Annotated in this window: 70 protein-coding genes, 1 rRNA gene, 2 pseudogenes and 1 riboswitch; of the genes and pseudogenes, 35 read left to right on the top strand and 38 right to left on the bottom strand. The window is 70.9% G+C overall.

The genetic code is table 11. The features are described from left to right. The first annotated feature begins 256 nt into the window (after positions 1-256). From tdh to ACBJ59_RS59430, 4 genes are read left to right on the top strand one after another with little or no spacing between them, the layout of a single operon-like run. The gene (tdh, locus tag ACBJ59_RS59445; RefSeq protein WP_375118777.1) at positions 257-1,357 is read left to right on the top strand and encodes an L-threonine 3-dehydrogenase; all 1,101 of its coding nucleotides are present in this window, start codon (positions 257-259) and stop codon (positions 1,355-1,357) included. Further along, positions 1,357-2,526 carry a glycine C-acetyltransferase gene (locus ACBJ59_RS59440; RefSeq protein WP_364116973.1) on the top strand — a complete coding sequence of 390 codons (1,170 nt, stop codon included), beginning with the start codon at positions 1,357-1,359 and terminating at the stop codon, positions 2,524-2,526. The genes tdh and ACBJ59_RS59440 overlap by 1 nt, the downstream gene beginning before the upstream one ends. Positions 2,527-2,539: 13 nt before the next feature. Next, on the top strand, positions 2,540-3,457 hold the full coding sequence (locus tag ACBJ59_RS59435) for a LysR family transcriptional regulator (RefSeq protein ID WP_375118776.1): 918 nt from the start codon (positions 2,540-2,542) through the stop codon (positions 3,455-3,457). Between the two features lie 9 nt (positions 3,458-3,466). Next, a complete protein-coding gene (locus tag ACBJ59_RS59430; protein ID WP_375118775.1) occupies positions 3,467-4,648 on the top strand; it encodes an MFS transporter in 1,182 nt (393 codons plus the stop codon). Between the two features lie 18 nt (positions 4,649-4,666). Here ACBJ59_RS59430 and ACBJ59_RS59425 read toward each other — a convergent pair whose 3' ends face one another. The 6 genes from ACBJ59_RS59425 to lhgO form a co-directional block, all read right to left on the bottom strand. Next, the gene (locus ACBJ59_RS59425) at positions 4,667-6,622 is read right to left on the bottom strand and encodes a YfjP family GTPase (protein ID WP_375118774.1); all 1,956 of its coding nucleotides are present in this window, start codon (positions 6,620-6,622) and stop codon (positions 4,667-4,669) included. Continuing rightward, positions 6,619-8,499, bottom strand: coding sequence for an ABC transporter (locus ACBJ59_RS59420; RefSeq protein WP_375118773.1), 1,881 nt, complete (start codon positions 8,497-8,499; stop codon positions 6,619-6,621). Before ACBJ59_RS59420 ends, ACBJ59_RS59425 begins: the two co-directional genes overlap by 4 nt. Positions 8,500-8,509: 10 nt before the next feature. Further along, complete coding sequence (locus tag ACBJ59_RS59415) at positions 8,510-9,166, bottom strand: response regulator transcription factor (protein ID WP_364117044.1); 657 nt, start codon at positions 9,164-9,166, stop codon at positions 8,510-8,512. Between the two features lie 65 nt (positions 9,167-9,231). Next, positions 9,232-10,644 carry a sensor histidine kinase gene (locus ACBJ59_RS59410; protein WP_375118772.1) on the bottom strand — a complete coding sequence of 471 codons (1,413 nt, stop codon included), beginning with the start codon at positions 10,642-10,644 and terminating at the stop codon, positions 9,232-9,234. Then, the gene (locus ACBJ59_RS59405) at positions 10,644-11,336 is read right to left on the bottom strand and encodes a response regulator transcription factor (RefSeq protein ID WP_364116985.1); all 693 of its coding nucleotides are present in this window, start codon (positions 11,334-11,336) and stop codon (positions 10,644-10,646) included. The genes ACBJ59_RS59410 and ACBJ59_RS59405 overlap by 1 nt, the downstream gene beginning before the upstream one ends. A gap of 17 nt (positions 11,337-11,353) precedes the next feature. Continuing rightward, positions 11,354-12,544, bottom strand: coding sequence for an L-2-hydroxyglutarate oxidase (gene lhgO / locus ACBJ59_RS59400; RefSeq protein ID WP_375118771.1), 1,191 nt, complete (start codon positions 12,542-12,544; stop codon positions 11,354-11,356). Between the two features lie 70 nt (positions 12,545-12,614). On the opposite strand from lhgO, the gene ACBJ59_RS59395 reads away from it, so the two are divergent. Continuing rightward, on the top strand, positions 12,615-12,989 hold the full coding sequence (locus tag ACBJ59_RS59395) for a hypothetical protein (protein ID WP_375118770.1): 375 nt from the start codon (positions 12,615-12,617) through the stop codon (positions 12,987-12,989). Here ACBJ59_RS59395 and ACBJ59_RS59390 read toward each other — a convergent pair whose 3' ends face one another. Next, complete coding sequence (locus tag ACBJ59_RS59390) at positions 12,990-14,003, bottom strand: hypothetical protein (RefSeq protein ID WP_375118769.1); 1,014 nt, start codon at positions 14,001-14,003, stop codon at positions 12,990-12,992. It abuts the gene before it with no gap. Between the two features lie 121 nt (positions 14,004-14,124). Here ACBJ59_RS59390 and ACBJ59_RS59385 point away from each other — a divergent pair, with 121 nt between their 5' ends. Further along, entirely contained in the window at positions 14,125-15,093 is a 969-nt protein-coding gene (locus ACBJ59_RS59385; RefSeq protein ID WP_375118768.1) for an aldo/keto reductase, read from the top strand. Between the two features lie 189 nt (positions 15,094-15,282). On the opposite strand, the gene ACBJ59_RS59380 is transcribed toward ACBJ59_RS59385, so the two are convergent. The 5 genes and pseudogenes from ACBJ59_RS59380 to ACBJ59_RS59360 form a co-directional block, all read right to left on the bottom strand. After that, positions 15,283-15,456: a hypothetical protein gene (locus ACBJ59_RS59380; RefSeq protein ID WP_375118779.1), complete on the bottom strand. Its 174-nt coding sequence runs from the start codon at positions 15,454-15,456 to the stop codon at positions 15,283-15,285. Between the two features lie 119 nt (positions 15,457-15,575). Next, positions 15,576-15,851: pseudogene (thpR, locus tag ACBJ59_RS59375) on the bottom strand (RNA 2',3'-cyclic phosphodiesterase); the annotation flags it as partial. 64 nt (positions 15,852-15,915) lie between these two features. Further along, positions 15,916-17,139, bottom strand: a complete 1,224-nt coding sequence (locus ACBJ59_RS59370; RefSeq protein WP_375118767.1) for an MFS transporter — start codon at positions 17,137-17,139, stop codon at positions 15,916-15,918. Between the two features lie 23 nt (positions 17,140-17,162). Beyond that, positions 17,163-17,615 (bottom strand): MarR family winged helix-turn-helix transcriptional regulator, encoded by a 453-nt coding sequence (locus tag ACBJ59_RS59365; RefSeq protein WP_375118766.1) that lies wholly within the window; start codon positions 17,613-17,615, stop codon positions 17,163-17,165. A 129-nt stretch (positions 17,616-17,744) separates the two neighbouring features. Next, positions 17,745-19,124 (bottom strand): NCS2 family permease, encoded by a 1,380-nt coding sequence (locus ACBJ59_RS59360; protein WP_375118778.1) that lies wholly within the window; start codon positions 19,122-19,124, stop codon positions 17,745-17,747. Between the two features lie 142 nt (positions 19,125-19,266). Here ACBJ59_RS59360 and ACBJ59_RS59355 point away from each other — a divergent pair, with 142 nt between their 5' ends. Both ACBJ59_RS59355 and ACBJ59_RS59350 read left to right on the top strand, forming a co-directional pair. After that, a complete protein-coding gene (locus ACBJ59_RS59355; protein WP_375118765.1) occupies positions 19,267-19,479 on the top strand; it encodes a DUF2530 domain-containing protein in 213 nt (70 codons plus the stop codon). 116 nt (positions 19,480-19,595) lie between these two features. After that, positions 19,596-21,059, top strand: a complete 1,464-nt coding sequence (locus tag ACBJ59_RS59350) for an alpha/beta hydrolase (protein ID WP_375118764.1) — start codon at positions 19,596-19,598, stop codon at positions 21,057-21,059. Between the two features lie 51 nt (positions 21,060-21,110). Here ACBJ59_RS59350 and ACBJ59_RS59345 read toward each other — a convergent pair whose 3' ends face one another. Next, positions 21,111-21,665 (bottom strand): CGNR zinc finger domain-containing protein, encoded by a 555-nt coding sequence (locus ACBJ59_RS59345; protein WP_375118763.1) that lies wholly within the window; start codon positions 21,663-21,665, stop codon positions 21,111-21,113. A 95-nt stretch (positions 21,666-21,760) separates the two neighbouring features. Between ACBJ59_RS59345 and ACBJ59_RS59340 the strand changes: the two genes are divergently transcribed. Next, on the top strand, positions 21,761-23,218 hold the full coding sequence (locus ACBJ59_RS59340) for an MFS transporter (RefSeq protein WP_375118762.1): 1,458 nt from the start codon (positions 21,761-21,763) through the stop codon (positions 23,216-23,218). An 11-nt stretch (positions 23,219-23,229) separates the two neighbouring features. Here ACBJ59_RS59340 and ACBJ59_RS59335 read toward each other — a convergent pair whose 3' ends face one another. Both ACBJ59_RS59335 and ACBJ59_RS59330 read right to left on the bottom strand, forming a co-directional pair. After that, on the bottom strand, positions 23,230-26,265 hold the full coding sequence (locus tag ACBJ59_RS59335) for a sacsin N-terminal ATP-binding-like domain-containing protein (protein ID WP_375118761.1): 3,036 nt from the start codon (positions 26,263-26,265) through the stop codon (positions 23,230-23,232). A 65-nt stretch (positions 26,266-26,330) separates the two neighbouring features. Beyond that, entirely contained in the window at positions 26,331-27,131 is an 801-nt protein-coding gene (locus ACBJ59_RS59330) for a DUF3027 domain-containing protein (protein ID WP_375118760.1), read from the bottom strand. A 126-nt stretch (positions 27,132-27,257) separates the two neighbouring features. Here ACBJ59_RS59330 and ACBJ59_RS59325 point away from each other — a divergent pair, with 126 nt between their 5' ends. Further along, a complete protein-coding gene (locus tag ACBJ59_RS59325; RefSeq protein ID WP_375118759.1) occupies positions 27,258-28,853 on the top strand; it encodes an MFS transporter in 1,596 nt (531 codons plus the stop codon). Positions 28,854-28,861: 8 nt separating this feature from the next. Here the strand turns inward: ACBJ59_RS59325 and ACBJ59_RS59320 are convergent, their stop codons facing one another. Both ACBJ59_RS59320 and ACBJ59_RS59315 read right to left on the bottom strand, forming a co-directional pair. Continuing rightward, positions 28,862-29,257, bottom strand: a complete 396-nt coding sequence (locus tag ACBJ59_RS59320; RefSeq protein ID WP_364117015.1) for a cold-shock protein — start codon at positions 29,255-29,257, stop codon at positions 28,862-28,864. 93 nt (positions 29,258-29,350) lie between these two features. Then, on the bottom strand, positions 29,351-29,971 hold the full coding sequence (locus ACBJ59_RS59315) for an HAD family hydrolase (RefSeq protein ID WP_375118758.1): 621 nt from the start codon (positions 29,969-29,971) through the stop codon (positions 29,351-29,353). A gap of 100 nt (positions 29,972-30,071) precedes the next feature. Between ACBJ59_RS59315 and ACBJ59_RS59310 the strand changes: the two genes are divergently transcribed. Both ACBJ59_RS59310 and ACBJ59_RS59305 read left to right on the top strand, forming a co-directional pair. Beyond that, on the top strand, positions 30,072-30,467 hold the full coding sequence (locus ACBJ59_RS59310; protein WP_364117019.1) for a hypothetical protein: 396 nt from the start codon (positions 30,072-30,074) through the stop codon (positions 30,465-30,467). Positions 30,468-30,501: 34 nt separating this feature from the next. After that, positions 30,502-31,119, top strand: coding sequence for a helix-turn-helix domain-containing protein (locus ACBJ59_RS59305; protein ID WP_364117021.1), 618 nt, complete (start codon positions 30,502-30,504; stop codon positions 31,117-31,119). On the opposite strand, the gene ACBJ59_RS59300 is transcribed toward ACBJ59_RS59305, so the two are convergent. Further along, positions 31,112-31,993, bottom strand: a complete 882-nt coding sequence (locus ACBJ59_RS59300) for a hypothetical protein (RefSeq protein ID WP_375118757.1) — start codon at positions 31,991-31,993, stop codon at positions 31,112-31,114. The two genes, ACBJ59_RS59305 and ACBJ59_RS59300, sit on opposite strands and share 8 nt — an antisense overlap. Before the next feature lie 45 nt (positions 31,994-32,038). Between ACBJ59_RS59300 and ACBJ59_RS59295 the strand changes: the two genes are divergently transcribed. Then, entirely contained in the window at positions 32,039-34,429 is a 2,391-nt protein-coding gene (locus ACBJ59_RS59295) for a helicase-associated domain-containing protein (protein ID WP_375118756.1), read from the top strand. On the opposite strand, the gene ACBJ59_RS59290 is transcribed toward ACBJ59_RS59295, so the two are convergent. Continuing rightward, complete coding sequence (locus ACBJ59_RS59290) at positions 34,407-35,771, bottom strand: hypothetical protein (RefSeq protein ID WP_375118755.1); 1,365 nt, start codon at positions 35,769-35,771, stop codon at positions 34,407-34,409. The two genes, ACBJ59_RS59295 and ACBJ59_RS59290, sit on opposite strands and share 23 nt — an antisense overlap. A gap of 349 nt (positions 35,772-36,120) precedes the next feature. Here ACBJ59_RS59290 and ACBJ59_RS59285 point away from each other — a divergent pair, with 349 nt between their 5' ends. From ACBJ59_RS59285 to ACBJ59_RS59275, 3 genes are all read left to right on the top strand, one after another. Then, positions 36,121-37,599: a class I adenylate-forming enzyme family protein gene (locus ACBJ59_RS59285; RefSeq protein WP_375118754.1), complete on the top strand. Its 1,479-nt coding sequence runs from the start codon at positions 36,121-36,123 to the stop codon at positions 37,597-37,599. A gap of 86 nt (positions 37,600-37,685) precedes the next feature. After that, complete coding sequence (locus ACBJ59_RS59280) at positions 37,686-38,042, top strand: DUF4190 domain-containing protein (protein ID WP_364117029.1); 357 nt, start codon at positions 37,686-37,688, stop codon at positions 38,040-38,042. 119 nt (positions 38,043-38,161) lie between these two features. After that, positions 38,162-39,814, top strand: coding sequence for a DNA repair helicase XPB (locus ACBJ59_RS59275; RefSeq protein ID WP_375118753.1), 1,653 nt, complete (start codon positions 38,162-38,164; stop codon positions 39,812-39,814). 203 nt (positions 39,815-40,017) lie between these two features. On the opposite strand, the gene ACBJ59_RS59270 is transcribed toward ACBJ59_RS59275, so the two are convergent. Continuing rightward, entirely contained in the window at positions 40,018-40,353 is a 336-nt protein-coding gene (locus tag ACBJ59_RS59270) for a hypothetical protein (RefSeq protein WP_375118752.1), read from the bottom strand. Between the two features lie 109 nt (positions 40,354-40,462). Between ACBJ59_RS59270 and ACBJ59_RS59265 the strand changes: the two genes are divergently transcribed. Both ACBJ59_RS59265 and ACBJ59_RS59260 read left to right on the top strand, forming a co-directional pair. Then, positions 40,463-42,475, top strand: coding sequence for a HelD family protein (locus ACBJ59_RS59265; RefSeq protein ID WP_375118751.1), 2,013 nt, complete (start codon positions 40,463-40,465; stop codon positions 42,473-42,475). 64 nt (positions 42,476-42,539) lie between these two features. Then, positions 42,540-43,070 (top strand): YbhB/YbcL family Raf kinase inhibitor-like protein, encoded by a 531-nt coding sequence (locus ACBJ59_RS59260; RefSeq protein ID WP_375118750.1) that lies wholly within the window; start codon positions 42,540-42,542, stop codon positions 43,068-43,070. Positions 43,071-43,686: 616 nt separating this feature from the next. Here the strand turns inward: ACBJ59_RS59260 and ACBJ59_RS59255 are convergent. The 6 genes from ACBJ59_RS59255 to ACBJ59_RS59230 form a co-directional block, all read right to left on the bottom strand. Next, positions 43,687-43,917, bottom strand: a complete 231-nt coding sequence (locus ACBJ59_RS59255) for a hypothetical protein (protein ID WP_375118749.1) — start codon at positions 43,915-43,917, stop codon at positions 43,687-43,689. Positions 43,918-44,065: 148 nt separating this feature from the next. Beyond that, entirely contained in the window at positions 44,066-45,691 is a 1,626-nt protein-coding gene (gene groL, locus ACBJ59_RS59250) for a chaperonin GroEL (protein ID WP_375118748.1), read from the bottom strand. Positions 45,692-46,018: 327 nt separating this feature from the next. Continuing rightward, complete coding sequence (locus ACBJ59_RS59245; protein WP_068927743.1) at positions 46,019-46,219, bottom strand: cold-shock protein; 201 nt, start codon at positions 46,217-46,219, stop codon at positions 46,019-46,021. Between the two features lie 244 nt (positions 46,220-46,463). After that, a complete protein-coding gene (locus tag ACBJ59_RS59240; protein WP_138711816.1) occupies positions 46,464-46,739 on the bottom strand; it encodes a MoaD/ThiS family protein in 276 nt (91 codons plus the stop codon). Positions 46,740-46,763: 24 nt separating this feature from the next. Then, positions 46,764-47,996 (bottom strand): threonine synthase, encoded by a 1,233-nt coding sequence (gene thrC / locus ACBJ59_RS59235; protein ID WP_375118747.1) that lies wholly within the window; start codon positions 47,994-47,996, stop codon positions 46,764-46,766. Positions 47,997-48,009: 13 nt separating this feature from the next. Further along, positions 48,010-48,149: riboswitch (SAM riboswitch) on the bottom strand. 79 nt (positions 48,150-48,228) lie between these two features. Further along, the gene (locus ACBJ59_RS59230; RefSeq protein ID WP_375118746.1) at positions 48,229-48,783 is read right to left on the bottom strand and encodes an RNA polymerase sigma factor; all 555 of its coding nucleotides are present in this window, start codon (positions 48,781-48,783) and stop codon (positions 48,229-48,231) included. Between the two features lie 31 nt (positions 48,784-48,814). Between ACBJ59_RS59230 and ACBJ59_RS59225 the strand changes: the two genes are divergently transcribed. Together ACBJ59_RS59225 and ACBJ59_RS59220 are read left to right on the top strand one after the other, a co-directional pair. Continuing rightward, on the top strand, positions 48,815-50,239 hold the full coding sequence (locus ACBJ59_RS59225; protein ID WP_375118745.1) for a trehalose-6-phosphate synthase: 1,425 nt from the start codon (positions 48,815-48,817) through the stop codon (positions 50,237-50,239). Between the two features lie 58 nt (positions 50,240-50,297). Next, complete coding sequence (locus tag ACBJ59_RS59220; RefSeq protein ID WP_375118744.1) at positions 50,298-51,461, top strand: sugar MFS transporter; 1,164 nt, start codon at positions 50,298-50,300, stop codon at positions 51,459-51,461. Here ACBJ59_RS59220 and ACBJ59_RS59215 read toward each other — a convergent pair. The 3 genes from ACBJ59_RS59215 to ACBJ59_RS59205 are packed head-to-tail and all read right to left on the bottom strand — an operon-like array spanning position 51,439 to position 53,171. After that, positions 51,439-52,026 (bottom strand): hypothetical protein, encoded by a 588-nt coding sequence (locus ACBJ59_RS59215; RefSeq protein ID WP_375118743.1) that lies wholly within the window; start codon positions 52,024-52,026, stop codon positions 51,439-51,441. The two genes, ACBJ59_RS59220 and ACBJ59_RS59215, sit on opposite strands and share 23 nt — an antisense overlap. Positions 52,027-52,061: 35 nt before the next feature. Next, the gene (gene otsB, locus ACBJ59_RS59210) at positions 52,062-52,832 is read right to left on the bottom strand and encodes a trehalose-phosphatase (protein ID WP_375118742.1); all 771 of its coding nucleotides are present in this window, start codon (positions 52,830-52,832) and stop codon (positions 52,062-52,064) included. Between the two features lie 39 nt (positions 52,833-52,871). After that, positions 52,872-53,171, bottom strand: coding sequence for a DUF3263 domain-containing protein (locus tag ACBJ59_RS59205; RefSeq protein WP_375118741.1), 300 nt, complete (start codon positions 53,169-53,171; stop codon positions 52,872-52,874). Between the two features lie 393 nt (positions 53,172-53,564). Here ACBJ59_RS59205 and ACBJ59_RS59200 point away from each other — a divergent pair, with 393 nt between their 5' ends. From ACBJ59_RS59200 to ACBJ59_RS59185, 4 genes are read left to right on the top strand one after another with little or no spacing between them, the layout of a single operon-like run. Then, positions 53,565-54,200, top strand: coding sequence for a hypothetical protein (locus ACBJ59_RS59200; protein ID WP_375118740.1), 636 nt, complete (start codon positions 53,565-53,567; stop codon positions 54,198-54,200). Next, positions 54,197-55,336, top strand: coding sequence for a S8 family serine peptidase (locus ACBJ59_RS59195; protein WP_375118739.1), 1,140 nt, complete (start codon positions 54,197-54,199; stop codon positions 55,334-55,336). The genes ACBJ59_RS59200 and ACBJ59_RS59195 overlap by 4 nt, the downstream gene beginning before the upstream one ends. A gap of 25 nt (positions 55,337-55,361) precedes the next feature. Then, a complete protein-coding gene (locus ACBJ59_RS59190) occupies positions 55,362-55,766 on the top strand; it encodes a Zn-ribbon domain-containing OB-fold protein (RefSeq protein ID WP_375118738.1) in 405 nt (134 codons plus the stop codon). After that, complete coding sequence (locus tag ACBJ59_RS59185) at positions 55,763-56,944, top strand: lipid-transfer protein (protein ID WP_375118737.1); 1,182 nt, start codon at positions 55,763-55,765, stop codon at positions 56,942-56,944. Before ACBJ59_RS59190 ends, ACBJ59_RS59185 begins: the two co-directional genes overlap by 4 nt. 45 nt (positions 56,945-56,989) lie before the next feature. On the opposite strand, the gene ACBJ59_RS59180 is transcribed toward ACBJ59_RS59185, so the two are convergent. The 5 genes from ACBJ59_RS59180 to ACBJ59_RS59160 all read right to left on the bottom strand — a co-directional run bounded on the left by ACBJ59_RS59180 (position 56,990) and on the right by ACBJ59_RS59160 (position 62,716). Further along, entirely contained in the window at positions 56,990-58,006 is a 1,017-nt protein-coding gene (locus ACBJ59_RS59180) for an ABC transporter ATP-binding protein (RefSeq protein WP_375118736.1), read from the bottom strand. After that, positions 57,990-59,027, bottom strand: coding sequence for an ABC transporter ATP-binding protein (locus tag ACBJ59_RS59175; RefSeq protein WP_364135580.1), 1,038 nt, complete (start codon positions 59,025-59,027; stop codon positions 57,990-57,992). Before ACBJ59_RS59175 ends, ACBJ59_RS59180 begins: the two co-directional genes overlap by 17 nt. Before the next feature lie 13 nt (positions 59,028-59,040). Then, positions 59,041-60,015, bottom strand: a complete 975-nt coding sequence (locus ACBJ59_RS59170; RefSeq protein ID WP_375118735.1) for an ABC transporter permease — start codon at positions 60,013-60,015, stop codon at positions 59,041-59,043. Continuing rightward, the gene (locus tag ACBJ59_RS59165) at positions 60,008-60,952 is read right to left on the bottom strand and encodes an ABC transporter permease (RefSeq protein WP_364135586.1); all 945 of its coding nucleotides are present in this window, start codon (positions 60,950-60,952) and stop codon (positions 60,008-60,010) included. Before ACBJ59_RS59165 ends, ACBJ59_RS59170 begins: the two co-directional genes overlap by 8 nt. Before the next feature lie 126 nt (positions 60,953-61,078). Beyond that, positions 61,079-62,716: an ABC transporter substrate-binding protein gene (locus ACBJ59_RS59160; RefSeq protein WP_375118734.1), complete on the bottom strand. Its 1,638-nt coding sequence runs from the start codon at positions 62,714-62,716 to the stop codon at positions 61,079-61,081. A 473-nt stretch (positions 62,717-63,189) separates the two neighbouring features. Between ACBJ59_RS59160 and ACBJ59_RS59155 the strand changes: the two genes are divergently transcribed. From ACBJ59_RS59155 to ACBJ59_RS59145, 3 genes are all read left to right on the top strand, one after another. Next, the gene (locus tag ACBJ59_RS59155) at positions 63,190-64,125 is read left to right on the top strand and encodes an ABC transporter permease (RefSeq protein WP_364135591.1); all 936 of its coding nucleotides are present in this window, start codon (positions 63,190-63,192) and stop codon (positions 64,123-64,125) included. Further along, positions 64,118-64,984, top strand: coding sequence for an ABC transporter ATP-binding protein (locus ACBJ59_RS59150; RefSeq protein WP_364135594.1), 867 nt, complete (start codon positions 64,118-64,120; stop codon positions 64,982-64,984). Before ACBJ59_RS59155 ends, ACBJ59_RS59150 begins: the two co-directional genes overlap by 8 nt. A gap of 276 nt (positions 64,985-65,260) precedes the next feature. Continuing rightward, positions 65,261-65,416, top strand: coding sequence for a hypothetical protein (locus ACBJ59_RS59145; RefSeq protein ID WP_364135597.1), 156 nt, complete (start codon positions 65,261-65,263; stop codon positions 65,414-65,416). A gap of 903 nt (positions 65,417-66,319) precedes the next feature. On the opposite strand, the gene ACBJ59_RS59140 is transcribed toward ACBJ59_RS59145, so the two are convergent. Further along, a complete protein-coding gene (locus tag ACBJ59_RS59140; RefSeq protein ID WP_375118733.1) occupies positions 66,320-67,123 on the bottom strand; it encodes a hypothetical protein in 804 nt (267 codons plus the stop codon). 596 nt (positions 67,124-67,719) lie between these two features. Further along, complete coding sequence (locus ACBJ59_RS59135) at positions 67,720-69,036, bottom strand: KamA family radical SAM protein (protein ID WP_375118732.1); 1,317 nt, start codon at positions 69,034-69,036, stop codon at positions 67,720-67,722. Positions 69,037-69,213: 177 nt separating this feature from the next. On the opposite strand from ACBJ59_RS59135, the gene ACBJ59_RS59130 reads away from it, so the two are divergent. The 5 genes from ACBJ59_RS59130 (at position 69,214) to ACBJ59_RS59110 (ending at position 76,478) form a co-directional block, all read left to right on the top strand. Next, complete coding sequence (locus tag ACBJ59_RS59130) at positions 69,214-69,771, top strand: DUF1707 domain-containing protein (protein ID WP_375118731.1); 558 nt, start codon at positions 69,214-69,216, stop codon at positions 69,769-69,771. A gap of 152 nt (positions 69,772-69,923) precedes the next feature. Beyond that, on the top strand, positions 69,924-70,943 hold the full coding sequence (gene plsX, locus ACBJ59_RS59125) for a phosphate acyltransferase PlsX (RefSeq protein WP_375118730.1): 1,020 nt from the start codon (positions 69,924-69,926) through the stop codon (positions 70,941-70,943). 40 nt (positions 70,944-70,983) lie between these two features. Next, positions 70,984-73,299 carry an HAD-IC family P-type ATPase gene (locus tag ACBJ59_RS59120; protein WP_375118729.1) on the top strand — a complete coding sequence of 772 codons (2,316 nt, stop codon included), beginning with the start codon at positions 70,984-70,986 and terminating at the stop codon, positions 73,297-73,299. Beyond that, a complete protein-coding gene (argS, locus tag ACBJ59_RS59115; RefSeq protein ID WP_375118728.1) occupies positions 73,296-75,023 on the top strand; it encodes an arginine--tRNA ligase in 1,728 nt (575 codons plus the stop codon). The genes ACBJ59_RS59120 and argS overlap by 4 nt, the downstream gene beginning before the upstream one ends. A 120-nt stretch (positions 75,024-75,143) precedes the next feature. After that, positions 75,144-76,478 (top strand): hypothetical protein, encoded by a 1,335-nt coding sequence (locus tag ACBJ59_RS59110; protein ID WP_375118727.1) that lies wholly within the window; start codon positions 75,144-75,146, stop codon positions 76,476-76,478. 378 nt (positions 76,479-76,856) lie between these two features. Here the strand turns inward: ACBJ59_RS59110 and ACBJ59_RS59105 are convergent, their stop codons facing one another. Further along, positions 76,857-77,240: a cell division protein SepF gene (locus tag ACBJ59_RS59105; protein WP_043633494.1), complete on the bottom strand. Its 384-nt coding sequence runs from the start codon at positions 77,238-77,240 to the stop codon at positions 76,857-76,859. Positions 77,241-77,408: 168 nt separating this feature from the next. On the opposite strand from ACBJ59_RS59105, the gene ACBJ59_RS59100 reads away from it, so the two are divergent. The 3 genes and pseudogenes from ACBJ59_RS59100 (at position 77,409) to ACBJ59_RS59090 (ending at position 79,388) form a co-directional block, all read left to right on the top strand. After that, positions 77,409-78,173 (top strand): PhzF family phenazine biosynthesis protein, encoded by a 765-nt coding sequence (locus tag ACBJ59_RS59100; protein WP_375118726.1) that lies wholly within the window; start codon positions 77,409-77,411, stop codon positions 78,171-78,173. Between the two features lie 401 nt (positions 78,174-78,574). Then, positions 78,575-78,928: pseudogene (locus ACBJ59_RS59095) on the top strand (TIGR04222 domain-containing membrane protein); the annotation flags it as partial. 58 nt (positions 78,929-78,986) lie between these two features. Further along, positions 78,987-79,388 carry a hypothetical protein gene (locus ACBJ59_RS59090; RefSeq protein WP_375118780.1) on the top strand — a complete coding sequence of 134 codons (402 nt, stop codon included), beginning with the start codon at positions 78,987-78,989 and terminating at the stop codon, positions 79,386-79,388. Positions 79,389-80,742: 1,354 nt separating this feature from the next. Here ACBJ59_RS59090 and rrf read toward each other — a convergent pair. Next, a 5S ribosomal RNA gene (gene rrf / locus ACBJ59_RS59085) occupies positions 80,743-80,825 on the bottom strand; the annotation flags it as partial.

The following is an 80,825-nucleotide window of genomic DNA, read 5'->3' as shown; positions in this document are numbered from 1 at the left end:
CAACCGGCTCGTCGGCATCCTGCACGGCTGCCTCAAGACCGGCGCCCTCTACGACGAGGCAACCGCCTGGTCGCATCACGCCGAATCGCTTGCTGCTTGACAACTAAAGCTCCTGGGATGTCTTTCTGAGCTCTCGACCCATTCAACAAGGTCGCGTGAAGCAGGTCTGAGGGGGCACTTAAGAATCCTTCGATGGACACGTCCCGAGTGCAGCGGGCACAGTGCGTTAGGTTCGTAGACGGCGAAAGGTACGGGGATGAAAGCGCTGGTCAAGGAGAGGGCCGAGCCTGGCCTGTGGCTGGTGGACGTGCCGGAGCCGGCGTTGGGACCGGGCGAGGTGAAGATCCGGGTCCTGCGGACCGGCATCTGCGGCACAGACCTCCATATCCGGAAATTTGATGACTGGGCGCGGCACACCCTGGAGCTCCCGCTCATCGTCGGGCACGAGTTCTCCGGGCACGTGGTCGAGGTGGCGCCGGGCGTCGAGGACATCGCCGCCGGCGACCTCGTCAGCGGCGAGGGTCACATCGTGTGCGGCAAGTGCCGCAACTGCATGGCGGGCCGCAGGCACCTGTGCCGCAACACGGTCGGGCTCGGGGTGAACAGGGACGGCGCGTTCGCCGAATACGTCACGCTGCCCGCCTCGAACGTCTGGGTGCACCGCGTGCCCGTCCACCCCGACGTGGCGGCCATCTTCGACCCGTTCGGCAACGCCGTGCACACCGCGCTGTCCTTCCCCCTCGTCGGCGAGGACGTGCTGATCACCGGCGCGGGCCCGATCGGCCTCATGGCCGCGGCCGTGGCCACGCACGTCGGCGCGCGCAACGTGATGATCACCGACGTCAGCGACGAGCGGCTCGACCTGGCCGGCAAGCTCGGCGTCTCCCTCGCCCTCAACGTCTCCCGCTCCTCCATCGCCGAGGGCATGCGCCAGCTCCACCTGCGCGAGGGCTTCGACGTCGGGCTGGAGATGTCCGGCAACCCGGCGGCCATGCGCGACATGATCGCGAGCATGACCCACGGCGGGAGGATCGCCATGCTGGGGCTGCCCGCCGAGGAGTTCGCCGTCGACTGGTCCACCGTCGTGACGTCCATGATCACCATCAAGGGCGTGTACGGCCGGGAGATGTACGAGACCTGGTACAACATGTCCGTCCTGCTGGAAAAGGGCCTCGACCTGTCCCCCGTCATCACCGACCGGTTCTCCTACCAGGACTTCGACGCCGCCTTCGACACGGCCGCGAGCGGCCGGACGGGCAAGGTCATCCTGGACTGGAGCGGAGGAGCTCGGCCGGAGAGAGCGCGGGACGAGCCGACGGAGGCCGAAGCGGCCGCGACCATAGACAGGAGCGCTTGATGTTCACGAACGTGCGCCAGCAACTGCGTACGACGCTCGACGAGATCACCGAGGCCGGGCTGCACAAGCCCGAACGCGTGATCTCCACCCCGCAGAGCTCCCAGGTCAGCGTGGCCGGTCGCGAGGTGCTGAACTTCTGCGCCAACAACTACCTGGGCCTGGCCGACGAGCCCGCGGTGGTCGAGGCGGCCAAGCAGGCGCTCGACCGGTGGGGGTTCGGCATGGCCTCCGTACGGTTCATCTGCGGCACCCAGGAGGTGCACAAGGAGCTCGAAGCCCGCCTGTCGGACTTCCTGGGCATGGAGGACACCGTCCTCTACAGCTCCTGCTTCGACGCCAACGGCGGCGTGTTCGAGACCCTGCTCGACGCCCAGGACGCGGTGATCTCCGACGCGCTCAACCACGCCAGCATCATCGACGGCATCCGGCTGTCCAAGGCCCAGCGCTTCCGCTACGCCAACCGCGACATGTCGGAGCTGGAGGCCAGGCTGAAGGAGGCATCGGAGGCCCGGCGCCGGCTGATCGTCACCGACGGCGTGTTCTCCATGGACGGATATCTCGCGCCGTTGCGGGAGATCTGCGACCTGGCCGAGCAGTACGACGCCATGGTCATGGTCGACGACTCCCACGCCGTCGGCTTCGTCGGCCCCACCGGCCGCGGCACGCCGGAGCTGCACGGCGTCACCGACCGGATCGACATCATCACCGGCACGCTGGGCAAGGCGCTCGGCGGGGCCAGCGGCGGCTACGTCTCGGCCCGCAAGGAGATCTGCGAGCTGCTGCGCCAGCGCTCGCGCCCCTACCTGTTCTCCAACTCCCTCGCCCCCGTCATCGCCTCGGCGTCGCTGCGCATCCTCGACCTGCTGGAGACCTCCAGCGAGGCCCGCGAGCGGCTGCGCGCCAACACCGCGCGCTTCCGGAGCGAGATGACCCGGGCCGGGTTCGACATCCTGCCGGGCGACCACCCGATCGTGCCCGTGATGATCGGCGACGCCGCCGAGGCCGGCGCCATGGCCGAGCGCCTGCTCGACCTGGGCATCTACGTGATCGGCTTCTCCTACCCGGTGGTGCCGCACGGCCAGGCCAGGATCCGGGTGCAGCTCTCCGCCGCCCACTCGCAGGACGACGTGGACCGCGCGGTGCGGGCGTTCATCGAGGCCAGGGGCTGAGTATCCTGCACGCGTGATAGACACGCGGCGGCTGCGTACGTTGCGCGCGGTGGCCGACCACGGCACGGTCACCGCCGCGGCGGCCGCGCTGCACCTCACGCCCTCCGCCGTGTCCCAGCAGCTCGTCGCGCTGGAGCACGAGGTGGGCCACCGCCTGTTCAACCGTGACGGGCGCGGCGTCCACCTCACCGCGGTCGGCAAGATCATGCTTGGCCACGCCAACGAGGTGCTCGCCCAGCTCGAACGGGCCGAGGCCGACGTGGCCGCGTACACCACGGGCGAGGCCGGCGAGGTCACCGTGGCCTGCTTCGCCACCGCGATCAGCGCCGTGCTCTCCCCCGCCATCGCCGCCCTCCGCACCACCGCCCCCGGCCTGCGCGTACGCGTGCGCGACGCCGAGGGCGACCACAGCCTGGCCATGCTGCTGGACGCGGAGGCGGACCTGGCCGTCACGGTCGAATACCGCGGCGCGCCCGACGCCGCCGACCGCCGGATCTCCCGCCGCCCGCTGTACGCCGAGCCGTTCGACCTCGTGCTCCCCCACGACCACCCGCTGGCCGGATCGGCCACGCTGGTGTCGCTGGCCTCCGAGACCTGGATCGGCCCGTACCCCGGCAACCCGGTGCACGACGTGATCGCGTTCGCGTGCCAGCAGGCGGGCTTCACGCCGAACCTCGTGCACTGCTCCGACGACTTCCGCGCCGTGGTGGCCCTGGTCGGGGCGGGCGCGGGGGTGGCCCTGGTGCCGCGGCTGGCGCTGCGGGACATGGTGCTGCCGGGGGTCGCCGTACGCCACACGCCGGGTCCGGAACGCCGGGTCTTCGCCGCCGTACGCCGGGGCTCCGACGCCCATCCCCTCCTGCGCCCGCTGCTGTCCGCCCTGCGCGCGGCGGCGGAGTCCCTCGGAACGAGCGCTGATCTCCAGGAGTAGCGTGCGGCCATGGGAGACAGCGGGCCGGGTGGCGTACCGTATCGCCGGTTGTTCGGCCTGCCGGGGGTCGCGGCGCAGGGGGTGCTCGGGTTCCTGGCGCAGCTGACGCAGCAGGTGGCGCCCGTCGGGATGGTGCTCGTGGTGCAGCAGGCGACCGGCTCGCTGGCCCTGGCGGGGGTGACGGCGGCGGCGTTCTCCGTCGGGGCGGGCATGGGCCGGCCGGTGCAGGGGCGCATCATGGACCGGCGCGGGCCCCGGGTGGTGCTGGCGGTCACGGCACTGATCCACGTGGCGGCGCTGCTGGGCCTGATCGGATGCGCCCTGGCCGGGTGGCCGTGGTGGCCCATGCTGGTGCTGGCCTGGGTGTCGGGCGCCGGGCTGCCGCCGATCTCCGTCAGCATGCGGATCGAGTGGGGCCGCAGGATGGCCGGCGAGGGCCGTACCGCCGCCTACAGCCTGGTGTACCTGGTCCAGGAGCTGGCCATGCTCGTCGGGCCGCTGGTGTTCGGGCTGCTGATCGCGGTGGCCTCGACCTCGCTGGCGCTGGGCGTGGTCGCCGCGGCGGCCGGGGCCGGGACGCTGGCCTTCTCCCGGGCGCTGCGGGTGGGCTCCGCGCCGCCCGAACGGGAGCCGGGGCGGGTCTTCGCCGATCGCCGCATGTTCGTGCTGCTGGCCGTGGTGCTGCTGCTCGGCGGCGTCATCGGGACGCTGGAGGTGGGCCTGCCCGCGCTGGCCGTCGCCCGCGACGTGCCCGCCGCCACCGGGCTGCTGGTGGCGGCGCTGTCGCTGGGCGGGATCGCGGGTGCCGCCGCCTATGGCGCCCGCTCCTGGGGATCGGCCGTCCAGGTGCGGCTCGTGGGGCTGATGCTGGCGCTCGGGGTCGCGCTGGCGCCGCTCGTCCTGATCGGCGCGCTGCCGCTGTTCTGGGCGGCGCTGTTCGCCGGGGGGCTGGTGCTCAATCCGGCGCTGACGACCGGGTCGCTGCTGGTGGACGAGTACGCGCCGGCCGCGCAGGGGGAGGCGTTCGGGTGGGTCTCCACGGCCATCGGGATGGGCGGGGCGGCGGGGGCGGCGGGAGCCGGGGTCGTCGGGGAACGCTTCGGCCCCTCGGCCCCCTTCCTGTCGGCCGCCGCACTGGCCCTGCTGGGCGCGCTGCTGGCGACCTCGCTGCTCCGCCGCACCCCGGCCTGACCCGGCCTTGCCCGGGGGTCAGGTGCGGGCGCGGGCCAGGTCGAGGGCTTCGGCGAACCGGGCGTACGTGTCCAGCTCCGCCTCCACGGGCTCCAGCACCATCTCCTTGCCGACCTGCCCGATGGCCGTACGCAGGGCCCTGGCCGTACGCCGGGCCCGGCGCCGCCCGCCCGCCCAGGCCACCAGCCTCGACAACAACGCGATCAGCACCCCGGCCAGCGCGCCCCCCACCAGCAATACCGTCGGCCACGGCACCACGCCGACGGTCGGGAGCGGCGGCTGGGGCAGCCGCAGATAGTCCATCGCGAACAGCACCCCGAGCCACAGGGCGCCGGCCAGCATGGCCGCGAACACCAGCCACTGCAGGACGTTCACCACCCGCCACCACCTGGGCCGCCTCGTGGCGCCGGCGGACGTCGTGGCCACCGTCCGGTCCACCGTGTCCGCCAGCTCACGGGCGCGCGACCTGGCCGCCTGCCGCACGGCCGCCGCCCACGGCCCGGGCAGCCCGCTCGCGGCCACCTCGCCGACGTCCCTGATCGCCGTCTCGACCTGCGCCCGCTGCACGGCCGACGCCGCCGGCACGGAGGTACGGCCGACGATCTCCCCGCCGGACCGCCGGGACGCGCTCCCGACCTCCCCGCCAGCCCGCCGGGACGTGCCGGCGACCTCCCTGCCCGGTCGGCGGGACGCGCCGTCGATGCGCAGCCTGCGCAGGGGGTCGGGCCGGAACCGCCGGACCCACCTGGTGACCGGCCAGCCGGTGGCGACCACGGCCCGGTGCCGGTGCCCCTTGGCCACGGCCTCCACGACCAGCGGCACCCCGGCCGCCGCGCAGAGGGCCCCGGTGAGCGCCCGCCCGGCTCCGGCCATCCGCTTGGCCCCATCCCGCCCGGCCGCCGCACCGACGTCGGGCACCTCCCCGGCGGAGGGACCGGACGCCTCACGCCCGGCCGCGTCTTCGCGGGCGGACGTCTCGCGCCCGGCCGCCAGGACACCGGCCCCCGCCCGATCCGCCTCCCGGCCACCCGGGGGGCCGGGCTCCTCCGGCGCCCCGGCAGGAAGCGCCGGCGCGGGACGAGCATCCTCCGGCGCCCCGGCGGGAGGCAGTGACGCGGAATCGCCCTCCACCGTCCCCCGAGGAGCGCTCGCCTCCAGCGACGTGGCGGGACCGGCCGTGGCCAGGTGGTCGGCGGCGGAGGTGAGGTCGGCGGCGAGGCGGGCGGACCAGGACCGGCGTTCCGAGACGCGCTCCCCGAGCAACGAGCGGAGCTCCCCCAGCCCCTGCCCCGTACGGGCCGACACCGCGAGGACGGGCACCCCGGCCAGTCCGTCGTCGTCCAGCAGGCGGCGCAGGTCGCGCAGGCAGCGGTCCACGGCCTGGGCGGGCAGGCGGTCCACCTGGTTGAGCACCACCACCATCACGTCCCCGTGCCCGGCCAGGGGGCGCAGGTAGCGCTCGTGCAGCGCCGCGTCGGCGTACTTCTGCGGATCCACCACCCACACCAGCAGATCGACCTGCTCCACCAGGCGATCCACCTCCAGGCGGTGAGACAGCCGGATGGAGTCGTGGTCGGGCAGGTCGAGGAGGACGAGCCCGGCCAGCTCCGGGGTCGCGGGGGCGGAGTGGCGGCGGGGGATGTCCAGCCAGTCCAGCAGCGCGCCCGCGCCCTCGCCGTCCCACAGGGCCGCCTGGGCGGTCGAGGTGGTGGGCCTGGTGACGCCGACGGCCGCCAGGTCCTCGCCGACGAGGGCGTTGTAGAGGGAGGACTTGCCGCTGCCCGTGGCGCCGGCCAGCGCGGCCACGGTGTGGTCGATGGACAGGTCGCGGCGGGTCCCGGCGCGTTCGGCGACCGTACGGGCGGCGAAGACCGCCCGCTCCGACAGCCGCCCCTCGCCCAGGGTGGCCGCCTCCAGCAGGGCGGCCAGCCGGGAGTCGAGGGACGGGCCCTCCTTGCGGCGTAGCAGCTTCACGGCCTCTCCTCCGCGGCGTCGTCGCCGGACCCGGGTGACGGCGGCCCCGCCGTCCGCGGCTCCGTCCCGGGCACGGGCGGCTCCGCCGTCCCGGGCACAGGCAGTTCCGCCGTCCGCGCCTCCGTTCCTGGCGCGGGCAGCTCGGCCGTCGTCGCGCCCGGCGGCCCATCCGCCGTCGCAGGGGGCAGTTCGGCGCGGTGGTCGCGGATCTGCCGGGCCGCCGCGCGCAGGGCGTCCGCCGTGCCTCTGGGCGGCTCCACCGTCTCCAGCCGGGCCGTGAACCGCCCGGACTCCTCCGCCATCAGCCCGCGCACCCGTTCGCGCAGGTCCTCCCTGGCCCGCACGGTCAGCGACCGTACCGCCTGGTCCCCGAACACCGCCTCCAGCAGCTTCTGCGACAACACGCTCGTCCCGCCCGCGATCCCCACCTCGATCCCCGTCAGCCCGCCGGTCGAGGCGAAGACGGCCAGCATGAGCAGCAGCCCGGCCCCGTTCACCCCGAACGAGGCCACCCTGGCCGTCGTACGCCGCTCGGCCCCTTCCTCCCGCACCAGGTCCAGCACGTACTCCTGCCACCCCCGCACCGCCGTCTCGGCCCGCTTGCCGAGGTCGGGCGAGGCCCGGCCGAGGCGGGCGGACTCGACGGCGCCGAGCCGTTCGAGCAGCCCGGGGCCCCCTGGCGCGGCCGACCAGCCCTCCAGGGCCCGCTCGGCCGCCCCGTCGGCGGCGCCCCTGATCAGCGCCTCCACGCCGCTCTCCAGGGCGTCCCTGAGCTGCACCTCCGGCACCCGCCCGGTGAAGAAGCCGACGACGCGGTCGCGCAGCCACCCCACCCGGCTCTCCAGGGAGCGCATGAGGTCACCGGTGCCGATGAAGTCCTGCCAGCGGGCCAGCACCTCGCCGCGCAGCAGCGAACCGTCACGCATGCCCTCGTCGAAGTCGGCCATGCCGCCCGCGTACGCGCCCGACACGATGGAGCGCAGCCCGTCGAAGGCGGCCTGCTGGCGCTCGATGGCCGCGGCGAGCGACGGCACCCGGGTGGCCAGGCTGTCGAGGGCCCCGGACAGCGTCTGGCGGACGACCCGCGACCGCTCGGCGGCGTCGGCGGCCAGCCCCGTCAGCCAGGCGGAGATGGGCTCGACGTAGGAGGCGGGCAGCCGGGCCTTCTCGTCGGGGAGCGCGGCCTCGGGGACGGTGAACAGCCGGGTGCCGTCGAGGCCGTTCTCGGTGAGCAGGCGGGCGAGGTCGCGCGAGACGGGCTCGACGGCCTCGGCGGGCGCGCGGTCGAGCACGACGGCCAGCGCGGTGCTGCGTTCGCGGGCGGAGCGCAGGAAGCTCCACGGCACCTCGTCGGCGTAGCGGGCGGCGGTCGTGACGAACAGCCACAGGTCGGCGGCGGCCAGGAGCTGCGCGGCGAGCTCCCGGTTGGCGGTCACCACGGAGTCGATGTCGGGCGCGTCGAGCAGCGCCAGGCCCGCCCCCAGAGCCGGGGACGTCACCACGCGCAGCGCGCCGGGACCGCCGCCGGTGGCGCGGGACAGGCCGGGCAGCACGTTCTGGCCCATGAACCAGGACCGGTCGGCCGGGCTGACCACGAGCGTGGGCACCAGCGTGGTGGGCCGCAGCACGCCCGGCTCGGCCACGTCGGCCCCGACCAGCGAGTTGACCAGCGTGGACTTGCCCGCCCCGGTCGAGCCGCCGACGACGGCGAGCAGCGGCGCGTCGATGGCGCGCAACCTGGGCAGCAGGTAGTCGTCGAGCTGCCCGGTCAGCTCGCGCAGCGCGCGCCGGTCGGCCGCCGCCTCGCCGACGGCCAGGGGGAAGAGCTCCCGATCCAGCGGCCGCCGAAGCGACTCCAGCGCGCCCAGCAGGTCCATAAGACCCAAACTAACCGGCCGGTGGCTCCCTCAGCACGTAACCGACGCTGCGCAGCGTGTGAATGAGCCGCGGCTCGACGTCGTCCACCTTGCGCCGGAGGTACGACACGTACGACTCCACCACCCCCGCGTCGCCGCCGAAGTCGTAGTTCCACACGTGGTCGAGGATCTGCGCCTTCGACACCACGCGCCCGGCGTTGACCATGAAGTAGTGCAGCAGCTTGAACTCGGTCGGCGACAGGCGTACCTGACGGCCGCCGCGCCACACCTCGCGCGCGTCCTCGTCCAGCTCCAGGTCGGCCACCTTCAGCTTGCTGGCGGGCGCGCTCTCCCCCCGAGTACGCCGCAACACCGCCCTGATCCTGGCCTGCACCTCCTCCAGGCTGAACGGCTTGGTCACGTAGTCGTCCCCCACCCGCAACCCGGCGATCTTGTCCTCGGTGGCGTCGCGGGCGGTCAGGAACAGCACGGGCGCGTCGATCCGCCTGGCCACCTCGAACCCGTCCAGGTCGGGCAGCATCACGTCGAGCACCACCAGGTCGGGCGAGGTGCGCACGGCCACCTCGACGGCCTCCTCGCCGTCTTGGGCGGTCAGCACCTCGAACCCGGAGAAGCGCAGGCTGGCGGACAGCAGATCCCTGATGCTGGGCTCGTCGTCCACCACCATGATCAGCGCCTCGGGTTTCGTCACCTACTTAGAGTGACGCAGCCACCTGAGGGTTAGCTGAACACTTACTCCAAGGCGAGTGGGAGTTCCACACGGAAGGTCGAGCCGCTCGCCGGCGAGCTGTCCACGGTGACCGAACCGCCGTGGGCGCGCACGAGCGCCTGCACGATGGCCAGGCCGAGCCCGCTGCCCCGGTCCTCGGCCGAGCGGCGGCGCGACCGGGCGGAGTCGGCCCGGTAGAAGCGCTCGAAGACGTGCTCGACCTGCTCGGGCGTCAGGCCGGGCCCGGCGTCGACGACCTCGACGAACAGGCGGTCCGTGCCCGCCCCGGCCCGGACGATGATCGGGGAGCCGGGCTCGGTGTGCACGATGGCGTTGGTGACGAGGTTGCTGATGACCTGGCGCAGCCGCACCTCGTCGCCGGAGACGATCAGGGCCGCGCCGCCGACCACGTCCAGCTTGATCACCCGGTCGGGGGCGAGGATCCGGGCATCCTGTACGGCGTCCGCGGCCAGCGCCAGCATGTCCACCGGCCGCATCTGCAACGGCCGCTGCTGGTCCACCCGGGCGAGCAGCAGCAGGTCGTCCACGAGCAGGCTCATCCGGCCCGCGGCCTTCTCCACGCGCTGCATCAGCTCGGCGGGGTCGGCGCCCGGGTTCTGCCTGGCGTACTCGGCGAAGCCGCGGATCGAGGTCAGCGGGGTGCGCAGCTCGTGCGAGGCGTCGCCGACGAACTGGCGCATGCGGTCCTCGGAGCGGCGGGCCGCCGCCTCGGACGCCGACCTGGCGGCGAACGCGGCCTCGATCTGGGCCAGCATCCCGTTCAGCGACCTGGCCAGCCCGCCCACCTCGGTACGCGGGTCGCCGTCCGGCACCCGGCGGCCCAGCTCGCCGGCGGCGATGGCCTCGGCCGTACGCTCGATCTGGCCCAGCGGCCGCATGCTGCGCCGGACGATGGTGATGCCCACGACGGCCAGGATGAGCAGGATGCCGCCACCGCCCAGCACCTCGATGAGCACGAGCCGCCGGGTGATCGCGTCCACCTCCTCCAGGTCGACCGCGACGACGAGCGTGCGCCGCTGGTAGACGCTTTCCAGCACCCGCCACTCGCCGCCGCCGCTGAGGGCGGGCGCGGTGTAGGGATCGGTGCCCGGCGACGGCGACAGCACGGGCTTCGGCTTGGTGTCCACGTCGCGGTCGCTCAGCATCGGCACGAACTCGCCGCCCGGCTCCCTGACCAGGGCGATGGCGTCGGACTCGATGAGGATCGGCCGGTCGTCGGTCTCCCTGTCCTTCTTCCAGTCGTTCCTGACCTTGTTGTGCATGCGCGCGTTGAGCAGGTGGAGCTGGCTGTCCACGCGGTCCAGGAGATAGCCGTGCAGCACCGAGACGCTCACCAGGCCGATGAAGGTCATGCCGAAGCCGAGCAGCGCCAGCATCGACGCGATCAGCTTGACCCTCAGCGGCAGGCCGCGCATCAGGGACTCGGCGGCAGGCGCAGGACGTATCCGACACCCCGCAGGGTGTGGATGAGCCGCGGGCTCCGGTTGTCGATCTTCCGGCGGAGCACGGACACGTACGACTCGACGATGCCCACCTCGCCCCTGAAGTCGTAGTCCCACACGTGGTCGAGGATCTGCGGCTTGGACAGGACGCGGCCGGCGTTCGTCATGAAATACCGCAGGAGCTTGAACTCGGTCGGCGACAGCGCCACCGCGTTGCCCCCGCGCCACACCTCGTGGCTCTCCTCGTCCAGCTCGATGTCGGCGAACGTCAGCCGGGGCGGCGCGGCCTGCGGCTCCCCGCTCGTACGGCGCAACACCGCGTGGATCCTGGCGACCACCTCCTCCAGGCTGAACGGCTTGGTCACGTAGTCGTCGCCGCCGATCGTCAGCCCGCGGATCTTGTCCTCGGTCTCGTCACGAGCGGTCAGGAACACCACCGGCGTGTGCAGCCCGCCGCCCCGCAACCGCTTGACGATCTCGAAACCGTCCAGGTCGGGCAGCATGACGTCGAGCACGACGAGGTCGGGGCGGTGTCGTTGGACGGCGGCCACGGCGTCGAGACCGCTCTTCGCCGTGGTCACGTCGAAACCCGCGAACCTCAGGCTCGCGGCGAGGAGTTCGAGGATGTTCGGATCGTCCTCGACTATCAGCAGGCGTGATTCCATCACATCCAAGGATGCCCTCATTGGACGGGTGCTGGGACAATTCCGGCAATGTGCCGCGCAATGGCCAGGCTTGAGGTGGCCGCGGGCGAGGGCGCGTTCCGTACGAGGACGACCTTCCCGTGCACGTCCACCACGAAGTCGTCCACCAGCCGGCCGTCCCGCGCGACGGCCTGGGCGCGCACGCCGCTGGCGGCTCTTTCCAGGTCAGCGATGGCGAGCTCGGGCACGTAGCGGCGGGCCCCCTTGAGGAAGGCGCTCTTGACGAGGGACGCGTACGTCTCCCTGACCCCGGTGCGCCAGTGCGCCCGGGCCATGCGCAGGGTCCCCGGCCAGCCAAGAATTTGCCGAAAATTACGGAAATTCCGCCACCGGTAGCCTTCATAGGCCAGGGCGAGCACCGCGTTCGGCCCCACCAGCACCCCGCCCCCGATCTGCCGCGTCAGGTGCACGCCCAGGAACGGATAGCGCGGGTCCGGCACGGGATAGATCAGCCCGCGCACCAGGTCCCTGGCGGCGCCCTTGAGCGCGTAGAACTCCCCCCTGAACGGCACGATCCGCACGTCACCCGGCGCCCGGGCCATCCCGGCCACCGCGTCGGTGCCCAGCCCGCCGCACACCACCAGGCGGTCGAAGGCGAGCCTGCGCTGCCCGGCCACCACCTCCACCTTCCCGGCCCGTTCCCTGATCGCCCGGACCGGGTGCGCCAGGCGTACGGACCCGCCCAGCTCGGCCACGTCCAGCGCGAGCCGGCGCGCGACGGCCGGGAAGTCGCAGATCGCGGTGTGCGGCGAGTGGATGGCGCCGACGCCGATCGCGTGCGGCTCGATCTCGCGCAGCGCGAGCCCGTCCAGCTCGGCGATGCCCGGCACGCCGTTGGCGCGCGCCCGCTCGGCCAGCGCGCTCAGCAGCGGCCGCTCGGCGTGGGTGCTCGCCACGACCAGCTTGCCCACCTCGTCGTACGGCAGCCCGTGCGCGGCACAGTACTCCTTCAGCAGCGCCACGCCCTCGCGGCAGAGCCTGGCCTTGAGCGAGCCCGGCGGGTAGTAGATCCCCGCGTGCACGACGCCGCTGTTGTGCCCCGTCTGGTGGGCGCCGACGCGCCCCTCCTTCTCGAGCACGGTCACTTCGGCACCCCTGGCGGTGGCCAGCTCGCGCGCCACCGCGAGCCCGACGATGCCGGCACCCACGACCCCGATCTTCTCCGTCACATGACGATTTTCCGACTTACCGACCGTCCCCGCCATATCCGGACGAATCGAACATGAGTACGATGTCCCCATGTACGTCCCGCCAGAGTGGCCGGCGGAGGTCCGGCCGCCCAGCGTGCCCGACTGGGAGACCTCCGCAGTGGCCTGGCTGCTCGACGCGGTGCCGCCGGACTACCGGGCGTACGAGGTGCTCAGGCGGCACCCGGTGGCGCTGGCCGCGATGGCCCGCCACCACGTCACCTCCGCCGTCGAGGCCGCCCGCGCCGGCTACCGCGCGGCGGCGGTCGACCTCAAGGGCCACCTGCCCCCGCACGCCATCGAGGAGGTGCTCGACACCTACCGGGAGGAGGGGCCGCGGCTGGTGCGGCTGTCGCGCTCGATCGAGGTGGTCGAGCGCGCCCTCAGGGGCGACCTCTTCACCGCCACCATGCGCCGCGGCCGCTGATCAGCGCGTGCGCCGGGCCAGGAAGGTGATCACCCCGATGGCGGCCGCCGCGGCGGCCAGCCAGATGAGGACGTCGGTGACCGTCAGCCCGGCTCCGGAGGAGTCCGCCGGCGCGGCGGCGGGCGTGGCGCCCTCCTCGCGCTCCTCGGCCCTGACCGGGCTGGGCGTGGCGGTGACCTGGGCGGTCTCGGGCAGCGGCACCCGGTAGACCGGGCTGTTCGGCCCCTCCGTGCCGGTGAGCAGCGCCTTGCCGTCGGGCGTGTACGCGATCGACTCCGCCTGCTTCAGCTCCGGCATCTCCACCTTGGCGATCGTCTCGCCCGAGGGCTTGTAGAGGGTGGCGGAGAAGTAGGTGCGGACGACGTAGGACGAGCCGTCGGGAGCGTACGCGGCGTCCGTGGCCATGATGGGCGCGTTGCCCGTCTTGCGCAGCACGTTCGTCCGGTCGGCCCGCAGCTTCTTCGGCGCCGCGTAGATCGATCCGGCGAACTCCTTGGACACCACGTAGAGCCGCCCCGTCCGCGGGTTGATCATGATGCCTTCCGCGTTCCGGCCCCCGTCCGCGTAGCGGAAGCGGTAGCGGGTGGCGGGCAGCGTGGCGTCCTGGAGCGTCGCGGGCTCCATCACCTTGTAGACGGAGACGTTCGGCCACGCGCCGTCCAGGTTGTCGCCGATGTCGGCGAACCAGAGCACCCCCCGGCCCGTCGCCGGATCCTTGGTCGCGGCCATGGCCTCCCAGTCCCGCGCCTCGGCCCCGCGCACCTGGAACGTGCCCAGCGTGCGCCCCCGGCCGTCGACCGCGTAGAAGGTCGGGGTGGCGGAGCTGTCGTTGTGCGTGTAGTAGACGCTTTCGTGCGTCGGCGACACGGCCAGCCCGCTCGACTCCGTGATCTGCGGATCCTTGAAGGTGAACAACCGCTCCGCGCCGTCGTCGCCCGCCGCGCGGGCGGGAGCGGCGGGCAGCAGGAAAACGGCCGCCATGACGGCGAGCACCCTGGTCACGAAGTCCCCCACGCCGCCATCATGCCCCACACGCAGCCACGATGCTCCCGGACCTCCGACGCCACGCCCTCCCGGGCTTCCGGCGCCGCGGCGCTCTGGCCTGGAGTGCACTCCAGGTCCTTAGGGTTGAGTCATGGACTACGTCAACCTCGGACGCAGCGGGCTCCTCGTTAGCCCGCTCTGCCTCGGCACCATGAACTTCGGCCCGCGGACCACGGAGGAAGACTCTTTCGCGATCATGGACCGGGCCCATGAGCTGGGCCTGAACTTCTTCGACACCGCCAACGTCTACGGCGGGAAGAAGGGCGAGGGCGTCACGGAGAACATCCTCGGCCGGTGGTTCGCCCAGGGCGGCGGCCGCCGGGAGAGGACGGTCATCGCGACCAAGGTCTACGGCGACATGGGTGACTGGCCCAACGAGCGGCGGGTGTCCGCCCTCAACATCCGCAGGGCCTGCGACGCCTCGCTGAAGCGGATGCAGACCGACTACATCGACGTCTACCAGGCTCACCACATCGACCGGGGCACCCCGTTCGAGGAGTTCTGGGAGGCCATGGAGGTCCTGCGGCAGCAGGGCAAGATCATTTACGTGGGGTCGTCGAACTTCGCGGGCTGGCACATCGCCAAGGCCCAGGAGACCGCGGCCCGGCGCAACTTCACCGGCCTCGTCAGCGAGCAGACCCACTACAACCTGCTCACGCGCGCTCCCGAGCTCGAGGTGCTGCCCGCCTGCGAGGACTACGGCCTCGGCGTGATCCCGTGGAGCCCGCTGGCCGGCGGCCTGCTCGGCGGCGTGCTGCGCAAGATCGACAAGGGTCGCTCGGCCGCCGAGAACATGGTCAAGGAGCTCGACAGGCACCGCGACAAGATCGAGCAGTACGAGAAGTTCTGCGACGGCCTCGGCGAGGACCCGGCGAACGTGGCGCTGGCCTGGCTGCTCAAGCAGCGGGCGGTCGTCTCGCCGATCATCGGTCCGCGCACCATGGAGCAGCTCGAAGGCAGCCTGCGCGCCCTGGAGATCGACCTGGACGCGGACGCGCTGGCCCGCCTCGACGAGATCTTCCCGGGCCACCGCACCGCCCCGGAGGACTACGCCTGGTGACCGACGGGCCCGGACGAGGGGCCCGAACGAGGGGCCCATGGTGAGCAGGGCGCCGGACGACGAGCTCATGGTGAGCAGGGCTCCGGCGAGAGAGCTCAGCTGAGCAGGGCGCCGACGATCACGATCAGCAGGAGCAGGCCGAGCACGATGGGCAGCAGCCAGGGGCGAGGACGATCCACGACGTGGAGCCTAGCCCTGCTCGGCGGGTGCCAGCGCCCATTCGGCGAGTGACTCGTACCTCACCTGCGGGCCGGTGTGGCTGCGGACGAGACGGACGCTCTCCGCCCGCCACGGCGAGCCGCTGAATCCGGACAGCGACTCGACCAGCGGGTGGAGATCCGTCTCCACCTTGGCCCGGGCCAGGGTGAGGTGGGGGTGGAAGCGCTTCTCGTCCGTCTGCGCGGCCCCCGCCCGGCGGGCGCCCGGCGGGCGCCCGCCTTGACGGAATCGGCGAGCCTGGTCATGGAATCGCCGGTGACGCCCACCCAGAAGACGCGCGCCCGGCGTACGGAGGAGAACGCTCCGAAGCCGTCGAAGGCCAGGTCGAGGACCGGGTAGCGGCTCACGGCGCGGGCCACCCGCACCTCCAGCTCGGGCAGCACCCGCTCGGGCACCTCACCGAAGAAACCCAGCGTGATGTGCCAGGTGGCGCGATCGGGCCAGCGCAGGCCCGGCACCTGCCCGACGTGGGGTGCGATGGCACGCGAGATCTCGTCCAGCACCTCGTCGGGCGGCACCAGGGCCGCGAAGAGCCTCATGCCACCCGATTCTGCCCCCGGCCCTCGCCGGCCCGCACACCGGCTCACCCCACCGTGTGCCGACTCATGCCACGGCGAGCGCCGGCCGGCCCACCCGCGAGCTGATCAGCCGCGTCATGAACACCGCCAGTCCCGTACCGGCCAGGACCAGCACGCCGGACAGGATCACGCCCGCCCGGGGCCCGCCCAGCTCGGACAGCCACCCGATCAGCGGCGCCCCGAGCGGTGCCCCGCCGGTGAACACCAGCATGTAGATCCCCATGACCCGCCCCCGCATCTCGGGGGACGTGGCGATCTGGACGCTGGCGTTGGCGGCCGTGTTGATCGTGATCAGCGCGATCCCGGTCGGGATCAGCAGCACCAGGTACACGGGGTAGAACGGCGCCACCCCGGTCGCGATCTGGAACAGCCCGAACCCGATCGCCCCCGCGAACAGCACCTTCCGCGACAGCCGCGCCCGGCGCGCGGCCAGCAGCGCGCCACCGAGCGCTCCCACCGCGAACATGCTGGAGGCCAGCCCGAACGAGGACGCCCCGGCCCCGAACTCCTCGCGGGCCATGAGCGCGATCGACATCGAGAACGACTGCGAGAACATCGACACGAACCCGATCAGCAGCACCGGCATGAGCAGTTCCTCGCGCTGGAGCACGTAGCGCAGGCCCTCGCGGAGCTGGCCCTTGGCCCTGGGCACGGGCTCGGCGGGGTTCAGCTCGGACTTGCGCATGAAGATCAGGCTGGAGATCACGGCGCCGAAGGTCAGCGCGTTGATCAGGAAGATCGGTCCGGTGCCGCCCAGCACGTAGATCAGCACGCCGGCGAGCGCCGGGCCGACCACGCGGGCCAGGTTGAAGATGGAGCTGTTCAGCGCGATCGCGTTCGGCAGGTCCTGGCGTCCGACCATCTCGACCACGAACGCCTGCCGCGTCGGCACCTCGACGCACGAGATCATGCCGAGCAGGAACGCCATCACGTACACGTGCCACACGTGAGCGGAGCCCGTCATCGTGAGCACGCCGATGGTCAGGGCCAGCGCGGCCATGAGGATCTGGGCGCCGATGAGAATGGGGCGCTTGGGGTAGCGGTCGGCGAGCACGCCGCCGAACATCCCGAACAGCAGCATCGGCAGGAACTGCAGGGCGGTCGCCGTTCCCAGCGCCGCCGCGCTGCCGTGGGTGAGGTCGAGCACCAGCCAGTCCTGGGCGGTGCGCTGCAGCCAGGTGCCGACGTTGGAGACGGTGCCACCGGCCGCGAACATGCGGTAGTTGTGAACCCTGAGAGACCGGAACATCCCGGTCTTGGGTTCTTCAGGCTCTATATCTTGCTGAGCTTCTCCAGGATCGGCGCCGCCTGCCTGAGGATCGACCTCTCCTCCGGCGACAGCTCCTTCAAGCGTTGCGCCAGCCACGCTTCCTTGCGGCGTCGTTCCTCCTTCAGCAGCTTCTCGGCGGCCTCGGTCACCGAGACGGTCACCTGTCGCCGGTCGGTCGGATGCGGGGTGCGGGCGACCAGGCCGCGTTCCTCGAGCGCGGCGATCACGCGGGTCATCGAGGGTGGTTGCACCTTCTCGAGCTCGGCCAATTCGCCGGGGGTTATCCCGGAATGCCGTTCCACCGCGGCGAGCGTCGCGAACTGCGTGGCCGTCAGTTGATGCGCTGCCGCCTGTCGTCGTAGGCGTCGGTTCAGCCTTGCCAGGGACACGCGCAGGGCTGAAGCCAGACCTGCGTCGCTGCGCAGGTTCGTCTTGGGCTGGGTTTTGGTTAGCATGAGTCATTACCTTTGCTAACTATACGGCAAGACAAGATATTTCCCGACATGAGGCATCTCACCTCTTGATACCCCGAAGCCGCCCCGCGTGCGCAGGACGGCTCCGACGTAGAGACACAGATCTGGCGCTCAGCCCGCGAGCAGCGCCCTGATGGGGCCGATCGCGAAGTAGAGGGTGAACAGGGCGGCCACGCCCCACAGCAGCGGGTGGATCTGCCGCGCCTTGCCGCACACCACCTTGATCAGCACGTAGCTGATGAAGCCGACGCCGATGCCGTTCGAGATCGAGTACGTGAACGGCATGATCACGACGGTGAGGAAGGCCGGGATGGCGATCTCGAAGTCGTCCCAGTCGATGTCCCGGATCGCGGTCATCATCAGGAAGCCCACCAGCACCAGCGCGGGAGCGGCGGCCTCGTAGGGCACGATCTGGACCAGCGGCGCGAAGAAGACGGCCACCAGGAACAGCAGGCCCGTGACCACGCTGGCGAGGCCAGTGCGAGCGCCCTCGCCGACGCCGGCCGCCGACTCGATGTAGGTGGTGTTCGAGGAGACCGAACCGGCGCCGCCGGCTGCCGCGCCGATCGAGTCGACGAGCAGGATCTGCTTGGTACGCGGCAACATCCCGTCCTCGCCCACCAGGTCCGCCTGGCGGCCGACGCCCACGATGGTCCCCATCGTGTCGAAGAAGTCCGTGATGAGCAGGGTGAACACGAGCAGCGCGGCCAGCAGCACGTCGACGCGGATGAACCCGCCGAAGGGGTCGAACTCGGTGAAGAGCAGCAAGGGGTTGTTGAAGCCGAAGATCTGCTCGGGGAGGCTGGGCAGGTTGAGCTGCCAGCCGCCCGGGTTCTCGGGCGAGAAGTTGCCCGCCTTGGCGAGCAGCTCGACGATGATCGCCAGGATCGTGGTGCCGACGATGCCGATGAGGATCGCGCCCCGGACCTTCCGCGCCACCATCGCGGCCGTGGCGAGCAGGCCGACGATGAAGACGAAGATCGGCCAGGAGGTGAGGTTGCCGCCGATGCCCAGCTCCAGCGGCGTGCCCACCGCCTTGCGGACAAAACCGGCGTCCACGAACCCGATCAGCGCGATGAACAGGCCGATGCCCACGCTGATCGCGGTCTTGAGCTGGGCCGGGATGGCGTGGAAGATCGCCGTCCTGAGCCCGGTCAGCACCAGGATGGCGATGATGACGCCTTCGAGGAAGACCAGACCCATGGCCTCCTCCCAGGTCATCACGCTGGCGATGCTGAAGGTGACGAAGGCGTTCAGGCCCAGCCCGGCCGCCATCGCGAAGGGCACCTTGCCGATGACCCCCATGAGGATCGTCAGCACACCCGCCACGAAGGCCGTGCCCGCCGCCACCAGCGCGACGTTGGGCGTCGTGCCGTCGCCGATGACCTGCCCGTCCACGTCCTTGCCGTTGGCGATGATGATCGGGTTCAGCACCACGATGTAGGCCATGGTGAAGAACGTGGCCAAACCTCCCCGTACCTCACGGGAGATGGTCGATCCTCGTGCGGAGATTGCGAAGAAACGATCGATTGCGTTACGTGTGTCACTCACGACGCGAAGAGTGACAGTCGTGGTGAACTGCGAAAAGAGCCAGTGATGAGATCGAGACCCGATTGGAAGCTAGGCTGAACACGTGGACAAGCAGTGGCATCCCAACCCGGAGCCGATCAGGACCAACGACACCGCCGCCATCGCCGTCGGCACGGCCGCGTGGGCGGTCGCGCTGGTCGCCCTGCTGATCTTCCGTCCCGAGCCCGAGAACACGTGGTGGATCTGGACCTGCCTGACCGGGGTGGGCTTCGGCTTCTTCGGCATGTGGTTCGTCCGGCGGCCCCGGCACGACTGACAGGCGTCCCTCGCCGGAGCTGACATTCGTCATCTCCGGCCGCTCGTCGAAGTCACCCGGAAGTGGTGTTTTCGCCCACTACATCGGCGCATGCCCGCCAAATCATGCTTGTCAGCATGAAGAAGCCCATAGTGACACTCCTCCTGGGAGCGGCGTTCCTCACGGCCTGCGCCGCCGAGCCCTCCGCGCCCGCCGGCGAGAAGGCGGCGGGAGCGGGGGCGGTGGCCTGGGGCAAGTGCACCGATCTCGTCGGCCCCGACGGCAAGCAGCTCACCCCCGGCCCCGGCGTCGAATGCGGCACCCTCCAGGTCCCCCTCGACCACGCCAGGCCGGACGGCGACAAGATCGGCCTCGCGCTCATCCGCGTCAAGGCCGGCGGTGACCGCCTCGGCTCGCTCGTCTTCAACTTCGGCGGCCCCGGCGGCTCCGGCGTGGACACCCTGGCCGTGGCCGCCACGACGTTCGGCAAGCTGGGCAGCCGCTACGACCTGGTCAGCTTCGACCCGCGCGGCGTCGACCGCAGCTCCGGCGTCAGGTGCGGCGGCGAGATCGGCAAGCTCCTCTCCGCCGGAGCGGACGCCGACCAGGACAAGCTGGCCAGGGAGTTCGCGGCGGCCTGCCAGAAGGACTCGGGCAAGGTCCTGCCGCACGTCGGCACCGTGAACGCGGCCAAGGACCTCGACCTCCTCAGAACCGCGCTCGGCGACCGGCAGCTCAACTACTTCGGCTTCTCGTACGGCACCCACCTCGGCGCCGTCTACGCCACCCACTTCCCCAAGAACGTCGGCCGCTTCGTCCTCGACGGCGGCTTCGACCCGACGGTGACGTTCGAGGAGCGGGTGCTCACCCAGGCCAAGGGCTTCGACGGGGCGTTCGAGGCGTTCGCCGAGGACTGCGTGGCACAGAGCTGCGAGCTGGGCGCCGACCCGGCCGCCGTGGAGAAGACGGTCGAGGACCTGCTCGACGGGCTCAAGACCAAGCCGATCAAGGTGGGGGACCGCGAGCTCACGTACGGGCTGGGGCAACTGGCCGTCATCACCCCGCTGTACGCCAAGCAGACCTGGCCGATGCTGGAGCAGGCGGTCGCCGCCGCGCGCAAGGGCAACGCCACCGTGCTGCTCGCCCTGGCCGACGCCTACACCGGGCGCCGGGCGAACGGGACGTACACCACGATGATGACCAGCCTGGCGGCCATCAACTGCGCCGACACCACCGAACGGCCGACCGCCGCGCAGGCCGCCGCGATCGACGCGAAGGTACGGAAGATCTTCCCGATCCTGTCGGGCGAAGCCTCGATCGGCGCATGCGCGCACTGGCCGGCCCCGGGGGACGACGCCGCCAAGCGCATCGACGCCACGGGCTCGGGCCCCATCGTGGTCATCGGCGGCAAGGGTGACCCGGCGACGCCGTACCAGTGGTCCACGAGACTGACGGAGCAGCTCAAGACGGGTGTCCTGGTCACCTACGAGGGCGAGGGCCATGGCGCGTACCTGAGCGGCAACGAGTGCGTCACGACGACGGTGGAGTCGTACCTGCTGGAGGGCAAGCTCCCGGCCAAGGGCGCCGGCTGCCCGGCCTGACGGGAGGCTCGGGGAGGCTCTGCGGGGGCGTCTCCCCTGGCCGGACCCCGCTCAGGACGGGTGGCGGGCGGCCGAGCGGGCACGGAAGGCCGCCGCCTTCGTCCGGCTCTGGCAGGACCGGGAGCAGAACTGCCGCACCGCGTTGCGTGAGGCGTCCACGTAGACGCGGTCGCACCGCCTGGCCTGGCAGACGCCCAAGCGCCCGCCGAGGTCGCTGCCGATGGCCAGCGTCAGCGCGGAGGCGATGCCCGCGCTCCACCCCACCGCGAGGGTGTCGTCGGCACCGTGGAAGTGCACCTGCCACGGCTCCCCGGGGGCTCGGTTGAGCTGCGGCCGCGCACCGGTGCTGATGACGAGCGCGTTGACGACGGCGGCCGCCTCGTCGTCCCGCCCGGCCTCCATGGCCTCGAAGACCCGCCGGACCTTCAGCGTGGTCCCGGTCAGGTACAGGGCCTCCTCCATCGAGACCGCCACCTCGCCCGGCAGCACACCGACGATCGCGGCGGGCAGCCCTTCACCCGTCGGCGCCACATAGGGCCTGCCACCCTCGTCGCCGTCGGTCAGCACGTTCACGAGCGATGCCGCAGTGTCCAGCAGAATCGCCACGTGACTATCGAACATCACTTGACTGGTCACTCCTAAGGCCTTACGGTCCTACATGACCGACGTTAGCAGTTTCATCAGTCACATGGAGGGTGAACGTGCGGATCGCCGGCCGCGCGGAGCGCTTGCCGCGCACCGTCTGGTGGCTCGTCCTGGCGCGGGCCGTCAACCGGCTGGGGGCCTTCTCCCTCGGGTTCCTCACCGTCCTGATCAGCACCGAGTTCGGGGCGGGCGCCGTCACCGCCGGCCTGGTCTCCGCCGCCTTCGGCCTGGCCACCATCCCCTCGCGCCTCCTGGGCGGCGTCCTGGCCGACCGGTTCGGCCGGCGCCGGACGATCGTCGCCGGTCTGGCCGGATGCGCTCTGGCGCAGGCGGGCATCGCGGCCTCCGGCTCCGTGGCGATGCTCGCGGTGTTCGCCGTCCTGCTCGGGCTGGTCTTCGAGATCTACGAGCCGCCGTCCCAGGCGGTGATCGCGGACGCCGTACGTCCCGCGCAGCAGGCGCAGGCGTTCAGCCTGTTCAACACGGCCCTGGCGGTGGGCGGCATGGGCGCCGGCCTGATCGCCGCCGGGCTGGGACGGTGGGACCTGCGCTGGCTGTTCGTCGTGGACGCCGTCACCTGCGTGGCCTGCGCGATCGTGGTACGCCTCGTCCTGCCCGCCGACCACCCCGCCCGACGCCCACCCGCCGCCCTGCCCTCCCCCACACCCCGGACCACCCCTCCACCCCACTCCCACGCCCCGCCCGACCCCAAGGGCCGGCCCCCCACCGACGCCACGCCCCATCCCGAGAGCCCGCCCCACACCGACGCCGCACCCCATCCCGAGAGCCCGTTCCACGCTGACGACCCGCCCCATCCCGAGGGCCGGCCCCACATTGACGGCCCGCCCCACACCCACTCCGCACCCCACACCGAGGGCCCGTTCCAGGTCGAGGACCCGGCGGCCGTCGGCGGGTCGGCGTGGCGCGACCGCTCGCTCCTCGTGCTGCTCGTCTCCGGCACCCTCCTGGCCCTGATCTACATGCAGGTCATGATGGCGCTGCCGCTCGCGCTGGTGCGGCGCGGCCTGCCGGCCGCCGACGCCGGGCTCCTGTCCACCGTCTCCGCCGTCGTGATGGTGCTCTGCCAGCCACTCCTGAGGTGGACGGCGCCGCTGTCCCACCACGCCGCCATGGTCGCCGGCTACCTGCTGCTCGCCGCCGGCCTGGCCGGGTACGCCGTGGCGGATGGGCTGCCGGGGCACCTCGCCGCCACGGTCGTGTGGAGCGCCGGCGACCTGCTGATGTTCGGGCGCAGCTACGCCATGGTCGTCAGCATCGCCCCCGAGGACGCCCGGGGACGATACCTGTCGATCTTCGGCACCTCATGGGGCTTCGCCACCGTCCTGGCGCCCCTCTCCAGCACGCAACTCCTCGAACGCGCCGGCCCGGCCGGGCTGTGGGGCGGCCTGGCCCTCGTGTGCCTGGTGCTGGCCGCCGCCCAGCTCACGGTGGTCAGGCCCCTGCTCCGGCGGCAGGCCGCCCGCTCAGCAGTGCCCGGCCTCGTGACCAGGTGATCCGGCGGGGCTCAGGACAGGTCGGCCTCCGCGAGCAGCAGCGGCACCGCTCCCGGGTCGCGCAGCAGGGCGGCCACCGCGAGCCGGTCGTTCCACTGCCCCGTCGCCCAGGCCAGCCCTCTGGCCAGCCCGTCGACGCCGGTGCAGTGCACGGCCCCCTCGAAGAACCGCCACGCGCACTCCACGCCGTCCACCAGCAGCTTCTCGTGCTCCACATACGTCTCGGGCGCGGTGGGCAGCAGCGAGCGCACCTCGGCGGGCACCTCTCGCCGGACCCCCTCGGAGGTGACCTCCCCCGAGGTGAGCTCACCGGCGAGCGGCAGGTCGAGCAGCTCGGACAGCGACTCCGCCAGATCGTACGGCGCCAGCACCAGCGGCCGCTCCGTGACCAGCTGCAGCAGGTCGGGCGCCTCCACCACCACGGCGTCCTCGGCGGAGGCCACCACGATCGAGCCCTCCAGCACCGCCCGCACCCGGGACGGCGGCGCGACGCGCGAGGGGTCGACGGCGGCCAGCGCGATCCACAGGGCACGCAGCTGGGCCCGGTCCACCTCCACGGACTCGTCGGCCATCAGGTCGAGGAGCTCCTCGGGCCCGCCGTGGGAGGCCAGCAGCTCGGCCAGCGTCGTGCGGACCCCGAGCATCGACAGCGCCGCCTCGTCGAGCCCCGCGGGCGCGTCGGCGTAGAGGCCCTGCAACAGCGGGTCGGCCCCCGGGAGCCGCAGCTCCAGCGGCTTGCGCCCACCCAGCACCGGATGGTTGGCCAGCCACCACGCCGTGTAGGAGGGCACCTCCACACCCTCCACGCGCAGCGGGTGGAGGGCGGCCCGCAGCGGCGGCCTGGTCAGCAGCTCCAGCGCGCCCGCCCAGTCGGCCACCAGCTCCAGGTCCCGCACCGCCAGGAACTCCGGCACCAGCGGCGGCACGTCGAGCTCGGGCAGCAGGTCGAGCACGTGGTCGAGCCACTCGCCCTCGCCGTCGAGGTCGTGGTCGCAGTCGTCGGGGTCGAGCAGCACGTCGGGCTCGTGCACCACCGCGAACCCGTCGAGCACCCCGGCGGCCGCCAGCACCCGCGAGCCGTAGGTCTCCTGCAGCTCCGGCGCGGCCACCCCGAGGTGCGTGTCCGGCTCCAGCAGGCCCGCCAGCGCACCCTCGGCCAGCATGAGCTCGCCGGCCGGGTAGAGCTCGCCGTCGCTGCCGCGCAGGGCCAGCTCGGCCAGCCACGGCGCCTCGCCGGGCACCAGCCCGGACGCCTCCACGAGGGACAGCACGGCCCGCGCCACCGGCTCCGGGTCGGGGCTGTCGAGCGACTGCGCGACGGCCGCCTTGGTCAGCGGGTCGTCGAGGACCGTCCTGGGCGTGGCCTCGGCGGCGCCCAGCCGCAGCAGCGCCGGGTGGGCCGCGTCCGGGTGCACGATGCGCAGCCCGAGCGGCGTCAGGTCGAGGTCGGCGCCCCCGTCGGACAGGATGAGCGTGCCGCGCGGCCCGCGGACCACCCGGCCGTCGGCCAGCGGCACCGGCAGCGCGCCCAGCGACTCGGGGTCGTCGGCCGGGAGCACCTCGTAGAGCGCGCGCCACCACGACGGCTCGCGCGCCTCGACGGCCTCGCCCGACAGCAGGTCGACGATGTCGGCCAGCTCGACCCGGCGCACCCCGAGGGCGGCCATGGCCGCGTGGCGGGCGGGCCAGCCGGCCGGCAGCAGCCCCGGCACGAAGTCGGCGACGATCGCGAGCAACTCCGCCGAGGCCGACGCCACGACGGCGGCCTCGCGGCCGGTCACCACCCAGCCGTCACCCTCGGGCTCGGGCGCGGGGTGCTCGACCCGCCACTCGGCGTCGGGCTCGTAGACCCGCGCCTCGGCGAACGACGGGGTCTGCACGGCGGGTGCCGGCGCCGACAGCGCGGGCAGCAGCGGCGTACCGGGCAGGCGGTCGAGCACGGCCCGGCGGATGCGGGCGTCGAGCTCGCCCTTGCCCATGAGGGTGGGCACCAGGTCGAGCAGCTTGGAGGTGCGGGGCAGCTCCCGCAGAAGGCGTACGTAGGCGTCGGCGACCCGCTCGACCAGGAAGTCGGCCAGCGGCCCCTTGGCCACGTGACGCCGGTCGGTGGCCATCGGGAACGACGCGATCAGCAGCGCGGGCAGGCCGATGGGCTCGTCGCTGGGCGTCGGGGCGTGCGCCACGGGCGGCACGGCGGCGGGGAGCGCGCCCGGCTCGCCGGTGCCGGTGACGGGCACCGCCCAGCGCAGCGACCAGTAGGGGCGGGCCCGCTCCTCGGTGGGCCGGTCGGCGAAGAGCCGGCCCACCTCCTCGGGGGTGAACTCGCCGGAGTCCGACACCACGTGCCAGCCGTCGGCCACGACCGTGCGCACGGACCCGTCGAGCTCGATCTCGATGCTCTCCAGCGCGGGCAGGCCGAGCAGCAGCGCCGGGCTGGTCTCGGTGAGCATGCGCCGGACCACGTCGACGGACGCCTGGTCGCGCAGCGGCAGGCGGACGAGGGTGTCGAAACCCTCGGGGATGTCGACGAGGGGCGGCTCGTCGAAGGGGAGCCTGAGCAGCGGCACGTGGCCGCCGCGGTCGGCGAGCTCGCCCGCGAGCGCGGGGATCTCGGCGACGAGGGCCGCGGTCTCGGTGCGGGACCAGCGGACCGCTCCCGCGCCGCGCGAGCCGATGGAGGGCGCGTCGCAGACGGACACGACCGCCGCGAACCCGACGCCGAACCTGCCCGCCGCGCCGGCCTCGTCGCGCTTGCCGGAGGCGCGCAGCGTGGACAGGCTCTCCACGCCGGTGGCGTCGAGCGGGGCGCCGGTGTTGGCGGCCGTCAGCACGTCGCCCCGCAGCGTCAGCCGCAGCAACCCTGGCACGCCCGCGCGCAGCGCCGCGTCGGCGGCGTTCTGGGCCAGCTCGACGATCAGCCGATCGCGGTAGCCGCCGAGCGCGAAGTCCTCCTCCGCGTTGGCGTCTTCGCGGAACCGGGCGGGCGAGGCCGTCCAAGCGGAGAGGACGGCTGCTCGCATCCGGTCAGTGCCGTAGGTGTCGCTCATCGATCACGATCCTGGTTGAGGGTAGGGGGCCACCGTAGGGTAGCGGCCGGAACCGACACTCTCGATCAGGAATGGCCGAGCTCCTCGGAGGCGGATTCGTCGACCGATCCGGCCTCCTCCTCCATGAGGTCGTAGCCCATGTCGTCGAGGATCGGGATGGCCTGCTCCACGGGCGGCGGCAGCACGGCGGCCTCGGAATGAGCGCCGCAGCCGTGGTCGGCGGCCACGACCTTGCCGTCGTCCGGGGCGTACTCGTTGGCGCAGACCCCGAACGACAGCCGGAGCTCACCCGAGAGCAACCAGTAGAAGCCGCAGGTGGAGCACTGCGCGGGAGCGGCGTGTGCGATCGGAGTGTGCGGCCCGTGCTCGCCCGCGTGCCAGCGTCTGGCAGCCTGGTCTCTGCCGATGGCCGAGAGCACACGGGCTCGGCCCAGGCCGTACTCGAAAACCATCTGTCTGTCGGTGTCGTCGTCGGTCTCGGTGAAACCCGGCGCGAGCCTGTCGTCGTCGTCAGGGGTCGGCAGCAGGTCGCCCACGCCGAGGTCGCCCGGGCGCAGGCGCTCGCTCCACGGCAGCCACTCCGGCGCCAGCAGTGCCCCGGTGCCGGGCAGCAGGACGGCCTCGCTGACCGTGACCTTCTTCGCGCGCGAGGCGCGCGTGACGGTGACGGCCCAGCGCCAGCCGCGATAGGCCCGGTCGAGGCAGGCGAAGTAGTGGGTGACGATCCGGTCGCCCTCGCTCTCGTAACCGAGGTGCTCGCCGGGCTCGCCCGGCCGCGCAAGCTCCTCGGCCGCGGCGCGCGCCAGATCGACCGCGGCGACACAGGCCTGGTCGGGAGCGGAGACGCGGGCCCTGGTGCGGCTCATCGGGGCGCCTCCGCCGAAAGGTGCTGTTCGCTCACACTTCATTCTCACCCATCCCGGGACCTGCGGGGGCCCACAACCGCAGATCCCGCACTGAGATCGCACGCGGATCGGGTAAGACTGGTAGTCGTGGAGGGTGGCTGGGAGCGGGCTCGCGAGATCTCGCGGCGGATGGCGCGTGGCGCCGCCGACGCGGGACGCGCGACCGTGCGCGCGAGCAGGGCCACTGCGAGCGGCACCGCGCGGGCCGGCAAAGCCACCGCCAAGGGAGCCAGAAAAGTCGGCAGGGCCACGCGGCGGCTGACGTACGCCAACGGCGCCGGCCGCACCGGGCTCGGCCGGCTGATCGAGCTGTCGGCCGGCAACAGCGCCAGTGACGCGCTCGTCACGGTGGCGCTGGCGAGCACCGTGTTCTTCGGCGTGCCGGTGGGCGAGGCCCGCGGTTCCGTCGCCCTCTACCTGGTCATCACGATGTTGCCGTTCGCGCTGCTGGCGCCGTTCGTGGGGCCGATACTCGACCGGCTCCGGTCGGGCCGCCGCTACGTGATGGCGGGCACGCTGTTCGGCCGCGGCCTGCTGTGCTTCGCGATGGCCGCGGCCGTGGGGCCCGGCGACCTGCCGACGCTGTTCATCGGGGCGCTGGGCGTGCTGGTGCTGTCGAAGGCGTACAACGTGTCGCGGGCGGCGATCATGCCGAACGTGCTGCCCGCCGACATCACGCTGGTGTCGGCGAACGCGCGGGTGGCGCTGTTCACGCTGGTCTCGGCCGGGGTGGCGGTGCCGCTCGGCGCGGGCCTGACCGCGTGGCTGGGCCCGGCGGCGGTGCTGCGCATCGCGATGCTGGCCTTCCTGCTGCTCGGCGTCGTCGCGGTACGCCTGCCGCGCCACGTCGACTCCCCCGACCTGGAGGAGGAGGGCGCCGCGCCCCGCTGGCGGACCCTGCTCAAGGTGGGCCCGGCGGTGGCCGAGGCCGTCTGGGCGAACGTGGCCGTCCGCGTCTTCTCCGGGTTCCTGCTGTTCTTCCTGCTGTTCCTGGTGCAGGACCAGGCGGTGCCGTGGCTGGCGGTCAAGGAGCCGTGGGCGCAGGAGCCGTTCTTCGACATCCCCAAGACGATCGCGCTGCTCGCGGGCGCGGCCGGGCTGGGCGGCCTGGTCGGCGCCGCGGCCGCGAACTGGACGCGCAACCACGCTCCCCAGCTCATCGTGCTGGTGACGCTGGCCCTGGCCGCGGTGACCGTCATCACCACCGCGATCTTCTTCGGCGTCTGGACGGCGCTGGCGATCTCCCTGGTCGCGGCCTTCGCCCAGGAGCTGGGCAAGCTGGCGCTCGACGCGATCGTGCAGCGGGAGATCGGCGAGGAGGTGCGCTCGTCCACGTTCGGCGTGGTCGAGGCGGTGCTGCAGCTCGCCTGGGTGTTCGGCGGCCTGGTCGGGCTGGTGCTCTCGCTCACCCAGAGCAGCGTGGCCGGGCTGGTGACGGTGTCGGTCGTGCTGACCGCCGCGCTGGTCTGGCTGCTGATCGCCAGGAGGAAGCGCGTACGCGCCACCGCCGAGAAGCTGCGCCGCGCACGCGCGGAGGCCGCCGACCAGCCCGGCCCGGACGATCAGGCCGGCCGGACCACCCAGCCCGACCAGCCGGACCACGGGGGCCGCGACGGCCACGCCGACCAGCAGCGGCCGGACAAGCTCGACCCCACCAAGCCGCTCACCAACCCGAACGGCTGACCGCCCGGCTACGCGTCGAGGTCGTCCGCGACGGCCCTGAGCACCTGCGCGATCTTCTTGGCGTGCACCGCGTCCGGGTGCTTGCCCCGCTGGTACGAGGTCGAGACGTCATCGAGCAGCTTGATCAGGTCTTCGACGATGACGACCATCTCGTCCGGCTTCTTCCGCTTGCCCTTGGGCTTGGGCTTGGCCAGCGTCGGCGGCTGCTCCAGGATCCTGACGGAGAGCGCCTGCTGGCCCCTGCGGCCTTCGGCGACGCCGAACTCGACCTTCTGGCCGGGCTTGAGCGGGCCCGTACCGGGGGGCAGCGCGGATGAATGCACGAAGACCTCACCGCCGTCGTCGCGGGTGAGGAAGCCGAATCCCTTGTCGGCGTCGTACCACTTGACCTTGCCACTCGGCACAGGACGACCTCGTTCAAACAGTCGAAAAGAAGGACGGATGGATGTAGGTTATGCCCCGCGAAGCGCCAGGGCGACCGGGTAAATGCCGGACAATTACCGAAGTTCATCACGCGCACGCCAACCGGCGAACCAGGTGGTGAATTCGGTCAGGTCGCCCAGGGCCACGTCTGCTCCGTGATCACGCAGCTCTCCCACCGTGTAAGGGCCGGTCGCAACTGTCACGCTCACGGCGCCGCCAGCGCGTGCCGCCTCGATGTCCGCGACATGGTCACCAACATAAGCCGCCGCGCCGAAGCGCGCGAGTGCCGATCCCTTCGCGGCCCCGAAAACGGAGCCGGCCACTTCGTCCACGGCGAGACCGAGCGCCTCGACGGTGCCGACCGCGTCCCGGACGTTCTTGCCCGTCACCACGATGACCCGGCCACCGGCCTCGCGTACGGCCTCGATCGCCTCGTACGCACCGGCCATGGCCGTGTGCACCGGAACCCCCATTTCCGGATATATCTCCCGATAGAGGGCAGCGGCCGCCTCGACCTCCTCCGGCGGCAGCCAGTTGGCCAGCTCCAGCTCCAGCGGCGGCCCCAGCCGCCGGACGATAGCCGCGCTGTCAAATGGCACGCCCAATCGAACGGCCAGCTCGTCGTAAACGGCCGCGATGCCCGCCCGAGTGTCAGCCAAAGTCATGTCAAGGTCGAATCCCACCGAAGTCGCCACATGTGCAGGATGCCAAACCTGCCTCTACCCCGCGTAACCACCCTTGTTCTGGAAGCATGGGAATGGGAAGAAAGGAATTACTTATCGGAGAGGAGCGGCCGTGACCGACACCCCCAAACCGCCACAGGCCGGAGACCGGCTCGTCGCCTCCTCCGCCCCCACCCGCCCGCACCGCCCGGCCCGCCCCGGGGGGCCCGTGGTGACGACGTGGCAGCGGGTCGTGGCGGCCGTCGCCTACGTGGTCAAGGTGGCCACCAGGGTGGCCGCGCTCTCCCTGGTGCTCTACGCGGTCTTCACGGTGTTCAGGGCCAACCCGGCCAACGTCTGGTACCAGTTCGTCGAATCGCTGGCCGCGTGGCTGTCGCTGGGCCTGGCCAACCTTTTCCAGCTCGCCGACCCGCGCTGGACGGCGCTGGTCAACTACGGTCTGGCCGCCGTCGTGTGGCTGATCATCGGCTCCGCGCTGGCGAGCCTGATCCGGCGCGCTGCTCCTTAGCGACTACTCTCCTTACGGAGGTATCAGCATAGACATGAGCAGATCGACCCGTGAGCGGATCGTCGATGAGGCCCTGAGGCTGTTCGCCGAACGGGGCTACTCCGCCACTTCCGTGGCCGAGATCGAGGCCGCCTCAGGGCTGTCTCCCGGCGCCGGAGGGCTCTACAGGCACTTCAAGTCCAAGTACGAGGTGCTCGCCGCGGCGATCAACGAGCACGCGGCGCGCACGCGGAGCCAGGTGGCCGGCAGCCTGGCCGAGCTGAGCACCATGGAAGCCTCGGTGGACCTGGAGGAGCGCCTGTCCCACGTGTGCCGCGCGGGGCTGGCGAAGGTGCGCGAGGAGTCCGAGCTGACCCGCGTGTTCTTCCGCGACCTGAGCCAGTTCCCCGAGCTCGTCGCGGTCGTCCGCGAGGGGTTGCTGCAGCCCATGTTCGACGCCATCGTGACCTGGTTCCAGGCCCAGCCGGAATATCGCGACGCCAAGCTCGACTGGACGGGCATCGCCGCCGTCCTCGGGGGCTCGGTCGTGCACTACCGGCTGTTCCAGGAGACCGTGGGCGAGCTGCCGGGACACGCGGAGAAGGACCAGTTCGTCACCGCCTGGGTACGCCTGGCGGTCGGCCTGCTCCCCAGCCCCGCGCCGGTCAGCTGACGTCGAACAGCCGGTAGGCCAGCCACACCACGCCCAGACCCGTACCGATCATGAACATCGTGCCGCTGACGTCGAAGAACTGCGTGACGAACGCCTGCAGCCCGGCCTCGATCCCCACCCGCAGGCCGCCGACGAGCACCCCGCCCACCGAATAGCCCAGCAGCGGCGCGCCGATCCCGAGAAACTTGTCGCGCAGGCTCCAGCTCTCGCTGAACAGCACCAGCGCGCCGCCCGCCGCCCACACCACCACCGGCACCTGGAAGATCGCCAGCGGCGGCAGCCGGAACGGCACCAGCAGCGCCGCCACGATCAGGATCACCATCGCCGCCGTCTCGCGCGGATGCTCCTTGACGATGGTCCTGGCGTCCCGGCCGCCGGTGGCCATCGGGTTGGCGCTGGACATGGCCGCCCGGCGGAGCCCCGCGAACGGCAGCCCCCGGCCCTGCCCCTGCTTCTCCAGCCGCTCCTGGGCGATCCTGCGGTAGGCGCGCACGCCGGGCGGCTCGTCGTGGTCGTCCACGACGGAGGGGAAACGCAGCGTCGACCCCGAGCCCGGTGTCGGTGCCGGCCCTCCGTCCGCCTGCGACACGCCGCTGGCGGCGACACCGGCGGAATCGGCGGCGGCACGCTTCGTCGCGACGCCCGCCTCGGCCAGCCTGCGGGCCTCGCGCTCGACGAGGGCGGCCGGATCGCCGAACCGCGCCAGCACCTTCGCCACGTCGCGCGCGTTCTGGCTGCCGCCCCGCTCGACCTCGATCCTGGCCCGCAGCCGCTTGGCGAAATCCAGCCGCTGGTCGGCCCGGAGCACGCCGTGGGCGGCGTCGGCCGCCTTCGAGACGTAGTTCAGGACGAGCTGGTCCGCACGCTCTATCACGCCTAGCAATGCTGCCCCAATCAGGGGGGACATACCATGGCAACGATGGAGTTCACGGAGTGGATCAGGGGGCGCACCGACGAACAGCTGCGGGCGCTCGTCTCCGCGCGTCCCGAGTTGATCACTCCGGTGCCCGCGCATCTGGAGGGTCTCGCCTCGCGAGCCGGCAGCCCTTCGGCGATCGGCAGGGTGCTGGACAGGCTCGACCGGTTCACGCTGGCCGTCGTCGAGACGCTGGCGGTGCAGGACGGGCCGGTGTCGAAGGACGCCCTGCGCGACCTCGTCGGCGCGGCGCTGGCCGCCGCCGACCCGGAGAACGCGCTGGCGACCGGAGACCAGGACGACCCGCCGGCGACCGGTGGCGCCGACCCGGAGCCCGCGCTGTCCACCGCGCTCGACCGGCTGTGCGACCTGGCGCTGGTCTACGGGCCCGACGACGCGCTGGAGCTGGGCCCGGGTGTGCGCAAGGTGCTCGACGACCCGGCCGGGCTGGGGCCGCGGGCCGTGGACGCGTTCCGGCACCACGCGCCCGAGCAGCTCGACGAGATGGCCGACGACGTCGCCCCCGGCACGGCCGGCACGGGCAAGGAGCGGCTGGCGGCCGCGCTGGCGGCGCCCGCCGCGCTCGTCGAGTCCGTCTCGCCGGAGGCCAGGGGCGCGCTCGACCAGCTCGTCTGGGGCCCGCCGACGGGCCGCGTGCCCAACGCCAGGCGCGAAGTGAGCGTGGCCACGGCCCGCTCCCCCATCGAGGAGCTGCTCGCGCGCGGCCTGCTGGCGGCCACGGGCGAGGAGAGCGTGACGCTGCCCCGCGAGGTGGGCCTCTTCCTGCGCGGCGGCCGGGTGCACCGCGACCTGCTGGCGGTGCCGCCGCCGCTGCACGGGGCGGCGCGCGACCGGGCGCTGGCCGACCGGACGGCGGCCGGGCAGGCGTTCTCGTTCGTCAGGGCCGTCGAGGAGCTGTGCGAGCGGTGGAGCATCGAGCCGCCGGGCGTGCTGCGTACCGGCGGGCTGGGCGTGCGCGACCTGAAGCGGGCCGCGGGCGAGCTGGACCTGCCGGAGTGGGTGGCGGCGCTGGTGGTCGAGGTCGCGCACGCGGCCGGGCTGGTCGCGGCGGGCGGCGGCGTCGACGGCGAGTGGCTGCCGACCTCCGGCTACGACCTGTGGCGGGTCAGGGGCACCGCCGACCGGTGGGTGACCCTGGCGGCCACGTGGCTGCACATGGACCGGGTGCCCGGCCTGGTCGGCGATCGCGACGAGCGCGACAGGCCGCTCAACGCCCTGCACACCGACCTGCGCCGCTCCTCCGCGCCCGGGGTCAGGGCGGCCACGCTGGGCGTGCTGGCGGCGGCTCCCGGGCTGGCCCCCGACCGCGACTCCGTGCTGGCGCGGCTGGCGTGGGAGCAGCCGCGCCGCCGGGGGCCGCTGCGCGAGCAGCTCACCGATTTCGCGCTGCGGGAGGCCGAGCAGGTCGGCGTGACGGGGCTGGGCGCGCTCTCGGTGCACGGGCGGGCCCTGATCGAGGGCGGTGACGCGGCCAAGGTGCTCGCGCCGCTGCTGCCGGAGCCGGTCGATCACGTGCTGCTCCAGGCCGACCTCACCGCCGTCGCGCCGGGCCCGCTCACGAGCGAGCTCAACCGCTGGATGACGCTCACCGCCGACGTGGAGTCGAAGGGCGGGGCCACGGTCTACCGGTTCAGCGAGGGCTCGATCAGGCGCGCGCTCGACGCCGGGCACGGTGGCGAGGAGCTGGTCGCGATGCTGGCCCGCCACTCCGCCACGCCGGTGCCGCAGGCGCTGTCCTACCTGGTGACCGACGTGGCCCGGCGGCACGGGCGCATCCGGGTGGGCACCGCCGGCGCGTACATCCGCTGCGACGACCCCGCGCTGCTCGACCAGATCACCGCCGACCGCCGCTCCGCCGCGCTGCGGCTGCGGCGGCTGGCGCCGACCGTCATCGCCTCCCGCTCGTCCAGGGCGGCGCTGGTCGACTCGCTGCGGGCCATGGGGTACGCCCCGGTCGCCGAGTCGCTCGACGGCGACGTGATCATCTCCCAGCTGGAGAGCCGCCGCACCGAGGCGCTGGCGCCGGCCCGCGCCGTGGCCTCGCCCAACGGCCTGGACCCCGAGGTGGCCACGGCGGCCGTCCGCGCGCTGCGGGCCGGCGACGCGGCGCACCTGGCGCGGCGCGAGCCGGTGGACGCCCCCGGCGGCCAGGTGCCGCGCGGGCCCGCCACGGCCACGATCTCGGCCCTGCAGGAGGCCATCAAGCAGGGGGTGCGGGTCTGGATCGGCTATCTCGACTCGCAGGGCAACGCGACCTCACGCATCCTGGAGCCGGCCCGGATGGAGGGCGGCTACCTGACCGCGTACGACGAGACCAGGGCCGCCGTGCACCGCTTCGCGCTGCACCGCATCACCGGCGTGGCGGGTCTCTGAGCAGCAGCTCCAGCGACTGCCCGGCCACCGCCGCGGCGGGCCCGCCGGCGGCCTCCAGCCGCCGCAGCAGCCGGGCGGAGTCGGCGGGATAGCGGACCGCCAGCCCGCCGCCCAGCGCCACGGCCGCCGTCGTCGCCCTGACGTCGCCGGGGTCCGCCGCCCAGCCCAGCGCGAGCCTGAGCGCCTCGGGGGCGAGGGTGTCGTCGGCGCACATGTACGACAGGACGTTGGCCGCCGCCACCCGCTCGGCCGCGCTGCCCCGTGCCCAGACCTCGATGAGCTCCTGCCGGACCTCCTTCGGCGAGTGCCCGGCCAGCAGCGCCACGCCCTGCGCGGCCCGTACCTGCACCGCCGGCCCCTGGCCGGGCAGCGACAGCACCCATTCGCGCAGCGGCTGCCACAGCGAGAACCCGTAGCGGCCGGCCAGCTCGGCCAGCACCCGCCCGCGCTGGTGCGCCGCGCGGAACCCGACCAGCCCGCTCTCGGCGCCGATCAGGGGGCCGGTGACCGGGCGGCGGCCGATCTCGTGGCAGAGCTGTTCGAGCCTGGCGAGCTGCCGGTCGAAGGCGGGCTCGGCCAGCCGGTGCGCGAACGCCAGCGCCGCCACGGCGAGCACCTCGCGCATGGGCGGCTTGGTGTCGAACCAGGCCGCCACCTCCTCGCCGTCCGGCTCGCCGCCCCGAGCCAGGCGCGCGGCCAGGCGTACGACCTCGGCGGGCGTCGGGAGGGTCAGCGCCAGGGCCCTGGCCCGGGCCAGCGCCTCGGGGCTCAGCCCCGCGCGCAGGTCGAACGTGCTCAGGCACAGGTCGAACAGCTCGCCCGGCTCGGGGGCGCTCCACGGGTGCTCCACCTCGACCGCCTGGGAGGGGGCGCCGGTCCTGGTGACGACCAGGTAGGAGCCGAGCTCGGCCAGCTTGCGGGCCAGGTTGACCAGCTCGGTGCGGTCGGTGCTGGCCGCGATCCAGTCGTGCAGCAGGTACGCCCGGCCCGGCTCGTACTCGGTGCCCGACAGCAGCTCCCCCGCGGAGGCGGCCGGGGACAGCACGGTGATCGTGCCCTCGGCCAGCGACATGCGCGACAGCAGGGCGAGCGCGCCCGAGCGCCGGCCGCTCTCCTCCGCGCCCACGAGAACGAGCAGGTGACGCATGCTCAGCCGGCGCACCGCCTCGGGGAAGCAGCCCGGCTCCAGGTACGAGCGCAGCAGCGCGTCGGCCTCCCGCCTGTTGAGCTCTCTGGTGACCGGACCGGCCACGGTCCGCAGATGGTCGCTGACAGCTATGAGGCTCCCCGTGAGCGTTATGTTGTCGAGGTCGATCTCGCCCGGTTCAGGCGTTTCGGTCACGAAGTCACCTCGGGATCAACTCGAAAGTTTTCTACAGAAAATATCGCCGGCCAACGAGTTTCTTCCTTTTACACGGAGGGATTACCGAGTGTCACGACATCGCGCTGGCCTGGCCTGATGCCTGATAGCGACATATCGATCACACCCTCCGCGGCTGCCTGCGGGACCCCACGGCCCTTAGATATCCCACCATTACACGATCTAGGGCAACAAGAAAACACGAATGGCGACAGAGGAAGATTTATGCCTATTTACGGGCTACTAGAACCCCGTCCACAATGACTAGTCAAGACCGGCCGCACCCCCTCCGGTCTTGACTGCACAACCCCGCACGGATCAGGTTGGGCATGTGACGGAGCAAACGCTGGGCCGGCTGGCCGAGGAGTCATGGAGCCGTTTCGACGACTACGACTCGATGTTCTACGAAGGCGCCTGGCACCGCAGTCACGCGCTCGCCGAGCGGGCACGCAGGATGTCCGGCGGGTTCGCGGAGGCGGGGATCCGGCCCGGCGACCGGGTGGCCGTCATGATGGCGAACTCGCCCGAGGTGCCGCTCATCTACCAGGCGTTGTGGGCCGCGGGAGCGGTGGTGACGCCGGTGGTGTTCCTGGTGGGGCCGGAGGAGCTGCGGCACATCCTGCTCGACAGCGGCGCCGCCGCGATCGTCGCCTCGCCGGAGCTGGCGGACAACGTACGGGCCGCCGGCGTCGATATCCCGATATATGTGGACACGGCGGAGCTTGAACGGGCGGCCGAACGCGGCCCTGTGGCCAGGGACCCCGGCGACCTGGCCGCGCTCATGTACACCGGCGGCACCACCGGCAAGGCCAAGGGCGTCATGCTGAGCCACCGCGGCCTGTCGAAGGTGGCCAAGGACGCCTTCGAGCTGTCCCACCAGGAGGGGAAGAACCGCGCGCTGGTGCCCGTGCCGCTGTCGCACGCGTACGGGCTGATCATCTCGGTCGCCTCCATGCACGCGACCGAGCCGCAGCAGGCCGTCCTGATGCGCTGGTTCGACCCGAAGGCGTTCCTCCAGCTGGCCGCCGAGCAGCGCGTCCAGTACGGCACCGTGGTGCCCGCCATGCTCCAGCTCCTGCTCGCCGAGCCGCTGGAGGCGCACCCCCTGCCCGACCTGGCCTACCTCACCTGCGGCGCGGCGCCGCTCGGCCGGGACGTGCTGGCGGAGTTCGAGCGCCGGATGCCCGGCGTGCAGATCCTGGAGGGCTACGGCCTGACCGAGACCAGCGCGGTCACCACCTTCAACCCGCCGGGCAGGCGGCGGACCGGCAGCGTCGGCCTGCCCCTGGCCGGCTACTCGATCACCATCCGCGACGGCGACGGCGAGGCGATGGAGATCGGGGACGTCGGCGAGATCTGCGTCTCGGGCGATTCGCTGATGCTCGGCTACTGGGGCGAGCACGGGGCCGATCCCGAGGGTACGGCGCTGGTCGACGGCGAGCTGCGGACCGGGGACATCGGGTGCGTGGACGACGACGGCTACCTCTACATCGTGGACCGGAAGAAGGACCTGATCATCCGCGGCGGCTTCAACGTGTTCCCGCGTGACGTCGAGGACGCGCTCAACCGGCATCCCGACGTCGTGATGTCGGGCGTCGTGGGCCGCCCCGATCCCCGTCTCGGGGAGGAGGTCGTGGCGTTCGTGCAGCTCAGGGCCGGCGCGGAGGTGACGGCCGAGGAGCTGATCGAGTGGGCGCGCGATCGGGTGGGCCGGGTGAAATATCCGCGCGAGGTGCGCTTCGTCGACTCCGTGCCGGTGACGAGCGTGCTCAAGCTCGACCGCAAGGCGTTGCGGGAGCGGCTCGGCTGAGCCCTCCGGGGATCTAGGGTGATCTCGTGCACCGGGTCAGGCGCGTCTCAATTCCGTGATAAGTGTTGACGTGTCTGGAGGTGAACATGAGTCAGGAAGATCCGTCGGGGTATCCGTACCAGCCTTATGGCGCCCCCTACGGTGAGCAGCCACCCCCGCAATACGGCTATGGCTACGGCTATCCCCCGCCCCGCCGCGACGAGGGCCCCAACGCCAACGCCATCGTCTCGCTCGTGCTCAACCTCCTCGCGGTCGTCTCGTGCTGCAACGTCCTCGGCATCCCCGGCGCGATCCTGGCCGGCCTCGCGCTCGGCAGGGCGCGCACGCAGCCGCAGACCGCCCGCACCATGGTCATCTGGAGCTGGGTCCTGTTCGGGCTGGGCTTCGTGCTGGGCATCGGCGGCTTCATCCTCCTGGGCATCAACGGCGCCTTCGACGACTGAGCAGACGGTCCTGAGGACTAATCCTGGCCCGCCCGTTGTTGGAGACTCGGAGCGGGGGAGCCGGGATCAGGAGACGATGGTCCTGTTGCGCCAGGCCCCCGTCTGAACCCCACGGAGATATGCCAGTGAGCGATGGACCGCTGATCGTCCAGTCGGACAAGACGCTGCTGCTCGAGGTCGACCACGAGCGGGCCGACGCCTGCCGTAAGGCGATCGCGCCGTTCGCCGAGCTCGAGCGCGCTCCAGAACACGTGCACACCTACCGCGTCACCCCGCTGGCGCTGTGGAACGCCCGCGCCGCCGGCCACGACGCCGAGCAGGTCATCGACGCGCTCATCGGCTACAGCCGCTACCCGGTGCCGCACGCGCTGCTGGTCGACGTCGCCGAGACCATGGCGCGATACGGGCGGCTGCGGCTGGAGAAGGACCCCGTCCACGGCCTCACGCTGACCTCCACCGACCGGGCCGTGCTCGAAGAGGTGCTGCGCTCCAAGAAGATCCAGCCGATGCTGGGCGATCGGATCGGCGCCGACTCGGTCGCCGTGCACCCGAGCGACCGGGGCAACGTCAAGCAGGCCCTGCTCAAGCTGGGCTGGCCGGCCGAAGACCTGGCGGGCTACGTCGACGGCGAGCAGCACCCGATCAAGCTGCTGCAGGACGGCTGGGAGCTGCGGCCCTACCAGCGCGAGGCGGCCGAGGCGTTCTGGAACGGCGGCTCCGGCGTGGTCGTGCTGCCCTGCGGCGCGGGCAAGACCATCGTCGGCGCGGCCGCCATGGCCCACGCCGAGGCCACCACGCTCATCATGGTCACGAACACGGTCTCGGCCCACCAGTGGAAGACCGAGCTGCTCAAGCGCACGTCGCTGACCGAGGACGAGATCGGCGAATACTCCGGCACGAAGAAGGAGATCCGCCCCGTCACCATCGCCACCTACCAGGTGATGACCACCCGGCGCAAAGGCGTCTACAGCCATCTGGAGCTCTTCGACGCCCGCGACTGGGGCCTCATCGTCTACGACGAGGTGCACCTGCTGCCCGCGCCGATCTTCCGGATGACCGCCGACCTGCAGGCCCGCAGGCGCGTCGGGCTGACCGCGACGCTGGTGCGCGAGGACGGCCGCGAGGGCGACGTGTTCTCGCTGATCGGTCCCAAGCGCTACGACGCGCCCTGGAAGGAGATGGAGAACCAGGGCTGGATCGCCCCGGCCGACTGCGTCGAAGTACGCGTGACGCTGACGGACGAGGAGCGGCTGGCGTACGCGATGGCCGAGTCCGAGGAGCGCTACCGCTTCTGCGCCACCACGCCGTCCAAGACCAAGGTCACCGAGGCGCTGGTCCGGCGCCACCTGGGTGAGCAGGTGCTGGTCATCGGCCAGTACATCGACCAGCTCGACGAGCTCGGCGAGCACCTCAACGCGCCGGTCATCAAGGGCGAGACCCGGGTCAAGGAGCGCGAGCGCCTCTACCAGGCGTTCCGCGACAAGGAGATCCAGGTGCTGGTGGTGTCGAAGGTGGCCAACTTCTCCATCGACCTGCCGGAGGCGGCCATCGCGATCCAGGTGTCGGGCACGTTCGGCTCGCGTCAGGAGGAGGCCCAGCGGCTCGGGCGGGTGCTGCGGCCCAAGGCCGACGGCGGGGGCGCGCGGTTCTACACGGTGGTCAGCAGGGACACGGTGGACCAGGAGTTCGCGGCGCACCGGCAGCGGTTCCTGGCCGAGCAGGGATACGCGTACCAGATCATCGACGCCGACGACGTGATGGGCGGGGTGTGAGGTTGTGATGCCCGGCCGCTCGCCCGAGCGGCCAGGCATTCAGCGTGGTGTCACGTCCACGAGACTCCGCGGGCCGACGACATTCGAACCACCCCCCTCACCTGCGTACTATCACGCCGCCTGCGACATACCCTCATGATCCGGCAAAGCCACCTGATATGCCCGATTTTTTCGGTATTCACAGGTTCATTGGAGCTTGCGGCCTATCGCACCAGTAGCCCTCCGAGGAACAGCACGCCCTCGGCCGCGACCCAGGCCAGCACCCCGGCGCCCATCAGACGGGTGAACGCCCGCGAATCGTTCCTCGACCACGGGAGCAGCCAGGCGGCCGCCGTGCAGCTGGCGGCGAGCGCGGCGAACAGCCCCGACACGGTGGAGACCGTGCTCAGGCGCCGGGAGCACGCCGAGGTGGCCTCGCCACCGGCGCAGAAGGCCTCCAGCCCCCACCCGGCGAACACCGACAACCCCCACAGCGCGGCGAGCAGGAAGCTCGCGATCGTGGGGATGATCGGCGAGAAACGGAGTTGGACCCGCACCACCTCCTGACCGTACCCCGGTAAATGCTTTGGAAGCTCGCGCGAGGCGCTATTAGACTGGCCGATTCGCTGCCTTGACCACCTCCGTAACGAACCAGGGAGGCGCTTCCGCATGCCCGCACACCAGCTGGCGCCCGACATACCCCCCGAGATGCCCACGGACGTACTCGCCGCCGAGCAGGCGCACCTGGCCGAGTCCAGGGCCGCGCTCAAGGCCATGCGCGCGCACGCCCAATCCCTGTCCGCGGACGCGGCGGGCGACTGGGTGTCGCAGCAGGTCCTCCAGTCCCTGCTCGACCAGCGCGTGGCCGCGCTGGCCGACCATCCGGACACGCCGCTGTTCTTCGGCCGGCTCGACCGCGCCGCCGGCGACGACCTGCCCGGCACGATCTACGTCGGCCGCCGCCACGTCCACGACGGCGGCAGCAAGCCGCTGGTCATCGACTGGCGCGCGCCGGTGTCCCAGGCGTTCTACCAGGCCAGCCCGACCGACCCGATGGGCGTCGTACGCCGGCGCCGCTTCGGCTACCACGGCGGCCACCTCACCGCGTTCGAGGACGAGCCGCTCGGCGAGGGCGTCGAGCTCGGCCCCTCGAAGATCCTCACCGACGAGATCGAACGCCCGCGCACCGGCCCCATGCGCGACATCGTGGCCACCATCCAGCCCGACCAGGACGAGATCGTCCGCGCCACGCTGGCCCAGACCGTGTGCGTGCAGGGCGCCCCGGGCACCGGGAAGACCGCCGTCGGCCTGCACCGGGCCGCCTACCTCCTCTACACCCACCGCGAGCGGCTGGCCAGGTCCGGCGTCATGATCGTCGGGCCCAACCGGGCCTTCCTGTCCTACATCTCCTCGGTGCTGCCCGCGCTCGGCGAGGTCAAGGTCGACCAGACCACCGTGGCCGGGCTGCTCGGCGAGCACACCGCGCCGGAGGACCCGCTCGTGGCGGCGGTGAAGGGCGACGCCAGGATGGCGGCGGTGCTCGAACGCGCGCTCTGGCTGCACATCGTGAAGCCCGAAGAGGGCCTGGTGTTCACGAAGGGCGCCTACCGCCACCGGGTGGCCGACTACGAGGTGCGCGAGATCGTGGCCTCCCTGCGCGGCACCACGCGGTACAACCCCGGGCGGGCGGCGCTGGCGCAGCGGCTGGCCCACATGGTGCTGGTCAGGATGGAGCAGCGCGGCGAGTCGCCCGACGACCGGGTGCAGGACGCGGTGGCCAGGTCGAAGCCGGTCAAGCAGCTCGTGGACGCGGTGTGGCCCAAGCTGGCGCCCGAACAGGTCCTGCACCGGCTCCTGTCCGACCCGGAGTTCCTGGCCCGCGCCGCCAAATCCGATTTGTCGCCTGACGAGCAGGAAATGCTGATTTGGCGGAAGCCGTACCGGAGCTGGAAGTCCGCGAAGTGGTCCGCCGCGGACGCCGCGCTCCTCGACGAGCTCCGCGACCACATGGAGCGCACGCCGTCGCTGGGCCACCTCGTGGTGGACGAGGCCCAGGACCTCTCCGAGATGCAGCTAAGGGCGCTCGGCCGGCGCTGCCGCAACGGCTCGGCCACCGTGCTGGGCGACCTGGCCCAGGGCACGACGCCGTGGTCGACCAGCTCGTGGGAGTCGGTGCTCGAACACCTGGGTCAGCGCGAGGGCGAGGTGACGGAGCTGACGCTCGGCTTCCGCGTGCCACGTGAGGTCCTCGACTACGCGGCCCGGCTGCTCCCGTCCATCGCGCCCGACCTGGCCGCGCCGCGCTCGCTGCGCCCCGGTCTCGGCTCGCTCACGGTCCGCCCGGGCGGCTCGATCGCGCAGGCCGCCCAGGAGGCGCTGGCCAAGGAGGGCTCGATCGGCGTCATCGTCCCCGACGCGCTGGTCGCCGAGGCCTCCCGTTCGCTGGCGAGTCTCCCCCACGCCGTGCTCGACCCCGACTCCGCCGAGGAACACCGCCTCCTGATCGTCCCCGCCACCCTGGCCAAGGGCCTGGAGTACGACCACGTCATCGTGGTCGAGCCCGCCGACATCGTCGAGGCCGAGCCCCGGGGCCTGGCCCGGCTGTACGTCGTACTGACCCGGGCGGTCACGTCCCTGACGGTGCTGCACGACAAGGCGCTCCCGGCACAGCTGGCGGCCTGAGGGGCGACGGGCGCGGCCGCTTCTAGGATGGCTGGGCAAGCAGCTCTCAACCTAGGAGGATGCCGTGCCCGCACCCCTTCCCCATGAACACCTGCCGTCGGCCCCCGCGCTCGTGGTCGAGAGCGACGACCTCCAGGACGGTGCCAGGCTCGACGACCTCCACGTCTTCAACGACTGGGGCATGACGGGGGGCAACCTGTCCCCCCACCTGCGCTGGTCCGGCGCCCCGGAGGGCACTCGCGGCTACGCCGTCACCTGCTACGACCCCGACGCGCCCACGGGCAGCGGCTTCTGGCACTGGGTCCTGTTCGACCTGCCGGCCTCGGTGACGGAGCTCCCCACGGGCGCGGGCACGGCCCCTGACTTCAAGGGCCTGCCGGAGGGGGCGACGCACGCCCGCAACGACTACGGCCTCAAGGCGTACGGCGGCGCGGCCCCGCCTCCCGGCGACCCGCACCGGTACGTGTTCACGGTGCACGCGCTGGGGGTGGACTCGCTCGGCGTGGACAGCGACGCCAGCCCGGCGGTGGTGGGCTTCAACATCACCGCCAACACCCTGGCCCGCGGCCACGTCATCGCCCACTACGGCGTCTGACCCCACCTGCCGCCGACCGCCCCCGAGCCGGTCGGCGGCACCCCCTTCCCAACGGGGCGGGCGGCCCCGCGCGGCGCTCGTCGCAGACCCGCACCCGCCCCGGCGCCGCGCCGAACGCGGGCCAGGCGGACGGCCCCGCGCTGCGGACGGCGCCGACCAAGCGTGTGACCTCGCGCTGCGAACGGCGCGGGGCGGGCGCACGACCTCACACCGCGCAAGGCGCCGACCCCGGCGTGCAGCCCCGCGCTGCGAAGGGCCACCCCCGGCAGCCCCGCACTGAGCGAGGCGCCGGCCCGGCGTCCCGCCCCGCACTGAGCAAGGCGCCGGCTTCGGCGTGCGGCCCTGCATTGTGCAAAGCGCCAGCCCGGCGTGCAGCCCCGCGCTGTGGGCAGCCGGCCCCGGCGTGCATCCCCCGCACCGGGCAAGGCGTGTGCGGGCGTGGAGGCCGCCGAGGGGGCACCTGGGCATCGAAGCGCCCCGCCGCGATGGGCGGGGCGCTTCACCGTGGGGCCGCGGCCGTGTGGCGATCAAGGTTGGCCGCGGCACCACAGGCACGGGACCGGACGACCGCCGGTGGGTCAGGGACCGCCGGGAGTCCGCGCTCGGGCCCCCGCTGTCACTCGACCACCACGGCGCCCGACGTGCACGCCATGAGCTGCGGCAGCAGCGTGTCGAGGAGCCCGATCCCCGTGGTCGTGTTCGGCAGGCACAGCGGCCCCTGAAGCTGGCGCAGGAGGCTGAAGTCGGCCTCGTAAACCTCGTCGGCGTGCGCCGGGGCCACCGTGGCGGTGGCGGCGGCCAGGGTCAGGACGGCGATGCCGAAAATACGCTTGCTGCGGGAAAGCATCCTCTACTCCTTCGTTGAGGCGAGTGTGGCCACCACCTTTCCTCACTCCAAGTAGTCGATCAATTGTGAAACGTAATGGCAGATAAACAAAAACAAGAGCGGCCCGGAAAAATCCGGGCCGCCCTTCGTACCAGCGACGAGAAAAGACCTAGAAGTCCATGTCGCCGCCGCCCGGCATGGCCGGAGCGGCGGGGGTCTTCTCGGGCTTCTCGGCGATGACGGCCTCGGTGGTGAGGAAGAGCGCCGCGATGGAGGCGGCGTTCTGCAGCGCGGAGCGCGTCACCTTGGCCGGGTCGAGGATGCCGGCGTCGAACATGTTGACGTACTCGCCGGTCGCGGCGTTGAGGCCCTCACCCGGGGTGAGGTTGCGCACGCGCTCGACCACGACGCCGCCCTCGAGGCCGGCGTTGACCGCGATCTGCTTGAGCGGCTCCTCCAGCGCCTTCTTGACGATGGCGGCACCGGTGGCCTCGTCGCCCGTGAGCTCGAGCTTGTCGAAGGCCTTGGCACCGGCCTGCAGCAGCGCCACGCCACCGCCGGGAACGATGCCCTCCTCCACGGCCGCCTTGGCGTTGCGGACGGCGTCCTCGATGCGGTGCTTGCGCTCCTTGAGCTCGACCTCGGTCGCGGCGCCGGCCTTGATGACGGCGACACCGCCGGCGAGCTTGGCCAGGCGCTCCTGGAGCTTCTCACGGTCGTAGTCGGAGTCGGTGCGCTCGATCTCGGCGCGGATCTCGTTGACCCGGCCGGAGATCTGCTCGGCGTCACCGGCGCCGTCGACGATCGTGGTCTCGTCCTTGGTCACGACCACCTTGCGGGCGCGGCCCAGCAGGTCGAGGGTGGCGCTCTCGAGCTTGAGACCGACCTCCTCGGCGACGACCTGACCACCGGTCAGGATCGCGATGTCGTTGAGCATGGCCTTGCGGCGGTCACCGAAGCCGGGAGCCTTGACGGCGACGGAGCGGAACAGGCCGCGGATCTTGTTGACGACCAGGGTGGCCAGCGCCTCGCCCTCGACGTCCTCGGCGATGATCAGCAGCGGCTTGCCCGACTGCACGACCTTGTCGAGCAGCGGCAGCAGGTCCTTGTTGGCGGAGACCTTGCTGTTGACGATCAGGATGTACGGGTCCTCGAGCACGGCCTCCATGCGGTCCGAGTCGGTGACGAAGTACATCGACGTCATGCCCTTGTCGAAGCGCATGCCCTCGGTGAGCTCGAGCTCCAGGCCGAAGGTGTTGCTCTCCTCGACGGTGATGACGCCTTCCTTGCCGACCTTGTCCATCGCCTCGGCGATGAGCGAGCCGATCTCGGCGTCGGCGGCGGAGATGGAGGCGGTCGAAGCGATCTGCTCCTTGGTCTCCACATCCTTGGCCAGCTTGGAGAGCTCCTCGCTGACCCGCTCGACAGCCGCCTCGATGCCCTTCTTCAGAGCCATCGGGTTGGCGCCGGCGGCCACGTTGCGCAGGCCCTCGCGCACCAGCGCCTGGGCGAGCACGGTGGCGGTGGTGGTGCCGTCGCCCGCGACGTCGTCGGTCTTCTTGGCGACTTCCTTGACCAGCTCAGCGCCGATCTTCTCCCATGGGTCCTCGAGCTCGATCTCCTTGGCGATGGAAACACCGTCGTTGGTGATCGTGGGAGCGCCCCACTTCTTCTCCAGCACGACGTTGCGCCCCTTGGGACCCAAGGTCACCTTGACGGCGTCGGCGAGCTGGTTCATACCGCGCTCGAGACCGCGCCGGGCGTCCTCGTCAAACGCGATCATCTTGGCTGCCATAAGGCTAGACCTCCCAGATGCAGGGTGGCTTGTCGTGGACCGAGCCGACGCCCGCGACGGCATGGGTCCGCATCTCCGTTCGGCAGACCCCATCGTCTCGATCCGAGTTGGCACTCTGCTGCACAGAGTGCCAACGAACTGTTTAGCACTCTACCCTGCCGAGTGCAAGCGAACGCCCCCTGCCCCCCTACTCCCGCCCAGGTCAGTGCGTCGGTACGGCGAGCCGCCCGGAGCGGCTCGCCGCACGCGAGTCGGCGAAAGAGAGGTGACGGTTCGCACGGACTGCGCTGCCGTGCGATCCCGCCCGGTGCATACCAGTGATGAAAATCAGACCGCGCGGACAGACTCCGCCTGCGGTCCCTTCTGGCCCTGCGTGATCTCGAACTCGACGCGCTGCCCCTGTTCGAGAGATCGGTACCCGTCCATCATGATCGCTGAGTAATGGACGAATACATCCTTACCACCGTCTACCGCGATGAAGCCGTAGCCCTTGTCCGCGTTGAACCACTTGACGGTGCCCTGCGCCACTTCCGACTCCTCTTACTGGTCTCCCAGATCTCGCCCATTCCTCCGCGGGACCTGTAATCGCATGACTTAACGGAAAATCAGCCAGACGATCGCCCTCGACCATACCTGTGGCAAGGGGTTTGGCAACAGAGTCAATCTGCAAATCGCGTATTTCTTCGCAGCGAAGACCCTTCAACGTTGAATTACCCCAGGAAAAGCAGAAGGCGCCCACTAGGGGCGCCTTCAAGAGTGTGCTCCGCGGGACTCAGCCGCCGGCAACCGCCGGGATGATGGAGATCTGAGTGCCTTCTGGTGCGGGAGTGTCGAGACCCTCGGCGAATCGGACGTCCTCTTCCCCAACGTAAACGTTGACGAAACGACGAATCTTGCCCGATTCATCCAGAATTCTCGCGCCGATCCCCGGGTAGTCAGAGTCCAGCTTGGCGAGCACGTCACGAAGAGTCGCACCCTCGCCACTCACCTCGGCGCTACCCCCGGTGTACGTGCGCAGAATGGTGGGAATCCGCACAGAAACGCTCATGGTTAAAGTCGCCTTTCCTGATTGTCAGACAGTCGCGCGGAACGCGTCGAGAGAGGGCCGGATCACGGCCGTGGGCGTGGCGTCGTCGCTGATCGCGTCGAGCGTCTTGAGCCCGTCACCGGTGTTCAGCACCACGGTCTCGGCCTCGGGGTCGAGCCGGCCGCTCTCGGTGAGCTTCTTCAGCACGCCCACGGTCACCCCGCCGGCGGTCTCGGCGAAGATGCCCTCTGTCGAGGCCAGGAGCTTGATCGCGGCCACGATCTCCGGGTCCGTGACGTCCTCGACGCCCCCTCCGGTGCGCCGCGCGATGTCCAGCACGTACGGCCCGTCGGCGGGGTTGCCGATGGCCAGCGACTTGGCGATGGTGTTGGGCTTGACCGGCTGCACGACGTCGTGCCCGGCCTTGAACGCCGTGGACACGGGCGAGCACCCGGCGGCCTGAGCGCCGAAGATCTTGTAGGGCGTGTCCTCCACCAGGCCCAGCGCCACCAGCTCCTTGAAGCCCTTGTCGATCTTCGTGAGCTGCGAGCCGGACGCGATGGGAATGATGATCTGCTCGGGCAGGCGCCAGCCGAGCTGCTCGGCGATCTCGTACGCGAGTGTCTTGGAGCCCTCGGCGTAGTAAGGCCGCAGGTTGATGTTGGTGAAGCCCCACTTGTCACCCAGGGGGTCGCCGATCAGCTCGGAGCAGAACCTGTTGACGTCGTCGTAGGTGCCCTCGATCCCGATCAGCTTCCCGCCGAACACGCGGGCCATGGCGATCTTGGCCTGCTCGAGGTTGGCCGGGATGAACACGCACGCGTCGAGCCCCGCCCGCGCCGCGGCGGCGGTGACCGCGCCCGCGAGGTTGCCCGTGGAGGAGCAGGAAAGCGTGTGGAAGCCGAAGTTGCGGGCCGCCTCGACGGCCATGGCGACCACCCGGTCCTTGAAGGAGTGGGTGGGGTTTCCCGAGTCGTCCTTCACGTAAAGGGACTTGATGCCGAGCGCCCGCCCGAGGTTTCCGGCCTTGACCAATTTGGTCCAGCCGGGGTTCATATTCGGCTTGGTGGCCACGTCGGCCGGCACGGGGAGCAGTGAACGGTAACGCCAGATGTTGGCCGGACCCGACTCGATGTCCGCGCGGGTCACGTCGCCGAAGGAGTAGGCCGCCTCAAGCGGCCCGAAACACTCCTGGCAGGCGAAGCTGGGACCCAGCGGGTAACGCGCGCCGCACTCGCGGCAGGACAGAGCTTCGGCGGGACCAAAGTCAAGCGACATGAAGCGAGGCCTTCCCTCATCTTCGCCCACGGCCACCTTGACCGCGAACCGGAATTGGCACCTTGTCCCGGTCGGCCTCGCAGGTCGCGAGTCGAAACCGGGAGGGTTGCCGGGGCTTCGCAGGGCCGGTCCCTCCACCCCTCTGGATGAGCAATATGCAGTTGTTGAAAAGGACTCTACCCGCTTAAGTGGCCGAAATTACCACCCGTCTCACCATGCGAGACGGGTGGTCTCAGCGATAGTCCTCACCCAGCACGCCCTGAACGTATTTGCGGGCCTGGTGGATGCGTGACTTGGCGGTGCCCAGCGGGATGCCGAGCTGCTCGGCCACCTCGTTGTAGTCCAGCTGGACGATATCGCGCAACACCAGCGCCTGCGCCAGGTCCGGCTTGTCGGCCTCCAGCGCCTCCATCGCGTCGAGCAGGTCGAGCCGCGAGCCCGCGATCACGCTGACCCGTTGCACGTCGGGCTTCTGCATCGGCAGTTCGTCCGAGCTCTGCTCGGCCGCCCGCCGCTTGAGCGACCTGTACGTGGTCCGCGCGCAGTTGGCCGTCACGATGTGCAGCCAGGTGCTGAACCTGGCCCGCCCCTCGAAGCGCCCGATGTTGCGCGCCACGGCCAGCAACGTATCTTGCGAGGCCTCCTCGGCGTCCTGGTGATAAGGCAGGATCCGGGCGCAGTGTCGCATCACATCCGGCTCTATCCGCGCCAGGAGCTCGCCAAGTGCGCGATGATCTCCAGCAGCGGCGGAGCGGGCGAGTTCCTCGGTTAGCTCATCAAGCGCCATAGCTGGGATCCTATGATCGAAGGGAGCCTTGATGAACAGCGTCCTGCTGGCCTCGAACAGAGGTCCGGTCTCCTTCACCGTCTCCGACGGCGGCGAGCTGACCATGAGGCGCGGCGGCGGCGGCCTGGTCTCGGGGCTGTCGGGAGTGGCCAAGGACGACGGCGTGCTGTGGATCTGCGCCGCGCTGTCCGACGGCGACCGCAGTGCCGTACGCCTGGCCTCCGGCGGCCGCATCGACCACGCCGGCTACGACACGGGCCCCCTGCGGATGCTGGACATCCCGCCCGCCACGTTCCACCGCGCCTACAACGCCGTGGCCAACTCCACCCTGTGGTTCATCAACCACCTGCTCTACGACATCCCCAACTCGCCCAACTTCGGCACGAGGTTCGCGCGCGAGTGGGAGTCCTACCGCGACTACAACGGCGCGTTCGCGCTGGCGCTGGCCGAGGAGGCCGGGCACGGCGCGCGCGTGATGGTGCAGGACTACCACCTGACGCTGACCCCGGCGATGCTCCGCGCCGAGCGGCCCGACCTGCGCATCGCCCACTTCAGCCACACGCCGTGGGCGCCGCCCGAATACTTCTCCCTGCTGCCCGACGAGGTGGCCGGCGAGGTCCTGGAAGGCATCCTGGGCGCCGACCACGCCGGGTTCCTCACCGACCGGTGGGCGCAGGCGTTCATGGACTGCTGCGAGCGGCTGCTCGGCGCGGAGACCGACCGCGTCGGGCGCAGCATCACCTACGACGGCCGGACGACCCGCATCGGCGTCCACAGCCTGGGCGTGGACGGCACGGCGCTGTGGGAGCGGGCCTGCGAGCCCGACGTCGAGTCGCACATGACCGCGCTCAGGGAGCAGGTGGGCGACCGCCGGCTGATCGTCCGCATCGACCGCACCGAGCTGTCCAAGAACATCACCCGCGGCCTGATCGCCTACCGCGAGTTCCTGGCGGCGCACCCCGAGTGGCACGGCAAGGTGGTGCACCTGGCCTTCGCCTATCCCAGCCGGCACGACCTGCCCGAATACCGCGAATACACCGCGTCGGTGCAGCGCCGGGCCCAGGAGATCGAGGCCGAATACGCCACCGAGGACTGGGACCCGGTGATCCTCAACGTCAACGACGACTACCCGCGTTCGCTGGCCGCGTACCGGATGGCCGACGTGCTGCTGGTCAACCCCATCCGCGACGGGATGAACCTGGTGGCCAAGGAGGGCCCGGTCCTGTCGGAGCGGTGCGCGCTGGTGCTGTCGCGGGAGGCCGGGGCCGCCGCCGAGCTGGGCCCGCACGCCCTCATGGTCAACCCGTACGACATCAGCGGCACGGCCGTCGCGCTGCACGACGCGCTGGTCATGCCCGAGGACGAGCGGCGCATGCGCCGCGACAAGCTGCACGCCGCCGCGACCGCGCTGCCGCCGCAGAAATGGCTCGCCGCCCAGCTCGACGCGCTCGCCTGACGCTCTCGCCTAGCATGGGAGCGCGACCGCGTCCCTCTGTCCCGCGGGAGGCTGCCGGGTGACCACGGTCTTACCGCCCGTCCGACTGATCAGAGACCGCCCGACCTGGCTCGTCTACCTGCTGCTCAGCACGTTCGCCACCTACCTGTACGGCCTGAGCGCCGCCCTGCCGCTCCTGCGCGCCGACCAGCGCACGTCGGCCACCGTGGCCGGCCTGCACGGCACCTCCATGGCCCTGGGCACGATCGCGGCCGGGCTCCTGCTCCCCCTGCTGACCCGCAGGTTCGGCCGGCGCGCGACCAGCTGGATCGGCCTGGCCGGGATGAACGCCGGCCTGCTCGTGGTCCTGCCCACCGACGCCCTGGCCCTGACCCTGCTCGGCTACGGCGTGGCCGGCGGCTTCAGCTCGATCCTGCTCTACACGTCCATGGCGGCGCTCAGCGACCACCACGGCCCGGCCGGGCCCGCGGCGATCAGCGAGGCCAACGCGGTCGGCGTGCTCGTGGGCATGGGGATGACGTTCGGGCTCAGCGTGGTCGCCCAGACAGCGCTCGGCTGGCGGGCCGCGCTGCTGCTCACGCCGGTCGCCAGCGTGCTGCTCGCGCTGGCCATGGGCCGGGTCTGGCCCGACCGGCGGGCCGCGGGCCCCGGCGCGGGCACGGAGGCCGTCGCCCGGCCCGGCTGGCGCTTCCACCTGGCGGGCCTGGTGCTCTTCTGCTGTGTGGCGCTGGAGTTCAGCTTCAACCTGTTTGCCGCCGACCTGTTCGCCGACCGTACGGGGCTGAGCGCGGCCACGGCGGCCACCGGGCTGACGGCGTTCGTGGCGGGGCTGGCGGCGGGCAGGTTCGCCGGGGCGCGTCTGGCGCTGCGCCTGCCGCCCACGCCGCTGTTCGCGGGGGCGCTGGCGGTGACGTTCGCGGGCTGGCTGCTGTTCTGGCTGAGCACCCAGCCGGTGCTGTCCTACGCCGGGCTCGTGGTCTGCGGGCTCGGCGCCGCCCTGCACTTCCCACTGGCGCTGTCCGCGCTGATCGCCGGCTCCGGCGACCGGGCGGACCTGGCGGCGGCGGCCTCGCCCATCTGGGCGGGCGCCGCCATGGCCGTCGGTCCGCTGGCGCTCGGCGCCCTCGCCGACGGCTTCGGCACCAGGACCGCGTTCCTGATGGTGCCGGTGCTCATCGGCCTGGCGGTCGCCGGGGTGCTCAGTTCCAGTCGGCGTGCTTGAGCGTGTCGGCCAGGCCCGGCGTGTTCCACTGGTCGACCACCAGGATCCTGCTCTGCGGCAGATACCACTCGCGCTGGGTGAAGTGGGTCCGCACCTTGGTCCCGGCGTCGGAGTAGGAGACGCAGGTGGACTTCCAGGCGTTGTAGGCGGCCTTGTGTCCCGGCCCGACCTGGCGCAGGCCCCTCGTCACCTTCGGGCCGATGAGCTCGTACCACTTCCGGTTGAAGGGGCAGGGTTGCACGTCCGTCGCCGTGTAGAAGGGGCGCTTGCCGGTGTAGGGATTGAAGCCCTCGGCGCCCTGCTTGATGTATTTGGGACCGAAGACGTAGAAGGCGTCGCACTCGGGCGTGCCCCATCCCTGCGCCTTGCCGCACTTGCCGGTGACGACCTGGACCGCGTCGGTGCCGGTGCCGTACACCTTCCACTGGATCGGGATGTAGAGGGTCAGGCCGTTGCGCAGCTTGAGCTGCTGGGCGGGAGCGGCGCTCGCGGGCAGGGCGGTGGCGAGGAGGGTGGCCGCGGCGACACCCGCGGCGGCGAGAAGGGCAGAGTGACGCTTGTGCATGCGCCCGACCCTAGAGATCGCGACTTGCAGACCAGTCACGAACGGCTGAACGCCGACGCCAGCTCACCCAGCAGCGCCACGACCCCCTCGGGACCGTCCACCACGATGTCGGCCCGCTCGGCCAGGGCGGTCACCTCGGCGGAGCCGCTGCACACGGTCACGCCCGGCAGCCCGGATGCGCGTACGGCGTCGAACGCCGCCAGATCTCCCAGGTCGTCACCGACGAACATCACCGACCGGGCGGCCCGCTCCGCCAGGAACAGGCTCAGCGCGTGCCCCTTGTCCATGCCCGGCGGCCTCAGCTCCAGCACCATGCGCCCGGGCTCGACCACCAGCCCGTGCTTCTCCGCCAGCTTGGCCAGCGGCTCGCGCAGGACGTCCAGCGCGCCCTCGGGGTCGGGGCTGCGCCTGGTGTGCACGGCCACGGCCCTGGCCTTGTCCTCGACGCGCACGCCCGCCAGCCCGAGCGAGTCGAGCAGCAGCGGCAGCTCCGCCTCGGCCCGCGGCACGCCCGGCGGGGGCGGGGGCGCGGAGATCCGCCCGTCCTCCCAGCGTTCGAAGCCGTAGTGGCCGAGCACGACCAGCCCCGGCACGTCGGCCAGGCCCGGTCCGAGCTCCAGTGCGGTGGCCGCGGGCCTGCCGGTCACGATGGCCACCGCGAGGACGCGGGCGCCCAGGTCGGCGAGAACTTCGGGCGCCTTCGGGTGGATCACGGCGGCGGCGGGGTCGGGCACGATCGGCGACAGCGTGCCGTCGAAGTCGAGCCCGATCACGGCGCCGGCCGGATCGCTCAAGATCGCTTCCATTCCAGGGATGTTCCTCACGCGGCTGCCGTACCCAGCCGGTCAGGGACGCATGCCAAGCCTTCTGGCGGCGCGCTCGCGCTGGCGGGTGGACCGTAATCTGCGCAGCCGCTTGACCAGCATGGGGTCCTGCTCGAGAGCCTCCGGCCGGTCGATCAGCTCGCCGAGCAACTGGTAGTAGCGCGTGGCGGAGATCCCGAAGGTCTCCTTGATGGCCTGCTCCTTCGCGCCCGCGTAGCGCCACCATTGGCGCTCGAAGGCGAGGAGCTCGTGATCGCGGTCTGAGAGTGGTTGGCGGGACGGGTCCTGGGCAGCATTGTCACCGCTGAGCGGTGCTCCCATGGTGTCCTCCTCGAAAGGGGCGGGCGACGATCACGTCGCACGCACGCGGCCCGTGGCCATCGTAATGTGCGGAGTGCGGCTGTTCACGGCGGAATGAGAGACGCGCCTGGCGGCGTGTTCCACCTCGGCTGTTCAGCAGCCTGACATCCGACTTTCTTTCACTTTATTGCCTAAAAGCCGACAGATCGGAACTACTCCGCGTATCGGTCTGTTTACCGAAGCGTCGGGTTGAGCGGGCGCTCGCGTGTCACAATGCACGAGCAGAATCGGCGGCCCCTCCCCTCCCGCCCGAGGTCCGACGTGTACCACCTGTCCGTTGCACTGATCTCCATATTGTCCGCGGTCTGGCCCGTGCCGGCGCCGCCCGTCTCAGAGCGCTGGCAGGCGTGGCCGGTGGCTCAGGTCTTCCCCGGCACGGTGCCGGGGCTCAGCCCTTCCGGGGCCCGGGTCACGTACGAGCTGGCCGGGGTGGCCCCCGAGGCGCCCTGCCGGGCCGCCTTCCAGCCCGCCGCCGTGCGCCCCGGCTGCCGCACCGCCCTGCGCGCCACCTACGCCGACAGCACGCAGACCTTCGTCGTCACGGTGGGCATCGCCGTGCTCGACCGGCCGGCGCTCACCGCGCTCGGGGCCGGCCCGCGGGGCACTGGTCCCGCCGCGACGGCGCCGCCCGAGACCGTGCGACCTGGAACCGTGCGACCCGAGACCGTGCGACCCGAGACCGTGCGACCCGAGACCGTGCGACCCGAGACCGTGCGACCCGAGACCGTGCGACCCGAGACCGTGCGACCCGAGACCGTGCGACCCGAGACCGTGCGACCCGTGGCCTTCCCCGGCGGGCCGGCCGCGTGGTTCGGCGACCGGCAGTACTTCACCGGCGTGGTGGTCGGGTCCGGGGAGCACTACGTGGTGGCGACGGCCGCCGGATACGCGGACGGGCGGGCGTACCAGCCGGGCGACCGCGTCGTGCCGCGGCTGCGCGACGCCGCCCGGCAGCTCGCGGCGACGCTGCACCGGGCACTGACCGGATGAGGCGGCTCCTCCTCCCCGTCCTGCTGGCCGGGCTGGCGGCCGGGATCGCGGCGGCCCCCACCGCGCACTCCGACGACGTGGGCGAGGCCGCGCGGGCCGGGCAGTGGCAGCTCGACGCGCTGCGCCTGCCCGAGGCGTGGCGGTCGAGCAGGGGCGAGGGCGTGCTGGTGGCCGTGCTCGACACCGGCGTGAACGGCCACCACCCCGACCTGGCCGGCGCCGTCGTGCAGGGCCCCGACCTGACGGGCGCCGGCAGGGGGCTGTGGGGGCCGCACGGGACCGCCATGGCCAGCCTGATCGCCGGTCGCGGGCACGGCGACGGCCACCGGGGCGGCGTCCTGGGCGTGGCGCCCGCCGCCAGGGTGCTGTCCGTCAGGGTCACGCTGGAGAACGGCGACCCGCTGCGCCAGAAGCACCACTCGGGCTGGGGCGACGCGCTGGCCAGGGGCATCCGGTACGCGGCCGACCGCGGCGCCGACGTGATCAGCATGTCGCTCGGCGGCGGCAGCGGCGCGTGGGAGGGGTCGGCGTCGGAGGAGGAGGCCGTCCAGTACGCGATCGGCAAGGGCGCCGTGCTGGTGGCCTCGTCGGGCAACGACGGAGCCGCGGGCAACCGGAAGAACTTCCCCGCCGCCTACCCCGGCGTGATCGCGGTGGGCGCGGTGGACCGGCGGATGAAGGTCGCCGGGTTCTCCAACCGGCAGGACTACCTGTCCGTGGTCGCCCCCGGCGCGGAGATCGTCACGGCCGACGGGGACGACTCGTACGTGGTCGGCGACGGCACCAGCTCGGCCGCGGCCATGGTCGCGGGCGTCGCCGCCCTGATCCGGTCCGCGCATCCCGACCTGTCGCCCTACCACGTGCGGATGGCCATCGAGCTCGGCACCCGGCGGCGGCCCGAGGACGGCTACAGCCCCGCCTACGGGCACGGCGTGGTCGACGCGCCGCTCGCGCTGCGGGAGGCCGGCCGGCTGGACGTGCCGGTGCCCGGGGCTGCGCGGCCGGGGCCGTACTTCGGCGACGGGCCCGCGCCCGGCTCCCGGATGCCGGTGGTGGCGGGGATGTTGCTGCTGGTGGTCGTGATGTCGGCGCGGGTGGTCGTGCGGCATCGGGGGCGCGAAGGGGATTCAACCTAGCAAGCGCTTGTGTGATACTCCGGCTATGACGTACGCGATCGACGGCTGGTTCGCCATCGAGGGGGACGCCGTCCGCCTGCTCGGCACCAGGTGCGCGGCCTGTGGCACGGTCTGCTTCCCGCCCCGGCGGGAGTCGTGCCCTAATCCGCGCTGCGAGGGGGCGGACATGGAGGAGTTCCCGCTGCCGCGGCGCGGGCGGGTCTGGTCGTACACGAACGCCTGCTACCCGCCGCCGGCGCCGTACGTGGCGGCGCAGCCGTACGAGCCGGTGACGCTGGCCGCGGTCGAGCTCGACGAGGTGGGCATCGTGGTGCTCGGTCAGGTCAGGGGCCTGACGGTCGACCAGCTCGCGGTGGGCATGGAGCTGGAGCTGACCTCGGGACCGCTGGCCGACGGGCCGCTGGTGTGGATGTGGGGGCAGGCTTCATGAGCGTCGTGGTGCTGGGGACCGGGATGCATCCGTGGGGGAAGTGGGGGCGGCCCTTCCTGGAGTACGGCGTGGCGGCCGCCCGCGAGGCGCTGCGGGACGCCGGGGTGGCGTGGACCGACGTGCAGTTCGTGGTCGGGGCGGACACGATCAGGAACGGCTACCCGGGCTTCGTCTCCGGCGCCTCCTACGCCAGGGCGCTGGGCTGGTCGGGCGCGCGGGTGGCCTCCTGCTACGCGGCCTGCGCGTCGGGGGCCCAGGCGCTGGACATCGCGCGTACCAGGATCCTGGCGGGGTTGTGCGACGTCGCGCTCGTGATCGGGGCGGACGCGGCGCCGAAGGGCTTCTTCAAGCCGGTGGGCGGTGACCGTCCCGACGACCCCGACTGGCTGCGCTTCCGCCTCCTGGGCGCCACGAACCCCGCGTACTTCGCCCTCTACGCCCGCCGCCGCATGGCCCTGCACGGCTCGACCCCGGAGGACTTCGCCGCCGTCAAGGTCAAGAACGCGCTGGCCGGGTCGCTCAACCCGCTGGCCCGCTACCGCAAGCCCGTCACCGCCGAGGAGGTGCTGGCCTCGCCCATGGTCGCCGACCCGCTGCGCCTCATGGACATCTGCGCCACCTCCGACGGTGGCGCGGCGGTGGTGCTGGCCTCGGAGTCGTACGCGCGCCGCCTGGGCGCGCCGCTCGTCCGCCTGGCCGCCATCTCCACGGTCACCCCCGTCTTCCCCAACACGGTGCTGGAGCTGCCGGACTTCGCCACCGACTCCTGCGTCGCCGTACCGGCCCCCGAGAGGCCCTTCAGGGCGGCGCTCGCGTACGCGGCCTACGAGGAGGCCGGGGTGGGCCCGGAGGACGTGTCGCTGGCCGAGGTGTACGACCTGTCGACGGCGCTGGAGCTGGACTGGATGGAGGACGTCGGGCTGTGCCCGGCCGGGGAGGCGGACAAGCTGCTGCGCGAGGGGGAGACCGCGCTCGGCGGCCGGATCCCGGTGAACCCGTCGGGCGGCCTGGCCTCGTTCGGCGAGGCCATCCCGGCCCAGGCCATCGCCCAGCTCTGCGAGCTGACGGCGCAGCTCCGCGGCCGGGCCGGGGCCCGCCAGGTCGCCGGCGCCCGCGTGGGCCTGGCGGCCAACCAGGGCCTGTTCGGTCACGGCTCGGCCGTCATCGTCACCACGTGAGAAGGCCCCCCGGGACGACTCCCGAGGGGCCCTCCTGACGCGAGGTCAGCCGACGTGCACCACGTCGTGCGTCTCGGCGAAGTGGCAGGCGCTCTCGTGCGCCGTGCCCGGACGGATCTGCAGCAGGGGCTCCTCCTCCGCGCAGATCTCCTGGGCCTTCCAGCACCGCGTACGGAACCGGCACCCGCTGGGCGGGTTCGCGGGCGAGGGCGGGTCACCCTGGAGGATGATCCGCTCGCGCTGCTCGCGCCCCTCGGGGTCGGGCACCGGCACCGCCGACAGCAGCGCCTGCGTGTACGGGTGGGCCGGCCGGTCGTAGATCTCCGTGTCCTTGCCCAGCTCCACGAACTTGCCCAGGTACATCACGCCCACCCGGTCGGAGATGTGGCGCACCACCGACAGGTCGTGGGCGATGAAGATGTAGGCCAGGTTGAACTCATTCTGCAGCCGCTCCAGCAGGTTGATGACCTGCGCCTGGATCGACACGTCGAGCGCGGAGACGGGCTCGTCGCAGACGATGATCTCCGGCTGCAGCGCCAGACCCCGGGCGATGCCGATGCGCTGCCGCTGGCCGCCGGAGAACTGGTGCGGGTAACGGTTGATGTGGTCGGGGTTGAGCCCCACCACCTCCAGCAGTTCCTGCACCTTCTTGCGCCGGTCGCCCTTGGGGGCGACCTCCGTGTGGATCTCGTACGGCTCACCGATGATGTCGCCGACGGTCATCCGGGGGTTCAGCGAGGTGTACGGGTCCTGCATCACCATCTGGATGTTGCGGCGCATGGCCTTGAGCTCGCCGCCCTTGGCCTTGCCGATGTCCCGGCCGTTGATCTTGACCGAGCCCGAGGTGGGCCGCTCCAGCGCCATCAGCACCTTGGCGAGCGTGGACTTGCCACAGCCCGACTCGCCCACGATGCCCAGCGTCTCGCCCTTGTTCAGATCGAACGACACGCCGTCGACGGCCTTGATCGCGCCGATCTGCTTCTTGAAGAGGATCCCCTGGGTCAGCGGGAAGTGCTTGACCAGATCGCGTACCTCGAGGATGCGCTCACTGCCGTTCGCCATCGAGGACCTCCCTCCAGTAGTGGCAGGCGCTGCCACGCGTGCCGCTGATCTCGTAGAGCGGGGGGACGTCGGTCACGCAGTTGTCCTGCCGGTACGGGCACCGGGGATGGAACGCGCATCCTGACGGCAGGTCCAGCAGGTTGGGCGGCAGGCCCTTGATCGCGTACAGGTCCTGGCCCTTCTGGTCGACCCTGGGGATCGAGTCCAGCAGGCCCTTCGTGTACGGGTGCGCCGGAGCCTTGTAGATGTCGTACACGGGGGCCTTCTCCACGATGCGGCCTCCGTACATGACCGCGATCTTGTCGGCCACGTCGGCGACGACGCCCAGGTCGTGGGTGATCAGGATCAGGCCCATCTGGCTCTCGCGCTGCAGCTCGGCCAGCAGTTCCATGATCTGCGCCTGGACGGTCACGTCGAGCGCCGTGGTCGGCTCGTCCGCGATCAGCACCTCGGGGTCCAGCGCGATCGACATGGCGATCATGATGCGCTGGCGCATGCCCCCGGAGAACTGGTGGGGGTAGTCGTGCACGCGCTGCCTGGCGGCCGGGATGCGGACCCGGTCCATCAGCTCGACGGTCCTCTTCAGGGCGTCGGACTTGGACATGCCCCGGTGCACCCGGAACATCTCGCTGATCTGCCAGCCCACGGTGAAGACCGGGTTGAGCGCGGAGAGCGCGTCCTGGAAGATCATCGCGATCCGCTGGCCGCGCACCTGCGTGCGGGCCTCCTCCGACAGCTTGAGCAGGTCGGTGCCCCTGAAGCGGATCTGCCCCTTGGGGATGACCGCGGGCGGCATGTCGAGGATGCCCATGATGGCCTGGGCCGTCACGGACTTGCCCGAACCCGACTCGCCCAGCACCGCGAGCGTCTCACCGGGGCTGACCGTGTAGCTCACGCCGTTGACCGCTCGTACGACACCTGCCCGCGTACGGAACTCCACGTGCAGGTCCTCGACCGCGAGCAGCGGTTCGTCGCCCAGCCCTCCCTCGGCGGGCAACACATCCGAAGACGTCTTCTTCACTTGATCCCCCCTTCTACCTGAGCTTCGGGTCGAGCGCGTCGCGCACGGCGTCGCCCATCATGATGAACGCGAGCACCGTGATGCTCAGGAACACGGCCGGGAACACCAGCGGCAACGGAGCCTCCAGGAACCTGTTGCGCGCGTCGGCGATCATCAGGCCCCATGAGATGTCCGGCGACTGCACGCCGACACCCAGGAACGACAGCGCGGCCTCGGCAGCGATGAAGCCGCCCAGGTTGATCGTGGCCACCACGATGACGGGGGCCAGCGAGTTCGGCAGCAGGTGGCGGAACATGATCCGGCTGGAGCCGGCGCCCAGTGCCCTGGCCGCGACCACGAAGTCCTGGTTCTTCGCCGTGATCACCGCGGCCCGCATGATGCGGAACACCATCGGCCAGCCGAGCACCGCCAGCGCGAGGATCACCAGCAGGATGCTGTTGGCCCGGCCGCGGAACGTGGCCGCGATCAGCAGCGCGCCGAGGATCGGGGGGATGGCGAAGAAGATCTCCGTGACCCGCGAGGACACCGTGTCGACCATGCCGCTGCGGAACCCGGCGATGATGCCGAGCAGGCCGCCCACGAACGTGGTGATGATCGTGGTGAGCACGCCGATCACGATGGAGTTGCGGGCTCCGTAGATCGTCCTGGCGTAGACGTCGCAGCCGAGGTTGTCGCGGCCGAACAGGTGGCCCGCGCTGGGCCCCTGCCGCGCCGTGGACAGGTCACAGGTCCTGGCGACGGTCGGGTCGATCGAGCTGAACAGCCAGGGCATGGCCGACATGACCAGCAGGACCAGAACGATGATCACCGAGAGGATGAACATCGGCCGGCGCCTGAGGTCGTACCACGCGTCGGTCCACAGGCTGGCGGGCTTGCCGCCCTTGGCCCGCTTGCCCGCGCGCCGCGGCGACGGTGCGGGAACCGTGTCCGGGACCAGCGTCTGCGTCTCCGGGAGCCCCGGCCCGACCGGCGGGGTTGGGTTACTCATAGCGGATCCTCGGGTCGAGCACGGCGTACAACAAGTCGACGACCAGGTTGGCCAGGATGTAGATCAGCACCAGCACCGTGATGATGCCCACCACGACCGGTTGTTCTCGCAAGTAAACCGACTGGAAGAGCTGATTGCCAATTCCCTGGAGATTGAAGATCGTCTCCGTGATCACCGCGCCGCCCATCAGGTTGCCGAGGTCGGCGCCCAGATAGGTGACGAGCGGGATCAGCGCGTTGCGCAAGCCGTGCCGGCCGATGACGCGCCGCCTGGACAGGCCCTTGGCCGTGGCCGTCCGGATGTAGTCCGCTCTCAGGGTCTCCACCAGGCTGGTCCTGGTGAGCCTGGTCAGGTACGCGATCGACGTTCCCGCGAGCACGAAACCGGGCAGCAGGTAGCTGCGCCAGCCCGCGAAGGTGCCCGCCACGGGAAATATGTCGAGTCCCGTCCACTGCTTGAGCTTCACACCCAGCAGGAGCTGCAGCACGAAGCCGGTCACCAGCGTCGGGACCGAGATCAGCAGCAGCGTCGAGGCGAGGATCATGGTGTCGGTGGCCCTGCCGCGGCGCAGCGCCGCCCACAGGCCCAGGCCGACGCCGATGACGGCCTCCATCACCAGCGCGGTCAGGGCGAGGTTCAGCGTGATCTGGAACTTGCCCGCCATGATCTGGGACACCGGGATGTCGGCGAAGTTCACGCCGAAGTCGCCACGGAAGAGCACGCCGCTGATGTAGTACCAGTACTGCAGCAACAACGGATCATTGAGGTGATACTGCTCGCGCAGGACCGCGGCGACGGCGGGGTCCGGGCGCTTGTCTCCGAACAACGCCGCGATGGGATCCCCGGGCAGAGCGAAGACGATGCAAAAGATGAGTAGCGTGGCGCCGAGCAGGACGGGTATCGCCTGGATCAGTCGCCTAATGACATATCGGCCCATTCAAGCCCTCCGGTACATACTTGGAGGCAGCCCCCTGAGTCCGTGGTTTACCCGGCCCGAGTGACTGCCTCCAAGCTCGGCCATCCAACGGGTGGGCGGCAAGTGCCGCCCACCGCGCGAATGACGTCAGGCCTTCTCGACGTCGGCCCAGTTGATCTGGTTGAGCAGGTTGAGCTTGACGTTCTTGACCTTCGTCGAGTGCCCGAAGTTGCTCCGGTAGAAGTAGATCGGGATGTACGGCAGCTCCTTCAGCAGGATGTCGTCCGCCTGCTGGTAGAACTTCAGGCCCTCGTTCGCGTCCGCGGCCTGGTCGCCCTTGGCCATCAGCTCGTCGAACTCCTTGTTGGAGTAACCGCCGTAGTTGGAGCCCGTCTCGATGGCGCCGGTGTTGAAGATCGGGGTCAGGTAGTTCTCCGCCGAGGGGTAGTCGATGGCCCAGCCCATGCGGAACAGGCCCTTGTACTCCTTGGCGTCCAGGGCGTCCAGGATGCCCTGGAACTTCTCGAACGGCTTCGGCGTGACCTCGATGCCCAGGTTGGCCCGCAGGTTGTTGGCGACGGCCTCGATCCACTCCTTGTGGCCGCCGTCTGCGTTGTAGCCGAGCTCGATGGTCTTGGGGCCGTTGGCGGCCTCGTACAGCTTCTTGGCCTCGGCCGGGTTGTACGTGCACGCCTCGCAGGCGCCCTGGCGGTAGCCGGGGATGGCCGGGTTGATGAAGTCGTCGGCCGGGGCGCGGGTGCCGGAGAAGACCGTGTCGGTGATCGTCTTCCGGTCGATGGCCATCGAGATGGCCTTGCGCACGTCGACGCTCTCGAATTCCTTGTTGTACTTCAGCGGCACGCCGATGTGGCCGATGGAGGCGTCGGGCTCGTCGAAGTAGCGGTCACCCAGCACCGACTTCGCCGTGGAGATGGCGGTGGCCGGCAGGGAGTCGTGGATGTCGAGGTTCTCGGCCTGGAGGTCGTTCCACGCGGTCTCGGAGCTCGTGTAGACCTTGAACTGGAGCTTCGTCCAGCCGGCCGGCTTCTTGCCCGGGAACTTGTCGTAGACCGACAGCTCGATGGTCGGGTCGGTGCCCTTCTTGTAGGGCTTGTCCAGCTTGAACAGGCCCTGGCCGATCGGCTGCTCGCCGAAGGCCTGGGTCACCTTGCCGTCGGCGCCGATGGCGCTCTTGGGCATCGGGTAGAAGGCGGTGTAGCCCAGCATCGTCTTGAACTGCGAGAACGGTGCCGAGAGCGTGACCTCGAGAGTGGAGTCGTCGACGACCTTGAGACCCTTCATCTCCTTGGCCGTCGGCGTCTTGCCCTCACCCGGGTGCACGTCGGCGTAGCCGTCGACGCGACCGAAGAAGTAGGACGAGCCCATGGCGTTGTCCTGGAGGGCGGCGTAGTTCCACGCGCGCGCGTAGTCCGCCGCGGTCACGGGGGTGCCGTCGTGCCACGTGTAGCCGGACTTCAGCTTGATCGTCCAGACCTTGCTGTCCGACGTGGTGACGGACTCGGCGGCCTCTTCGACCGGCTGCTTGTTCTCGTCGTAGCTCACGAGCGGCGAGAACACCGCGGCGAGCACCTCGGAGCCCTCGGTCTCGGTCGTGTTCTGCGGGTTCAGGAGCTCCTGAGGCTCACCGATCTCCATGCGGACCGGCGTCTCTCCGCCGCCCGCGGCAGTGCCGCCGTTGTCCGTGGCACCGCCGCCACACGCGGCAACCGCGAGGGCGAGCAGCGCGGTACCGGCGACGATCTGTGCGCCCTTAGTAACACGCATGGTGAAAGAATTCCTCCCTCTACAGGTGGGCGCCAAGCGCTGAGCTGCGGTGATCGTGAGCAGCCTGACGGGGGGTTCCTGGTATCCCCCCGGATTTGGCTGACATGGTCAAACCAGCCGACGCCCTGCCAGTCGATCGCGACTATCCCTTACTACTTGCCACCAGCGAGTCTCTGGCGCGTTGCAGTTCGGTCACACGTGTGCCTATCCAGCGTCACAGACATTTAGCACACAGAGCATCAAACAGTGCAAACCAGCCCCAACGGGTAGGGCCTGGACGTGAACAGTCGATGAAAATTACCCCCTACATGACGGTGGTCGCGCCCTTGCCAGCACGCCCCGGCTCGCTGGGCTACGGTTGAGCAGGTCTTGACGACGCCTTGGAACCCGGCGTCCGAAGACTCCGTCCAACTGTCTGTCGCCAACCCGCGCGACAGGCACCCCACCGACCGGGATCCAATAGAGTCCTTGCCATGAGCCAGCCGGAATCCGCTGTCGCGGACGCCCAGGCGGGCGGCCGAAGCGGGCAGGAGCCGCTGGCCAAGCTCGCCAAGAGATACGGACTTCGCCGTGCCATCGCCCGGCCGAGGTTCCCTGTCTACGTGCGCCAGCTGTGGCAGCGGCGACACTTCATCCTGACGTACGCGACCTCGCGCAACGTCACGAAATACTCCAGCTCGGCGCTCGGCCAGCTGTGGCAGGTTCTGACCCCGCTGCTCAACGCCGCCATCTACTTCCTGATGTTCGGCGTCATCCTGGGCGGCAGCAAGGACATCCAGAACTACCCGGCGTTCCTGCTGACCGGGATGTTCATCTTCACCTTCACGCAGCGGACGGTCACCGCCGGCGCCAAGTCGATCTCGAGCAACCTGTCGATGATCCGGGCGCTGCACTTCCCACGCGCCTCGCTGCCGCTGGCCTACACGATCCAGGAGCTCCAGCAGCTCGCCATCTCCATGGGCGTGCTCCTCTCCCTCGTGGTCGCCACCCAGGAGTGGCCCACGTGGCACTGGTTGATGATCCCCGTGGTGCTCGCGCTGCAGACGATGTTCAACGTCGGCGCCGGCCTGGTGGTCGCCCGGCTCGGGGCCACGATGCGCGACCTCAACCAGCTGCTGCCGTTCATCACCCGCACCTGGCTCTACGCCTCGGGCGTGTTCTTCTCGATCCAGGACAAGGTGGTTGAGGCCGCACAGTTGCCCCAGTGGGTGGCCAACGTGATGTACCTCAACCCGGCGGCCTCCTTCATCGAGTGGATGCGGGAGATCCTCATCAAGACCCACAACCCCGAGTTCGGCCACCACCCGCCACCGATGGTGTGGATGTCTTGCGTATTCTGGGCGGTGTTCGCACTCGGCTTCGGCTTCTGGTACTTCTGGCGGTCCGAGGAGAGGTACGGGCGTGGCTGAACTGACCAAGGAGCTGTCACAGGTGAAGGGCGACAAGCCCGCCGACCCCGGCAAGGATGTGAGAGTGCATCCCAACCCGGAGCCCCCGGGCAAGCGGCCCCTCGACGTCCCCACAGGCACTCCCACCGTCATCGTCGACGATCTCCACATCGTCTACCGCGTCTACGGGGCGGCCTCGGACAACGAGAAGGGCAACGCGGTCAACGCCCTCACGCGCATTCTGAAGCGTCAGGGGCGCCCGCAGATGAAAGAGGTCCACGCGGTCAAGGGCGTGACCTTCGTGGCCTATCACGGCGACGCCATCGGCATCGTGGGGCGCAACGGGTCGGGCAAGTCCACGCTCCTGCGCGCCATCGCGGGCCTGCTGCCCCCGCACAAGGGCGCCGTCTACACCGACGGCCAGCCCTCGCTGCTCGGCGTCAACGCGGCCCTCATGCGCGAGCTGACCGGCGAGCGCAACATCGTCCTCGGCTGCTACGCCATGGGCATGACGCCCGCCGAGGTCAGGGAGAAATACCAGGAGATCGTCGACTTCTCCGGCATCGACGAGTTCGTCCAGCTGCCCATGTCCACCTACTCCTCCGGCATGGGCGCCCGCCTGCGCTTCGCCATCTCCTCCGCCAAGACCCACGACGTCCTCCTGATCGACGAGGCCCTGGCGACCGGTGACCGCGAGTTCCGCAAGAAGAGCGAGGAGCGCATCCGCCAGATCCGCGAGTCGGCCGGCACGGTCTTCCTCGTCGCCCACGACCTGCGGGTCATCGAGGAGACCTGCAACCGGGTCATCTGGCTGCACAAGGGCAAGATCAAGATGGACGGCGACCCGAAGGAAGTCATCTCCGCCTACAACAAGGGCTGACCCGTCCGAGGGGCCTTCCCATCTGTTACGCGGTGCCGTGGCGTGCCACCTGCCGCACTTCGGCCGATGGCCCTCCATGCAACGGTCGCTGGCCCTTCAGTGGCGTGCCGCCGTTACGCGAGCCCAGGTTGCCCGGCTTCGTGGTGGTTCGATGTTCGATCTTGTGTGCGAAACTGCGGCGACCCATGGGGCAAATGACTGACACCGAGCCTGCCGTTCCGATAGGATTCGAACGTCAATTCGATCCGGGGAATGGTGATGGAGTGGGGGCGCGCCATGGGAGAGCTTGCGGCCGCGATTGACCACCTGGACACCGAGGACGTGTCCGAGATCCCGAGAATGCAGCTCGCCGAGCAGTTGATCGAGTTGCACTGGCAGATGGCCCGGCTGCAGGCCCAGATCGCCCGCCGCACCGGCGTCCGCCTCCCCTGAGGCCACCCGGACCGGCGACCCCCCAGACGCGGGCAGTTCCACACGGCCGTCCGACACCGGCCCGCGCGATGGCGACCCACTGGACACGGGTCGTTCCGCCGGCGGCCGCACGACAGCGGGCCCGTTCGACTCCGGCCGGCGAAGCCCGCGGGTGGCCGGGGAGTCGTGTGGGCGGTCCTGTGCGGCCCGTAGGGCCTGGCTCCGGTCTCCGGACAACGGCGGCCGGGAGATCACGGCCGCAAGAGCTTCTCGGCGCCTCGCACGGCTGTCCTGGGTGGGCGGCGATTCAGCCCTCGGGCGGGCAAGGAGGCGCGCGTGACGGCGGCCCGCCACGTGGCGGTCAGCGGGCGTATTCCTGGAGGCCACCAGCCACGTGCGGCGGGTGGCGGTGACGCCGGCTCCGCCGTAAAAGATCGTTTCTGTAAAAAGAGGGGATCATGAAAAGGCCGCCGGCCCCGGGGTGGGGCCGGCGGTGGGGGCTCGCGCGGCGCCGCTGCCCTGCAGTGGCGGCGCGGTACGCGAGCGCGCCCTGGGCGCGGGCGCGTCCGCCCGGGCCCGAGATGAGACCGCCCGCTTGCGCGGGGGACCTCGCAACCCACGCGCGTCAGTGCCTCGGGCGCCCGGCACCTTTGGGCGCCCCGTCGGCCTGCCGCGTCAGCGCGACGGCGTCCCAAGAGGCAGGGCCCCGGTCCTGAGCTCCGGACCGGCGGGCCCCGACCGGGGGACCCCGTTGGTGAAGGGGCCCCGGGCAAGGGGATGCACGCCGTCAGGGAACTGCTGGGGCGCGTGAACGGGCCGCCTCGTCGCCGGCGGGGCCGGTGCCCGGGCGTCGGCACCTAGGACGCCCGCGAACCGTCCTGCCGGCCCTCGGCCGACCTCGTTCATCAGCGCCTCCATCGCGTCCTAGTCGCGAATCCAGGAGTTCCGCACCGAGCTCGTCAGCGCGTCGGTGGTCCAGCCGAGGGCGGTGATCACGTCGCTGTAGGAGCCTGCGGCCTTGGTCCCGGTGGCCGTGACGAAGGCCGAGGAGTCCTCGACGAGCGGGGTGAGCTCGTCCATGGAGGCGGCCTGGGAGGTGGCGGGCAGGACCTCGACGACCGGCGCCATCTCGGCGGGCGCGACCTGCCCGATCACCGGGGACAGCTGACCGCTCGAGGCGTGCGGCAGCGCGCGCCGGGCGGCCTCGGAGAGGCCGGCCACGACGGTGTCGGCCGACAGGGACTCGACACCCTTGGTGGTGCCGTTCATGGTCTTGGCCGTGGCGGTGCTGGTGTCCAGGACGCTGGCGCCGGAGGCCGGCAGCAGGTTGGCGCCGGGCAGCCCGGTCGTCGCGCCCCCGACGGGCGACCCCAGCATGCCGGTCATGGAGCCGACGGTGCCGTGCACGGTGGTGTCCGGGGCCAGGAGCTCGCCCTGGCCCTGCTTGGACGCCTTCACCGAGGGCATGCCGGGCTGCGCCATACGCGCCGCGCCCGACAGGACCGGCAGCGACTCGGTCAGGCCGCCCCCGCCGAGCGGGATCCCCGCGACGATGGGCGACAGTTCGGGCAGCGGGCCTCCGCCGCGGAGGACGTCCTCGGCCGCGTTGGCCGAGCTGCCGGGCTCGGCCTGGTTCTCGCTGGCGGCGTCACGCTCGGCCTCGGTCATCTGGCCGCCCGGGTGGGCGCCGGACTTGGGCTTGGAGCCGCCGAGCAGGCCGTCCAGCACGCCGCCCCCGACCAGGCCGCCCAGGAGACTGCCGAGTGGGCTGCCGGCTGCAGCTGTGGTGCCTCCGCCCGGGCCGTCGATAGGAGCGTACCTGGCGGTGTTGTATTGAACTTCCGCTTGAGCTGGCACGGCCATCGCCGCAGCCGCCAAGCCGAATGCTGTGACGGCAATCGCCGTCTTGACTACTCGATTCATGATTGCCTTCCCGGCTCGTGATCGATCGCTCTCGAATGCGGTGGAAATGCGAATCGATAACCCCCGTATGCCGTTGCGTGCGCGCTATGGGCACCACACTGAGCGTGCCGCCACGGCTGAGCTACGCAAGCAGTTCTATCACTCGGGTTGATCGGCCGCAGGCGCATGAATGCCCATGTAGCAGGGGTTTGCAGCCCGGTTACCGAGTAAAGGGGGAGCGTTGAGCGGGAAGACAAAACGGAAATAGGCGGGTCTTGTTTCCGATATTGCGCGCATACGCGCGGGCGCGTGGCCGAAGCGCGGAGGGCGCCCCGGCGGCCCGTGAACAAAGGGTCGTGAAAACAAATGTCACGGGCCGGGGGCGCCGGTTTTCGCCGGTCGCGGTGGACGCGCGCGGCCGATCAGATGGGCAGGAGAGCTTCCGCGGGTTCGAACGGAAAACGGTCGGCGAAGGCGGGACGCAGATCCGTCAGCCACACCGCGGACGGGTCGTAACGAGCGAAGAACGGCCGCCCCACCAGCGATGGGTCGCGGGCCTGGATGAAGTGGAGCACGAAGACCTGCTCCCCGGCGATTTCCATGACGCCGTCGACGCACACCTTGCCCGGCGTGGCCGACATCGACGGCCCGCGGACCGTGCGGCAGAGCCCCGACACGGTCGCGTACGCGTCCCTGAAGATCTCGTACGCCCGTGCCAGCGGCACCGCGAAGTAGTCCTGAGGCCCGGTGTCGCGCTCCACGAACATGTAATAGGGAATCATCCCCATCCTGAGCTGACGCCGCCACATGGCCGACCACACGTCCGGGTCGTCGTTGATGGACCTGATCAGCGGAGCCTGGGTCCTGATCGTGGCCCCGCTGCCGAGGATGCGCTCGACCGCCGACCCGACCAGCGGCGATTCCAGCTCGCGCAGATGTGAGAAGTGGGCCATGAACGCGAGGTTCTTCCCCGCGCCCACCACCTTTTCGAAAAGGCGCAACGTGTCGTCGGCGTCGGGGTCCGTGGTGAAGCGCTGCGGCCAGTAGGCCAGCGCCTTGGTGCCGATCCTGATGGATTCGAGCTGCTCGATCTCGATCAACGGGTCGATATATCGCCTGATCACCGGCTCGCCCATGATCATCGCATCGCCACCCGTGATCAGCACGCTGGTGACTTCGGGGTGCTGGCGGATGTAGCTCACCAGCTGGTCGATGTCGTCGGAGGCGAACTTCAGGTCCGCGTCACCGACGAACTGCGCCCACCTGAAGCAGTAGGTGCAGTAGGCGTGGCAAGTCTGCCCCTGCTTGGGGAAGAAGAGCACGGTTTCCGAATATTTGTGCTGCATGCCAGGAACCGGCTCATCCCCCATCTTCGGGACGTTGAGCTCCTTCTGGCCTGCGGGATGCGGGTTGAGCTGTGCGCGTACGCGGTTGGCCTCGGCCTGGATCTCGGTGTTGGGCGCCTCGGCCTTCAGCAGGTCGGCCAGGCGGGCGACGTCGGCCGCGGGCAGCATGTCCGCCTGCGGGAAGACGAGCCGGTATATGGGGTCGTCGGGGGCAGCCGACCAATCTATGAGTTCATCCACGACGTAGGCGTTCGTCCGAAAGGGCAGCACCGTGGCGACGGCGCGGACCTTGAGCCGCTCGTCGTCCCCCAGCCCCGCACGCTGCAGGAGCTGGTCGAGGTGCTTGGACGTGTACGCCCGGAAGCGTCGGGTGCCTGCTTGGTTCAAGATCACTAGGCCTTTCCCATCTTTTTTGTTCGATCGGGTGTAAACCTCACGACCCTGTCGCGCGTCTACGGTTCTTAATACCCGGACGCGCTTACCGGCGTCACCGGTTCCGCTGGGCTCCAAGTTTTCCTTGAGGTTCGGGACACTCGCGACATATCGCGTAGGGGCATAGACTGACTTATCGTGACCGATGACCCCGACCTGCGCGCCTCAGACGCCGACCGCGACCGCGTGGCCGCGGTGCTCGGCGAGGCACTCGCCACAGGAAGACTCACCAGCGTCGAGCACGCCGACCGCCTCGAGGTCGCCTACACGGCCAAGACGCTCGGCGAGCTCGTCCCCATCACCCGGGACCTTCCCGAGGTGTCCGCGTCCAGTGCGCCCGCCGCCGTCGAGCAGCAGGTGATCAGCTCCAAGTTCAGCAAGGTCGTCCGCAAGGGACGCTGGGTGGCTTCCCGGCACACCACGTTGTCGGCCAGGTTCGGGGCGCTCATCATAGACCTGTCGGACGCCGTGCTGCCTGGGCGCGAGATCACGATCCAGACGAGCGCCCGGTTCAGCAAGTTGATCGTCCGCGTCCCCGAGAACGCCCACGTGATCGACGAGGGCAGCTCGACCTTCGGCAAGCGCAACGTGACAGGCGGCTCCACGGGCGACGGGCCGCTGATCAGGCTCACCGGCTCCTCGATGTTCTCCAAGGTGATCGTCAGCCGCGGAAAGGACGACTGGAACCTGCACTAGGGCGTGGCCAGGACTGGAACGTGCTCTCAGGGGAACCAACAGGGCCTACCCGCCGGTTAACCTGGCACCTGCCTTGCCTGCGATGCGGACATACCGAGCCCGCGTTCCGGCCGAAGCCGTGACGGCGGGCTCGATGCCGTACGAGGTGATCATTGTCCGACAGCAGGCCCATCGCGCTCGACGCCATGGGCGGGGACCACGCACCCCACGAGATCGTGGCCGGGGCGGTGCACGCCGTGCGCGAGCGCGGCCTGGCCGTCGTGCTCGTCGGCTCGCCACGCGTCCTCTACGAAGCGCTCGCCGACCACGACGCCACCAAGGAGGTGCCGATCGTACGCGCCGAGGAGGCGCTGTCCATGGACGAGGGCGCGCTGGCCAGCCTGCGCCGGCCCCGCTCCAGCATCGCGGTCGCCTGCCACCTCGTACGCCGGGGCGACGCCGCGGCCGTCGTGTCCGCGGGCTCCACGGCGGGCATCGTGGCCACCGGCAGGCTGCGCCTCAAGGGCCAGCAGGGCGTGCTCAGACCGGCCATCGCCGTCGCCCTCCCCACCCTGCCGACCCCCGCCGTGCTCCTGGACGCCGGCGCCAACGCCGAGGTCAAGCCGGAGATGCTGGTGCAGTTCGCACACCTCGGAGCCACGTACGCCGAGCTCGCCCACGACATCCAGGACCCCAAGGTCGGCCTGCTCACGATCGGCAGCGAGGCCGAGAAGGGCAACAAGCTCGTCAAACGGGCCCACGAGCTGCTGCAGGGCTCCCCCGGCCTGAACTTCGCCGGCAACGTCGAGGGCCACGACCTGCTGACCGGCAAGGTCGACGTGATCACCACCGACGGCTTCACCGGCAACGTGGCGCTGAAGACCATGGAAGGAGCGGTCCGCTACGCGTTCGCCGAGCTCAGGGAGACGATCAGCGACAGCAGGCTGGCCCGGCTGGGCGCCGTCATGCAGCGCTCGCGCATCCGCGACCTGCGCCGCCGCCTCGACGCCGAAGCGCACGGAGGAGCCGTGCTGCTCGGCCTGAACGGCACAGTCGTCATCACTCACGGCGCCTCCAGGGCACAGGGGATCAGCGCCGCCTGCCGGCTCGCCGCGGACCTGTCGGCGGCCGGTGTCGTGCCCGCCATCGGCGACCGGATGACCTCCCAAAGTCGCTCCCACAGATTGTGGTGACCCCTTAGGGTGTGACCGATCCACAGATACGGGGGGTTATGTGGACGGGCTCACCTCGATGGCGCATGGCCTCACCTCGGCTCAGGCGGCGGTGGCGAAGGCGAACCACGTCCCGCGCCGGTCGAGCAGGTCGCTGAGCGCGATCGTCAGGGCGAACGTGTTCACCCTCTTCAACCTGGTCATCGGCGTGCTGTGGGCGCTGATCCTGGTCTTCGGCGAGTGGCAGGACAGCCTGTTCGGGCTGGTCATCGTGGCCAACGCGCTGATCGGCATCATCCAGGAGCTGCGGGCCAAGCGCACGCTCGACAAGCTCGCGGTGATCAACGAGGCTCCCGTACGCGTGCGCCGCGACGGCGGGGAGCGCGAGATCCACCCCCGCGACGTGGTCCTGGGCGACCTCATCCTGCTCGGCCCCGGCGACCGCCTGCTGGTCGACGGCGAGGTGATCGACTCCGACGGGCTCGAGGTGGACGAGTCGCTGCTGACCGGCGAGGCCGACCCCGTGCACAAGCACCCTGGCGACCGGGTCCTGTCGGGCAGCTTCGCGGTGGCGGGCTCGGGGGCGTTCGTGTCCACGAAGGTGGGCACCGACGCGTACGCCGTGCAGCTCGCCGAGGAGGCCAGCAAGTTCCACCTCGCCCACTCCGAGCTGCGCGCGGGCGTGGCGAACTTCATCAAGTACATCACCTGGCTGGTCATCCCGATCGGCGCCCTGCTGATCTACAGCCAGCTGCACAACTCGGCCGACCTGCGCACCGCCATCACCGGCGCGGTCGCCGGCATCGTCACCATGATCCCCGAGGGCCTGGTGCTGATGACCTCGATCGCGTTCGCGGTCGGCGTCGTACGCCTGGGCCGGCGCAAGTGCCTCGTCCAGGAGCTGCCCGCGATCGAGGGCCTGGCCAGGGTGGACGTGCTCTGCCTGGACAAGACGGGCACGCTCACCGCCGGCGGCATGGACCTGGACCAGGTCCTCCCCGTACGCGACGGCGAGCCGGTCGAGGAGGCCCTGGCCGCGCTGGCCAACGTCGACGGCCACCCGAACGCCACCGCCGAGGCCGTCAGGGTCCGCTACCCAGCCGCCCCCGACGGCTGGACCGCCCGCTCCACCGTGCCGTTCTCCTCGGCCCGCAAGTGGAGCGGCGCCGACTTCGGCGAGCACGGCGCCTGGGTGCTCGGCGCGCCGGACGTGCTGCTGCACACCGGCGACACCTACGACAGGGCCGCCGAGCTGGCCGCCACGGGCACGCGCGTGCTGGTGCTGTGCCGTACCGACAGCCTGGCCGGGACGGAACGCGGCGAGGCGGCCGTCGAGCCCGTCGCGCTCATCACCCTCAAACAGCGCATCAGGCCCGACGCCCACGAAACCCTGCGGTACTTCGCCAAGCAGGGCGTGACGGTCAAAGTCATCTCCGGCGACAACCCGGTGGCGGTCTCGGCCATCGCGACGAGCCTCGACATCCCCGGCGGCGAGCGCTCGATCGACGCCAGGACGCTGCCGCACGACGACCCCGCCGCGCTCGGCGAGCTGCTGGACACCCACACCGTCTTCGGCCGGGTGACCCCGCGGCAGAAGCGGGAGTTCGTCACCGCGCTGCAGGCCCGCGGCCACACCGTGGCCATGACCGGTGACGGCGTCAACGACGTGCTCGCGCTGAAGGACGCCGACCTGGGCATCGCGATGGGCGCGGGCAGCCCCGCCACCAAGGCCGTCGCGCAGGTGGTGCTGCTCGACGACAAGTTCGCCACGCTGCCGCACGTCGTGGGCGAGGGCAGGCGGGTGCTGGCCAACATCGAACGGGTCTCCAACCTGTTCCTCACCAAGACCTTCTACGCGATCGTGCTGTCGCTGCTCGTCGGGGTGGCCGGGGTGGCGTTCCCGTTCGCGCCGCGCCACTCGACCCTGACCAACGCCCTGGTCATCGGCATCCCGGCGTTCTTCCTCGCGCTGGCCCCGACCCTCGAGCGAGCCAAGCCCGGGTTCGTGCCCCGGGTGCTGCGCTTCGCCGTACCCGCCGGGGTGCTGTGCGCGGCGGCGGTGCTGCTGTCGTTCTGGGCCGCGCACAAGAGCGCCGCCACGCTGCTGGAGAACCAGACGGCCGCCGTGATCACGCTCTTCCTCACCACGTGGTGGGTGCTCGTGCTCATCGCCAGGCCGCTGACCTGGTGGCGGGCGGCGCTGGTCGGATCCATGGCGGTGCTGTTCGCGATCGGCCTGACGCTGCCCTTCATCAGGGAGTTCTTCGCCCTCGAACCCGGCAACCTCGGCAACGACCTGACCGCCGTCGGCATCTCGATCTTGGCGGCCCTTATGACAAGCGTGGCGGTCAAGGTCGCCGGTACCCTTAGAACATGACCGACCCGCAGATAGTGCTCACCGAGCGCGTCCAGCAGGCGCTGGCCCGCGCGTTCGGCTCCGAGCACGCCGACGCAGATCCGCTGATCCGGCCCTCCCAGTTCGCCGACTTCCAGGCGAACGTCGCGATGAGCCTGGCCAAGCGCCTGCGACGGTCCCCGCGGGAGGTCGCCGAGGCCATCAGGGCGGAGCTGTCCGACTTCCCCGGCACGGTCGAGGTCAGCGGCCCCGGCTTCCTCAACATCACCCTCGCCGACTCGTGGATCGAGTCCGAGGCCCGCCAGATGCTGGCCGACCCGCGGCTCGGCGTCGGCACGATCACGCCGTCGCAGACCGTGGTGATCGACTACTCCGCGCCCAACGCGGCCAAGGAGATGCACGTCGGCCACCTGCGCACCACGATCGTGGGCGACTCGCTGGCGCGCCTGCACGAGCACCTCGGCAACACCGTCATCCGGCAGAACCACCTGGGCGACTGGGGCACGCCGTTCGGCATGCTCGTCGAGCACCTGCTCGACATGGGCGAGGAGGCCGCGGTCAAGCAGCTCGAGGCCGGCCAGGGCACCGAGTTCTACCAGGCGGCGCGGGCCAAGTTCGACAACGACGAGGAGTTCAAGACCCGTGCGCGGGTGCGGGTGAGCACCCTGCAGTCGGGCGACCCCGAGACGCTGCGGCTGTGGCACGTGTTCATGGACGCCACCGTGCGCTTCTTCAACAAGGTCTACGACCTGCTCGGCGTCACGCTGACCGACGCCGACATCGCCGGCGAGAGCATGTACAACCCGATGCTCCAGAAGACCTGCGACGACCTGGAGGCGTCCGGGACGGCGGAGATCAGCGACGGCGCGCTCTGCGTGTTCCCGCCCGGCTTCACCGGCTCCGACGACAGGCCGCTGCCGCTCATCATCAGGAAGAGCGACGGCGGCTACGGCTACGCCACCACCGACATGGCCGCCATCCGCTACCGCGTCAACGACCTCAAGGCCGACCGCATCCTCTACGTCGTGGGCAACGAGCAGGCGCTGCACTTCCAGATGGTGTTCTCGGCGGCGCGGCTGGCGGGCTGGCTGCCCGACACGGTCAAGGCCGAGCACGTGCGGATCGGCATGATGCTGGGCAAGGACGGCCGCCGGTTCAAGACCCGCTCCGGCGAGTCGGTCAAGCTGATGGACCTGCTCCAGGAGGCCATCGACCGCGCCGGCAAGCTGATCGAGGAGCGGGGTTACGACGAGGCAACCCGGCGGGAGATCGCCCACGCCGTCGGCATGGCCGCCGTGAAATACGCCGACCTGTCGGTCAGCCACGACAGCGAATACGTCTTCGATCTCGACCGCATGGTGGCCACGACCGGTAACACCGGCCCCTACATGCAATACGCGACGGCCCGCATCCGCTCGATCTTCCGTAGGGCGGGCATCGCACCGGCCGAGGCGACGGCCCCCATCGTGCTCGCGGCACCGGCCGAGCGCGCGTTGGGCCTCCATCTGCTGGGCTTCGGCGAGCTCGTCTCGCAGGTCACCGCCGACTCCGAGCCGCACCGGTTGTGCGCGTTCCTCTTCCAGACGGCGAGCCTGCTGAGCACGTTCTACGAGGAGTGCCCGGTGGTCAAGGAGGGTGTCGACCCCGAGACCCGAGCCCACCGGCTGGCCCTGTGCGCGCTGACGTTGCGCGTGCTGGAAACCGGCCTCGACCTTCTAGGCGTCCCTGTCCCCGAGCGCATGTAACAGGCAGTTGACTCAAAGTCTCCCGTTCCGTCGTGGGCGCGCCTCCACCGGGTTGGCGCGCCCCAACGGTTAGGCTTTACGCGGTCATGAACTGAGGCCGATTTGGGGGAGTTCTCTGCCTTGAGCACGGACCTGACTGCGAGCCCCCCAGCAGCGACCGAGTTGCATCGCTATGCCGAAGCGCTGCTGGCGCACCTCGCCGCCAAGGGCACCGCGCCTCCGGCCGCACCCAGCTTTCGCGACGTACCCGGCTACTGGCTGCCCCCGGCCGTCGAAGCGCTGGTCGCCATCCTCGCGGGCGAAGACCCGCTCGAACCGCTGAGCAGGGCCGCCGGCAGAGACCAGCAGCAGACCGCGCTCTTCCTCTGCCTGGCGCTGGCGGTGTCCGGGCAGGGCAGCCGCATCCACGCCTCCTGGCTCGGCACCGCCTTCGGCGAGCTGTCGCTCGACCGCCCGGTCTCCCACGGCCAGCGCTCGCTCTGGCTGGCCGCCGCCCGGGGGGCGTACGGCCCCGCCGGCAAGATCTTCGTGCTGCGCAAACTCGACGCGCTGGCCGTCCAGGAGCACGCCGACCCTCGTCAGTGGGTGCAGGCGATCGCGCCCGGCGAGCCCGCCGTGGTCGTGCCGCCGTCGCTGGTGGACTTCCCGGAGATGGCGGAGATCCCCGAGCTGGCCCGGCCCGCCGTGGCCGCCGCCCGCCTGGCCCGGCTACGCGGACGATGTGCGGAGATCACCTCGGCCCGGCAGACCGAGCACGACACCGCCACCCCGCTCGACAACGCCTCGGCCAGCCCCGCCGCGAGCTGGGCCGAGGACGAGCCGCTCGCCGTCCTGCGCGCGCTCATCGGCCAGGGCGGCAGCGCCGGGCCGATGGCCTCGCTGAGCTCCTACCTGCTCGACGACCTGCGCCCCGGCGCCGACCCGCACCTGGCCGCGATCGCGCTGCACGTGGCGGCGCCGATCCTGCGGGGCGTGGCCGAGGAGCTCGAGGCCGACAGCCGCCTGGAGCCGCCTGCCACGCTGACGGTGCCGCTGCTCGGCCACCGCATCCTTCTGCACCCGGAGGGTCCCGACCAGGCTTCGCTGGCCGCGGCCGAGGAGTCGATCGTCACCGAGGGCGTGGTGCCGCGCGCCCGCCCGTGGGCCGCCATGGTGCTGATCGTCGCGGGCGTCGCCTGCTTCATCGGCGCGGCCTTCGCCACCCGCCTGCTCGCCGCGGCCGCCGTGGCCATGATCGGCCTGGCCGGCTGGCAGCTCTGGCAGCGCCGCAAGCTCGTCGAGGCCGACGCCCGCTACGTGGCCGGCCAGGTCAGCGAGCTGAAGGAGCTGGCCGAGGGAGCAGTCTGGGCGCTACACGCGTACGCCCGCGAATCAGACGCCCGCGCGAAGCAGGCCGCCGAGGACGCAGCCGAGCTGACCCGCCTGATCCGCCGCGGCCCCCGCGCCGCCCACTGACGGAACCTCAGAGACAGAACCTCAGGGGGAACACCACTCCTTGGGGGGAACACCACTCCGGACGGGATAAGCCGCTCTGGGACAAGCCGCTTCCCCCAGGACGGGACGGGAGAAAAGCCCCCTGACGGGACAGGAGGAAGGCGTCCGCAGACCGGACGCGGGGGTAAGGCTCCCCGGACCGGGCTCGGGAGTAAGGGCTCCCCGGACCGGGCGCGGGAGTAAGGCTTTCCGAACCGGAAGGCCGCTCCCCGGGCACAACACAGAGGCGGCCATTCCGATAAATCCCATCAAACCGCCCACCACAAGCACGATCTTACGAAGCCCGAGCCCTCCCCTGGCCGGCCCCGCCCGAAGATCCGCGCTCGGAACGGGGCTGGCCTAGGTGGTCTCGATCTCCACGTGAGCCGGCGCGAGCAGGAAGACGCGCTCGGCGATGCGCTCGATCCGCCCCTCACACCCGAAAGCCAGGCCGGCGGCGAAGTCCACCATCCTGGTCGCCTCGGACATCGACATGCCCGTGACGTCCATGATCACCGTCTGCCCGTCACGGAAATGCTGACCGATCAACGGTGCGTCGTTGTACTTGAGCGGCTGAACCATCACGATCCGCGACGAGTCGACGTTCGCGCGCCACCGCCGGGCGGCCCGCTCGGTCGCGGGGACGTACTCGTCCTCGTAGTGCTCGTCGTCGTCATAGCCCTCGTCGTAGTGATCGACCCCGCTCAGGCCAAGGTAGCTCACCACCTTGCGCACTGCCCCCATCGGCTTGTCCTTTCCTCAGGAACTCACCGTAATCGGCACGTCCCTACACATTGGACGGTAACCGACGATTCCGCATTCGCCACGCGACACGCCCAGCCCTAATTCCATTTTGTACGGCTTGCAGCCTGCTTGCAGCTGGATATCCGACCCCCGTATACCATCGGCCACATGCGCCTCTTCACCGTCGACGCCTTCACCGGCACAGCTTTCAAGGGTAATCCCGCAGCGGTCTGCCTGCTGGACTCTCCGGTTTCTGACCGATGGATGCAGAGCGTAGCCAACGAGATGAACCTCTCCGAGACCGCCTTCCTGCTCGGGGATTCGCTGCGCTGGTTCACTCCGGCGGTAGAGGTTACGCTCTGTGGGCATGCCACTCTCGCGACCGCCCATGTGCTCTATTCGACCGGTGCGGCGACGGGCCAGCTGGAATTCAGCACGGCCAGCGGGACGCTTACCGTGAATCGGCGCGCCGACGACATGATCACAATGGATTTCCCGGCCAAGGTGGTGACCCCGGCCCCGGTTCCGGTCGGCCTGAAGAAAGCACTTGGGGTCACACCGGTGCGAGTCGGTAAAAGCCACCTCGACCTGCTGGTCGAGGTGGAGTCAGAGGCAACGGTACGATCGCTGACCCCCGACATCGCCGCCCTGGCCGCCGTGGACGCGCGAGGCGTCATCGTCACGGCACCGGGCAAGGAGACCGACTTCGTCTCCCGCTTCTTCGCCCCGAACGTAGGCGTACCGGAGGATCCGGTCACGGGCTCGGCCCACTGCGCGCTGTCCCCGTACTGGTCGGCGCGTCTGGGCAGAGAGTCCCTCGTGGGCGCCCAACTCTCGGCCCGAGGCGGCCTCGTCCACGTCACCCACGCCGGCGACCGCGTCCACCTGGCCGGGCAAGCGGTGACCGTCGTGTCCGGCACGCTGCACATCTAGGGGCGCGCTTCAGTAGACGTTCAGCCAGTCGCTGATCGCCGCAACGGCGACACCCGCTTCGCAGCGTACGGCGCGGTGCCTGCTTGCCGTGAGGCAATGCCGACGTTCGCGCTGAGCCGGCGAGCCGACCTCCTGCACCCCTGAACGCCTCGACGCACACGCTCGCCACCGTCCCGCCGCCATGTGCGTCCGCACGCACTATCCCCACCGCCATGTGCATCCGCACAGCTCCCCTCGCCCCCTCCGCCGCCATGTGCATCCGCACAGGCGGCCGGGACACCTTCCTGCCAGATCTTCATCACGCACGCTGAGAAGATTCCACGAACCTCGATTTCCACCGCGGCCCCACCGGGTAGAAACCGGTATGTCCGCCTTGCGGGTCCAACTGAGAGTCCGGGGAGGTGGAGGTGGCGGTTGTCCTGATCATCTTGGCGGCGCTTCTGGGAGCGGTCGTCATCGCCGCAGTCGTGGTCGGAGAGCGGACACAGGCCGAATTCCGGCGCAAAGCGCGCGAGCAGGAGGACACCGAACCGGACTACTACGAGATCGCCCACCTGGTTGGCGGTCCCTCGCGCGTGGCCGACACCGCGATCGGGTTACTGGCCGAGCAGGGCCGCATCCGTGTCTCCCGGGGCAGCACACTCCACCGCGTGTCCGGAATGGCGCCCGCCGAGCATCCCCTGGAACAAAGGGTGTTCAAGATGCTGCGCCGACGAGCGGAAGACCGGACGGCGTACAAGATCAGAGAGGCTCAGCGCGCTCGCCGTAATCCGCGTCCTCGCGCCGCTCGGCATCGTGGTTACCGGGATCACGATGCTGGTGACAGGCACGCCGCAGGCGATGATGCCCGGCCTGGTGGGGTTCGTCGCCTGCTGGGTCGTCGCCCTCGCGGCCAGAACCCTCTACGCCACGGATCCCTACATCCGTTACTCTCGCGAGGGACGCCGCCACCTGAAGAAGGCATTACGCAGGCGGACGTACGACTCCGACACCGACGCGATCGCCATGCCGCTGGCATTGCACGGACTGGGCAAGATCAGCGATCCCGTCGTGTTCGTCGAGCTCATAGCCCGTCCACCCCAGCCCGCGAAATCGCACGGCGGCCGCCGGTCCGACGCGGGCTCCTGGTCCGGCGGCAGCGACAGCAGCGGCACTTCCACAGTCGGAGGGGGATGCGGAGGGGGCTGTGGCGGGGGATGCGGTGGCGGGGACTGACCCCGTACACATGCGGTGACCACAAACGTCCACCGAAATGACCGTGCCCCGGGAGCCGCCCGACTCGGAGAATCAGCGTGACCCCGGCAGCTGTAGCCCCATCGTCAGTCCTCACCCAATGGGGCTTCCGATTCCAGGCCAAGTACGGCCGTGGCAGCACGGACACCGATCACAGCACCGCTGACCGCCAGCACCGACAGGCCAGCCAGGGCGCCGTGGTAACCACCGCCACCAAGCCCCGTCCGCACCTCCGAGCGCGCGCTCGTTCGCACGCTCGCCCGCACCTTCGTCCGCGAGCAAGTCTTTGTCATCCTGCGCGGTTCACGCCGCCACAACTCCCGCCGCAGCGCGACGCCGGCATCAGCTGGCGTAGGCACGCCCACGACCAGGATGCCGATCCAAAGCGCTGTCGCCGCGCATCGTGGTGGGCGTGCGCACTCCGGCCACAGGGTCGCGCAGCAGTCGTACGGCCCCACCGAGGTTGCCGACGGCACCCAGAGCCAGGGCCCCATACGCGAGTACCGGCCGCCGGACATCAACTCTGTGATCGTGGACCCTGACGCACAGACCGCAACGGTGAGCGGGAAGCTCGTCAGCCCGCAAGAGCGCTGACCCCGTGAGCCCTCTGTGGTCATCGAACCGGGTCGAGTTTCCGAGACCGCGTGACGCCTGCCGCAGCGCACGGGCTCCAGGACCCACGTGGGATCTCCGAGACCAGCGGAGGCGATGTCGAGACCATGCTCTCGATGCCGGACGCGAGCCCTCGGGCACCCGAACTGGGCAGGGCGAGACCTGGCACCGGCCGGAGTCGATGTCGGCTACCGCATCGACCTCATCCCCCGCACGATGGACCGGGCGACACAGACACCCAAGGACGCCCACCCACCAATCACCAAGTCCTCAAGCCACGGGCCAGGAGAACCTTCGTCGACCGAACCAGCCGGCGCGGGGACCATATCCGGCTGTGCAAATTCGCCTGGTGAATCGAGGCCAGTTGCAACATCCGCGCCTACGCTACGACGCACCCACGTCTTTCACCACGCGAACGACCACGCAATCGTAGGACACCGAGCAATTCGAAGCCGCCCACCACTGAACTCGGCCACGCAGCCGTTACCAAAGCCATCACGAAGGCCAGGGTCCCGAGCCCACTCCCGGACACGCAGCCCCGGATCATGCCGAAGCCTCTCGCCCCGGTGCTGCTTCCCACGCACCTACCGAACAGCGACAAGACCTCAAGCACCCACCTGACAGCCCAGCCGACAGCCAGAAGCCCTCCACGCGGGAAGCGTAAAGCTCCACAAACGCAGAAAGGGCCCCGACGCGTTGGCGTCGGGGCCCTCCCCAAAAGATTGTCCGGCGGTGACCTACTCTCCCACACCCTCCCGAGTGCAGTACCATCGGCGCTGAGAAGCTTAACTTCCGGGTTCGGAATGT

Source organism: Nonomuraea sp. MTCD27, from assembly GCF_041950495.1.
GTDB lineage: Bacteria > Actinomycetota > Actinomycetes > Streptosporangiales > Streptosporangiaceae > Nonomuraea.
Note: the sequence above shows the minus strand (reverse complement) of the source record. Positions and strands in the feature narration are given on the sequence as shown.

What these genes read in the sequence shown, in the direction of transcription:
- tdh (WP_375118777.1), top strand. Translation starts at nt 257, where the DNA reads ATGAAAGCGCTGGTCAAGGAGAGGGCCGAGCCTGGCCTGTGGCTGGTG.
- ACBJ59_RS59440 (WP_364116973.1), top strand. Translation starts at nt 1,357, where the DNA reads ATGTTCACGAACGTGCGCCAGCAACTGCGTACGACGCTCGACGAGATC.
- ACBJ59_RS59430 (WP_375118775.1), top strand. Translation starts at nt 3,467, where the DNA reads ATGGGAGACAGCGGGCCGGGTGGCGTACCGTATCGCCGGTTGTTCGGC.
- ACBJ59_RS59420 (WP_375118773.1), bottom strand. Translation starts at nt 8,499, where the DNA reads ATGGACCTGCTGGGCGCGCTGGAGTCGCTTCGGCGGCCGCTGGATCGG.
- ACBJ59_RS59415 (WP_364117044.1), bottom strand. Translation starts at nt 9,166, where the DNA reads ATGGTGGTGGACGACGAGCCCAGCATCAGGGATCTGCTGTCCGCCAGC.
- ACBJ59_RS59410 (WP_375118772.1), bottom strand. Translation starts at nt 10,644, where the DNA reads ATGCGCGGCCTGCCGCTGAGGGTCAAGCTGATCGCGTCGATGCTGGCG.
- ACBJ59_RS59405 (WP_364116985.1), bottom strand. Translation starts at nt 11,336, where the DNA reads ATGGAATCACGCCTGCTGATAGTCGAGGACGATCCGAACATCCTCGAA.
- ACBJ59_RS59395 (WP_375118770.1), top strand. Translation starts at nt 12,615, where the DNA reads ATGTACGTCCCGCCAGAGTGGCCGGCGGAGGTCCGGCCGCCCAGCGTG.
- ACBJ59_RS59385 (WP_375118768.1), top strand. Translation starts at nt 14,125, where the DNA reads ATGGACTACGTCAACCTCGGACGCAGCGGGCTCCTCGTTAGCCCGCTC.
- ACBJ59_RS59370 (WP_375118767.1), bottom strand. Translation starts at nt 17,139, where the DNA reads ATGTTCCGGTCTCTCAGGGTTCACAACTACCGCATGTTCGCGGCCGGT.
- ACBJ59_RS59365 (WP_375118766.1), bottom strand. Translation starts at nt 17,615, where the DNA reads ATGCTAACCAAAACCCAGCCCAAGACGAACCTGCGCAGCGACGCAGGT.
- ACBJ59_RS59350 (WP_375118764.1), top strand. Translation starts at nt 19,596, where the DNA reads ATGAAGAAGCCCATAGTGACACTCCTCCTGGGAGCGGCGTTCCTCACG.
- ACBJ59_RS59335 (WP_375118761.1), bottom strand. Translation starts at nt 26,265, where the DNA reads ATGAGCGACACCTACGGCACTGACCGGATGCGAGCAGCCGTCCTCTCC.
- ACBJ59_RS59330 (WP_375118760.1), bottom strand. Translation starts at nt 27,131, where the DNA reads ATGAGCCGCACCAGGGCCCGCGTCTCCGCTCCCGACCAGGCCTGTGTC.
- ACBJ59_RS59305 (WP_364117021.1), top strand. Translation starts at nt 30,502, where the DNA reads ATGAGCAGATCGACCCGTGAGCGGATCGTCGATGAGGCCCTGAGGCTG.
- ACBJ59_RS59295 (WP_375118756.1), top strand. Translation starts at nt 32,039, where the DNA reads ATGGAGTTCACGGAGTGGATCAGGGGGCGCACCGACGAACAGCTGCGG.
- ACBJ59_RS59280 (WP_364117029.1), top strand. Translation starts at nt 37,686, where the DNA reads ATGAGTCAGGAAGATCCGTCGGGGTATCCGTACCAGCCTTATGGCGCC.
- ACBJ59_RS59275 (WP_375118753.1), top strand. Translation starts at nt 38,162, where the DNA reads ATGCCAGTGAGCGATGGACCGCTGATCGTCCAGTCGGACAAGACGCTG.
- ACBJ59_RS59265 (WP_375118751.1), top strand. Translation starts at nt 40,463, where the DNA reads ATGCCCGCACACCAGCTGGCGCCCGACATACCCCCCGAGATGCCCACG.
- ACBJ59_RS59255 (WP_375118749.1), bottom strand. Translation starts at nt 43,917, where the DNA reads ATGCTTTCCCGCAGCAAGCGTATTTTCGGCATCGCCGTCCTGACCCTG.
- groL (WP_375118748.1), bottom strand. Translation starts at nt 45,691, where the DNA reads ATGGCAGCCAAGATGATCGCGTTTGACGAGGACGCCCGGCGCGGTCTC.
- ACBJ59_RS59240 (WP_138711816.1), bottom strand. Translation starts at nt 46,739, where the DNA reads ATGAGCGTTTCTGTGCGGATTCCCACCATTCTGCGCACGTACACCGGG.
- thrC (WP_375118747.1), bottom strand. Translation starts at nt 47,996, where the DNA reads ATGTCGCTTGACTTTGGTCCCGCCGAAGCTCTGTCCTGCCGCGAGTGC.
- ACBJ59_RS59230 (WP_375118746.1), bottom strand. Translation starts at nt 48,783, where the DNA reads ATGGCGCTTGATGAGCTAACCGAGGAACTCGCCCGCTCCGCCGCTGCT.
- ACBJ59_RS59225 (WP_375118745.1), top strand. Translation starts at nt 48,815, where the DNA reads ATGAACAGCGTCCTGCTGGCCTCGAACAGAGGTCCGGTCTCCTTCACC.
- ACBJ59_RS59215 (WP_375118743.1), bottom strand. Translation starts at nt 52,026, where the DNA reads ATGCACAAGCGTCACTCTGCCCTTCTCGCCGCCGCGGGTGTCGCCGCG.
- otsB (WP_375118742.1), bottom strand. Translation starts at nt 52,832, where the DNA reads ATGGAAGCGATCTTGAGCGATCCGGCCGGCGCCGTGATCGGGCTCGAC.
- ACBJ59_RS59205 (WP_375118741.1), bottom strand. Translation starts at nt 53,171, where the DNA reads ATGGGAGCACCGCTCAGCGGTGACAATGCTGCCCAGGACCCGTCCCGC.
- ACBJ59_RS59195 (WP_375118739.1), top strand. Translation starts at nt 54,197, where the DNA reads ATGAGGCGGCTCCTCCTCCCCGTCCTGCTGGCCGGGCTGGCGGCCGGG.
- ACBJ59_RS59190 (WP_375118738.1), top strand. Translation starts at nt 55,362, where the DNA reads ATGACGTACGCGATCGACGGCTGGTTCGCCATCGAGGGGGACGCCGTC.
- ACBJ59_RS59185 (WP_375118737.1), top strand. Translation starts at nt 55,763, where the DNA reads ATGAGCGTCGTGGTGCTGGGGACCGGGATGCATCCGTGGGGGAAGTGG.
- ACBJ59_RS59180 (WP_375118736.1), bottom strand. Translation starts at nt 58,006, where the DNA reads ATGGCGAACGGCAGTGAGCGCATCCTCGAGGTACGCGATCTGGTCAAG.
- ACBJ59_RS59170 (WP_375118735.1), bottom strand. Translation starts at nt 60,015, where the DNA reads ATGAGTAACCCAACCCCGCCGGTCGGGCCGGGGCTCCCGGAGACGCAG.
- ACBJ59_RS59165 (WP_364135586.1), bottom strand. Translation starts at nt 60,952, where the DNA reads ATGGGCCGATATGTCATTAGGCGACTGATCCAGGCGATACCCGTCCTG.
- ACBJ59_RS59160 (WP_375118734.1), bottom strand. Translation starts at nt 62,716, where the DNA reads ATGCGTGTTACTAAGGGCGCACAGATCGTCGCCGGTACCGCGCTGCTC.
- ACBJ59_RS59155 (WP_364135591.1), top strand. Translation starts at nt 63,190, where the DNA reads ATGAGCCAGCCGGAATCCGCTGTCGCGGACGCCCAGGCGGGCGGCCGA.
- ACBJ59_RS59145 (WP_364135597.1), top strand. Translation starts at nt 65,261, where the DNA reads ATGGGAGAGCTTGCGGCCGCGATTGACCACCTGGACACCGAGGACGTG.
- argS (WP_375118728.1), top strand. Translation starts at nt 73,296, where the DNA reads ATGACCGACCCGCAGATAGTGCTCACCGAGCGCGTCCAGCAGGCGCTG.
- ACBJ59_RS59105 (WP_043633494.1), bottom strand. Translation starts at nt 77,240, where the DNA reads ATGGGGGCAGTGCGCAAGGTGGTGAGCTACCTTGGCCTGAGCGGGGTC.
- ACBJ59_RS59100 (WP_375118726.1), top strand. Translation starts at nt 77,409, where the DNA reads ATGCGCCTCTTCACCGTCGACGCCTTCACCGGCACAGCTTTCAAGGGT.
- ACBJ59_RS59090 (WP_375118780.1), top strand. Translation starts at nt 78,987, where the DNA reads ATGCTGGTGACAGGCACGCCGCAGGCGATGATGCCCGGCCTGGTGGGG.